84 protein-coding genes, 1 tRNA gene, 2 pseudogenes and 2 riboswitches are annotated in these 91,478 nt (G+C 40.6%); of the genes and pseudogenes, 52 read left to right on the top strand and 35 right to left on the bottom strand.

The window, feature by feature from the left end; all coding sequences use genetic code 11:
- The first annotated feature begins 146 nt into the window (after positions 1-146).
- Together AAHB12_RS17260 and AAHB12_RS17265 are read left to right on the top strand one after the other, a co-directional pair.
- Complete coding sequence (locus tag AAHB12_RS17260; RefSeq protein ID WP_342046217.1) at positions 147-1,196, top strand: NAD(P)/FAD-dependent oxidoreductase; 1,050 nt, start codon at positions 147-149, stop codon at positions 1,194-1,196.
- Positions 1,197-1,209: 13 nt separating this feature from the next.
- Positions 1,210-1,404, top strand: a pseudogene (locus tag AAHB12_RS17265) (NCS2 family permease); the annotation flags it as partial.
- Between the two features lie 168 nt (positions 1,405-1,572).
- Here the strand turns inward: AAHB12_RS17265 and AAHB12_RS17270 are convergent.
- The 5 genes from AAHB12_RS17270 to AAHB12_RS17290 form a co-directional block, all read right to left on the bottom strand.
- The gene (locus AAHB12_RS17270) at positions 1,573-1,989 is read right to left on the bottom strand and encodes a YsnF/AvaK domain-containing protein (RefSeq protein ID WP_342046218.1); all 417 of its coding nucleotides are present in this window, start codon (positions 1,987-1,989) and stop codon (positions 1,573-1,575) included.
- 180 nt (positions 1,990-2,169) lie between these two features.
- Positions 2,170-2,616 (bottom strand): YsnF/AvaK domain-containing protein, encoded by a 447-nt coding sequence (locus AAHB12_RS17275; RefSeq protein ID WP_342046219.1) that lies wholly within the window; start codon positions 2,614-2,616, stop codon positions 2,170-2,172.
- Positions 2,617-2,918: 302 nt separating this feature from the next.
- Positions 2,919-3,665 (bottom strand): amino acid ABC transporter ATP-binding protein, encoded by a 747-nt coding sequence (locus AAHB12_RS17280; protein WP_129728667.1) that lies wholly within the window; start codon positions 3,663-3,665, stop codon positions 2,919-2,921.
- Between the two features lie 13 nt (positions 3,666-3,678).
- Complete coding sequence (locus tag AAHB12_RS17285; protein ID WP_379947663.1) at positions 3,679-4,365, bottom strand: amino acid ABC transporter permease; 687 nt, start codon at positions 4,363-4,365, stop codon at positions 3,679-3,681.
- A 12-nt stretch (positions 4,366-4,377) separates the two neighbouring features.
- Positions 4,378-5,172, bottom strand: a complete 795-nt coding sequence (locus tag AAHB12_RS17290) for an amino acid ABC transporter substrate-binding protein (RefSeq protein WP_129728668.1) — start codon at positions 5,170-5,172, stop codon at positions 4,378-4,380.
- A 448-nt stretch (positions 5,173-5,620) separates the two neighbouring features.
- Between AAHB12_RS17290 and AAHB12_RS17295 the strand changes: the two genes are divergently transcribed.
- The 3 genes from AAHB12_RS17295 (at position 5,621) to AAHB12_RS17305 (ending at position 8,387) form a co-directional block, all read left to right on the top strand.
- Positions 5,621-5,917 carry a Dabb family protein gene (locus tag AAHB12_RS17295; protein WP_129728669.1) on the top strand — a complete coding sequence of 99 codons (297 nt, stop codon included), beginning with the start codon at positions 5,621-5,623 and terminating at the stop codon, positions 5,915-5,917.
- Between the two features lie 298 nt (positions 5,918-6,215).
- Positions 6,216-7,469: an oligosaccharide flippase family protein gene (locus AAHB12_RS17300; protein ID WP_129728670.1), complete on the top strand. Its 1,254-nt coding sequence runs from the start codon at positions 6,216-6,218 to the stop codon at positions 7,467-7,469.
- A gap of 30 nt (positions 7,470-7,499) precedes the next feature.
- Positions 7,500-8,387, top strand: coding sequence for a glycosyltransferase family 2 protein (locus AAHB12_RS17305; protein WP_129728671.1), 888 nt, complete (start codon positions 7,500-7,502; stop codon positions 8,385-8,387).
- 231 nt (positions 8,388-8,618) lie between these two features.
- Here AAHB12_RS17305 and AAHB12_RS17310 read toward each other — a convergent pair whose 3' ends face one another.
- Complete coding sequence (locus AAHB12_RS17310; protein ID WP_342046220.1) at positions 8,619-9,335, bottom strand: M15 family metallopeptidase; 717 nt, start codon at positions 9,333-9,335, stop codon at positions 8,619-8,621.
- Between the two features lie 1,201 nt (positions 9,336-10,536).
- Here AAHB12_RS17310 and AAHB12_RS17315 point away from each other — a divergent pair.
- From AAHB12_RS17315 to rfbD, 8 genes are all read left to right on the top strand, one after another.
- Positions 10,537-11,319 carry a glycosyltransferase family 2 protein gene (locus AAHB12_RS17315; RefSeq protein WP_342046221.1) on the top strand — a complete coding sequence of 261 codons (783 nt, stop codon included), beginning with the start codon at positions 10,537-10,539 and terminating at the stop codon, positions 11,317-11,319.
- A gap of 54 nt (positions 11,320-11,373) precedes the next feature.
- Positions 11,374-12,717 (top strand): O-antigen ligase family protein, encoded by a 1,344-nt coding sequence (locus AAHB12_RS17320; RefSeq protein ID WP_129728674.1) that lies wholly within the window; start codon positions 11,374-11,376, stop codon positions 12,715-12,717.
- A gap of 29 nt (positions 12,718-12,746) precedes the next feature.
- Positions 12,747-13,580 (top strand): glycosyltransferase, encoded by an 834-nt coding sequence (locus AAHB12_RS17325; protein ID WP_129728675.1) that lies wholly within the window; start codon positions 12,747-12,749, stop codon positions 13,578-13,580.
- A gap of 15 nt (positions 13,581-13,595) precedes the next feature.
- Positions 13,596-14,309: a glycosyltransferase family 2 protein gene (locus tag AAHB12_RS17330; RefSeq protein ID WP_342046222.1), complete on the top strand. Its 714-nt coding sequence runs from the start codon at positions 13,596-13,598 to the stop codon at positions 14,307-14,309.
- Positions 14,310-14,533: 224 nt separating this feature from the next.
- Positions 14,534-15,406, top strand: a complete 873-nt coding sequence (gene rfbA, locus AAHB12_RS17335; RefSeq protein WP_342046223.1) for a glucose-1-phosphate thymidylyltransferase RfbA — start codon at positions 14,534-14,536, stop codon at positions 15,404-15,406.
- Positions 15,407-15,415: 9 nt separating this feature from the next.
- Positions 15,416-15,973 (top strand): dTDP-4-dehydrorhamnose 3,5-epimerase, encoded by a 558-nt coding sequence (rfbC, locus tag AAHB12_RS17340; protein ID WP_342046224.1) that lies wholly within the window; start codon positions 15,416-15,418, stop codon positions 15,971-15,973.
- 10 nt (positions 15,974-15,983) lie between these two features.
- Entirely contained in the window at positions 15,984-17,006 is a 1,023-nt protein-coding gene (rfbB, locus tag AAHB12_RS17345; protein WP_342046225.1) for a dTDP-glucose 4,6-dehydratase, read from the top strand.
- Entirely contained in the window at positions 17,006-17,848 is an 843-nt protein-coding gene (gene rfbD / locus AAHB12_RS17350; protein WP_129728679.1) for a dTDP-4-dehydrorhamnose reductase, read from the top strand. Before rfbB ends, rfbD begins: the two co-directional genes overlap by 1 nt.
- A 180-nt stretch (positions 17,849-18,028) precedes the next feature.
- On the opposite strand, the gene AAHB12_RS17355 is transcribed toward rfbD, so the two are convergent.
- A complete protein-coding gene (locus tag AAHB12_RS17355) occupies positions 18,029-18,946 on the bottom strand; it encodes a glycosyltransferase family 2 protein (protein WP_342046226.1) in 918 nt (305 codons plus the stop codon).
- Between the two features lie 423 nt (positions 18,947-19,369).
- The gene (locus tag AAHB12_RS17360; protein ID WP_342046227.1) at positions 19,370-20,167 is read right to left on the bottom strand and encodes a formate/nitrite transporter family protein; all 798 of its coding nucleotides are present in this window, start codon (positions 20,165-20,167) and stop codon (positions 19,370-19,372) included.
- A 570-nt stretch (positions 20,168-20,737) separates the two neighbouring features.
- Between AAHB12_RS17360 and AAHB12_RS17365 the strand changes: the two genes are divergently transcribed.
- The 10 genes from AAHB12_RS17365 (at position 20,738) to AAHB12_RS17410 (ending at position 32,820) form a co-directional block, all read left to right on the top strand.
- Entirely contained in the window at positions 20,738-20,956 is a 219-nt protein-coding gene (locus AAHB12_RS17365; RefSeq protein ID WP_342046228.1) for a hypothetical protein, read from the top strand.
- Positions 20,957-21,485: 529 nt separating this feature from the next.
- Positions 21,486-22,580: a fatty acid desaturase family protein gene (locus AAHB12_RS17370; RefSeq protein ID WP_129728682.1), complete on the top strand. Its 1,095-nt coding sequence runs from the start codon at positions 21,486-21,488 to the stop codon at positions 22,578-22,580.
- 705 nt (positions 22,581-23,285) lie between these two features.
- Complete coding sequence (locus AAHB12_RS17375) at positions 23,286-24,710, top strand: ATP-binding protein (RefSeq protein WP_446715577.1); 1,425 nt, start codon at positions 23,286-23,288, stop codon at positions 24,708-24,710.
- A gap of 1,351 nt (positions 24,711-26,061) precedes the next feature.
- A complete protein-coding gene (thiM, locus tag AAHB12_RS17380; RefSeq protein WP_129728683.1) occupies positions 26,062-26,874 on the top strand; it encodes a hydroxyethylthiazole kinase in 813 nt (270 codons plus the stop codon).
- A gap of 9 nt (positions 26,875-26,883) precedes the next feature.
- Complete coding sequence (gene thiD, locus AAHB12_RS17385; RefSeq protein WP_129728684.1) at positions 26,884-27,696, top strand: bifunctional hydroxymethylpyrimidine kinase/phosphomethylpyrimidine kinase; 813 nt, start codon at positions 26,884-26,886, stop codon at positions 27,694-27,696.
- A 13-nt stretch (positions 27,697-27,709) separates the two neighbouring features.
- On the top strand, positions 27,710-28,369 hold the full coding sequence (thiE, locus tag AAHB12_RS17390) for a thiamine phosphate synthase (protein ID WP_129728685.1): 660 nt from the start codon (positions 27,710-27,712) through the stop codon (positions 28,367-28,369).
- Positions 28,370-28,645: 276 nt separating this feature from the next.
- Positions 28,646-30,238: a spore germination protein gene (locus AAHB12_RS17395; RefSeq protein WP_342046229.1), complete on the top strand. Its 1,593-nt coding sequence runs from the start codon at positions 28,646-28,648 to the stop codon at positions 30,236-30,238.
- A gap of 18 nt (positions 30,239-30,256) precedes the next feature.
- On the top strand, positions 30,257-31,456 hold the full coding sequence (locus AAHB12_RS17400; RefSeq protein ID WP_342046230.1) for a Ger(x)C family spore germination protein: 1,200 nt from the start codon (positions 30,257-30,259) through the stop codon (positions 31,454-31,456).
- Positions 31,457-31,463: 7 nt separating this feature from the next.
- Complete coding sequence (locus tag AAHB12_RS17405; RefSeq protein WP_129728687.1) at positions 31,464-31,706, top strand: hypothetical protein; 243 nt, start codon at positions 31,464-31,466, stop codon at positions 31,704-31,706.
- Between the two features lie 4 nt (positions 31,707-31,710).
- A complete protein-coding gene (locus AAHB12_RS17410; protein WP_342046231.1) occupies positions 31,711-32,820 on the top strand; it encodes a GerAB/ArcD/ProY family transporter in 1,110 nt (369 codons plus the stop codon).
- 110 nt (positions 32,821-32,930) lie between these two features.
- On the opposite strand, the gene AAHB12_RS17415 is transcribed toward AAHB12_RS17410, so the two are convergent.
- Both AAHB12_RS17415 and AAHB12_RS17420 read right to left on the bottom strand, forming a co-directional pair.
- Positions 32,931-35,120, bottom strand: coding sequence for a DNA topoisomerase III (locus tag AAHB12_RS17415; RefSeq protein WP_129728689.1), 2,190 nt, complete (start codon positions 35,118-35,120; stop codon positions 32,931-32,933).
- 228 nt (positions 35,121-35,348) lie between these two features.
- On the bottom strand, positions 35,349-35,996 hold the full coding sequence (locus AAHB12_RS17420; RefSeq protein WP_129728690.1) for a trimeric intracellular cation channel family protein: 648 nt from the start codon (positions 35,994-35,996) through the stop codon (positions 35,349-35,351).
- A gap of 696 nt (positions 35,997-36,692) precedes the next feature.
- On the opposite strand from AAHB12_RS17420, the gene AAHB12_RS17425 reads away from it, so the two are divergent.
- From AAHB12_RS17425 to AAHB12_RS17435, 3 genes are all read left to right on the top strand, one after another.
- Positions 36,693-37,892, top strand: coding sequence for an MFS transporter (locus AAHB12_RS17425; protein ID WP_342046232.1), 1,200 nt, complete (start codon positions 36,693-36,695; stop codon positions 37,890-37,892).
- 300 nt (positions 37,893-38,192) lie between these two features.
- Positions 38,193-38,909: a LytR/AlgR family response regulator transcription factor gene (locus AAHB12_RS17430; protein ID WP_342046233.1), complete on the top strand. Its 717-nt coding sequence runs from the start codon at positions 38,193-38,195 to the stop codon at positions 38,907-38,909.
- Positions 38,910-39,307: 398 nt separating this feature from the next.
- Complete coding sequence (locus AAHB12_RS17435; protein ID WP_129728693.1) at positions 39,308-40,186, top strand: LysR family transcriptional regulator; 879 nt, start codon at positions 39,308-39,310, stop codon at positions 40,184-40,186.
- A 299-nt stretch (positions 40,187-40,485) separates the two neighbouring features.
- On the opposite strand, the gene AAHB12_RS17440 is transcribed toward AAHB12_RS17435, so the two are convergent.
- Together AAHB12_RS17440 and AAHB12_RS17445 are read right to left on the bottom strand one after the other, a co-directional pair.
- Positions 40,486-41,610: a GerAB/ArcD/ProY family transporter gene (locus tag AAHB12_RS17440; RefSeq protein ID WP_342046234.1), complete on the bottom strand. Its 1,125-nt coding sequence runs from the start codon at positions 41,608-41,610 to the stop codon at positions 40,486-40,488.
- A gap of 357 nt (positions 41,611-41,967) precedes the next feature.
- Positions 41,968-43,197 (bottom strand): aminopeptidase, encoded by a 1,230-nt coding sequence (locus AAHB12_RS17445; protein WP_342046235.1) that lies wholly within the window; start codon positions 43,195-43,197, stop codon positions 41,968-41,970.
- A 181-nt stretch (positions 43,198-43,378) separates the two neighbouring features.
- On the opposite strand from AAHB12_RS17445, the gene AAHB12_RS17450 reads away from it, so the two are divergent.
- Both AAHB12_RS17450 and AAHB12_RS17455 read left to right on the top strand, forming a co-directional pair.
- On the top strand, positions 43,379-43,828 hold the full coding sequence (locus AAHB12_RS17450) for a MarR family winged helix-turn-helix transcriptional regulator (protein ID WP_165350803.1): 450 nt from the start codon (positions 43,379-43,381) through the stop codon (positions 43,826-43,828).
- A 6-nt stretch (positions 43,829-43,834) separates the two neighbouring features.
- On the top strand, positions 43,835-47,008 hold the full coding sequence (locus AAHB12_RS17455) for an MMPL family transporter (protein ID WP_342046236.1): 3,174 nt from the start codon (positions 43,835-43,837) through the stop codon (positions 47,006-47,008).
- A gap of 199 nt (positions 47,009-47,207) precedes the next feature.
- On the opposite strand, the gene AAHB12_RS17460 is transcribed toward AAHB12_RS17455, so the two are convergent.
- Positions 47,208-47,630 carry a MarR family winged helix-turn-helix transcriptional regulator gene (locus AAHB12_RS17460; protein WP_129728698.1) on the bottom strand — a complete coding sequence of 141 codons (423 nt, stop codon included), beginning with the start codon at positions 47,628-47,630 and terminating at the stop codon, positions 47,208-47,210.
- 192 nt (positions 47,631-47,822) lie between these two features.
- Here AAHB12_RS17460 and AAHB12_RS17465 point away from each other — a divergent pair, with 192 nt between their 5' ends.
- Both AAHB12_RS17465 and AAHB12_RS17470 read left to right on the top strand, forming a co-directional pair.
- Positions 47,823-48,278 carry a CBS domain-containing protein gene (locus tag AAHB12_RS17465; RefSeq protein WP_129728699.1) on the top strand — a complete coding sequence of 152 codons (456 nt, stop codon included), beginning with the start codon at positions 47,823-47,825 and terminating at the stop codon, positions 48,276-48,278.
- Positions 48,279-48,327: 49 nt separating this feature from the next.
- Positions 48,328-49,563 carry an MFS transporter gene (locus tag AAHB12_RS17470; RefSeq protein WP_342046237.1) on the top strand — a complete coding sequence of 412 codons (1,236 nt, stop codon included), beginning with the start codon at positions 48,328-48,330 and terminating at the stop codon, positions 49,561-49,563.
- 175 nt (positions 49,564-49,738) lie between these two features.
- Here the strand turns inward: AAHB12_RS17470 and AAHB12_RS17475 are convergent, their stop codons facing one another.
- From AAHB12_RS17475 to nagA, 9 genes are all read right to left on the bottom strand, one after another.
- Entirely contained in the window at positions 49,739-50,545 is an 807-nt protein-coding gene (locus AAHB12_RS17475) for an arylamine N-acetyltransferase (protein WP_129728701.1), read from the bottom strand.
- 12 nt (positions 50,546-50,557) lie between these two features.
- Positions 50,558-51,013 carry a DUF2269 family protein gene (locus AAHB12_RS17480; RefSeq protein ID WP_165350804.1) on the bottom strand — a complete coding sequence of 152 codons (456 nt, stop codon included), beginning with the start codon at positions 51,011-51,013 and terminating at the stop codon, positions 50,558-50,560.
- A gap of 82 nt (positions 51,014-51,095) precedes the next feature.
- Positions 51,096-52,256: a LuxR C-terminal-related transcriptional regulator gene (locus AAHB12_RS17485; RefSeq protein ID WP_342046238.1), complete on the bottom strand. Its 1,161-nt coding sequence runs from the start codon at positions 52,254-52,256 to the stop codon at positions 51,096-51,098.
- The gene (locus tag AAHB12_RS17490; RefSeq protein ID WP_342046239.1) at positions 52,246-52,731 is read right to left on the bottom strand and encodes a hypothetical protein; all 486 of its coding nucleotides are present in this window, start codon (positions 52,729-52,731) and stop codon (positions 52,246-52,248) included. The genes AAHB12_RS17485 and AAHB12_RS17490 overlap by 11 nt, the downstream gene beginning before the upstream one ends.
- Before the next feature lie 212 nt (positions 52,732-52,943).
- A tRNA-Sec gene (locus AAHB12_RS17495) sits at positions 52,944-53,039 on the bottom strand.
- Positions 53,040-53,306: 267 nt separating this feature from the next.
- Positions 53,307-54,041 (bottom strand): SIS domain-containing protein, encoded by a 735-nt coding sequence (locus AAHB12_RS17500; RefSeq protein WP_342046240.1) that lies wholly within the window; start codon positions 54,039-54,041, stop codon positions 53,307-53,309.
- A gap of 10 nt (positions 54,042-54,051) precedes the next feature.
- The gene (locus AAHB12_RS17505) at positions 54,052-54,777 is read right to left on the bottom strand and encodes a GntR family transcriptional regulator (RefSeq protein WP_129728708.1); all 726 of its coding nucleotides are present in this window, start codon (positions 54,775-54,777) and stop codon (positions 54,052-54,054) included.
- 17 nt (positions 54,778-54,794) lie between these two features.
- Positions 54,795-55,532 (bottom strand): glucosamine-6-phosphate deaminase, encoded by a 738-nt coding sequence (gene nagB, locus AAHB12_RS17510; RefSeq protein ID WP_129728709.1) that lies wholly within the window; start codon positions 55,530-55,532, stop codon positions 54,795-54,797.
- A complete protein-coding gene (gene nagA / locus AAHB12_RS17515) occupies positions 55,532-56,722 on the bottom strand; it encodes an N-acetylglucosamine-6-phosphate deacetylase (protein ID WP_342046241.1) in 1,191 nt (396 codons plus the stop codon). The genes nagB and nagA overlap by 1 nt, the downstream gene beginning before the upstream one ends.
- Positions 56,723-56,987: 265 nt before the next feature.
- Here nagA and nagE point away from each other — a divergent pair, with 265 nt between their 5' ends.
- Together nagE and AAHB12_RS17525 are read left to right on the top strand one after the other, a co-directional pair.
- Positions 56,988-58,925 (top strand): N-acetylglucosamine-specific PTS transporter subunit IIBC, encoded by a 1,938-nt coding sequence (nagE, locus tag AAHB12_RS17520; RefSeq protein WP_342046242.1) that lies wholly within the window; start codon positions 56,988-56,990, stop codon positions 58,923-58,925.
- 127 nt (positions 58,926-59,052) lie between these two features.
- Positions 59,053-60,033 carry a sugar ABC transporter substrate-binding protein gene (locus AAHB12_RS17525; RefSeq protein ID WP_342046243.1) on the top strand — a complete coding sequence of 327 codons (981 nt, stop codon included), beginning with the start codon at positions 59,053-59,055 and terminating at the stop codon, positions 60,031-60,033.
- Positions 60,034-60,600: 567 nt separating this feature from the next.
- Here the strand turns inward: AAHB12_RS17525 and AAHB12_RS17530 are convergent.
- Positions 60,601-61,542, bottom strand: coding sequence for an SH3 domain-containing protein (locus AAHB12_RS17530; RefSeq protein ID WP_342046244.1), 942 nt, complete (start codon positions 61,540-61,542; stop codon positions 60,601-60,603).
- Between the two features lie 736 nt (positions 61,543-62,278).
- Positions 62,279-62,384: riboswitch (SAM riboswitch) on the top strand.
- 113 nt (positions 62,385-62,497) lie between these two features.
- Here AAHB12_RS17530 and AAHB12_RS17535 point away from each other — a divergent pair.
- From AAHB12_RS17535 to AAHB12_RS17575, 9 genes are all read left to right on the top strand, one after another.
- A complete protein-coding gene (locus tag AAHB12_RS17535) occupies positions 62,498-62,698 on the top strand; it encodes a PLP-dependent transferase (protein WP_342046245.1) in 201 nt (66 codons plus the stop codon).
- Positions 62,679-63,584, top strand: a complete 906-nt coding sequence (gene metA / locus AAHB12_RS17540) for a homoserine O-acetyltransferase MetA (RefSeq protein ID WP_129727409.1) — start codon at positions 62,679-62,681, stop codon at positions 63,582-63,584. The genes AAHB12_RS17535 and metA overlap by 20 nt, the downstream gene beginning before the upstream one ends.
- A gap of 129 nt (positions 63,585-63,713) precedes the next feature.
- A complete protein-coding gene (locus AAHB12_RS17545) occupies positions 63,714-65,009 on the top strand; it encodes a homoserine dehydrogenase (RefSeq protein WP_129727410.1) in 1,296 nt (431 codons plus the stop codon).
- A gap of 176 nt (positions 65,010-65,185) precedes the next feature.
- Positions 65,186-66,112: a homoserine kinase gene (gene thrB / locus AAHB12_RS17550; protein ID WP_129727411.1), complete on the top strand. Its 927-nt coding sequence runs from the start codon at positions 65,186-65,188 to the stop codon at positions 66,110-66,112.
- A gap of 323 nt (positions 66,113-66,435) precedes the next feature.
- Complete coding sequence (locus tag AAHB12_RS17555; RefSeq protein ID WP_342046246.1) at positions 66,436-67,248, top strand: SGNH/GDSL hydrolase family protein; 813 nt, start codon at positions 66,436-66,438, stop codon at positions 67,246-67,248.
- Complete coding sequence (locus AAHB12_RS17560; protein ID WP_342046263.1) at positions 67,248-68,165, top strand: ABC transporter ATP-binding protein; 918 nt, start codon at positions 67,248-67,250, stop codon at positions 68,163-68,165. Before AAHB12_RS17555 ends, AAHB12_RS17560 begins: the two co-directional genes overlap by 1 nt.
- Positions 68,158-69,150, top strand: a complete 993-nt coding sequence (locus tag AAHB12_RS17565; protein ID WP_129727414.1) for an ABC transporter permease — start codon at positions 68,158-68,160, stop codon at positions 69,148-69,150. The genes AAHB12_RS17560 and AAHB12_RS17565 overlap by 8 nt, the downstream gene beginning before the upstream one ends.
- A gap of 582 nt (positions 69,151-69,732) precedes the next feature.
- Positions 69,733-70,413: a uracil-DNA glycosylase gene (locus tag AAHB12_RS17570; protein WP_342046247.1), complete on the top strand. Its 681-nt coding sequence runs from the start codon at positions 69,733-69,735 to the stop codon at positions 70,411-70,413.
- A gap of 290 nt (positions 70,414-70,703) precedes the next feature.
- Entirely contained in the window at positions 70,704-71,633 is a 930-nt protein-coding gene (locus AAHB12_RS17575) for a DMT family transporter (protein WP_342046248.1), read from the top strand.
- Between the two features lie 235 nt (positions 71,634-71,868).
- Here AAHB12_RS17575 and AAHB12_RS17580 read toward each other — a convergent pair whose 3' ends face one another.
- The 4 genes from AAHB12_RS17580 to AAHB12_RS17595 form a co-directional block, all read right to left on the bottom strand.
- Positions 71,869-72,690, bottom strand: coding sequence for a Cof-type HAD-IIB family hydrolase (locus AAHB12_RS17580; protein ID WP_342046249.1), 822 nt, complete (start codon positions 72,688-72,690; stop codon positions 71,869-71,871).
- Positions 72,691-72,823: 133 nt separating this feature from the next.
- Entirely contained in the window at positions 72,824-73,246 is a 423-nt protein-coding gene (locus AAHB12_RS17585) for a DoxX family protein (RefSeq protein WP_129727418.1), read from the bottom strand.
- Between the two features lie 61 nt (positions 73,247-73,307).
- Entirely contained in the window at positions 73,308-74,168 is an 861-nt protein-coding gene (locus AAHB12_RS17590; RefSeq protein WP_129727419.1) for a M56 family metallopeptidase, read from the bottom strand.
- Positions 74,165-74,581 (bottom strand): BlaI/MecI/CopY family transcriptional regulator, encoded by a 417-nt coding sequence (locus tag AAHB12_RS17595; protein ID WP_342046250.1) that lies wholly within the window; start codon positions 74,579-74,581, stop codon positions 74,165-74,167. Before AAHB12_RS17595 ends, AAHB12_RS17590 begins: the two co-directional genes overlap by 4 nt.
- A 74-nt stretch (positions 74,582-74,655) precedes the next feature.
- Between AAHB12_RS17595 and AAHB12_RS17600 the strand changes: the two are divergent.
- From AAHB12_RS17600 to AAHB12_RS17610, 3 genes and pseudogenes are all read left to right on the top strand, one after another.
- Positions 74,656-74,811: pseudogene (locus AAHB12_RS17600) on the top strand (potassium channel family protein); the annotation flags it as partial.
- A gap of 17 nt (positions 74,812-74,828) precedes the next feature.
- Positions 74,829-75,098, top strand: coding sequence for a YwdI family protein (locus AAHB12_RS17605; RefSeq protein ID WP_342046251.1), 270 nt, complete (start codon positions 74,829-74,831; stop codon positions 75,096-75,098).
- Between the two features lie 467 nt (positions 75,099-75,565).
- Positions 75,566-75,937, top strand: a complete 372-nt coding sequence (locus tag AAHB12_RS17610; protein ID WP_342046252.1) for a DUF423 domain-containing protein — start codon at positions 75,566-75,568, stop codon at positions 75,935-75,937.
- A 136-nt stretch (positions 75,938-76,073) separates the two neighbouring features.
- Here the strand turns inward: AAHB12_RS17610 and gerQ are convergent, their stop codons facing one another.
- The 3 genes from gerQ to hemQ form a co-directional block, all read right to left on the bottom strand.
- Positions 76,074-76,535, bottom strand: a complete 462-nt coding sequence (gerQ, locus tag AAHB12_RS17615) for a spore coat protein GerQ (RefSeq protein WP_342046253.1) — start codon at positions 76,533-76,535, stop codon at positions 76,074-76,076.
- Positions 76,536-76,557: 22 nt separating this feature from the next.
- Entirely contained in the window at positions 76,558-76,986 is a 429-nt protein-coding gene (locus tag AAHB12_RS17620; RefSeq protein ID WP_342046254.1) for a cell wall hydrolase, read from the bottom strand.
- A gap of 194 nt (positions 76,987-77,180) precedes the next feature.
- A complete protein-coding gene (gene hemQ, locus AAHB12_RS17625) occupies positions 77,181-77,924 on the bottom strand; it encodes a hydrogen peroxide-dependent heme synthase (RefSeq protein WP_342046255.1) in 744 nt (247 codons plus the stop codon).
- Positions 77,925-78,136: 212 nt separating this feature from the next.
- On the opposite strand from hemQ, the gene pta reads away from it, so the two are divergent.
- A complete protein-coding gene (gene pta, locus AAHB12_RS17630) occupies positions 78,137-79,108 on the top strand; it encodes a phosphate acetyltransferase (RefSeq protein ID WP_129727426.1) in 972 nt (323 codons plus the stop codon).
- Between the two features lie 123 nt (positions 79,109-79,231).
- Here the strand turns inward: pta and AAHB12_RS17635 are convergent, their stop codons facing one another.
- Together AAHB12_RS17635 and AAHB12_RS17640 are read right to left on the bottom strand one after the other, a co-directional pair.
- On the bottom strand, positions 79,232-80,068 hold the full coding sequence (locus tag AAHB12_RS17635) for a lipoate--protein ligase family protein (RefSeq protein ID WP_129727427.1): 837 nt from the start codon (positions 80,066-80,068) through the stop codon (positions 79,232-79,234).
- Between the two features lie 157 nt (positions 80,069-80,225).
- The gene (locus AAHB12_RS17640) at positions 80,226-80,936 is read right to left on the bottom strand and encodes an RsfA family transcriptional regulator (protein ID WP_129727428.1); all 711 of its coding nucleotides are present in this window, start codon (positions 80,934-80,936) and stop codon (positions 80,226-80,228) included.
- Positions 80,937-81,235: 299 nt separating this feature from the next.
- A riboswitch (cyclic di-GMP riboswitch) is annotated at positions 81,236-81,324 on the top strand.
- Between the two features lie 244 nt (positions 81,325-81,568).
- Between AAHB12_RS17640 and AAHB12_RS17645 the strand changes: the two genes are divergently transcribed.
- Both AAHB12_RS17645 and AAHB12_RS17650 read left to right on the top strand, forming a co-directional pair.
- Entirely contained in the window at positions 81,569-81,793 is a 225-nt protein-coding gene (locus AAHB12_RS17645) for a DUF1450 domain-containing protein (RefSeq protein WP_129727429.1), read from the top strand.
- Positions 81,794-82,061: 268 nt separating this feature from the next.
- Positions 82,062-83,369 (top strand): HD domain-containing protein, encoded by a 1,308-nt coding sequence (locus AAHB12_RS17650; RefSeq protein WP_129727430.1) that lies wholly within the window; start codon positions 82,062-82,064, stop codon positions 83,367-83,369.
- Positions 83,370-83,557: 188 nt separating this feature from the next.
- Here the strand turns inward: AAHB12_RS17650 and AAHB12_RS17655 are convergent, their stop codons facing one another.
- Entirely contained in the window at positions 83,558-83,743 is a 186-nt protein-coding gene (locus AAHB12_RS17655) for a 2-hydroxymuconate tautomerase (protein ID WP_129727431.1), read from the bottom strand.
- A gap of 129 nt (positions 83,744-83,872) precedes the next feature.
- On the opposite strand from AAHB12_RS17655, the gene AAHB12_RS17660 reads away from it, so the two are divergent.
- The 3 genes from AAHB12_RS17660 (at position 83,873) to AAHB12_RS17670 (ending at position 86,111) form a co-directional block, all read left to right on the top strand.
- Positions 83,873-84,553, top strand: a complete 681-nt coding sequence (locus AAHB12_RS17660; protein WP_129727432.1) for a site-2 protease family protein — start codon at positions 83,873-83,875, stop codon at positions 84,551-84,553.
- Positions 84,554-84,592: 39 nt separating this feature from the next.
- Positions 84,593-85,108, top strand: a complete 516-nt coding sequence (locus AAHB12_RS17665) for a YwhD family protein (protein ID WP_342046256.1) — start codon at positions 84,593-84,595, stop codon at positions 85,106-85,108.
- Positions 85,109-85,262: 154 nt separating this feature from the next.
- Positions 85,263-86,111, top strand: coding sequence for a pentapeptide repeat-containing protein (locus AAHB12_RS17670; RefSeq protein WP_342046257.1), 849 nt, complete (start codon positions 85,263-85,265; stop codon positions 86,109-86,111).
- A 75-nt stretch (positions 86,112-86,186) separates the two neighbouring features.
- Here the strand turns inward: AAHB12_RS17670 and AAHB12_RS17675 are convergent, their stop codons facing one another.
- Complete coding sequence (locus tag AAHB12_RS17675) at positions 86,187-88,247, bottom strand: transglycosylase domain-containing protein (protein ID WP_342046258.1); 2,061 nt, start codon at positions 88,245-88,247, stop codon at positions 86,187-86,189.
- A gap of 220 nt (positions 88,248-88,467) precedes the next feature.
- Positions 88,468-89,208, bottom strand: coding sequence for a glycerophosphodiester phosphodiesterase (locus tag AAHB12_RS17680; RefSeq protein ID WP_342046259.1), 741 nt, complete (start codon positions 89,206-89,208; stop codon positions 88,468-88,470).
- Between the two features lie 450 nt (positions 89,209-89,658).
- Here AAHB12_RS17680 and speE point away from each other — a divergent pair, with 450 nt between their 5' ends.
- Both speE and speB read left to right on the top strand, forming a co-directional pair.
- Positions 89,659-90,486 (top strand): polyamine aminopropyltransferase, encoded by an 828-nt coding sequence (gene speE / locus AAHB12_RS17685; RefSeq protein ID WP_342046260.1) that lies wholly within the window; start codon positions 89,659-89,661, stop codon positions 90,484-90,486.
- Positions 90,487-90,519: 33 nt separating this feature from the next.
- Positions 90,520-91,398: an agmatinase gene (speB, locus tag AAHB12_RS17690; RefSeq protein ID WP_342046261.1), complete on the top strand. Its 879-nt coding sequence runs from the start codon at positions 90,520-90,522 to the stop codon at positions 91,396-91,398.
- The last annotated feature ends 80 nt before the right edge of the window (positions 91,399-91,478 follow it).

The raw sequence follows: 91,478 nt of genomic DNA on the forward strand, positions 1-91,478 counted from the left end.
TATAAGTGCAACTACGCCTCTGTCTTCGCCCAAGAGCAGGGCTCGCCAATCAGCGAGTTTTCTTTATTTGTGAAAATGAAGGAAAAGATGTATAGTTAATTGATAATGATAATCAATTTTATTTAGTTGATGAGGAGTGAACGGTGATGAATCAGGAAGAGTTATTTGATGTAACTATAATTGGCGGAGGACCAGCTGGATTGTACGCTGCCTTCTACAGTGGACTAAGGGAAATGAAAACGAAGCTTATTGAATACCAGCCAAAGTTAGGCGGGAAAATACATGTATATCCAGAAAAGATGATTTGGGATGTTGGCGGACAAACACCAATTACAGGAGCAAAATTAATTGAGCAGTTGGTAGAGCAAGGGTTAACTTTTAATCCTAATGTGGTGTTAAATGAAAAAGTAGAGTCAATCCAACGTAATGAAGAAGGTATTTTTGTACTGCGTACTGGCTCTGGACAAAAACATTTTTCTAAAACAGTGATTGTTGCTGTTGGGAGCGGAATATTAAAACCACAAAAGCTAGAGATAGAAGGCGCGGAGAGATTTGAGGTGTCTAATTTAAATTACACAGTGAAGTCTTTAAAACATTTTAAAGATAAAACTGTAATCATTTCAGGTGGAGGGAACTCTGCAATAGACTGGGCAAACGAATTAGAGCCTGTTGCAAAAAAGGTGTATATAACGTATAGAAAAGATGCTTTAGCAGGTCATGAAGCACAAGTAACGCAGCTTATGAATAGTTCTGTGACGTGTTTCCTTCATACATCGATCACGAAACTAATTGCTTCTGTTAATCACGAGGTCATTGAATGTGTTGAGCTGACAAACCATAAGACAGGAGAGACTTCGTATTTGCCAATTGAAGAAGTAATTATTAACCATGGATATGAACGTGATACGACCTTGCTAGAAAATAGTGAATTACATATTGCAATGGTAGACGGTTATTATATTGAAGGTGATACTAATAGTGCATCTTCAGTGCCGGGCCTATATGCTGCTGGAGATATTCTGAAGCACGAAGGGAAGTTACATTTGATAGCTGGTGCTTTTCAAGATGCAGCGAATGCTGTAAATAAAGCAAAACAATTTATCCAACCAGATGCTAATAAAAATGGAATGGTTTCTTCACATAACGAAGTCTTTAAAAAGCGTAATCGAGAAATAGTGAAACGGATGATGAAATAATCTAAATCTGTTAGACGAGACATTTCCTGCCTTTGCAGTTATTCTAACAATGCCTTTGACTTCGAGTATTGCGACAGGGATTGCGATTGGATTTATCACGTATCCAATAATCAAGCTTGTCAGTGGCAAAGGCAAAGAAGTGCGTCCTATTATTTATGTCTTCGGAGCTATTTTTATAATACAAATGGTCTTCTTTCCGGGACATTAATTGCAGGGGGAACATGTCCTACGCATAGGTAGGTTCACAATAGGTGTAAAGCCTTTATAGAACAATCTCTTAAGTTTTTGCTTAGAGATTGTTTTTTTTTTTTTGCACTTTAAGAAAGTATAAATTTTCAGCAGTCAAAAGGTTTCTGTACTTGCGATTACACCCATATTATACATCTGCCTGTCTCTCTATAACGATCGGGCTTCCAGTAGTATTCACATCTAATATTTCCTTTTTTAAGGTCTCATCAATCTGAACAATTTCCTCAACCGTATTTTTGTAAATTGAAATATCTTCTAGAGCCGTCGGATGCTTAGTGATTTCAATTCGTTCTTCACTAATAGGAATTCGAATAGTCTCTGTATGTTCAGCTTGTTGGTCTAAAGATTTTGCATCAAGAATCTTTTTTTCAATTACTAGTTCTTCACGTACTACAGGAACCTCAATCCTTTTTATTTCTGTAACAACCTCTCTACGTACAGTTATTTCCCCTGTTTGTATCCAGGTCTTAGAGATATCTAATTGTTCCTCATGAAGCTGAAGCTTTTGAACCTGATTATCCGCATCTATGCTTTGTTTTGACATATTTATCCCTCCATAGCCTCCTTGGTGTTTCCTATATCAAATTTGTATAGAAGGAGAGTATACTTCTGTAATGATTAGTTTGTCTGAAGTATTGTAACGATACAATCGTTTTCAAAAAGACACCCTGGGTTTTGGGTGTCTTTTCATTCCTTATAGCTAATACTTATAAAAGGAATTAGTTCAATCCTTGATAATGTGAGGGTGGCCATCCGTTTCTATATAGGCTTCTTCCCTTTTTAATGTTTCTTGTACTTGTCTGGTTTCCTCTACATTGCGCTTATAAGCTGATATTTCTTCTGTTACGACAGTGTGCTTTCCTACTTGAATGTGCTCTTCACTTACAGGTATACGAATAACTTCTTCGGAACTAATCGGTGAGTCACTTGGTTCATTATCAACAGGTCTTCTTTCAATAACAACCTCTTCATGGGCTACAGAAACCTCAACTGTTTTTGGCTCTTCTACGATGCCTTTACTGAGGATTACTTCTCCGGCCTGGATACGATTTTTAGAAATATCAAGCTCTTCCTGATGAAGAAGAAGCTTTCCATCGTTAACGGTATGATCTATTTTATCTATTTCGACTTCATGATCACGCTCTTCTGATAGCCCAGTTAAGTCACTCATAATTTCCCTCCTGTTATTGATGTGATGGTCCTTTCAATAATATATAGTGCTCTGTTAGAAGGTACGTTATTCTCTTTGCCTTGCCCAGTTAAGGATGGGAATTAACAGCAGTACAACATGTGTATAAGTTAAACTAAAACGATTAAAAGTTAATATGCCATACTGCACAAGGCAACAAGAGATGAGCTAAGGAGCTGCTTTTACACTGTGGGAAAGTATAAGTTTCCAGACGAAAGACAATTTGCCGAGTTTTCTTTACAAGATAAGAAAGTATAACTTTTCGGGGCCTTGTCCGCTTTTCTTTATCGCATATTCACTTTATTTAAAAATTGTAGGGTTCTTGTGTTTGTTGTGTTTGTAAAGAATTCCTCAGGAGTTCCTTGTTCAATGATCATTCCTTGATCCATGAAAATGATCTGGTCTGCAACCTCGCGGGCAAATCCCATTTCATGTGTAACAACGACCATCGTCATCCCATCCATTGCTAAATCCTTCATCACCCTCAATACTTCTCCGACAAGCTCAGGGTCAAGAGCTGAGGTAGGCTCATCAAACAGCAGAATCTTAGGGTCCATCGCCATAGCGCGTGCAATGCCGACGCGTTGTTGTTGACCGCCTGAAAGCTGATGAGGATACATATTAGCCTTATCTTTTAAACCAACCTTATCTAACAGAGTTAGGGCCTTTTGACGGGCCTCTTCTTTTGAACGTCTAAGCACAATAACTTGTCCTTCCATTACATTTTCTAATGCTGTTAAATGTGGAAAGAGGTTATAGCCTTGAAACACCATTCCAGTTTGTTGCCGGAAAGATGTAATGGTTGTATGCTTGAGCTTTGCTGTTTTGGAAAATTCGATTGATTGCTTATCGAGTGTGATTTTTCCTTGCTCGGGTAACTCTAATAAATTTAGGCAGCGAAGTAATGTTGTTTTTCCAGAGCCAGATGGACCGATAATAACAGCGGTTGTTCCTTTTTCAATAGTGAGATCAATTCCTTTTAATACTTCTAGTCCGTGAAAATGTTTGTGCATTCCTTGAATTGTAATCATACGTGCCCCCTCCTTATTTCGCCACACTACGCTCAAATCGATTTTCAAGCAGCGTTTGTAGATAGGAAAGCACCGTGCTAAAAAGTAAATAAATGAATGCGACTTCAATGTATAGCCATAATGGTTCATATGTAGCTGCGGCAATTTGCTGCCCTTTCTGGAACAATTCTGTAACTGTAATGGTGGCAGCTAGAGATGTATCCTTCACCAGACTGATAAAGGAGTTTCCTAATGGCGGAATTGAGACCCGTATCGCCTGTGGAAGAATAATACGCCGCATTGCCTGCCTTTTTGTCATGCCAATGGAATAGGCAGCTTCCCATTGCCCCTTTGGAATGGATAGAATGGCTGCACGAATAATCTCTGAACTATATGCCCCTTTATTTAAGGTAAACCCTATTACCGCCGCTGAAAATGGATCGAGTGTAATACCAATGCTGGGCAAACCATAAAACAGAATAAAAATCTGTACCAATAAAGGAGTGCCACGGAAAATCCAAACATAAAACTTTGCGATGGCGACAAGCAGCTTAAAGCTTGATAAACGGGCAATCGCAATAAAAAAGGCCAATATAATCCCCAAAACAAAGGTGATTAACGTTAACGGAATTGTAAAATACAAGCCTGCCTTTAAAATAGGGAAAAAGGAATCGCTAAGGATTCCTATAATTCGTTCTGTACGTTCAGTATCTAACATCATTTACTCAAGTCCTTACTTCGATACATCTGTACCGAACCATTTTTCAGAAATCTTTAAGTATGTGCCATCTTTTTTCATATCGGCAAGAGCCTTGTTTACTTTATTCACAAGCTCACCGCTGTCCTTACGGAACAAGAAGGCATTGCTTGTTACATTAGACTCTTCATACACTTTTTTAATAGGTAAATCAGGGCGCTGCTTTTTCAAATCCAGGTAGGAAAGGCTGTCATTAATTGTTGCATCAATACGGCCAGAAGTAATTAAATCGACAGCTTGGTTAAACCCCTCTACTACTGTATTTGTAGCACCATGCTCTTCCGCAATTTTGCGATAGTTACTATCTAATGATTGTCCCACCTTTTTCCCTTTTAAATCATCGAGGGTCTTAATATCATTATTATTTTCCCCAACGATCAATACAGCTTTGGATACAATGTAGGGGTCTGACATATCATATTTTTCTAAGCGCTCTGGACGGACCGCTACTTCATTGGCAACCATATCATAGCGCTTTGCATCAAGGCCGGCAATCATTCCATCCCATTTTGTTTCAACAAACTTCGGTTTAATATTTAAACGCTTGAATACTTCCTGTGCGACTTCAATATCAAATCCTGTTAAGTTTCCAGATGCGTCATGGAATGTAAACGGTGAATACGTGCCTTCTGTGCCAATCGTAATTTCACCTTTGTCTTTAATTTGTTCGTATAGCGTTTTATTGTTCGCTGTGTCTTCCTTTTTTGTACCACAAGCGGTTAGGAAGAGGGTCAAACATACAATGAGAAAAAAAGCTGATGTTTTTTTCATGCTGTAATCTCCTTTACGTATATAGATTGTATTTGAAAATAACCTTTCTCAGAATAGTTTATCGATATAACAAAGTCAATTAGAAGGTCCTGACTTTCCATACAGGATAATTCCTTAGTTTATAAACCTTAGGAGGATTATTTCAACTTCAAAAAGGAAGAAAAAGGACCTCTTTTATATAATTTTCCCACCTTTGATTATAATTATTTAAATGAGAGAAAGAAGAAATGGCTTTTTCCGTTTTAAGGAGTGTATATATTTCTAGCTGAGAGATGATTTAATGCAGTTACACCTCTGTTTTTGCTCAAGAGCTTTTCAATTAGCGGGTTTCTTTGTTGGAGATATGGATACAGTAGGGAAATATTATAGCCTTTCACAAAAGTTGTGATTCGGTTCCATTCAAGTTAGAATACATAAGGAAAGATTGAGATGGAAAAGAGGATAGCAAATGATAGATCATATTATTTTTATTAAATTCGCAGAGACAACAACGAAGGATCAATTGCAGGAAGTTGTAAACCGTTTTAAGGCATTAAGACCTCACCTTACAGGAATTGTTGATATTCAAGCAGGGATTAATTTTGCAGAGAAAAGTAAGGCGGATTATCAAGTGGTACTTTCAGTTCGATTTGAAGATCAAGCAGCACTTGAAGCATATGTTTCCAATTCAGAGCACCAAGCTGTTGCTGCTTATATCCGGGAGGTAGGCCGGGTAGATAGCATTGTTGTGGATATTGAGGTTTAGATTTTTATTCCGTTGAGACCTAACAACCTATTTTGTTAGGTCTTTAACTATTTCTCGACTTAGTGAGAGATCAAGGGGAATTGAAAATATAGTAAAGAATTATTAAGGGTATTGCAGAACATACAAAGGAAACAATTACGCAGCATATAACAGCTGCTGACAAGTTTTGATATACATTAGGATAAAACTTATAATAAAATGATTGAGTGGATTTTGAGGGAATATCAGATTTATAAGAAGCAGCAATTTGCAGCTGCGGTGTAGGAACATTTAGAAGAGGAGTATATGTGCTGCCATTATGTCTACAAAAAAAAGATTAATTACTAATTTTTTGTCATTAGCCAGTGTACAAGGATTGAATTTTATTCTTCCCTTGCTTACTTTGCCTTATCTTACTACCGTGTTAGGACCGAGCAAGTTTGGTTTGATTAGCTGGGCACAGGCCTTTATTCAATATTTCATTCAGTTTACTGATTATGGTTTCAACCTTGTTGCAACAAAGGATGTATCATTAGCGAGAGAGGATAAGCGAAGACTTTCGGTTATTTTTTCAACAGTTATGCTTGTACGGACGGTATTACTATTAATTAGCTTCCTTGTTCTACTTATTATTGTGTATACAATACCTAAATTTCAAGGTGACAGCCTTGTTTACGTGCTAACCTTTGGGATGGTAATTGGAAATGTGCTGTTCCCAGTATGGTTTTTCCAGGGGATTGAGCATATGAAGATCATTTCCATTTTAAATGTTATATCTAAGCTTGTTTTTACAGTTGGTATCTTTGTGTTTGTGAAGGGGCCGTCGCAGTTTCTATATGTGCCATTGTTGAACTCACTTGGTTATATTGCCATTGGCATTGTGTCCTTATACTTGATTCTGTTTCGTTATAAGGTACAGCTGGTAAAACCATCTAAGGATGACATTATGTATCAGCTCAAGGAAGGCTGGCATATTTTTGTCTCTAATATTGTGACGAGCTTATATACAACTAGTAATGTATTTATTTTAGGATTTTTCGCGAGCAACACGATCGTTGGGTATTATGCGAGTGCGGAGAAAATCGTAAAGGCAATTTCTAGTGTCATTGCACCGCTTATTCAAACTGTGTATCCGTTTCTAAGCCGTGCGCTGCAGGATTCAAGAGAAAGAACGATGTGGATACTGAATCGGATTTTTATTCTTGTTACGGTAACTATGGGGATTCTTTCTCTTTTAGTAGGATTAAGTACAGAGACTCTTGTGCATTTTTTGAGTCCTAAGTATGAGCCAACAATCCCCTTGCTGAAAATTTTATCGGTTTTTCCATTGATTCTAGGCTGGGCAAATGTATTTGGAATTTTAACGATGATTAACCTAGATTACAAAAAGGAATTATCACGTATTTATATTGCGGGAAGTATCTTGAGCATTATTCTAATGGTTCTCCTTATCCCAACCTTTAAGGAATATGGAACAGCCTGGAATGCGGTGCTTACAGAAGGATTTGTTACCCTGTTGATGATGATTTTCCTTTGGCGTAAAGGGATTCATATTTGGAAGTGGAGAAGATAAATTCATGTTGTATAGAGAGGGTTTTCGACGATGCTTGGAGATACAGTAGCTTCTATTATGGTTACATATAACCCAGATTCAGATGTAGTAGAAAATGCTAAATCTATTGTGCAATCATGTGCAAAATTGATTATTATCGACAATGGCTCCAACCCGGACTCTAAGGTCTATTTACAGGAGCTTGAGAAGGAACAGAAGACGACGATTATTTGGAATAAAGAGAACGTGGGGCTGGGGCGTGCCTTAAATCAGGGAATTCAGTTTATCCTGAATGCAGAAGAACTGCGTCATGTGAAATGGATTGCGACATTTGATCAGGATAGTACAGTGCAAGCAGATTATTTTGAAAAAATGCTGCAGTCCTATGAAAGCTTTTCTGAGAAGGAAGCGGTGGCGATTCTAGCACCAAGCTGGATCGAGCAAAAGCTAGAGACTGATGGTGCGCTGCATGGGAAGCAAAACCTCGAGCTGCAGGAGCAACGTACTGTTATTACCTCAGGAAGCCTAATGAAGAAGGAGGCATTTCAGAAAATCGGGTTCTTTGAAGAGGATTATTTTATCGATTTTCTAGATCATGAGCTTTGTTTACGAGCTAGAAGCCATGGATATAAAATTTTTATTGTGCCGCAGGTAACGATGCTGCATAATCTAGGGAATACACAAGAGCACGCATTGCTAGGTTCAAGAGTAAAGGCAACCAACCATAACTATATCCGCCGGTATTATATTACCAGGAATAGACTGTATACGTACAAAAAATATTTTCGTACAGAGCAGGAATGGATAAAAGAAGACTTTATCGCAACTGCTAAGGAGTTTATTATCATTTTGTTATTTGAGCAGAATCGATTGAAGAAGCTTGGGAGTATGACAAGAGGTGTTTGGGATGCGCTAAGAGGGAAAAAAGGTGCGCTTTAGGATGAAGGCGGCCCTTAATCTATCCTGATCAGATGCTGAAATAGAATCGATAAAATAAAGAATATTCTCCATAGCTAGCAGGTTCAGAAAATGAGACAAAAGGGAAAAATGACCATCACAATTCAGCACATATCTGAATTAGGATGGTCATTACTTTTTGATCTCCAAAAAGAGCAGCGTTTTCTTTATATTTTAACAAGGTATAAATTTTCATTTAGAGGTGAGTTTCCTTTACTTCCAATTTGCAGCTTCCTCTGGTGTTAGAAGCTTATTGTAGTGACCATTACTATCTAAATATGCTTTGCACTCTGCATAATTCTTCAGTCCTGTATCGAATGGGCCGATCAGGAAAACGAGAGATCCATCAGTAGCACGTTTTACATCAAAATTATGTCCGGCTTTAAATAAATAATCATGGATTTCACCAAGTGCAGCTCCCGCGAAACCGCCTGTATAGATATACCGAATCACATTTGTTGCGGTATAAACTATCGTATCATCCCCATTCCACGGTTTAATTTTTTCTCCATCTACTACGTTGTATAACTCAAAATGCGGGTAATCTTTGAATGAGGCCCAATCTCCGCCCCATTTAAAACCACGTGCTTTCATAGCTGCGACAACCTTTTTAAAGTTGCTATTCACATCCCAAATCACGTCAGAGCCATCTGATGTATAAAGGCAAAGGTCCACAGCCACACCAAAGTTATGATTAGACTGTCCACCTCTTGCGTTTGTTACAATGGATCCGCTTGTTGTTCTCCCTTGTGCATACAAAGAGTTTTGTTCCGCAATGGAACGGTATCCTTGTGCGACACAAACATAAATTCCTTGTGCATGCATTTCTGCAATCACCTGTCGTGTTTTTACAGCTGTTTCGCGATTCATTCCCTCTGCATTTAACCTACGATTAGCTCTATCTAGCAGCCATTGTAAGGATAATGCCATTGTGCAATCTCTCCCTTTTCTCCATGATATGTCCATAAACAAGTAACTGTAGCAACTATCTACACATTATTCTGAACATCCCCACGTTGCTACTCACAGCCCATATATCAAAAGGACGTTAGAGCTAAGCCAACCAGTATGAAAAGCACAACGCATGCTGTTCCCCTCCTTTTTTATTACACTGTAAGGAGGCATAAATTTTCAGCTAGGAGTGAATTCGACGTAGCTGAAAATTTTAGGAATACAGTGTAAGTGCAACTACGCCTCTGTCTTCGCCCAAAGGCAGGGCTCGCCAATCGGCAAGTTTTCTTTATTCTTTTCCTTGGATATATATCGATTATTAGTGAATTTGGGTCAATCTGTTGTGCATGGTGAACAAAATGCGGGTAAACATAGCAAGAAAAAAGAAAGAGCTGTCCATAAATCAGTTACACTGACTTGTAGACAGCCCTTTTCTTTCGTGCTTTAAGAAAATATAAAGTTCCGCTAAGAGTGAACTAGATATAGCAGGAAATTTTAGGAATAAAGTATAAGTACAGCTACGCCGCTGTCTTCGCCTAAGAGCAGGGCTCGACAATTGGCGGTTTTTCTTTACCTGCACTTGCCAATATGAGAACTTCTATGAAAACGCTACAATCATACTCATTCCCTCTCATGCGCAGCCCAACAGCAAATCCCTCGTTGGTAATTCGGTACTTATTCTGTATATTCGATTTTTTTGATAATATAGATCTGGGCGCAGGATAATTTTATAGTATCAAACCTGTATAGGGTATGGAGTACAGAAGATTAATGTACAAATTATAAGTGAACAATGCTATAATGATAATTTGTTGATGTGTAAATAGTTATGCCGGTATCCTATAAGAATCTAGATATTATGATAAATATAGAAAAGCCTATGGATTCACAGAATATGAGGGGAGGCGGCCTATTTTACTGATAGTCATGAAAAGGCATCGATTTTAGCTGAATTACCAAACTTCAATCAGATGGAGAGTTTTCTATGTACTCAGAATTGAATTTCTATACTATAGAGTGTATGAGAAGCTGCGGCCACCTTCATACTTTATATATTATCTTGTGTTAGACCTCACAGAATGTACATTTAAAGCTAGAAAAAGCAATAAGGGTTTATGGTGTACCGGATTACTTTTAGTTCTTCTGATGATCGAGTTTTGGGATAAAGGAGATTGAAAAGATGAGTGCAATGGTTGCTGTTAGCATTGTAACATATAATAGTAAGCATATTTTTAAGGTTCTTGATAATATTAAGCAGCAATTTGGAGAAGATAACCGCTTTCGTTTTGTTATTTTTGACAATAATTCAGAGGAAGAATATAAACAACGTTTGAAAACATATGAGGATTTTGTAGATATTACCTTCTATCATGAAAATAATGGCTTTGGCTTTGGTCACAACTATAATCTGCTGAGGGCCAATGAGAAGTACTTCCTTGTTTTTAATCCGGATATTATCTTGAGCAGGCAGGACTTGTTAGATATGCTTCAGATTATGGAAAATGACAATTCTGTATCTTTGCTGGTGCCGAAAGTGCTGAACGCAGATAAAACAACTCAGCACTTAGTGAGGGATCGTGTATCTGTATTTGATTATGCCCTGCGCTTTATTCCGTTCAAATTTGTTAAGAAGCTATTTTGGAGGAGACTTCATTCCTACGAATGCCGCAATTTGCCGGATGACAGAAATGTTGATATTCGGATTGGTTCAGGATGCTTCATGCTTGTTAGAGGGAAGGATTTTCAAGCTGTTTCAGGCTTCGATGACCGTTATTTTATGTACTTCGAAGATTATGACCTCTGTTTAAAGCTAAAGAAACAAAACAAGAGGATTGTATATACTCCATTTTCTGCGGTGATTCATTATTATGAGAGAGGGGCTCATAAAAATTCGAGGTTATTCAAAATCTTTATGCAATCCATGTATAAGTTCTTTAATAAATGGGGCTGGAGATTGTTTTAAGAAAGGAACAGAACATAATATTTTGTCATATTGCTTGTGGGAGTGAGGATTGCGGTGAATAGGTTTGAAAAATGGCTGTTAACAGTTTTTTTTATTGAGTTATTTATTGGCGGCGGCGGGAGACTCATTGACTTTGGAGTTCTATCCATTCGGCAAGTATTGTTTCTGCTCATATTATGTACATTTGTTTTTAGAATTTTAAAGAACAAACAATTTTTAGATAGAAATGTGAATACATTTTTTGACTTTAATATCACTTCAGTAGCTATCTATATGCTTGTGACCTGGTTTGGGGTCAGCGCTTTAATTGGTCTGATACACGGGCATGCTTTATCCACTATTGCAATGGACTTTTTTCGTGTATCTTTCTTTTTATTATATTTTCCTCTTGCTTATTACATATCAGAGGAACGCTATAGGAAGAGTAAAATTATCAGCATTTTAAAATATTCTTCCCTATTTGTTGCTGTCTTTACGATTTTAATTTCGTTGGCTGGAAAAACGATATTTAACAATAATTTCGATGTATTTTATAATTTTATTAACTCTATTATGAACGATGATTTATTTTTCAGACCAAGCCACAGTGTTTTCTATAAGGGACATTTCTTTGTTTTAATGGGCTTATTGGTTTCGTTAAATGCTGTTTTAAGTAAACAGGGTTCAAAGGTTGATGTAGTAAACATTATCGTTTGTTTGATTTCGATTATCTGGTCAGAGACAAGGGGCTTTTTATTAGCGATTATGTTTGGCATACTATTCATTGTCATGATGGATGTGAAAACATTTACTGATCAGATAAAAGGCTTATGGAAAAAAGCTGTGCATCTGTTAAACTCAAAGTTTATTCTCAAGAAAATTGTGGTTTCCTTATTGATTGTGATAGCTGTTCCGTTTATGTACAAGTACATGACAATTGAGCGCTTTGGTACAGAAACTGTTTCTCAGCAAAAGCCAAAAGCTCCTGCTGAAAAGCCGGAGGAGCCGCAAGTTAATGATGTAAGCGTAAATTCACGTCTAGAGTTTATTTCTGCATCTAAGGATCTTGTTTTTAAAAATGTCCCAGCATTTGTAGTCGGTAGCGGCTATGGGACAGAAATTGCCGGAAGAGATTCAGGAATTGAGATGAGCTTTTTAGATATTCTCGTTGAACAAGGGGTAATCGGCTTAGCGCTTTGGCTGTATGTATGCTTTATCATTTTCTATAATTACCACCTCGTTTATAAGGCGCAAGGATCAGTCGAAACAACCGATATATCTTTATTAGCCTGTATAGCAGCGCTAGTGCTGTTAACGAATATTAATCCTTTCATCAACAACCCGTTAGGAATTGGATTTATATTAACTGTATTAGTGCTTTCAAAAAATAAAAGAGATGCTTTGAAAAGAGCCGTCTAATGGATGGCATAAGTTAAGAAGGTAATGATATGAAAACTACAGTTGTAATGGTTGTATATAAACAAAAATTAGAACAATCACGAACATTTCAAACGATACGCCGTACTTTTTTTACAGGGGGACGGCTAAGGGATGAGGTTCATGTGATTATTTATGATAATAGTCCAGAGCCGCAAAGTGTCCCAAGGGAATATGCGGATGCATTCACATACAAGCATGACCCGAGAAACTTAGGCATTGCAGTCGCATATAACTATGCCTGGCAGGCTGCAAAGCAGCATAATAGTGAATGGCTCATCCTGCTCGACCATGATACAGAGCTTACACAGGCTTATGCCGATGCGGTACTTTCTCTAGAAAAGGTTGATAGGGACCAAACCGCGGCTGTTGTCCCGAAGGTTATTTGTAACGAGGTTATGATTTCTCCTGTATTTAGCGATACTTTACAGCCTTTAAAGGCTGTAAGACCCGAAACAGGGATTCAGCAGCGACCGATTATGGCAATCAATTCTGGAGCAGCAGTAAATATGCAATTCTTAAATCAACTTGGTGGTTTTAATGAGGAATTTCCGCTGGATTTTCTGGATCATTGGCTCTTCTATGAAGTGTATGAGCGAGGATACAAAAGCTTTGTACTAGATGTTACATTAGAGCATGAGCTCTCCGTTATGAATTATGATACGGTTTCTCTGCAGCGATATAAAAGTATATTAGGCTCAGAAATACATTTTTATAAAAATTACAAAAAAGGCTTGTTGAAACGATATAAAAGACAGCTGCTGCTGCGAACTGTAAAGCAGCTTGTCTTTGTAAGGAATAAGAGCATTGCGTTTCATACATTACGTCAATTATTGACAGTATAGAAAGGATTTTCGTGTATGATATCCGTGTGTATAGCAACATATAACGGTTCTAATTTCATTACTCGTCAATTGGATTCTGTCTTGGCACAGCTTGGGGAGAATGACCAAGTGGTTGTAGTAGATGATTGTTCAAAGGACCGTACCGTTCAGGTGATACAGGAGACGTATGGAGACCGAGTAGAGGTGTACGTAAACGAACAAAACCTAGGTGTGATGAAAAGCTTTGAGAAGGCGATTTCTAAGGCAACTGGAGATATCTTGTTTTTATGTGACCAGGATGATATTTGGTTAGAGAATAAAGTTGAGACTGTATTATCAGTATTTGCGCAAACAGATGCGACGCTTGTGGCGCATGATGCGTATGTAACAGATGGGGAAGGAAATATTTTAAGCACGTCTTGGAATAAATACAACAACAATCAAGAGCAAGGAATTCTTGGTAACATTATCAAGAATGGTTTCACTGGTTGTTGTATGGCCTTTAAAAAAGAGCTTGTTTCGAATATCGTGCCGTTTCCTGAAAAGATTGAAATGCATGACCAATGGATTGCCTTAGTATCTATGATGGAAAATAAGAAAATTGTCTACGTGAAAGAGCCTTTAATGAAGTATGTAAGGCATGGCGGAAACGTAACGGGCACTAGAAAACGACCTTTAGGGGAAAAGCTAAAGGGAAGAGTGGGAACGGTTCAAGAGATTCTTCGTTATAAAATGGCATCTAAACGTTAAAATTTGATTACTAAATGGTCACAATACGAAATATATGCTGTCGGTTTTTGGCTATTTTTATTATGATGTGAGTAGTGGTATAAAAATGTAGTTGGTTATTGTCAAAGGTCCATTTTCATAATTGGAGGATGCGATAATAGGAAGGACAAGTTTTTTATTATCGATTGATGGCTAACCCTAGATGGTGACAAAACGAACTGAATAGTAAGGAGAGGAAGTTTGGCATGAAGGGAATTATTTTAGCTGGTGGAAGCGGTACACGTTTGTACCCATTAACAAAAGTTGTGTCTAAACAGCTTTTGCCTGTATACGACAAACCAATGATTTATTATCCGCTTTCTGTATTAATGTTGGCAGGAATCAAGGATATTTTAGTGATCTCTACACCACAGGACATTGGACGCTTTGAACAGATCCTGGGAGATGGTTCTGATTTGGGCATCCATCTTTCTTATGCGGTTCAACCAGATCCAGGCGGGTTGGCTCAAGCTTTCCTCATCGGTGAAGAATTTATCGGAGATGACAATGTTGCGCTTGTGCTTGGGGATAATATTTTCTATGGTCATGGATTAACGGATCTGCTATGCAAGGCAGCTGCTCGTCAAGAAGGTGCGACAGTGTTTGGCTATTATGTAAATGACCCAGAACGCTTTGGGGTTGTTGAGTTCGATAAAGAAGGAAAGGCTGTTTCCATCGAAGAAAAGCCAGAGGTACCGAAATCCAATTATGCAGTAACAGGTCTTTATTTTTATGATAACCGTGTTATCGACATTGCGAAAAGCATCAAGCCTTCTCCGCGTGGTGAGCTTGAGATTACCGATGTGAATCAGGAGTATTTGGAGATGGGTGCTTTGAATGTAGAGCTTCTTGGCCGCGGCTATGCATGGCTTGATACAGGTACGCATGAATCTTTATTAGAAGCATCTCAATTTATTGAAACGATTGAAAAACGTCAAACATTAAAGATTGCTTGTCTTGAGGAAATTGCTTTTAGAATGGGTTATATTTCAAAGGAAAAGCTATTAGAGCTAGCTGAGCCACTCAAGAAAAACCAATATGGGCAATACTTATTAAAAATCGCAAGCCAATCGAAGTAGGTGAAAATAATGAACATTATAAAAACAAAGATTGAAGATGTAGTAATTTTAGAACCAAAGGTATTTGGTGATCACCGCGGTTATTTTATGGAAAGCTACAATAAGGATGTCTTCGAGACACTCGGATTAAAGCATGATTTCATTCAAGATAACCAATCATTATCCGCACCGGTCGGAACATTGCGCGGATTGCACTTTCAATTAAATCCAAAAGCACAAACAAAGGTAGTCCGTTGTATTACTGGTGCTATTTATGACGTAGCAGTTGATATTCGCAAAGGCTCTCCAACATATGGTCAATGGGTTGGCGTGATTTTGAGCGAGCATAATAAGCGTCAGCTGGTTGTACCGAAGGGCTTTGCTCATGGCTTCTGTACTTTGGTTCCAGATACAACTGTTGCTTATAAAGTAGACGAGTATTACTCGCCAGAGCATGATGGGGGAATCCTGTGGAACGACCCGGCACTTGGCATTGATTGGCCAACAACAAATCCAATTCTTTCAGAAAAAGATACAAAGCATCCAGTGCTAGCAGAAGCTACTCTGAATTTTGTGTACGAGAAATAGGAGGAACAACATGAAACTATTAGTAACAGGTGGCGCAGGCTTTATCGGCAGTAACTTTGTGCGCTATATGGTAAACAAATACCCTGAATATCATATCGTAAACCTAGACTTACTCACATATGCAGGAAACCTTGAAAATCTAAAGGACATTGAAACTGCATCTAACTATACATTCGTAAAAGGCGATATCGCTGATCGTGACTTCGTAAATAATTTATTTACTGAGCAAAAATTTGATTATGTATTGAATTTCGCAGCTGAATCTCACGTGGATCGCAGCATTACAAACCCTGATATTTTCGTGCAAACGAATATTCAAGGAACACAAGCATTGCTAGATGCTGCAAAAAACTTTGGTGTGAAGAAATACTTGCAGGTTTCTACTGATGAGGTATACGGTACGCTTGGAGAAACAGGTTACTTCACAGAGGAAACACCGCTAGCAGCGAATAGCCCGTACAGCGCAAGTAAGGCTGGTGCGGATCTTTTAGTGCGCGCATATCATGAAACATTCGGCTTGCCGGTAAATATTACGCGTTGCTCTAACAATTATGGACCATTCCACTTCCCAGAGAAGCTCATTCCATTGATGATTATCAACGCATTGCATGATAAACCGCTTCCTATCTATGGAGATGGATTAAACGTACGTGACTGGCTGCACGTAGAGGATCATTGCCAAGCAATTGACCTTGTGCTTCATAATGGACGCAACGGTGAAGTATACAACGTTGGCGGAAATAACGAACGTACAAACATTGAAATTGTTAAAACAATTCTAGAACAGTTAGATAAGCCTGAGTCTTTAATTAAATATGTAACTGACCGTCCAGGCCATGACCGCCGTTATGCAATCGATGCGACAAAGCTTCGCACAGAGCTAGGCTGGCAGCCAAAATATACATTTGATACAGGAATTGAGCAAACAATCAAATGGTATTTAGAGAACAAGGACTGGTGGGAAAACATCATTTCTGGTGAGTACCAATCCTACTTCGAAACACAATATGGCAATAGATTAGGGGCAGAGTAATGAAGATTGTCGTAACAGGAGCAAAAGGACAGCTTGGACAAGATGTTCTGAAGCAGCTGGAAGAAGGGGCCTTTGAGGTCTATCCGCTTGATCGTGCAGCTCTAGAGCTTACAGACGAGCAAGCAGTTGCAGCTCACATGGAGAAGATACAGCCGGATGTGATTCTTCACTGCGCCGCTTATACAAATGTAGACGGTGCCGAAACAGATCGCGAAACAGCATATCAAGTAAATGGCCTAGCAGCAAAGTATTTAGCTCAGGCCGCTAATAAGCTTGGCGCCAAAATGCTGTATGTCAGCACCGATTATGTATTTAACGGCACAGGAAACAAACCGTATGAAGTAGACGAGCCAACTGCACCGCTTGGCGCATACGGTGAAACAAAGCTGGCTGGTGAAGCATTTGTCCAGGAATATGCTGAGAAGTTTTTCATTGTACGTACAGCTTGGGTGTTTGGAGTATACGGCAATAACTTTGTGAAAACGATGATGCGTCTTGGAAAAGAGCGCGGAGAAGTTGGCGTTGTTCATGACCAAGTAGGCTCCCCGACATATACAGTAGATTTAGCTCGCTTTATGATTGAGCTTATGCAATCTGACAAGTACGGTATTTACCATGCTACAAATGAAGGTGTATGCTCTTGGTATGAGTTTGCCGTAGAAATTTTCAAGCAAGCAGGCATGGATGTGAAGGTGAAGCCATTAACGACAGAGGAATTCCCTCGTCCTGCTGCGCGTCCAAAATATTCTGTGTTAAGCAAAAAGAAAATTGCTGAACAAGGCTTTAAGCCGTTAAGAGATTGGAAGGAAGCGCTGGCTGCTTACTTAGAAGAGGCGAAATAATCCAGATAAAAAAGAACCGTCATGCTGTGTGACGGTTCTTTTATTTTACACTTTAAGAAAGTATACATTTCCAGCCAGGAGCCAATTTGACGTGGCCGGAAACTTTAGGAATGTAGTTTAAGTGCAACTCGCCTCTGTCTTTGCCCAAGAGCAGGGCCCACCTTTCTTGCTAACATCAACTCAATAGCTATCTAATGCGTACAGCAGCTTAAAAATCAATGTATCCCGCTCATTTTGCCGATACAAAGGTGTGCTGACGGCATATGAAATTCTGCCTAGCAGGGATTGTCGCTTATAAAGAAAATCGTGAATCAGCTTCTTTTGATGATCCTGAAGCTCTCCTTCGAACAATCGGTAAAATTCTGCTGTTTGTGTTGTGTAAGGCTTTTGATGCCCCTTCTTCTTAAAGGTTTTATAACGTACTAAAGCACTCTTTAGTTTGCTATCAGCCATCCCAAGCGTGTTTGAGGAATGCTGCCTATATAACAAATGAGATTGCTCATCATAGATCACTTTACCAAAAGCAGTTCCTAACAAGTAAAACCATGCATCGTGCATCGTTACCATTTCAATTCTTGGCGTGTGGGCTTGAAACAACTCGCGCATTGTTCGGTTAAACACAATGGTACAGCCCGTAGCAATATTTTGGATTAAAGCATTTTCTAATCCTGCTCCTTGCGGCGGAATTTGTGAATGCTTTAACAGCTGCAGTTGTTCGTCTACGATATCTAAACGAGAGAAATAGAGCAGCGGTGTGCGCGTATCTTCCTTCCCTAACAAGCTTACGGCTCTTGATATCTTAGTTGGCTTCCAGAAGTCGTCTTGGTCGCAAAAGGCGTAATAGGAGGCATCAGGAGAGGCGTGTAGTATAAGTTCGAAGAAACTAGAGATAACCCCTTTATTCTCCCCTTTTATCAAAGTGATGTTATTATGCTTCTTACTGTAAGCTTCAACAATTGACACGGTCTCATCTTTTGAACCATCATCGCGAATTAAAATACTTATATTTGTGTAATCTTGCCCAAGCAAGCTATCTAGCTGTTGACGTATATACTTTTCTCCATTATACGTCGACAGTAATATCTGTACCTTCTCCATGTTAACTACTCCTATCATCTCTATATTCTTAAGGCGGTTCTACGATTTTATTTCACTGTAGGAAAGGATAAATTTCCAGCTAGAAGTCATTCGGTATATTTAGGAATTTTAGGGATCTATTGTAAGTACAACTACGCCTCTGTCTTCGTCTAAGAGCGGGGCTCGCCAATCGGCAAGGTTATGCTATTATGCTATAGAAGTATTCTGTAAAAGGATGCTAGTTTATTCTCGAGGGTTCTGTATGTATAACAATAAGCTTGCGATTGTGAATTTGGATTCATTATTCTGTAAGCTCCCAACTCCATCATTATACTGAAGAAGTGAATGATTAGGCAATGTGTTCTAGCGCATATCTATTTTAAGCTAATAGCAATAGCCCCCGCCTAGAATTTAGACGGGGGCATGCCGCATCATATAATCTTATCAGTGACCTTCTCTCTCCTGTTCTCCCATATAAGGCTTATTTACGTAATAATACATCCAACCCATGAATATACTGCCGCCTATTAAGTTACCGATTGTAACAGGTATAAGGTTGTGTATGACTCCAGCAAAGGAGATTGTGCCAGGATGATGTAATACAAGCGCAATCGCAAAGGTACACATATTAGCAATACTGTGTTCATATCCAGAAATGAAAAAGCAGAATACAAATAGAATCATGACAAACAGCTTTGCCCCATCCTCTTTTAAGGACATTGGAATAAAAAAGGCAAGGCAGACAAGCCAATTACACAAGATAGCCCGGAAAAATAATTCAAATGTTGAGACATGCATCTTTTTCTCTACAACAGCCAATAAGAAGCTATTTACGGAGGAATCATTAAAAAGTCCGGTTGTATAAATCAAAAGTGCAAAGGCGGCAGCTCCCAAAATATTTCCTAGGTAACTCATGCCCCATAGCTTCCATACGTCCAACCACTGTATTTTTTTGCGAAGCGCCGTGAATGTATAGTAGAATGTATCTCCTGTGAATAAATCTCCTCCGCCGTAAGAGATTAGGATAATGGCTGCTCCAAATGTTAATGCTGCCATTGGATAAGCAACTGGTGAATGCTCCATATAAAAGAAATTTCCTGTTTTAAAGGCTACAATAACTCCAAATCCAATAAACATACTAGCTAACATAGACCTTAATATATACCGTAAACGACTTTGCCGGAAGATCTTCAGCTTTTTTAAGGCTAAATTCTCTACTGCAATTAATGATTTCATTTCCATGTGACGTACCCCCTATTCTTTTGACCGCTAGTGATAGTAATGAAATCTGTGAAATTCTCTTACATTATGACATTAAATTGGGCTAGAATGAAAAGTAACTTGTTTCATTTATGTGAACTTTTTCACAAAGATTAAATGTATGGTTGTAGAGTATATAAATAAAGGGACTTCAACTAAAGATGAATCTAATGTAGGCTTGATAAAGGCAGAAATCTTCAATAAGGGCTATACATGTATTTCCATAATATAGGGAAAGATGGTACAAGGGAATGAGAATCGCGCGTGCATCTTTTTAAATATAGAGGAGCATACAATCGTGGACAAAATGTTTGGTGCTGTGTACTGTCTTTGCGAGCCGTTTAAGATTAATCAGAGAGGGGCTATTTTGCTTCCGATTGTGTTGCTGGGGGTTATGTATGCAAACTCTTTCTAGCGGTGTACGCAGCATTTAGATGATTATAGTGTCTATACCTTTCCAACTTAATATTCTGCTTCCCTTCGTTCTATTTCTGATAACTTTTCTGAGGAGAAACAGAACAGTTTTCGAAGATTAACTGGTTGGAATGGAGTATGAAAATCAAGACACTGTTATTTAGCATGGGAATGATAGGTTTAATTTATTTTATATCAAAACATTTGCATAAATATGGAAATAAAACAGAGCTCCTGCTATTTGTTTTATTAATGGTTTATACAACCTATGAAGGAATTGCTGAACTGCAGGGATTGCCGCACATTTCAATTATTTATCCTGTAGAACGGCTACTTGCCCTATTGGGAGATGGCTAGAGCAAAGGCTTAGTTAAGTAGACGGAAGTTTGTGCTACTTTAAGAAAGTATAAGTTTCTAGCTGGAGGGCAATTTGACGTAGTTGAAAATTTTAGGAATAAAGTATAAGGGCAACTACGCCTCTGTCTTCGCCCAAGGCAGGGCTCGCCAGTCGGCGAGTTTTCTTTAAAATCTAACACACATATGAGAAGTAAGAATTATATTGTCCTCCCCTGCCCTTTTCATAGCATCTCCAAATTTGGCTGCCATAAATAGATTGACAATTTAGCGAAAGACGTTTAATATCATGTCTTAGTAGCTGGTTTTAATTTTATCTATTTCAGTGTCCAGAAAATGCATTACCTGTATTTTAATGGGGGAAATTGGACATAAAACGTAATAGATATCCAAACAATAGAATTAGAAGACGAGTAAAAACTTATGTAATGGCTATTACTGGAAGAGCACATAAGGTTTATTAGTAATAGAGATCAGTAAGCAGATATAATGCTTTTTCTGGAATAAGTCATAAAAGTAAAGGGGTGTATTGATGAGTGAATTGCGTACGTTCGGATGGTATGCGGCCCGTGTAGCTCCACATCTTCCGAAAGAGGCATTTCAGCCTGTTCCTTCCCGGCTTTGGGGTGGACTAGCATATCTTATTGTAGCGGTTTCTGGGATTGCGGCGATTGGAGTATTTGATTTACCTGTGATTGTGAATATTGCAATTAGTATTGTGTTAGGTTTGTGTTATGGCGGGATAGGCCTTTTTGCCCATGAGGTTTTGCATGGTACAGTAATACGAAACAGAAAATGGCGTGATATTATAGGTGCTATTGGCTTTTGGCCATTATGCGTTGGACCAAAGCTTTGGAGAAAGTGGCACAATATGGAGCACCACATTCATACACAGCATGAGCATGATGATCCAGATGCTTGGGCGACTCTTGAAAAGCTGCAAAAGAAACCGTTGCTGCGGAAGATTTATAAGCTGCCAATGTGGCTTCGTACTGTTATTAGCTTCACCTTGCTATCCGTAATGTTTACTTTTCATTCATCAAGAATGTTCAAAACATATATCAATGAATTTAAGCCAAAGGATCGTCCGGCTGTTTGGATGCAGCTTATTTTACCATGGGCAACATGGATTGCATTGTTAGTATGGCTTGGGCCTTCTAAGTGGTTCTTTTTTTACCTTATACCGCTTTTCATTGCAAACGCAATCGTAATGGGTTATATCTCAACGAATCATCGTTTAAACCCGATTACAACAGTAAATGATCCGCTTGCAAATACGCTCAGCGTAACTGTTCCGAAGTGGGTCGATGTATTGCATTTTCAATTCTCGTATCATGCAGAGCATCACCTATTTCCAGGAATGAATCCAAAATATTTCCCGATGGTAAAAGATAAAGTGAAAGAAATGTGGCCAGATCGTTATTTTGAGATGCCACTCACAACAGCACTAGCTGCTTTATGGCAAACACCAAGAATCTATCATAATCATACAGAGCTCATTGATCCTGAGACAGGAACTGTGTATGGTACGTTGGGGAATGGCTTAGATCCTAACAATATTGAAGCTAAAAAGCCAGAGGATAGAGAGGCTACTGTACCGATCTATTCAAAGGTGAAAAATCATTAAATAGTAATAAAAAATGACCGTTATAGAAAATCTTGTATAAAGATTTTCCATAACGGTCTATTTGTATTTTCTTGTACTTGAAAAAAGGGATACATTTTCAGCTTCAGATAATCTGACGCAAATGGAAATTTTCGAAAGTAAAACAGGATCAAAAGTTATCCACAAGTATAAATCGTAAAAATAATAAGTTATCCACAGGTTGATGAATTGCTGAAGGAATCTAGATGCTATACAGCTATTATTGTATATCTTTTGGAAATGAGGGAAATGGAAAAGTTTTTTATATCCATATAATTGACCTGAGGGATAACAGTATCACGTCTTGGGAAATATTAAGTTTTATTTACACTTTAAGAAAGTATAAATTTCTAGCAGGAAGCCCATTCGACGTAGCGAGAAATTTTAGGAATAAAGTATAAGTGCAACTACGCCTCTGCCTTCGCCCAAAAGCAGGGCTCGTCAATCGGTGAGTTTTCTTTATCTATAAGCATGGATTGAGGAACAGCTCTGTAGACTTCTTACAAATCGTAATCAATCTTATTTTTGCTATGGAGGGCTTACTTTTTATTGCTTTATGATACATACCCCAGCACTTTAATGAGAACAACAAGAGATATAAGAAGAAAGATGGTAAAATAAAAATACAAATGAACAGATGGCATAGAACGATAGATGTAATGAGTTTGTAATAAAGGGAGAGTAAAAGTGAACAACCATACAAACATGAATCATCCAATTGATCATTCAGCAGCATCTCAGGATACTGTAATTTTGGAGCACTACGGATTAAATGAATTAAACTTTGAATCCGTTAAAGGCTACCGGGAAAAATTTGCTATGACAAAACCAAATCATCCGTGGAATGGACTTGAGACGAAAGAATTTTTATACAAAATTGGTGCATGGGGAAAGCTGCGTAATACAAGTAAAGAAGGTCTTACAGTCGCAGGTTTGCTTATGTTTAGTGAAGAAAGAATTATAACAGAAGTTTTTCCGCAATACTTTCTGGAATATAGGGAAAGCTTGCAGGACACTTTAAGCAGCTGCTGGTCTGAACGATTCACCTCCCAGGATGGAACTTGGTCTGGAAATTTATACGATTTTTACTTTAAGGTGATGGAGCACTTTTCAAAGGGCCTGCCTGTAAGTTATATGAAGGAAAAAATATGTCTTGCTCTTCACGAAGCCCTAATTAATATGATTGTACATGCCGATTATTATGTTGAGGGCGGACTTGTTATTGAAAGGAATGCACATGCTATTCGATTTTCTAATCCGGGACTTTTCCGTATACCTGTTGAACAAGCCTTTGAGGGCGGAATCAGCAATCTACGTAATCCGAATGTATTTAAGATGTTTATTCTAATCGATCTTTGTCAAAGAGCCGGATTTGGTTTAAAAAGTATGTATTCACTATGGACAGAGCAGCAATGGTCACGGCCTCATATAGATCAGGAGGCACAATTGGAGCGGACGACCCTAACACTTAGCATGTCTGAAAGTATTGCTGAAGGTAAATTGGAATGGATGGATGAAATCGCTTCAACATATGATGGATTTGAAATTGATAGAAGCTCCGTAAATAAGGAGTACAGCTCCATGAATAGTGAGGTAGACTCCGTAAATAAGGAGTATAACTCCATGAATAATGATTCTAACTCCGTAAATAAGGAACAAAACTCCATAAGTATAGAGGATAACTCCGTAAATAACGATGTTAACTCCATGAATAATGATTCTAACTCCGTAAATAAGGAGTACAGCTCCATGAATAATGAAGAGGATGATCCTATATTAGAGGAGCTGCCAACCTTTTTAGAACAGACAGAAAATATAGATGGGCAACAGGAAAGTGTTATAGCAGAGGATATTGAGAAGGAGCTTTGGGGGATTTCGGAAATAGCAAGAAGGAAGAAGCGTTTAAGTCCAAGTAAAATGGAAGAGATTATTTTGCAGCTTCTTATGAAAAAGCCCCTTATGCTAAAGGAATTATCCCGGTTGCTGGAGCGGACGTCAGATGGGCTTCGAAATAATTATTTGGCTAAGCTGCTGCAGAAGGAAAAGATAAAACTAAAATATCCGGATCAACCAAATCATCCGAAGCAGGCGTATTTATTTCGAGACAGATGAAGCTATCTTTATTTTAATATAATATATACAGAGAAAACTCGATGATTGGTGAGCCGTTAGACGAGGACAGAGGCGTAGTACATTTTTACACTTTGTTCCTAAAATTTTTCGCCACATCGAGTTTGCTTTTTGCGGGAATTTTATACTTTCTGGTGTAAAGAAAAACGAAAGGTCAAAAGGCCCTTTGTTCTGTATACGAGTTTAGAGCAGGATTAGGTGAAATTTTCCGTTGTTATATTGATTTATCTTACTAATTTATTTTTTTGTTTCTTCTCTCAGTTTGTGCATGAAAAATATCCTTATTATAACTTTCACTCAGCAAGCAACAATCTATCAGATTTTACTGAAAGAGTACCCCTACTTCAATTTCGTAGCGTAGGTGGAGGTAACTCAATTGCGTAACCTTAACTCCTGATATTTCCCGGGTGAAGAACCGCATACAATTTCCCTCTGTAAAAGCATGCGTGAATGCCCCCTCTTTGCCCCTCACAGGCTTGAAGAAGGGGAATTTTTTCGGAAATCCGTTACATATTTTCTGAGCTCTAATTCCTAGATCCATTTTCTAAGAAATGCTATCATCTTGTGTTCCCAGTGATGGTGAGAAGATTCTATACGCGGTTGTGCTGGGAACAGAAAAGGACTGAGTACGGAGGGTTTTCCCATACTCAGTTTTTCTTACACTTTAAGAAAGTATAAATTTCTAGCTAGAAGACAATTCAACGTAGCGAGAAATTTCAGGAATAAAGTATAAGGGCAACTACGCCTCTGTCTTCGCCCAAGGGCGGGGCTCGCCAATCGGCAAGTTTTCTTTATTCACTTTTTTAGGGTTCTGATGGCAAGGTGGAATTATGTTTTTGAAGTTGCGAATATTTTATTTTCATCTGATAATTTACAGGGAAATATTTAATGAAACAGGATGTAACAACATGTAACAGCATGGTTGTGTGAGGTTGACTGTACCAAAGGTAGAGTTTATAGGGCTATGCTGGATTGTTATCTAGAAAATTGATTTTTGAGTATTTAATTGAAGCGATTTTACATATGATAATTCACTTGAAATTCTCACAGCAAAGGAGTAAGATGCCTATATAATTATAATAGCCCGGGAGCCTGCGGAAGCAGGCTGAGAGTACGGCTGAACTGCCGTAGACCGTTTGAACCTGTTGGGTCATGCCAGCGCAGGGAGAGCCGCAAAAAGAAGTCTATGATTGAGGAAAATCCTTAATCGATGCAGAGACACTTTGCCCGCGCAAGGTGTCTTTTTTGTTGTTACATTAATAAAGTATAGCTTTTTGGAGTGTTACTTAACTCCAGCATTGTTTCTTATTTAATTAAAAGGGGCTGAAACTTAATGGATATGCACAAAATTGGAGAGACATTACAAAAGGTAAGAGAGGTAAATCCACTTGTGCACAACATTACAAATGTTGTTGTGACTAACTTTACAGCAAATGGATTACTTGCGCTTGGTGCATCACCAGTCATGGCTTATGCGAAGGAAGAAGTTGCTGATATGGCAAAAATTGCAGGGGCGCTCGTACTTAATATTGGCACTTTAAATGAGACTGAAATTGAAGCGATGATTATTGCTGGAAAATCGGCAAATGAAAGTGGTGTTCCTGTTATTTTAGACCCAGTGGGAGCTGGAGCAACAGCGTACCGTACACAAACAGCTCGTAAAATTGTGAGCGAGGTACAAATTGCTGCTTTACGGGGAAATGCGGCAGAGGTCGCAAACGTTGTTGGAGAGAACTGGACAATCAAAGGAGTAGACGCAGGAGCAGGAGCAGGAGATGTTATTGCTTTGGCGCAAAAGGCAGCTGAACAGCTTCGTACGACTGTTGTGATTACAGGAAAAGAAGATGTTGTTACAGATGGAGCAAAAACCTATATCGTCCGCAATGGGCATCCGATTCTGACAAAGGTAACGGGAACGGGCTGCCTATTAACGTCTGTCATTGGCGCATTTGCAGCTGTAGAGAAGGATATTGCGGAAGCAGCAGTAGCAGCGCTTGTCAGCTATGAGGTAGCAGCGGAGATCGCGGCGAAAAAGACAGTAGAAGAGGGTCCAGGGAGCTTCCAAATTGAATTGCTAAATCAATTATCTAAAGTAAGCGCAGCTGATGCAGCACAATACGGTTCGGTTGAAAAAATCGCGGAGTAGGTGATGAAAATGAAAACATATAAAGCACTCACAATTGCGGGCTCTGACAGCGGCGGCGGGGCTGGGATTCAAGCTGATTTAAAAACCTTTCAAGAGTTAAAGGTATTTGGGATGTCTGCTTTGACAGCTGTTACGGCACAAAATACACTTGGTGTGCAAGGTGTATATCCGCTAGCTGTGGACGCTGTTGGACAGCAAATTGAATCCATTGGTACAGATTTAGGAACAGATGCAGTGAAAACGGGAATGCTCTTTAGCAGTGAAATTATCCAAGCGGTAGCCGAGAAAATTCGAGCATTCGGCTGGAAGAATGTTGTCGTCGATCCTGTTATGATTGCCAAGGGCGGTGCACCGCTTCTTCAGCAGGAAGCGATTGCTGCACTAAAGGAATATTTACTGCCGCTTGCGACAGTAGTAACACCAAATATTCCAGAGGCGGAAGCATTAACAGGTCTGTCCATTCAAACGTTGGAGGACCGTAAGGAAGCCGCAAAATGTTTGCTTGAAACGGGTGTGCAATATGTAGTGATTAAAGGCGGTCATGATGATGTCGAGGATGAAGCCATCGATCTACTGTATGACGGCCAAGATTTCTTTTATTTTACAAGCAAGAAAATTGAAACAAAGAACACGCATGGAACGGGTTGCACATTTGCTGCGGCGATTGCCGCTGAGCTGGCAAAAGGCAACAGCATAAACACTGCGGTTCAAACAGCGAAGGATTTCATCCAAGCGGCGATTGAAAACCAGCTCGGAATCGGTAATGGTCACGGCCCAACGAATCACTGGGCATATCAACAGAAGCAGCATGTCCAACGATAAGGGGTGAAGGTGAATGTCGAGAATTCAAAGTGATGTAATGCGTGAAATGTTAAAGGTCTATTTTATTGCCGGGAGTGTAAACTGCAAGAAAGATTTGGTTTCTATTGTTGAAGAGGCAATTGATGGCGGGGTTACCTTGTTTCAGTATCGCGAAAAAGGCAATGGTGCTTTGACAGGAGATGCGAAGTATGAGATGGCAAAGCGCGTTCAGGAGCTGTGTAAAAGAAAAAATATCCCATTTATCGTAAATGACGATGTTGATCTAGCTTTAGAGCTTGATGCAGACGGTGTTCATATTGGACAAGATGATGAAGCTGCTGCGAGCGTTCGCGAGAAAATCGGGGATAAAATTCTTGGTATTTCCGTTCATACACTTGAGCAAGCACAAAAGGCTGCTGCTCAAGGTGCAGATTACTTTGGCGTTGGCCCTATCTTCTCTACACAATCAAAGGAAGATGCAAGAGATGCACAAGGAACAGCCTTAATCGAGCTATTTAAGAATCATAAAATAGAAACTCCGATTGTTGCTATCGGTGGTATTACAGCTGAGAATACTCCGCCTATTATCAAGGCTGGTGCAGATGGCGTTTCTGTTATTAGTGCAATTAGCCAGGCTGATTCCGTGTATGAAGCAGCAAAAAAGCTCAAGGAAGCAGTGTTTCAGACTGTTTAACATAAAATCTATGTATTAATTCCTATACTGAAAAAAGGCAGGCTCATAATATCATGAGACCTGCTTTTTTCATGCTTTGGGAAATAAATCTCCAGCCAGAAGCGAATTCGACGTAGGAGGAAATTTTTAGGGATACAGTATAAGGGCAGCTACGCCTCTGTCTTCGCCCAAGGGCAGGGCTCACCAGTCGGCGAGTTTTCTTTATTAAAAATTAGCTTTCTTTTCATAGAAGCTTCCTTTATTGCAAATAATGAAAGAAATGGAAGGGGGGATAGTATGAAGCTGTTCAAGGGCTTTGGTCACCAAACAGAAGAAAATAAGCCTACTGAGGGAGAAAGAACAAATCATACGCCTATTCCCTTAGATGAAAACCTTGTGAGCAATATGAAGAAAATACGCGCTGCTTTTGCTAAAAGCAGCGATATTGTGATTCGAGAAGTTGTGGTAGGAAATAAGTATAAGAGACGGCTTGTTTTAATTTACACAGATGGTCTAGTGAATACACAAGTCATCGATGAGTCTATTTTAGAGCCATTAACAGTTCATATGGAAGAAAAGTTTGATGATATACAGACGCAAAGTGCGGAAAAGGTATTTCAATTTCTATATACATCTGTTGTTGCAAGTGGCGGTATAAAAAGTGTTAAGGATTTTTCAGAGCTATTTGTCGAGGTTTTATCAGGAAATACAGTTATTTTGACAGAGGATTATCATAAGGCGTTATCTATTTCCACACCAGGCTGGAAAGACCGAGGTGTAGGCGAGACTGAAGTACAAAATGTTATTCGCGGTTCAAGAGAGGCATTTTCTGAGACAATTCGAACGAATACGGCGCTTGTAAGGAGAAGAATTAAGGATGAAAACCTTTGTTGTGAGCAGCAGATACTCGGGAGAAAAACAAAAACAACGATAGTTATCATGTACATACAGGGAGTTGTAGAAGAAGGCGTGATTCAAGAGGTAAAGGAGCGGCTGGGCCGTATTGATATAGATGGCATTTTAGAGAGCGGATATATTGAGGAAATGATTCAAGATGAATCTCTAACCCCATTTCCAACCGTTTATAATACAGAGCGCCCAGATGTTGTAGCAGCTAATCTTTTAGAGGGAAGGGTGGCCATTCTTGTAGACGGTACACCGTTCGTTTTATTAGTACCGGCTATATTTGGACAGTTCTTTCAAGCACCAGAGGATTATTATCAGCGTCCGGACATTGCAACATTAATTCGTATAATTCGGTATGCCAGCTTTTTCATTGCACTGTTAGGTCCATCTCTTTATATCGCCGTTACTACCTTTCATCAAGAGATGCTGCCCACACAGCTGTTGATTAGTTTAGCAGCGCAGCGGGAAGGGGTGCCGTTTCCAGCCTTTGTTGAAGCCTGTGTTATGGAGGTTACATTTGAGATTTTGCGCGAAGCGGGAATTCGGATGCCTAGACCGATGGGACAAGCAACATCTATTGTTGGGGCATTGGTAATCGGACAATCTGCGGTAGAAGCCGGATTTATTTCTGCCGCGATGGTTATTGTAGTATCAGTTACCGCTATTTCCAACTTTGTCTTTCCAGCCTATGATATGGCTATTTCGGTTCGGATGCTTCGTTTTGTTATGATGATGTTTGCAGCCTCTTTTGGATTATTTGGCATTACGATGGCGTTGCTGGCACTTGTTCTTCATTTATGCTCCCTTCGCTCCTTTGGTGTACCATACATGTCAGCCTTTGCGCCTTTTGATAGGGCGGGCCAGAAGGATATGATCATGCGAGCTCCGCTCTGGTCGATGCGTAAGAGGCCGAGTATGTTGACAAAACGAAATAAAACAAGAAATACGACTCCGAAACCAGAAAAGCCGGGTCCAACAGATTAAAGCAGGAGGGGGATAGCCATGAAAAAGGTGTTAACGATGAGCCTGCTATTCATTATGATGATACCTTTAACAGGTTGCTGGAACAGGATGGAACTTAATGAGCTGGCCATCGCTGTTGGATTAGCCATTGATAAAGTAAAAGAAAATGAGTATATGGTTAGCGTGCAGGTCGTTGATCCATCAGAGGTTGCTCCAAAGCAGGGAAGTACCGGCCGTTCACCTGTCACGCGCTATCGTGCAAAAGCAGATACAATATTTGAGGCCTTGCGCAAAATTACAACTGTCTCTCCGAGGCAAATTTACTTAGCTCATTTGAGGATTTTAGTAATCGGAGAATCTGTTGCGAAGGAAGGGATTGCAAAATCATTGGAGATGCTGTCGCGTGATCATGAGGTTCGTTCAGATTTTTATATTGTACTGTCAAGAAATGTAAAAGCAGAGCAAATTTTGAAATTTCTAAGTCCAATCGAGAAGATTCCTTCACAAAAGATGTCCAAGTCGCTTGAGGTATCACAAAGTATTTGGGCGCCCACCCGTACGGTGCAAATGGATCAGCTTATCGCAGACATGACAAGCGATGGGAAGTCGGGTGTTTTAACAGGCGTTAAGTATACAGGCAATAAGAAGGTTGGGCAGTCTATGGCAAATGTAGAAAAGTCATGGCCAGAAGCGCAGTTGCAATACACAGGTATAGCAGTGTTAAAAAAGGATAAATTAGTCGGATGGTTAAATGAAGAGGAAAGCAAAGGATTGAATTATGTGTTAGGGGATGTCAAAAATACAGTTGGCAGTATTAAGTGTCCAAAGGGTGGATCCGCGGTTATTGAGATTTTTCATGCAAAGCCAAATGTAAAGGTTACCTTTCAGAATGGCAAGCCAGCTATCCATATTCATAACTTCATTGAGGAAAATGTTGGTGAGGTAAGATGTGATATAGATTTATCTACAACGGAAGGCATTAAAGCATTGGAGAAATCCAGCGAGCAAACAAATGAAACGATTATTAAGGATTCTGTTAAGCGTGCGAAACAGCTGCGGGCTGATATTTTTGGCTTTGGAGAAGCTATTCATCGTGCATCCCCAAAGGCATGGAAAAGCTTGAAGAAGGATTGGTATGAAAAAGGGCTTGTTGAGTTGCCTGTTACAGTGCATACGACAGTAAAAATTCGCAGAACAGGAACAACTGGAAATTCCTTTGTAACGGAGCTAAAGGAGTAGACGCATTATGGTGCCAAGCATTTCAATTTTTCTGTTGGCTGTTTTCATCGCAATGTATGAGCTGCCTTCACTTTTGCAGCAGGAGTCGCGAAAAGACCTGGCAGTGTTTGTTATTTTTTTGGCTGCAGGTATGACTCTCAGTATTCTCCAAGTTCTGCGCATCCCTATTCCAAACCCGATAGTTGTGGTTACATTTATATTTGAACCGTTAGCCCATGTCATAGATAGAGTGCTAGGGATAAGGAGGTGATAAGATGGAAAAAGGAAGGATATCGCCAATGCAGCTTGGCATTCTTGTTTTTATGTTTATTATTAGTAGTGCAACGCTTCTTATCCCGCCTCTGGTAACCTTTTATACGAAGCAGGATGCTTGGGTTGTATCAATTATTACTATGCTTGTGGCGCTTCCAGTTGTCTGGCTGTATATTTCGTTAGGAATGCGGTATCCTAATTTAACACTTATTGAATATACGGAGAGAATTTTAGGGAAATGGTTTGGAAAGGCAGTTTCAAGCTTGTTTATATTTTATTTCTTAATGATTACCGCGGCGCTTTTGCGTCAGTTAGGGGATATGCTTGTTACGTTAGTATTAACTGATACACCCATTCAATGGGTTGAGCTTCTATTTTTTTCGCTTGTAGTGGCGGCTATCCGACTTGGCATTGAGGTATCCTCGAGAGCGGCGGGGATCTTTTTCCCTTGGGTGCTCGCTTTTCTGTTTTTGTTGTTCGTGGCATTATTGCCGCGTATTGAATGGAAAAACTTACAGCCCATCTTCGAGAGCCCACTGAATATGATGGCAAAGGGTGTCTTCATTCACATGGGAATTCCATTTTTTGACCTTGTCATATTTCTGATGATTTTTCCTTATGTTTCAGATTTACGTAAGGCAAAGAAAGTTTATTTTGTAGCAATGATAGCAGGAAGTATAATTATTATAGTGGTTACACTAATGTCCACCCTTGTTCTTGGGGCAAATCTTACAGGGCGGTCCATTTATTCTGTATTTGAGCTCGCACGATCAGTGAATGTCGGAAACTTTATCCAAAGGATTGAGGTATTAGTAGGTGGCCTTTGGTTTATTACAATGTTTTTTAAGATAACGGTTTGCTTCTATGCTTCTGTGCTCGCAATTGCACAGCTTTTTAAATTGAAGCATTATAAGCCTTTAACTTTTCCGCTTGGCATGCTTGTTATTTCTTTATCAATAGTTATGTTTTCAAATACAGTAGATTTCAGGGAGATTGCAAGGGGGCTATGGACGACCAGTATTATGCCATATGGTCTATTTTTTCCAATTATCCTGCTAGTTGTTGATAGCATCAAACAAAAGAGAGCCATAAAAAAGGGAAATCCTGAATAATTTGGCTACTTACCCAGCCTTCTTATTTTACAAGAACGTGCATATAGGACCTATTGTAATTGGATAAAAAAGAGGCTATCACAGTAGATAGCCACTCCCATTTTAGTAATTTAATCAAATTTCATCCCTTTTAATAAGTCTGCAAAGGGATTATTAATTGGTTCAGCTTCTTTTTCTTGCTGTTTTAAATACTTTTGTACCGAACGCTTATCCACTTTACCGCCAGATTCTTTTTTACGTCGTTCTTCAAAAGCAGATAGCTTCTCGCGATACCCACATTTACATGCGAAAATTTGACCTTTACCTTCACCACGAAGTTCCATTTTCTTTTTGCATTGAGGGCAGCGTGCATTGGTTAAACGTGCGACATTCTTTTTATGACCGCATTCACGATCTTGGCAGACAAGCATTTTGCCTTTCTTGCCGTTTACTTCAAGCATTGGTTTTCCGCAGTCAGGGCATGATTTTGTGGAAATATTATCGTGCTTGTATTTTTTATCACTTGCTTTAATTTCAGCAACGATTTCCTTTGTATATTCCTTCATTTCATTTATGAACACATCTTTTTTTAGCTTCCCTTTAGCAATCAGCTCAAGTTTTTGTTCCCACTCAGCTGTTGTCGCCGGCGATTTTAATTTTCCTGGTACTAAATCTAGTAGCTGGCGCCCTTTGGAAGTAATATAGATGTCTTTTCCGCCACGTTTTTCGATTAGGAATGAGTTGAATAGCTTATCAATAATATCAGCACGAGTTGCAACTGTACCAAGTCCACCAGTTGATTTTAATGTATCTACAAGCTTCTTATCATTTGTTTCCATGTACTTTGCAGGATTTTCCATGGCTGACAGCAAAGAGGCCTCTGTAAAGCGTGCAGGGGGCTTGGTTTGACCTGATGTTTGAACAATTAGCTTTGTTATTAATACATCATCTTTTTCAAGACGAGGTAATATCTGCTCCTTTACATCATCAGTTGACTCTTCATCATCGAAACGATTTTCATACACTTCTTTCCAGCCGGCGTTATTTACCAATTTCCCTTTAGCAATGAATTTTTCATTACCGATTTTTGTTTGTATTGTTAATTGCTCGTACTCAAAAGCAGGGAATAATACAGCTAAGAAACGTTTTACAACAAGGTCATATATTTTACGCTCTTTATCTGTAAATGCTGAGAGGTTCACATAACCTTCAGTTGGAATAATGGCATGGTGATCACTGACTTTTCTATCATCTACAAAGGCACTTGTTGCTTTAATTGGCTTTTTTAATACCTTTTGGGCAAGTGAACGATATTCACCTACACCACATGCCTTTAAACGCTCTGGAAGCGTACTAACAATGTCTGAAGATAAATAACGTGAGTCTGTACGAGGGTATGTTAATACCTTATGCTGCTCATACAGTTTTTGCATGATATTGAGTGTTTCCTTAGCTGAATAACCAAAGATTTTATTGGCATCACGCTGTAGTTCTGTTAAATCATATAGAGCAGGCGAGAATGCTTTCTTTGCTTTACGATCAATCGCAACCACAGTGGCATCCTTACGTCCAAGTGATTTAACGATTGCATCCATTTTTTCTTTATCAAAGCTACGACTATTACCATTCGCATCCTGCCATGTTAATTTAAGTCCATCTGTTTGGGCTTCAATACCATAATACGTTTGCGGTTTGAAATTCTTAATTTCATCTTCACGTGCTGCAACCATTGCAACTGTTGGTGTTTGCACACGCCCGCAGTTTAATTGCGCATTAAATTTTGTTGTTAAGGCACGAGTTGCATTTAAACCGATATACCAGTCTGCCTCTGAACGTGCTACTGCTGAAGCGTACAAGCTTTCATAAGCTTTACCAGGCTTCAAGCTATTGAACCCATCTTTAATAGCTTTATCTGTTACAGATGAAATCCACAGACGTTTGATAGGCTTATGAACCTTTGCCTTATCAATTATCCAACGTGCAACTAATTCTCCTTCCCTCCCTGCATCAGTGGCCACGATTATTTCATTCACATCAGTGCGGCTTAACTGTGCTTTTACAGCATTAAACTGTTTTCCTGTTTGTTTTATGACAACTAATTTCATGCGTTCCGGGAGCATAGGAAGGTCTTCTAGATTCCATGTTCTATATTTCATATCATATACGTCGGGATCTGCTAAAGTCACTAAATGTCCTAACGCCCAGGTAACGATATATTTGTCGCCTTCCAAAAATCCATTTCCCTTCTTCGTACACTTCAATACATTTGCTATATCGCGTGCAACGGAAGGTTTTTCAGCAATTACTAAACTTTTTGCCATGTTTCCGAACTCCTTTACTAACTATGTACTGTTTAATATACCATAGTTTTAGGGTGAAAAATGTATGGACACCTTTATCATTCTCCGACAGAAGACCCCACCTCAAAGTTTGATCAAAGGTCCTGTAGTGATAGGAAGGCTTTAAATACAGCGTTAGCTTAGGCGCTGGCGAAGCTAACGCTGAAAGGCAAGAGGCTTCCAAAGGCTAAAGCAAAAGAAAGGAATGCACTAGTTCTGCATCCCTTTCCCCTTATCTTTACTTATTTCCATATCAGTTTTAAATACAGGAAAATTCATATTATACTTAACAGCTATTACCCTGATAATAAAGGTAACAAATAGGCAAATATATAAAGAGATAATATGCGGAACGAGGTCGTACGTAATAAATAAACTCATTGCACCTATAATAGAGGCAATTGCATAAATTTCCTTTCGAAATACGTATGGAATATCTTTAGCTAATAAATCACGTAAAATTCCTCCGCCAATACCGGTAATAACTCCCATGGATACAACGAGGAAAGGTGCATTCATGTGATGGGTGAGAGCGGCATTTGCACCGACTGCTGTAAAAACGCCTAGCCCAACTGCATCTGAGATCATAATTATATTTTGTAGCTTAGTGACTTTTTTGTAAAACAACCATGTAAGCAGTGACGTACATAAACTGACGAAGAAATAAATAGGTTGAATAAGAGCAACAGGAGGCAGATTCCCAATCATAATATCCCGCAAGACGCCGCCGCCAAGCGCTGTTGCAACGCCAAGGCAAATCACCCCGAATAAATCGAGCTGTTTTTTCATGCCGACTAAAGAACCTGATATTGCAGCGGCAATAATACCGATAAAGATAAATACATTAATAACAGTCATTCTTTCCAGGTTCCTTTCTTTTCTAATTCCTTGTTTTTTACACTTTAAGTAACGTATAAATTTCTAGCAGGAAGACAATTCGATGGAGCGAGAAATGTTAGGAATAAAGTATAAGTGCAACTACGCCTCTGTCTTCGCTCAGGGGCAGGGCTCGCCAATCGGCGAGTTTTCTTTACACTTTAAGAAATTATAAATTTCTAGCAGGAAGACGATTCGACGTAGCAAGAAATTTCAGGAATAAAGTATAAGTGCAACTACACCTCTGTCTTCGCCCAGGGGCAGGGCTCGCCAATCGGCGAGTTTTCTTTACAAGGAGAAAATATACAACAAGTTTGGGAAAAGTACAACAATTGTTTTGCCATATGCAAAAAAGAATGGAGTTAGAAGGAGAGGAAGCGTTTTGAAGGTGAAGGCTTTCTTTAAGGAGTTCCTTCTTTTATATGTGATTTGCTATATGAGAAAAATGCACATAAGAAGCAGAAGGAGTCACATACTAAATAGGAAAAGGGATGCAATCTGTTTTTGCTCTTATGAGAGCTAGACAGGCCTAAATTGTAAAAAACTTCTTATATGTATATTTGTCCAAGGAGACGATTATTCGCTGTCTTCCTTATAAAACTGCAATAAAAAAGTATACTTATACACTGCAATACGTGTAAAATGCTAAGAGTGAATATTGGCAACAGGAGGTTTCTCATGAGTAAAGTAACCGTAGTTTCCGATCGGAGGCTTCTCGGCGTCGCCGGTCTTGGCTGGTTGTTTGATGCAATGGATGTAGGACTTCTCTCTTTTGTCATTGCAGCGCTGCAAAAGGAATGGGGTTTAGATGCAAAGCAAATGGCATGGATCGGAAGTATTAATTCCATTGGCATGGCTGTTGGAGCTCTTATATTTGGTTTATTATCAGATCGGATTGGTCGAAAGCAAGTTTTTGTTATTACACTGCTATTATTTTCACTTGGAAGTGGGCTGTCGGCACTCGCCACTACGCTTACTGTATTTATGATTATTCGATTTTTGATTGGTATGGGATTAGGGGGAGAGCTTCCCGTTGCATCTACACTTGTCTCGGAAAGTGTACCTGCAAAGGATCGGGGAAGGGTTGTTGTTTTATTAGAGAGCTTTTGGGCTGGAGGTTGGCTGATTGCCGCACTCATTTCCTATTTTGTAATCCCGAGGTATGGATGGCAGACCGCTATGATAATAAGCGCAATTCCAGCCTTCTATGCACTGTATTTGCGGTGGAGTTTACCTGATTCGCCTCGTTTTCAGCCGCAGCAAGCAAAGCAGCCAGTTTGGGAGAAAATAGGGACCGTTTGGTCGGCGCCGTACGCTCGTTCAACGATTATGCTTTGGGTGCTTTGGTTCTGTGTTGTATTCTCGTATTACGGCATGTTCCTGTGGCTTCCAAGCGTTATGGTGCTGAAAGGTTTTACCTTAATTAAAAGCTTTCAATATGTACTTATTATGACGCTGGCACAGCTCCCGGGCTATTTTACAGCTGCGTGGCTCATTGAAAGAGCGGGACGGAAATTTGTTCTTGTTACATACTTACTTGGCACAGCACTAAGTGCTTATGCCTTTGGAGAAGCTGATTCACTTTCGATGCTGATTGCCTCGGGAATTTTTCTTTCCTTCTTCAATCTTGGCGCATGGGGAGCCCTTTATGCTTATACGCCAGAGCAGTATCCAACAGCAGTTCGCGGAACTGGTGCGGGTATGGCTGCCTCCTTCGGGCGTATCGGCGGTATCCTGGGACCATTGCTTGTAGGATATCTTGTAGCGCAGAAAACTGCAATTTCAACGGTTTTTATTATTTTTTGCGTGGCAATTATTATCGGTGTAATTGCTGTAGTATTGCTGGGGAAAGAAACCCGCCAGCAGGAGCTTGTATAGAGGAAGCGGATGCCGCTTCCTTTTTCCGTATCAGGTTGTCAATCGGCGAGTTTTCTTTATACTTTAAGAACGTATAAATTTCTAGCAGGAAGCCAATTCGGCGTAGTGAGAAATTTTAGGAACAAAGTATAAGTGCAACTACGCTTCTGTCTTCGCCCAAGAGCAGGGCTCGCCAATCAGCGAGTTTTCTTTATGGAAAATAGAAACAGTTTGTAGTTTAAGAGGATTTATGTCGTTTTAAGTCGAATGTATAGTATATGTATAGTCGACAACATAGAAAGAGTTAGGTGGTAAACAGGAATGAAGATTTTGATTGTAACCGAACAGGCGGAGAGCAGAAACCTAATCTTACAAGCGGTCGAGCGGGAAGTAAATAAAAAGGAGATCTTAGAAGCGGCTACTGCATTTGAGGCAATTAAGCTTATGAAGAGACACGATCCTGAGTTTCTATTTCTTGATGTGCAGCTTTCAGACGGAAGCGGTTTTGAGGTGGCCGAGTTAATCAAGCAGCTTGATTTAGCAGCACAGGTCATCTTGATGGGAGAGGATGTACAATATGCAGTAGATGCATTTCGCATGCGTGCGTTCTATTACTTGCTCAAGCCGTTTCAGAATGATGAACTTTCTTATCTTGCTTCTCTCATAGAGAAGGAGAGAAGGAAGAAAGGCGGGGGTGTCCTCCAAAAGCTTCCCATTGAAAACCACGAAGGAATTTCTTATATCTTTCCTAATGAAATTATATATGTTAGTAAGAATAAGGAAAATAAAACAGTCTCCATCTATACAAAAGAGGCCCAGTTTACATCAGCCTATACCCTGCAGGAACTAGAGGATAAGCTTACCTCGCATCATTTTTTACGAGTGCATAAAAGCTACCTTGTGAATCTGTTATATATAAAAGGATTGAGGCCATATTATAACGGAACATACAATTTATACTTAGCAGGCTGCATGGATTGTCCGATTCCGGTAAGCCGCAATTATGTAAAGCGTCTAAGGCATAAGATAGAGATATAAATACGTTCAGGAGACTCTTGCTTGTTAAGAGGTATCGAATTAACAAAGCCCTTATTATGTTTAGAATAAGGGTTTTTCGAATTACACTTTAAGAAAGTATAAATTTCTAGCTGGAGGGCAATTCGGCGTAGGGAGAAATTTTAGGAATACAGTATAAGTGCAACTACGCCTCTGTCTTCGCCGGGGGGCAGGGCTCGCCAGTCGGCGAGTTTTCTTTAATAGATGAGTTATATAAACATAATAAAAAATAGTTATAATTTCGATGAATTAGTATCATGGATTCATGCTTAGCCGTATTATTATCTTTGAAGGGTGAATAATATCGGTAATTTTGTTATAAGGAAAACAAATAGTTATAATAATGATGATAAGCAAGGTTTTATAAGCGGGGGTATGGAATGGAGCAGCAATTAGATGTATTTGTAAAGGTTGTGGAGCTGAAAAATTTCTCTCTTGCGGCAAAGGAGCTGCATATGACGCAGCCGGCGGTAAGTCAGCATATTCAAATGCTAGAAAGGGATATGGGAGCAAAGCTGTTAGAGCGCAATAATAAATTTATTCGTCTTACACATACCGGCGATATTGTATATTATCATGCCAAGGAGATTTTAGGGCTGTATTCGAGAATGAAGGACTTAGTAGAAGATGCGATGCATGAGGCGAGAGGCAAGCTGCTCATTGGTGCGAGCTATACCTTTGGGGAGTATATCTTGCCCCATGTTATTGCTAGGCTGAGGGATGCGTATCCATCTATTCAGCCATCCATTACGATTGCTAATACACAGGAGATTGTTCATCTTGTGAAAAGCTATCAGCTTGATGTTGGCATCATTGAAGGGGATTTGCATGAGCCGAAGCTTCACACTGAGCCATTTGCGAAGGATGAAATGCTTTTATTCATTTCTCCAAAGCATCCGCTTTCCCAGAAAAGGAATGTGTCCATGAGGGATTTACAGGATGAAACATGGATTGTTCGTGAAATTGGATCTGGCACGCGGGAGGCTGCAGAGAAGCTGTTTGACGCCTCTCAAATTAGACCGGAGCATATGATGGAGTTTGGAAGCAATCAAGTGATTAAGGAGTCAGTAGAAGCAGGGCTTGGGATTACGCTTCTGTCAAAATCAGCAGTGCGGAAGGAACAAAAGCTAGGTACGCTTATCGCTCTGCAGATTGATGGGCTTCCACTTGTGAGGAACTTTTCTATTATTACGAAGCCGACGAAATTTCAGCCTCGTTCAGTGGATGTATTTTTGCAGCTTCTGCGCGCGGAACAATAGAAAGGACAAGGGAGAGACGTGCTTGTCCTTTTTCGTACTGTAAGAAAGTATAAATTCCCGGCTGGAGGTTCATTCGACGTAGTAGGGAATTGTAGGAATACAGTAAAGGGCAACTACGCCTCTGTCTTCGCCGGGGGGCAGAGCTCGCCAATCGGCGAGTTTTCTTTACACTTTAAGAAAGCATAAATTTCTAGATAGAAAATCATTCGACGTAGTAAGAAATTTTAGGAATAAAGTATAAGTGCAACTACGCCTTTGTCTTCGCCGGGGGGCAGGGCTCGCCAATCGGCGAGTTTTCTTTATGTAATCCTTCCTGGAGAAGGCTTTTTTCCTAATTTCTTGCCCCATGTAATAACGAGGAGCAGGACAGGGATTCCTATTTGAAAGGGAATATGTAAATAATAGGGAACCTGCTTTAGGCCTATTTCAATGTGGCTCGTAAAGCTGCTGTCCATATTGACCGAATAAACTGTAACGACTGCCACGAAACTCGCTACTAGGATTAGAATATGTTTCTTTTTCTGAATTAAAAATAAGTCTTTCATACCGTTTATCCCTGCATAGAAAAAAATACTTATTTTAAAAAAACCACCGAGTATTAAGGCTGATAAAGCTACGGCATCTACCCGCTGAATAAAATCCCCGACATTAATTTTCCCTACTGTGGTCAGAAGAGGAAATTGCTCTGTACTTGCTTGAGCAACTCCAAGTACGGCAATGTTCGTAATAATGGTGGTTATCAAAATAAAACCGCTTATAAGAATAGCCTTCACCCCTGTTTTCTTAGTATGGGCTTGCTCATTGACATAGGGAAGAATCATCGAAAAAACAATAATTTCTCCAAAGGGGAAAGTTACCGTCAGAGGAAAAGTAGCCTTCATCACCGGCTTCCACCCTCCTTCTAATACAGGAAGCAAATTTTTTATATGAAAAATGTGCGAAAATAAAATAGCAATCCCTGTTATCAAAGCTAAAAAAATCATAAACGGGAGAATGATTTCCCCTGTTCTTCCGACAACCTCTAGACCGTAATAGACAGCTCCGCCAATCACAAGCATTAACATACTATTTATAACAAGCATAGGTGTAGCTTCCAAGGTAGATGTTAGTAGAAGATCTCCGAAGTCTCTCAGTACCCGAGCAGATAGGTAGAAAAAATAAAAAATGTACAGAAGGGCCAGGAGTGAGCCAAGATATTTTCCCAATATACTTCGTACATATTGTGTCAAAGGCAGCCCCTCATATTGATGATATAAGTAATCATAAACGAGGAACAGGCATACTCCCGCTCCTGTGCCAAGAAGAACGGCCAGCCAGGCATCTTGTTTTGCCTGCATCCCAAGATTTATAACGATGGAACTCCCCAACTCAAACAAGAGCATAAGGATAAAGAGCTGCCTTTTACTAATCTTACCTCTTTCCATATATACACTCCTCGAATATGTTGCTGAATTGAATGAGGATGAAAAAAACTAAAAAATAGGGGAGAAGTTCTGACCTTATAATAAAACCATGAGGCTCATTGATTGCGGGATACATCAGTTTTAAACATAAAAAATAATCCCCTTTGGCGCTTGTCTATAGCTACTTGCTAGTATAACCTACCAATTGGGGATATATGTCTTAGATTACTTTACTTGTATACGAGGTGCACTCACGTAGTTCCAATTGAAGAAAATATAAATCTTCAGCTAGAGGCGAATTCGGCGAGAACCTTTTAGGAACACAGTACGACGATGCTTTTGTCTTTGCTTAACAGTTGGCCAATCAGCGAGTTTTCTCTACAATGCCCAGTTTCCATTACGTAATACAGGCTCACGCTTCCCGGCCTGTGTGATGCCATCAATGCTTAATTCTGCAGAGCCTATCATAAAATCTACGTGTGTAATGCTCGTATTGGCGCCATTTTTCTCAAGCTCCTCTTTTGCCATCGTTTTTCCCCCTTCTAGGTTAAAGGCATAAGCGCTTCCGATTGCAAAATGGCACGATGCATTTTCATCAAATAATGTATTGTAAAAGATAATATTCGTATCGGAAATCGGTGACTTGTGCGGCACGAGCGCAACCTCTCCTAAATAGTGAGAGCCTTCGTCAGTATCAATAAGTTGCTTTAATATTTCCTCACCCGTTTCAGCTTTAATCTCAACAATTCGGCCGTTTTTAAAGGTTAAGGTAAAGTTATTGATTACATTACCGCCATAATTTAATGGCTTTGTGCTTGTTACATATCCGTTCACACCGGTTTTTAGGGGCACTGTAAATACTTCTTCAGTCGGGATGTTTGCAATAAACGGTATGCCATTTTCATTTTCGCTGCCGCCGCCGACCCATAGATGCTTCTCTGCAAGCTCCACTGTCAAATTAGTGCCTGGTGCTGTATAGTGTAAAGCTGTATAGTGCTTTTGATTGAGATAATCAACCTTGCCTTGCAAATGAGCGCGATGCTCACGCCACGCTTGTACCGGATTGTCTAGGTTCACGCGCGTTGCATAAAAAATCGCATCCCATAGCTTAGCTATCTGTTCTTCTTCCTCTGCCTCAGGGAATACCTTCGCTGCCCATTCCTTTGTTGGAACAGCAAGAACAGTCCAACTCACTTTGTCAGATTGGATATAACGGCGGAATGTTTCCAATGCCTGGCCTGTTGCTTTTGTCGTATTAGCGATTCGCTCTGAAGACACCCCTTTTAGCAAATCCGGATTTACTGCATGAATGGATAAAAAGGCTGCGCCCTGCTCTGCCAATTCTTCATTTGCCCGTGCTTTCCATGCTGGAAACTCAAGAAACGCCTCATCGGGAGCTAAATCGTATTTTGTGCGTGTAAGTACCTCGTCTGTCCAATCTACATACACATGCTTTGCGCCAGCTTCATATGCCTTTTTCGCAGCAAGGCGAACGAAGTCCAGAGCTGCAATCGGCGCATTGATTTGTAAAGTTTGTCCCTTTTGAATATTTACGCCTACTCTTACTGCTAAGTCAGCATACTTTTCCAAATATGTTTCGAATGACATAGGCACTCTCCTTTATGTAAAAAAATGGGTTACCCTTATTGTACTAAAAAAGATATGAAATAAGAAATGATTTGCAGGGAAGGCTTTTCTTATTGAAACGTTTTTATTTTTATTTTATACTTAGGAAAAGTAGTTCAACTGTTGAACTATTTCATAATTGAACAAAAAGGAGAGGAGAACAGTGAACCCGAACAAAATCGACAGTCTGATTCGCCGTTATGAAGACATCTTCGTGTTTGCAAATCGTAAAATTCATGCGTTGTTTGCGGAGCAGTTGAGCGATGATATTACAGCTGAGCAATTTTTTACACTTCGTCTTATTAAGGAGCGTGGTCCTTGTACGTCAAGTTTGCTATCGGAATGGAATTGTGTGAACCGCAGTGCTACCACGGCAATGGTGGACCGCTTGGTTGCGAAGGGCTACGTCACACGCCAGCCGGATTCCCAGGATCGTCGCGTTATCCTGCTTCAGGCAACGGAAGATGCAGAGCAGGTGCTGCAGGCAGGGCAAGAAAATTTGCGTCAGTTTGTTAGAACGTATCTAGATGAATTAGAAGAAGAAGAATTGGAAAGTTTTATCTCGGTTTATGAAAGGATTTGGAATATTATTCAAGAGAAAGAAGGGAAGTAACAGGCGATGCGAATATTACTCAAGCTTCGATGGTTTTTCCTCTTCTTCTGGATTGTCCTTTTGGCTGTGCTGCTTGGCTTTCAGCCTAGTATGGAGCAGCTCGTTCGTGATAAAGGCGGTATTACAGTCCCGAAAGGCTATTCCTCAGTAAATGCAAAAGAAATTTTGCAGAGACATAATTCAGAAGAGAAAAATAGTATCTCCGCTGTTCTTGTGTTCCATGACAAGCAAGGGATTAGTGAACAAGATAAGGCAGAGATTAACAAGGTACTTAATACTTTAAAGGATGAAAAGGAAAAGCTCGGGATTACCGAGATAACCACATATTTAGATAGTGAAGAAGTGAAAAAGCAGGTTGTCTCCGAGGATAATAAAACAATCTTAACACCCATTTCGATAGAGCCAAAGAAACGAACTGCCGGAGAAGTACGTGAGGAATTACAGAAGGCAATTGGAAAAACGAAGGTAGAGCATTACTTAACCGGCGAGAGCTTTATTGGGGAAGATGTTGTCGTTAGTTCGCAAAATGGATTACATAAAACAGAGAAAATTACTGTTGTATTCATTCTGCTTGTATTGGTTCTCGTATTTCGTTCTGCTATTGCACCACTCATTCCTCTTATTACGGTGGGGATTTCGTATGCAGCAAGCGCTGCAATTGTAGCATATTTAGTAAAGTGGTTTAACTTTCCGCTTTCAAACTTTACGCAAATCTTTATGGTGGCCGTATTGTTTGGAATTGGAACAGATTACTGCATCTTGCTGCTGAGCCGCTTTAAAGAAGAATTGCCGCGGCATGAGACAGTAATGGAGGCAATTATTCGCACCTATCAAACAGCAGGAAGAACGGTATTTTTCAGTGCCCTTGCTGTTTTGATTGGGTTTGCATCGATCGGCCTTTCACAGTTTTCCTTATACCGCTCCGCAACAGGTGTGGCGATTGGGATTGCTGTTTTGCTTGTAGCGTTTGTAACGATTGTGCCGTTCTTTATGGCGGTGCTCGGGCCGCGCCTATTTTGGCCAACCAAGTCTGTTGGCGGTCACGGCGAAAGCAAAATGTGGGGAGCGCTTGGACAATTTTCATTAAGCAAGCCGTTTCGTGCCCTTTTGTTTGTAGCGATTATTGTTGTACCGCTTCTTGTAAGCTATAATGGCAAGCTATCATTTAACTCATTAAGTGAAATCGGTGAAAGCTACGAATCTGTAAAGGGCTTTAATACGATTGCGGACAGCTTCGGACCGGGTGAAGTCATGCCGGTACAGGTTGTCATTGAAAGCGAGAAAAACTTAGATTCTGCAGAGGGCTTAGCGGCGATTGAAAAGGTAAGCCGTGAACTGACGGGCATTTCTGCAGTGGACAAGGTGCGAAGCGCAACGCGGCCGCTTGGCGAGCCGGTGAAGGAATTTACGGTTGCGGATCAAGCCAAAACATTACAGGATGGCCTTGGTGAGGGCGCCAACGGCATTAACCAGATTGGTGACGGTTTAGATCAAGCGAAGGTATCCCTTGCCTCCTCTGAACCGCAGCTTGATGCAGCAGTAACAGGTATCAGCAATCTGGCTGACGGTACGAAGGAGCTGCGGGATGGCTTCACTCAAATACAGGATGCGCTATCTCAGCTTGAATCGGGAATGCGCGACGGCTCTATCGGTGCTGGAAAGCTAAGAGAGGGCTTGGCTCAAATTCAGGCACAAATCCAACAATCAAGCGGTAGTACCGCACAAATGATTGAGGAGTATAACAAGCTAGCAAGCGGCCTGCAGAATTTGAGCAACGGCTATACAGGCATAGAAGGCGGATTAGAGCAGCTTTCCGTTGGGCTTAATGCAGTACTGAAAGAAGATGCCGGCTTTGCTGCACTTGAGAGGAACCCGGATTATGCTTCCTTTGTTACTGATCCAAATTATGAAATGATTAAAAAGGCTGTAATGGGCACAACGCAAGGTACTGAAAGCTTGATTATCAATTTGAAGCAACTAAATCAAGGAATTAGCGCTGCAGCTGCAGGTGTAAGTGCTGGGAGCCAGCAAATGGAGCAGGCTGCAGAGGGTCAAAAGGCCTTGCTTGCTGGTTTGGCAGAGCTTGAGAAGGGCGCGGCTGCTTTAGAAACAGGGATTGGTCAGGCAGCTGATGGGCAAGGCCAGGTTGTCAGCAAGCTTCCAGAATTCTCAAACGGTCTATCCCAAATCGAGAACGGCCAGCGCCAAGCGCAGAAAGGCTTTGCGGCAATGGCCTCCCAGCTAGAGTCTCTAACGGATGGACTTGGTCAAAGTGTGGAGGGCTTACAGGAAGTATCCAAAGGACTCGGCTCCGCACAGGATTACCTAGGAAAGCTGACAAATAATACTGATCCGGAAATGAGCGGTTTTTATGTACCAAGTGAGGCGCTTGAAAGCAGCGACTTCCAGCAAGTATTTGACCGTTACTTATCAACTGATAAAAAGGTTGCAAAGTTTGAAGTAGTTTTAAAACACAATCCATATTCTGACCAAGCATTGAGAGCGTCGCGTGAGGTGAAAACAACTGTAGAACGGGCAATTGCCAGAACTGAGTTAAAAGGTGCAAATTACGGGGTATCCGGTATGTCAGCATCTTCCTCCGATATGCTTGCTGCTTCTGACAAAGATTACTCGCAAACAGTCATTTACATGATTATCGGTGTTTCGATTATTTTAATTATTCTGCTTCGTTCTATCGTTATGCCTCTTTACTTAGTTGTATCGCTCCTGCTTTGCTTCTATAGCTCATTGGCGATCAATGAAGTAATTTTCGTAGACATTCTCGGCTACGATGGCATCAACTGGACAATGCCGTTCTTTGGCTTTGTGCTTCTGATGGCACTTGGCGTTGATTACAGCATTTTCTTGATGGATCGCTTTAATGAGTACAAAGAGATGCCAGTAGGAGAAGCAATTTTAACAGCAATGCGAAACATGGGAACAGTAATTTTCTCCGCTGTTATTATCTTGGGAGGAACATTTGCAGCAATGTATCCGGCAGGTGTCTTGTCCCTCGCTCAAATTGCGACCATTGTCTTGGCTGGACTTGTATTGTATGCATTCGTTTTCCTGCCATTCTTTGTCCCGGTAATGGTGAAAGTTTTCGGACGGGCAAATTGGTTTCCATTTGATAGAAATCAAGAGATGCGTAAAAATAACAACCAAGATATTTCGGGATAATTATTTCCCGAGAAAAGAGCAGTCTGTATATGGCAGACTGCTCTTTTCTTACATTCATTTGATCTGCCTCTACGAACTGTCAGCCGCCAGCAATTGATTTAAGTAGATGCTCATATTGATACCCTTTTACCGTAGGTAGTTATCTATAGCTTGGGCATTCTCTTAATTGTCATACAGAAGGATTGTTTTATTAGAAACTTTATATGAACGTACGATTGAACTTTTTTAAAAGCTGCCCGAATACCTCTCGCTCTTCATCAGACCAGTCTTTCAGAAGTTCTTCAAATCTTACAAGTCGTGCCTGCTTGTATTCATTTAATTCCTTCTTGCCTAAGTCTGTTATTTGCAGGGAATAGGCCCTGCCGTCCAATGGATCCGGCACTCTATACACATATCCTTTTTGCTCTAGAGCAGCAGCCTGCCTGCTTACGGTGGAAATATCTAAATGGAATTCATCCGCCAAAGCCTTTACTCCAGCGGATCCATGAGAGGCTATTTGATGTAATAAAAGATAGGCGGACCGATCGAGATTGCCGATTTTTTTAGAGGTTGTAATCGATGTGGCACGGCGAAGGAGAATCGCCATTTCAAGCTCAATGGTTTCCAATGCATGTTCATCCATGATTTCACTACCTCGCTATTATCCGTATTTTCTATGCCTTATGATAGCACAATTATCTTTGTTTTTGTAAGTTGTGCCCCTTAATGAAGGGCCCATTGACACTTTAGTTTATAGTTGTATAATACAATTATATACTTTCATTATACAACTTGTTTCTGAGCGGGTGGGCAATATAGGCTAGGGGGAATAGTGATGAAGGCTCATGAAATTATGATTAGTCCTGTTTATAAAGTAAAGGAGGATGACACTGTACGGTCTGTTATTGAAAGATTTATTGAGCATCGTATTAGCGGTCTTCCTGTAGTCAATGACAGAAACGAAATCGTTGCTTATGTAAGCGATGGGGATATTATGCGATATATCGGCAAGCACGAGGATAGGATTCTTGACTTCTTTTATCATGTTGTCACAATCAAGGGCGATGATGTGGAGTTTGAAGAGCGAGCAAAGGAATTGCTGAATTTGAATGTGCTGCAAATTGCGAAAAGAAAGGTAATTACAGTTTCATGGGATGCAGAAATTGAGGATATTGCCTCTATCCTAGGAAAAAAACAAATTAAAAAATTGCCGGTTGAGCGTAACGGTGTCTTGGTTGGGATCATTAGCCGCGGCGATGTAATCAGGCAATCATTCAAATCCATAATGTAGCAAAAAATGAATGCCTTACGATAAATTTAAACTAAGGAGATGAGAGTAGATGTCGTCTACCACTCAAAATATAGTATCAGGTGCATCAAAAATAAAAACTGAAGAAGCGAGTCTTTTAAAGCAGCCTAAGGCTGTATGGGCTGTTTTTTTCGCGTGTATTATTGCCTTCATGGGACTGGGGCTTGTTGACCCGATCTTACCAGCTATTGCTGAAAACTTGCATGCCTCGCATAGTGAGGTGACCTTATTGTTTACGAGCTATAATGCGGTTATGGCGGTAGCAATGCTGATTACTGGTGCAGTTTCGTCGAGACTTGGAATCAAGTGGACACTGCTTGCCGGTATCGTCATTATTGCTTTATTTTCAGCACTCGGAGGAGTTTCAAACGGTATCTGGGCACTTGTAGGCTTGCGAGGCGGCTGGGGATTAGGGAATGCACTGTTTGTTGCAACGTCTTTAGCTGCTATTGTGTCGCTTTCAAACAGCGGAACTGCGAAGGCTATTATTTTGTATGAAGCAGCGATTGGGCTCGGGATTTCAGTAGGACCGCTTCTTGGCGGCTGGCTGGGTGCTATGTCATGGAGAGGTCCATTTCTTGGGGTTGCTACACTAATGGTAGTTGCTTTCATTGGCCTTATTGTATTGATGCCAAGATCTAATACTAAAAACACGGTAAAATCAAAAATATCTCTATTGGACCCGTTCCGTGCTTTGAAGCATCGTTCACTCTTAGTCTTCGGTATTGCAGCCGCCCTATACAACTTTGGATTTTTCACCTTGCTGGCTTACGCTCCTTTTGTAATGGGGTTAGATGAACATGGACTTGGTTATGTATTTTTGGGCTGGGGAATACTGCTGGCTGTTACTTCGGTCTTCATGGCTCCCAAACTTCAGCAATGGTTTGGAACCATTAAATCGATGTGTGCGATGTTGACCTTGTTTGCGCTGTTGCTAGTTGCTATGGGTATTTGGACATCTACGCAATGGGTCGTTATCACCGCGGTTATTTTAGCTGGGGCATTATTGGGAAATAATAATACACTCATTACAACGGCTGTGATGAATGCAGCTCCTGTTGAACGGGCGACTGCATCGGCTGCATATAGCTTTTTACGCTTCATTGGAGGAGCTATAGCTCCCTTTCTTGCAGGTAAATTAGCAGAATGGTACAATTCGCAGGTTCCATTTATTGTAGGTGCAGTGTTTGTTATGATTTCAGTAGTATTTATCGGTATGAATGCTAAGCATGTGAAGCATGTTGATCATGTGAAATCAGGGCATTAATTTTTATCATTGAGAATGGAAAAAGGTGTAGGTTAGTAATGTTGCCTTACACCTTTTTCTACTTTTTACACTTTAAGAAAGCATAAATTTCTAGCTGGAAGGCAATTCGACGTAGAGTATAAGGGCAACTACGCTTCTGGCTTCGCCTAACAGCTCGCCAATCAGCGAGTTTTCTTTAAATAAACAACTGTACGCTTCGTTTTTCTAAGAAGTTTAAAGCGAATTCTAAATCCTGCTTTTGAAGATTGAAGGTTATTTCCATCATCTCGAGCCAGCTATTTTTATCCTCATAGTCCTTGACTTGGATGCTTGTGTTGGATTTTATAATTAATTTAGAATTCATTACTGCATAGCTGACACGGTCCTTAAATATTGTTGCTACAATCCTTCTCATAAAAGGATTTTCATCTTCATCCCGGTGTGAATGGATGATATCCTCACGAAAACTCTCAAGTTCTACAGGAAACCATTCAATTATTTTCGTAACGAAGCTTTGCCCTCCTGTCCTTCTATCAATCAAGTATTCCCGATTATTTTTCCGTTTAATAATGATTTCTTCACCACAGCCGACTAAGTAAGGTTCCTTTTCAATGAGAAGGGGTTCAAATAATGGCGCCATATAACCGACATCGGTATAATATACTTTATCCTCGACGGTAACCATCAAGGCGAGATGATTATTTCCACCTCTGGCACGGACGTACTCTGCCTCAAATCCCAGGGATTGGAGTAAATTACCAAAATGAATATTGAGAATATAACAATTGCCTCCCCATCCTCTTTTAAGTAAGGTTTCAAGATATTCTTCTTTAGTTGGAATTAAATCATGCCTATTCTTCGAAGTGTAATAATGGTATTTACTGATGACTTCGAATGGAACCCGCTGCAAATGTGCTTCGATTAGACGTAGTAAATAAACATAATTAGGTTCTCTTTTCTCTAAACCCAAGTAATTTAAATATTGCTCTGTCCAACAATTCATTATTTCCCCACCTTATACTGGTTTTATTACCATAAGTGCAATAATGACTAATACAATCACACAGGAAGTAATATGATAATTTCGCACCTTAGCTAACAATGCCAACGAATGCTCATTTGTTTTAGTTTCACCTTGTTTACATAACTCTGATAATAAGATGGAAAGCCTTTTAGCTGCTGGTGTTAAATAACCAATAATAACTATTTCGGCTAGAATGAATAGAACCAATGCTCCACCAATCCACAACGTAAAAAATGTCCCATAGTTACCAAGCCAAACTAACAGCAGCCCGGAAATTAGGGTTAAGCCTCCAAACATTTTTGGAAGAACTTCTAAACGAGCTACCAAATCCACCATCCTTTTTACTTCCGTTAGAGACTTTTCCTTTTTTAGAATCAGAGGAAAAGAATATGCAGGGCCCAGCCCAACGACTGCTGATATTACATGCAACAATACAAGCCATTTCATCAAAAAACACCACCTATTCATAAGTCTTAAACTTATAATAGGTGGTGTAAAACATTTAAAATATCGGTTGAAATACGTAATTTTACTTGGAAGAGTCTGAAAGACCATTCTCGATAACATAGCTTGCTAATGCAGCACGGGAATTAATCTCTAATTTTTGATAAATGCGTTCTAAATGTGTCGTGATTGTCCGTTTACTTAAAAATAGAGCTTTTGCAATTTCGTCATTGAATAGGCCCCTTGCTATTAGGAGAGATACCTGTAATTCACGGGGACTCAAATGTGTTTTTACCTCGCCTTTTCGTTTTGAAACTTCTAAATGAATCCGTTCTAATTCTTGTTCAGTGGCTCGTATTCGTTCGATTTGGTCTTGAAGCCTGGGGAGTCTCTCAATAAGTTTGGATAGAAATTTTGAGACAACCAATAATATTTCCTCATTAAAATGACTAAATCCTTGGGAATCATTACTTTGACTACAAATTACAGCAATAACCTTTTCATCTTCTCCTATAATTGGCATAGCTATATAGTTATGGTTTACATTCCTGTAATCCTGATGTGAAAAGCTCTTTTTATCATCCTCTTGATGAAGGAAGGTAGTAATTGCATATTGATATTGTGAGCGAATATTAAAAATGCGTACTGGCTTTTCCTGTTGAACAGACCATTGGGCTACACGCTTAAGCAGTTGTGCGGCGGATTCCTCATCCAATCCTCTAAGTGCTGCGAGCTGTAAATTGTTTGAGGGCTCCTCGACTATCCACACAGCAGATACATCCCAGCCTAATTTCAGCTCTAACTGCTCTAAAAGGAGAGTATATAAATCCGCAGGTGATAACAGATGGCTATTCTCTTCTTCGCAAACACGGGCGGACCTGACACGGAATAGCTCGGCACTATTTACTTTAATCGGTATCGCCGTTTCGAGCATTATCGAGAGGACTTCATATTGCTTCTTCATTTCAACGAAAATTTCCCCATCCGTCCTCGATCCTACATACTCTACCTCTATCTCCCAGGTAGAAAAAGTCGCAGTATCCATTGTTCGAATAAATGCTAAAGGATTTTCCTTTAAATTTTTCACGCTCTTATTCAGCATGTGGTTAGCTATGGCGACATGAGAGCTGTCAACATACCATACCCGCGAAATATTTGTAATGTTTGGTACACCGGCTTTGCTGCTGGTAATTAAAGTGGAAGGCACCACCCCCATTAGCGCAGGTTTCATCTCTTCAGGAACCATCCCCAACTCCCCCCCTTTGGTACCTGCTTCCTGCATATGGACCAGGAGTTTGGATAAATATCTCCTTCACCTTGTAGGTAAATACATCACAAAGAGCTGGTGAAAGTGGAAATTTCGAATACATTTTTGGAAAAAGCTTAAGACTGCCATTACGATAACGGGTTAAATACTCGAGATCATCTTCGATTGAAGCTGTTCTCGTACCAATAATAGTCCCTTTTAGTTGATAGGATTCATTGGAAAAACCATCTGTAAATAAACAAGTTGTCATACCATTTCCATTTTTTATGTAGGAGAGGACTTTCTCTGTCTGCGATTTGAGTATATAAATACTAAGATGGTCTGTCCCCTTAATCCATTTCACACCAAATCCGCGTACAGAATAAGACTGGCCTTCAAAATTGGAGACAGCAAGGTGGATATATATTGGTTCTGTTTTTGTTAAAAAATGGATAACTGTTTCATCTAAAATCATAAAGTCCTCCAGAATTATATTTTTCTAGCAAACTTAATTACAAACAACTTATTTATAGTTGGTTTATTAGTAGTGGGAATTTTAACACTTATCTCACAATTACTGTCTAAGGATGAAAAAAACATGGTTCAATAAACGTGGTTGTATGTGGGTTATCCTGTTTTTTGGAAGTATCTTCTGTATAAGAAGGAGGCCTTATCTATCAAAATTAGCGGGACTGCGTGGGAATCGAACCCACGGGAGACGAGACACGCGCCTCCCAATCGGTTTTGAAGGCCACGAAGGGCACCAGAACCTCAGTCAGCCCTGTGGCAAGGTGGCGGCATATTGGCATTTGCAGCGAGCACTGTAACGGCTTTTCCTAAGAGTTCCGCATGGTTTCACTTATGAATTACACGGGTTTTATTATGCATGAGTATATATTTTTTTTCAAATGGTTAAACCAAGCAGTTGCCAGCCTATCCTATTATTTCCTGCATGAATAAGGATATTCATGCCTAGTGTATTCCCAATCATAATAGAAGATTTCCAGTGATTTCAATCTCCGATTTTATAATAGAAAGGAAAACACCTACTCACGCAAGAAATGGAATGCGTCCTTTGTACATTTCGATTAACCGTTTGTTGTGTTCATCTGCCCCTTCAGTATTTCCGCTAAAAAAGATAGGAGGCTCGAAGCCCTGATCTGCCATAATTTGAATAGCCTTAACAAAGATGCTGTTCAATATAGTAGCTCCTATGATAGTAGAGCCAGATCCGAACTTCATAGGCAGCGCCGCATGTGTTATAAGTGCATCGCCCTTAGGAGCGTGATTATCAATTACTAAATCGGCAACATCATATAAATGCTGCCCGCTTTTATGTCTAGAAGGACGGCTTTGCGAATATTCAAGCGATGTGAGCGCAATTACAAAGGCGCCTTTTTGCTTAGCGATTTTTGCAGCATCAATTGGAACCGGATTGATTCCAGAAGTGGAAATTACAATGAATATGTCATCTTTGCGGATATCTTGGTTTTCCATGAATGATTGTGCGAAGTCATTTTGCCGTTCGAGCTGTGATGAGCGGGCAGCTCCTTTATGAAGCATTAATTCCTCAACAAGGATAGGATGAATAGGTGCTAAACCGCCCGCTCTGTAAAATACTTCTTCTGTTAGAAGGTGGGAGTGCCCGCAGCCAAATAAATGCACAATACCGTTTGCTTGAATGCATTGCGCGATTTCTTCGGCTGCTTTCACGAGCTTTGTATGCTCTTGCTTCCTGGCGCGTTCAATGGCTGTTATGATTTCATCAAAATAAAGCTGTAGCATATGAATAACCTCATTGTCGTTTAATATGAATGGTAAATGTGTAACGATCCGCTCGATAAGAGGATTTTACAAATTCAAGCGGTGTCCCGTCCTCTAAATACGTATTGCGTTGCAGCAACAGAATAGGCGATCCTTTACGAATATTTAAATGTTCACCTTCGGTTTCAGATGCAATGGCAGCTTCTACAGATTGAGCTGCATGTCCAATTTTCAGATGTAATTGTTCTTCGATATATTGATATAAGGAATGGTTCACCTTTTCCTCTGTTAATCCCTTAATGAGATTTGCTGAAGCATACACAATTTCTAGCGCCATTGGCACTTGATCGGCAAGACGAATCCGTTTGATTTCATAAACAGGTGCATATTCTTTTATTTGCAGCTGATTGGCGATTTTCTCTGGTGCTGGAACGATTTCGAAACTCAGCAGTTTACTGCTTGGTACTAGCCCTCTTGCTTTCATATCCTCTGTAAAACTTGTTAAACTGCCAAGCTCTTGTTCCACCTTTTTTTCAGCGACAAACGTACCTCTTCCCTTTTGGCGATATAAATAGCCATCATCTACTAAATTGTTCATTGCTTGGCGAACGGTCATACGGCTGATATTAATGAGCTCCGCATATTCCCGCTCAGATGGAAGCATGTCGCCAGGCTGTAACTCACCGCTTTCAATTTGCTTTTTGATTTGTTCTTCCAGTTGATAATAGATTGGAAGAGGCGAGCTTTTATCAATCATAGCTTATTTCTCTCCTTTTAGGGGCTTACCAGCACACCTGATAAAGCCTTCTGGTCTGCTATAATTGTAACATGACTATGTCTTTTTAACACAGAGGCAGGAAAGTCTTCACTTATTTCTCCATGAAGTAGTTTTTGCATGGCATCCGCTTTTTCTTCCCCCGATATTAAGAGCAAAATTTCCTTACTGTTCATAATGGAGGAGATTCCCATTGTAATGGCATGTGTTGGCACATCGTCTAGTGTGTTAAAATAGCGAGCATTCGCTTTTCGCGTCGATTCTTCTAATGTAACGATATGGGTAGCTGATTGAAAAGATGTTCCTGGCTCGTTAAATCCAATATGCCCATTTTGCCCGATTCCTAATACTTGAAGATCAATACCGCCTAACGCTTTAATAAGCCGATCATACTGCTCACACTCATGATTGTAATCAGCTGCAAGTCCGTTTGGAAGGTAGGTCTGGAATTTTGGGATATCAATATGATTAAATAAAGCCTCTGCCATATAATAGTGATAACTATTTGGATCTTGTTCTTTCAAACCGATGTATTCATCTAGATTAAATGTTGTGACATGTTGATAAGAGGTACCATTTTTTTGATGATCTTCAATTATCGCTTCATATAAGCCTTTTGGTGTACCTCCCGTTGCCAGTCCAAGATTTATCCGATTTTCTTGTTTCACTTTATGAATGATAATCTCAGCAGCCTTTTGGCTCATTTCCTTATAATCCTTCACTTGAACAATTTTCATTATTTTTCCTCCTTTTGATAAGCAAGCTTTCCGCGGCAAAATGTCATGACAACTTCTAAATGCTCATCTACTATCACAAAGTCTGCATCTTTTCCGACAGCAATGCTTCCTTTTCGGTCAAAAATATTCAATTGTTTTGCAGGGTTAACAGCTGTCATTTCGATAATATTTTCTAGTCCACAATGTGTATAAGAAATCACATTTTTGACTGCATCCTTCATCTTTAAAATACTGCCTGCGAGTGTTCCATCTGCGAGTGTTGCCTTTGTATCATCCACATGTACTGCTTGTCCGCCTAAATCATATGTTCCATTCTTTAAGCATTTTGCACGGAGTGAATCTGTAATTAAAATCATTCGTTTACTCGTTTTTTGTTGATAGGCGAGCTGGATCATTTCAGGTCTGGCATGAATACCGTCAGCAATGATTTCAGTAAACAGCTCATGGCGTAATAATGCGGCACCAAGGACCCCTGGTTCACGATGATGTAATCCGCGCATGCCGTTAAAGAGATGGGTAACATGCGAAGCACCTGCATGAATTGCTTCATCAACCTCCTGATAGGTTGCATCAGAATGGCCAATTGAGGCTGTGACGCCCGTTTGTTTTAAATAGGAAGTTAATGCTAGACCATTCTTTTCTTCAGGAGCTAATGTAACAAGCTTAATATGCCCTTTTGCTAGCTCCTGCCATCTTTTAAATAAGTCGAGGTCAGGTTCTATAATGTAATCAGGTGGCTGGGCCCCTGCGCGTTTTGGAGAAATAAACGGACCCTCCAGATGAATGCCTACTATTTCTGCCTTTCCTGCTGCCTGCTTTTCCTCAATAAATTGCGCTGCATTTGTTAATGCTTGTTCGATAGCATTCCTCGTTTGTGTCATTGTGGTAGCGAGAAAGCTGGTTGTTCCTTCCTGAGGAAGGGCAGCTGCCATCGTTGCTAGCGCTTCTTCGGTTGCATCCATAGTATCTGCACCAGCGGCACCATGAATATGAACATCAATCATGCCTGGGAGTAAACTGAATCCTGGAGAAAGGATTATTTTCCGAATGGTATCTTCCTCTATTAGCTCGTTTATAGGTCCAACTTCAACAATTCTTTCATTGCTTACCTTGACATAGCCGTTTTCATACGTGTGGTTTTCTGCATAAACGGTTATATTACTAATAATAAATTCTTCACTATTAGACATCGTTTAAGCTCCTTTAATTTTTGTAAATGCTTGACTACAGTGTACACAAATAAAATATAGTTGTCTATACCAATTTAGTTGTTTTTTTAAGCGGATTCAGATAAAAACCCGTAATTTTTAAAGGGATTAACGTAATAATTAAAGGAAGAGAGTTATTTTCAGGGATATTTTTCTTTTAATTTGGTATAGACAACTATATTTATAGATGCTAGTATGTATTCGTGGAAAGCGTTTTCCAATATTATCGTCAAAGGAGCCAAAATCTATGTTGAACTTCTTACAAAAGATTGGAAAAGCATTGATGCTACCGATTGCTGTGTTACCAGCGGCAGCATTATTGCTTCGTTTAGGACAAAAAGATCTATTAAACATTCCATTTATGGCATCAGCAGGGGATGCCGTATTTGCAAATCTAGCGTTATTATTTGCACTTGGAATTGCTGTTGGGTTGGCGAAGGATGGGAATGGCGCAGCGGCACTTGCGGGAGCAGTTGGGTACTTTGTACTCACAAAAGGAACGGCTGCTATTAATGAAAACATTAATATGGCGGTTCTCGGGGGGATTATCTCCGGGGCGGTTGCCGGTGTCTTATATAATCGTTTTCATGATATGAAGCTTCCTGAATGGCTTGGATTTTTTGCTGGGAAACGTTTTGTTCCGATCATCACGTCACTTGTCATGTTGATATTAGCTGGAGTGTTTGGTCTTATTTGGCCGCCTATCCAATCGGGCATTAATGCGCTTGGCGACTGGATTACGGGGGCAGGGGCATTAGGAGCAGGGATTTTCGGATTATTAAATCGACTACTGATTCCAATTGGCTTACATCACGTACTAAATAGCTTAGTTTGGTTTGTATTTGGTGAATATCATGGGGCAACAGGAGATTTAAATCGCTTTTTTGCAGGGGATCCGACTGCGGGGACCTTTATGACAGGCTTTTTCCCAGTCATGATGTTTGGATTACCTGCTGCCGCCTTTGCGATGATTGCCGCAGCGAAAAAAGAAAGAAGAAAAGCAGTTGCCGGTATGTTAATTGGGCTTGCTTTTACCTCCTTTTTGACAGGGATTACAGAACCGATTGAATTCTTATTTATGTTTACCGCACCAGTGCTTTATGGAATTCATGCTGTTTTAACAGGCATCTCTATGGGGCTTATGGTAGCTTTGGGTATTCATCATGGCTTTGGGTTTTCAGCTGGTGCACTTGATTACGTTCTAAATTTCGGAATCGCTCAAAAACCATTATTAATCTTACTCATTGGTGTGATCTATGCAGTACTCTACTTTGGAATTTTCTATTTCTTAATTAAAAAGCTTGATATTAAAACACCTGGACGTGAAGAGGAAGTTGAGGAAGATGAAGCTGGACATGAGGCGGTAATTCAGACTGGCGATAAACATACAGACATGGGGGCCTATTTTATTGAAGATCTTGGCGGAAGGGAAAATATCACATCTATAGACAATTGTGCAACACGTTTGCGTTTAACTATAGCTGATATGACAAAAGTAAATGAAGCAGCGTTGAAAAAGCATGGCGCTCGCGGTGTTATGAAGCTGAATAAAGAAAGCCTGCAGGTTATTGTAGGAACGAACGTTCAATTTGTTGCAGAGGCAATGAAGCAGTTTGCAAAAGGTGGGGCCGTAAGGGAAGAGACTATGATTGCTAGAGAAAAGAACACTGCTGCTGTTCCTAGTAAGGAAGATATCACTAACCTAGGAGAAAATGACTTTATCCTTCCTTTTTCAGGGAATGTTATGCCATTAAGCAATGTGCCTGACGAAGTATTCTCATCGAAAATGATGGGAGATGGCTTTGCAATTGAACCGACTAATGATATTTTAATTTCGCCAATCGATGGTGAGGTTGTAAATGTCTTTCCAACTAAACATGCTATTGGTTTAAAAACAAAGGACGGATATGAAATTCTCATTCATGTTGGGTTAGATACAGTGAAATTGGGCGGTGCAGGCTTTACGGTGTTTGTCGAGGCTGGTCAAAAAATCAAAAAAGGCAAACAGCTTATAAAAATTGACCGTGCCTATTTACAACAAAACGCCCCTTCTATTGTGACGCCAATTGTGTTTACAAATTTAACAGATGACAAAAAACTCAACTTGCAGAAATTAGGGGAACAACAACAAGGAGCAACAGGCATTATTACTATTTCTAATAGAGAAGCAGTAGCTAATTCTTGATGTTTTGAAATAACGACTATGTGACCACTGACCGCACAGGCGGCAGTGGTCATTTATTAGCAAACAAAAACAATGGGTTGTTTTTGTTTGGGAGATTTATGGCACCACACTATAGGGAGGAAAAACTGTGAAAAAGAGCTGGATAGTCTCTCTGGCTTGTGCTATCCTTTTCCCTGCTTTCATCGGCTATATGGGAAAATCTTTTGAAAAAGATGATAGGCCTAAAGTTGTTGTCATTTTGAAATCTTTAAACACGGATTATTGGAAATCTATGAAGGCAGGGGCGGATAAGGCATTTGCTGACTTTGATGTAGATGGAAAAGTGATAGCACCTGCTTCCGAATATCGAGTCACAGAACAGATTACTATGTTGAAAAATGTTCTGGAACAACAGCCGGATGCACTTATTGTTGCTCCGAGTCAGCCATCAGCTGCTATTCCTGTATTGGCGGAATATCACAAAAAACACATTCCTGTATTGCTTGCAGACACGGACGCTGAATGGAAAGACCAAACGACTTTTATTGGGACAGATAATTCTACATTAGGCAAGAAGGCAGGAGAGTTATTAGGCTCGCTTCTGTATCCTAGAGATCAAATAGCTATTATCGAAGGAACATCAGTCAGTACGGTTACGAGTGAACGCGTAACAGGGGCAAAGGAAGCGTTAGACGCTGCCGGAATTGAAATTGTCACGGAACAGCCTGGATATGATGAATTCGGGAATGTGAAGTCAGTAATGGAATCTATTTTGCAAGCTCATCCTGATATTAAAGGTGTATTTGCTACTGATGACACCATAACTCTAGCTGCGTTAAAAGTAATCGAAAAAAGGGGTTTAAAGATTCCTGTTGTGGGGACGGATGGCATTAGAGACATGATAAAATCCATTCAGACAAGAAGGATAAATGCCAGCGTAGCGCAAAACCCTTATGATATGGGATATATAGGGGTGGAGCAGGCACTAAGAGCAATCAACGGTGAAACTGTCGTAACAAGGATTGATAGTGGAGTTGATATCATAACCACCGATAATGCAAAAGAGAAATTGGAGTTTCTAAAAACAATATTGAAGCCAAGATATGGACTACTACAAATTATCCAATGAGATGTACTAAAAATACGTACAAGCAATGCTTTACTGCAAACGACTTGCAATTTTGCGCAAGTTCTATGGGACATGAAGTACTTTAATTGAAAAATAAAAAGATAGTATGATATTCATACGTAAAAGGCTCCGGTATTTCTGGAGCTTTTTTCCCACTTTAAGAAAGGATAAATTTCTAATCGGGAGACCATTCGACATAGTAAGAAGTTTTATTGATATAGTATTAGATGTGGCTATGCCTCTATCCTCGCCAATCAGCGAGTTTTTTTAGGTTTGTGGCTGTTTTCTGTGAAAGCCTCGTTTCTGAAGAATGATCCTTTAACGAGTCCCGTCGAAAAATTAGTGTTTTTGTTATAATGTGTAACGGGTTTCATATCGCTTTATTTATGAATATGAAAGGTTTGCTAGGCAAGGCTTCTGCCTGATTTTCTGCGTAAGTTACAGTACGTGTATTTCTTGCATATGTCCCTTTGACTAACAGATAGACTCGTCTCTAAGAGTATACATTTATAAAAACAAGCGCAAAACAGCATCCTGATGGAAGATGCTGTTTGGATAAAATATATTCTACAGAATTCGTACATAATCTGCCGAAACCCAGCCGGAAGCACCGTTTGCTGATATGTGATACCAACCATTTCTTGTTTCTGAGATACTGATAGTAGTTCCAGACTGCAGCGTTGTAATGCGCGAGTTGGTAGTACCCGGCGCAGTACGCACATTTAATGCAGTGGTCGTTTTTCCGCTCTTTCCGTTAGGTGTGGTGTTTGTGTTTGACACGGTTATATATTGAGAAGAAACCCAACCAGAAACACTGTTAGCTGTAACGCGGTACCATCCATTCCTTGTCTCATAAATAGTAACGGTTGTGTTTTGTAGTAATGTTGTAATACGTGTGGCTGTAATGCTTGGCGCATTACGAATGTTTACTGATGCCGTTGTACGACCTGTACCCGAGCCATTAGATATAGGTGTTGAGACAACTGGGGCAGATGAACTGAGCGTAACACCATATGAGGAAGCAATTGCTTCGTAGGAAGTTTGGGCACGTTTAATCAAGACGGTCGCGCCTGTATTTAGACGGTCATATAGCCAATGAATGTCAGCATTGTGCATACGAATACACCCGCCGGTAATCCATTTTCCAACAGAACTTTCATTATTATTGCCATGAATGGCGTATGTATCACCAGCTGTTCCATTTATGTTTAAACCCATCCAGCGATCTCCGAGCGGGTTATCTGGAGCGCCTCCTTTAATTCCCCTTGTATAGTATGGACGATTGGTAATTTTGTTTACAATGGTGAACTTTCCTGACGGGGTAGGGGTGCTGCTTTTGCCAGTTCCGACTGAAAATTCACGAACTAGACTTCCATTCTCATAAAGGGCAAGCTTGTTTGTTGCGGTATTAACAATTACTACTTGAGAAGATGTCGAGGCAGCTTGAGTCGGTTCTTGGGGGAGGAAAATAGCGAGCAGTAAGATAAGGCTAAACCATAAACGTTTCATAAGGAACCCTCCTAAACGTATGTATGGATAGATTACCGAGGCTTAGGATTATGTAGATTAATTGCAGAGACATGATTTTTTCTTCTTATGAGAAGAGTATATTCAATAGTCATTTAAAGACTTCCTTCTTTTTATTTGGATTATTTTGGTAAATGATAGAAAATTTGATCATTGATTAAAAATTCTATCTATTATAATATTTTCTTAAGTAAATAAAAGAAAACGGTAAACCTTTATAGAGGCAGGTATGTAGGAACGAGACGAATTTCAAACATTATTTCTTTATGTATAGAATTATTGATATTTTAGTTCGCAATCAAAGGTCCAGAGAATAATGGGGATAAAAAAGATTGAGAACCTTGAGCAAACGATGCCCTTGTTTGCTTTCTTTTTCACTGTAAGAAAGTATAGGTTTCCAGCTAGAAGCAAATTCGGTGTATTAGGAAACTTTAGGAACAAGGTGTAACCATACCCCTATCTTCGCCTAACGGATCGCTAATCAGCAAGTTTCTTTATATTAAGTAGAAGATGCCTAATATGTCGAATTCCAATCTCTCTATTGAGTTCATGACGGGATGATATAATAAAGAAGGTTAAGATGTGAGCAGTGATAGCTAATAGTTAGGACAGCGGTCATATTGACGATATGCAGTCTTTGATCACATCGTATAAGCCTTAAAAAACATGTTGACAGTACCAATTAATTTCGATACAATCAGCACTAATGAATGCATACGACTTATCAAGAACAGGCAGAGGGAACAGGCCCTATGAAGCCTTGGCAACAGCCGTCGAACGGAATTGTGCCAAATCCTGCAGGTATATTTCCTGAGAGATAAGAGAGGTATGAGCCGGATGATTTTGGACATAACTGCTTCTTTTACCTGCGGGGAAAAGGAGCAGTTTTTTTTTATACTTTTAAGAAAGTGTATATCGAGGAAAGAAGGGTGCGGGAATGGGAGAAGCATGGAAGCAAGAAACGATTCACCCGGCGAGCATAGCGCACTGCCAAACGGTTGAGGAGCAGCAGCTTCTTGCTGGAGTCAAACCGGACTTCATTCATTTGTCCATCGGTATTCAAGAGGTGGAAGAGTTAATTGCAGATTTATATCAAGCATTATCCGGAGGAAAAGAATATGCCTATCATCGTGAATAAAGACTTACCAGCTGGTAAAGTCCTGCAGAAGGAAAATATTTTTGTTATGACGAAGGAACGTGCGGAGCATCAGGATATCCGTGCGCTCAAGATTGCTATTTTGAATCTAATGCCGACAAAGCAGGAAACAGAAGCGCAGCTGTTACGCCTTCTTGGCAATACACCGCTGCAGGTTGACGTTCATCTGCTTCATATGGAATCACATACGTCAAAAAATGTGTCACAGGAGCATCTGACGAGCTTTTATAGAACGTTCAGCGAGGTAGAAGGAGAGAAATTTGACGGCTTCGTCATCACCGGAGCTCCGGTAGAGACGATGGAGTTTGAAGACGTGAATTATTGGGAAGAGCTAAAACGTATTATGGATTATACACAAACTCACGTAACATCCACTCTTCACATTTGTTGGGGTGCACAAGCTGGGATTTACTATCACTATGGCATTCCAAAATACCCGCTTGAAGAGAAAACCTTTGGTATTTTTGAGCATGAGGTACAGGTGCAGAATGTGCAGCTAATGCGCGGATTTGATGAATACTTTTGGGCTCCTCATTCGCGGCATACAGAAGTACGGAAAGAGGATATTATAAAAGTACCAGAGCTGAAGATTTTGGCAGAATCTGACGAAGCAGGTGTGCATATTGCCGCTGATGCTAAAGGGAAGAATATTTTTGTGTTCGGTCATAGTGAATATGGACGTGATACGTTAAAGAATGAATATGATCGTGATATAAGCAGAGGCTTAGAAATTGAGATTCCAAAAAATTATTATCGGGATAATGATCCAACTCAGAGCCCGATAGTGAAGTGGAGAAGTCATGGGAATTTGTTATTTTCCAATTGGCTCAATTATTATGTATACCAGGAAACACCATTCATTTTATGAAAGTGGTAACGTTTTCTTAGGGATAAAATTATAAAACGTATTCAGAATGTTGACAATATATTGTTTTTTACGACATGAAATTATATAATTGCACATAAATATCATTTTGTAAAAAAGGGGTGGACTATAGTGGAAGAAATTCGGGTTGGTTTACTAGGACTCGGCACAGTTGGCAGTGGGGTGGTCAAGATCATTAATGCTCATCAAGATCGCCTCATTCATCAAATCGGTTGTCCTGTCAAAGTTACGAAAATTTTAGTGAAGAACTTAGAAAAAGAAAGAGATGTCCAAATTACCCCTGATATGCTCACTAAGGATGCAACGGAAATCATCGACAATGAGAATATTGATATAGTTATTGAGGTAATGGGCGGACTTGAAGAAGCAAGAGCGCATATTTTACGCGCATTGCAAAATGGCAAGCATGTTGTGACAGCCAACAAAGACTTAATGGCTGTATATGGCACTGAGCTGCTTTCTGTAGCAAAGGAAAATCAATGTGATTTATTTTATGAGGCAAGTGTAGCTGGCGGTATCCCGATTCTTCGCACCATTGTGGACGGACTTTCCTCTGATCGAATTACGAAAATGATGGGAATTGTGAACGGAACAACAAACTTCATTTTGACAAAGATGTCAAATGAAGGAAGAGCATATGAGGATGTGTTAAAGGAAGCGCAGGAGCTTGGATTTGCAGAAGCGGATCCAACTTCAGATGTAGAAGGCTTGGATGCAGCGCGTAAGATGACAATTCTTGCAACGCTTGGCTTTTCCACAAATGTGGAGCTAAAGGATGTTAGCGTAAAAGGAATTTCATCGATCACAGAGGAAGACTTAGCGTATAGCCAAGGGCTTGGCTATACAATGAAGCTAATTGGACTTGCGAAGCGCGATGGCGAAAAGCTTGAGGTGAGTGTAGAGCCAACGCTTCTTCCAAACACGCACCCGCTTGCGGCTGTACAAAATGAATTCAATGCTGTGTATGTGTACGGAGCAGCAGTTGGAGAGACAATGTTCTATGGTCCTGGGGCAGGCAGTCTTCCAACAGCAACATCAATCGTTTCTGACTTAGTAGCGGTGATGAGAAATATGAGATTGGGTGTGAACGGCAATAGCACCGTAACGCCGCAATATCCGAAAGTACTCAAGAATGAGGACGAAATTACAGCGAAATATTTCCTTCGCATCCATGTGAAAGACGAAGTAGGTGTATTTGCGCAGGTTACATCATTATTCTCTGAATATGGGGCGAGCTTTGAAAAGATTATTCAAACACCCCTTGAGGAAAAAGGAACTGCGGAAATCGTTCTTGTTACGCACCATACTTCTCTTACAAGCTACAAGTCCATCTTACAGCGTCTAGAAGGCTTAAACGTTGTACAAGGTGTGAAAGCAAGCTACCGCATTGAGGGAGAAGGAAAGTAGTAGAAAGAGTAATGCTAACGCAATAATAAGGTATAAAGATGCGAACTCAGAAAAGGTCAGCTATGCTATAGCTATTCCCACAAGAGATACCGCATAAATACAAAGAAATTTGAACCAAGCGTATTGCCGAACGATGAAGGAATCTTGTTCGCGCATGCCGAAGGAGTTGTTTTCTAATGACAGCAAACGGTCCCATGTTTACCGTTCAAGTACCGGCAAGTACAGCCAATCTTGGTCCAGGCTTTGATTCGATCGGCCTTGCGGTAAGTAAATATTTAATAGTTGATGTGTATGAAGATACTGGCTGGCGTTGTGTGGCAAAGTCACCAGCATTAGAGGGAACACCTACTGATGAAAGTAATCTGTTGTTTCAGACTGCTTTAGAGGTTGCATACGAATATAAAAAAACATTACCATATTGCCGCTTAGAGGTAGAAAGTGATATTCCGCTGACACGCGGTCTTGGCAGCAGTGCTTCTGCGATTATTGCAGGAATTGAGATTGCGAATATACTTTGCGACTTGCAATTGTCCATGCAGGAAAAGCTAGACATTGCAAGCGTGATGGAAGGGCATATCGATAATGTTGGAGCTTCATTATATGGCGGGCTTGTCATCGGCACATATGATGGGCAATCTGCAGCTCTTGTACAGCAGTCCATTACAGATATGGAGCTTGTAGCGATTATTCCTTCTTATGAACTGAAAACATCTGATGCACGTAACGTACTTCCTGGTCAGCTTTCCTATGCGGAAGCGATTCAGGGCAGCGGGGTTAGTAATCTCCTTGTAGCTGCACTTCTGAAGGAAGACTGGAAGCTTGCGGGGGAGGCAATGAAGCGCGATTTATTTCATGAGCCGTACCGTACACCGCTTGTAGCTGAGCTGCAGGTGCTCAAAACGCTTCCGAGCCATTCGGATATATATGGATATGCACTAAGCGGTGCAGGTCCGACTGTACTTTGCTTCGTTCGCAAGGGTGCGGGAGAGCTTATCAGCAAGGAGCTGAAGGAACACTTCCCAAGCTGTGCTGTAGAAGGGCTTCAAATTGTAAACGAAGGCGTACAGGTTGTTTTTAATACAGTAACACACCTTAAAGGCTAATGCTTTTAAGGTGTTTTTTTTTGCGCTGTAAGAAAGTATAAATTTCTAGCTAGAAGTCAATTGGACGTAGCAGGAAATTTTAGGAATACAGTATTATAAGTAGGGCTACGACCCTGTCTTCGCTCAAGAGAGGGGCTCGCCAATCGGCGAGTTTTCTTTATCTAAAAATAAACGGATGTACTGAGATAGGAAGAAGCTTATTAGGAAGGCTCTTGCATCCTCATTAGCATATTGCTGCATCGTTTTGTTTCTTTTTTGCTGTTTGCTATAATATCAGTAATTGGTAATGTTTTCATTATATAGAAAAATGGAGTCGATGAGGCATGAGACCTATCATGATTAAGGTGCTGCTTGCGGTTATGGCTGTATCTCTCGGTTTGTTTCTGTACGGATTCATAGTTGGTGCAAATGACGTACTGAACCCGAAGGCTTCTAGTATGCCAAAGGCTGGTGAAGAAGTAACGAAGGTAAAGAAAAATGATAAAAATCTGCAGCTGGTTAGTTTGGGGGATTCTCTAACACGTGGTGTTGGCGATAAAGAAGCAATCGGTTATATCGGCCGTGTGCGTAACCATTTAGAGAGCGAGTATCAACAAAAGACCTCACTTGCAAATCTTGCAGTAAGTGGTGCTAAAATGCCGGATTTGCTAAAGCAATTAGCTGATAAAGGTGTACAGTATTCTATAAAGCAAGCGGATGTAATTGTTTTTACAATAGGCGGAAATGATTTATTCCCGGGCTGGGAAGCGCTTGGGAATCTTAATTTAACGAAATATAGACCGGACGAAGCAACCTTCCAAGCAAACGCGAAGAATATTATCGAGCTGATTCGTAAAGTAAATCCAAATTGCCCCATTTTTTGGATTGGTTTATATAACCCATTTGAAGATGTACCGGAATTGAGCGGCTCCTCAGCTGTTGTCGTGAACTGGAATGCTTCTTTGGAGCGAACAGCGCTTGAGTTTTCAAATGTACATATTATTCCAGTATTTGACCTGTTTCACAGCCGAGGGAAGGAATTATTGTATTCTGACCATTTCCACCCGAATGAAAAGGGCTATGCTTTAGTAGCTAATCGCTTGCTGCAAGATCTTGTGAGCCAGTTAGGTATTGATAAAAAGGAAGTGACAGATTGATGACAACGGTGCTTTCTGTAAAAGGCCTTAAAAAGGTAATTGGGAAGAAGACATTGGTAGAGAATATTTCTTTTGAGGTACAGCAAGGAGAGGTATTCGGGTTTTTAGGGCCGAATGGGGCTGGGAAAACAACGACAATTCGTATGCTTGTCGGGCTCATTAAGCCAACGGAGGGCAAGATTGCAATTGCGGGATATGATATACGCAAGGAGTTCCGAAATGCGATGCGGCAGGTTGGAAGTATTGTCGAAAATCCGGAGCTGTATACATATTTAACAGGCTGGGAGAACTTAAAGCAGTTTGCCCGTATGCTTGGAGATGTAACAGATGAGAGGATTCATGAGATTGTTCGGATGGTGCATTTGGACAAGCGTATTCACGATAGAGTTAAAACATATTCACTTGGAATGAAGCAGCGTCTTGGCATCGCACAGGCATTGCTTGGCAAACCTAAGCTGCTAATTTTAGATGAGCCGACAAATGGCTTAGATCCGGCCGGCATTCGAGAATTGCGTGAATTTGTTCATCATCTCGTACAAGAAGAGCAGATGAGTGTGTTTATTTCTAGCCATTTGCTGAGCGAGGTGCAAATGATGTGCGATAGAGTTGCGATCATTAACCATGGAAAAATGATTACAGTAGCTACTATTGAAGATTTGGTGAAAAAAGCGGCTGATAGAGTAGAGTGGATTGTAACACCAGTTGAAAAAGCAGAAGGCATTTTAAGAGGTTTAGCAGAAGTAAGGGAGCTTACAGCGCAGCAGAATGTCATTACATGCCGTATGCCAATTGAACGAATTAGCATGTACAATAAGCAGCTCATTGAAAATGGTATAGATGTCCATAGTGTGCGTGAGGTTGCATTTACCTTGGAGGATCTGTTTATGGAGCTGACGGGAGCTGAAGGAATTGCGTGAGTTTTTGCAGCTAGTTTATAACGAGTCAGAGAAGATTTATCGAAAAAAAAGGGTCTTTGTGATCATCCTGATTTTACTTGTATTAATCCCTATCTTTGTATATGCGCAGTATAGGGAGGTGCAAACAACAATGAAGCGCCTCGGTACAAGTGATTGGCGAGTGTCACTGCAGCAGCAAATTGTTGATACGCAAAATCGTTTGAACAATTCACGCTTGCCAGAAGAGTGGAGAGAATGGCTCAAGGTGCGTATTGAACAGCAGCAATATTATTTGGATCATGATATTAATCCAAATGCGCCGGGAGCTCCAACCTTTACAAGAGCCTTTATCGAACAGGGCATTACCCTATTTGTGCCGTTGCTTGTCATGATTGTTGCAATTGATATTGTTTCAGGAGAGCGGAGTGACGGGACGATTAAAATGCTTTTGACCAGACCGGTTCGAAGGTGGAAGGTGCTTTTGAGCAAATATGTCACGATGCTGCTATTTGTTTCGCTGATTTTGCTGCTTGTCGGTATCATCGCTTATCTTCTATCGGGGATTGTATTTGGCTACTCGGGATGGATGCTTCCTGTCTTAACCGGGTTTGTAATCGAAAACGAAAGCTTGAATACAAACTTCGTTCACCTTGTTCCGCAGTGGATGTACGTTATGATGGCATATGGATTAGCTTGGTTTGTGGCGGTTGTGATTGGAACGATTTCCTTTATGATTTCGGTGCTTATCCGCAATACACCAGCTGGTATGGGAGTGATGCTTGCTGGCTTAATCGCTGGGAATATTTTAAGCAACTTTGCAACGTCCTGGGAGGGAGCGAAGTATATTTTTAGTGTTAACTTATCGCTTACCGATTACTTGTCTGGACAGCTTCCAGCATTAAAGGGATTATCTATGAGTTTTTCTTTACTGAATTTAACGGCTTGGGCAGCCGTCTCACTGTTTGTGTCATTTTTTGTATTTACGAAGCAGGATATGACAAGTTAGGCAAGGAATTAAGGAACTTGTCCGTGTCTTACAGGTAAGCTTGTTCATATAATGTATTGTTCGGATCATACGAGAAGGCCTATTCATAACGAGGAGAAAGCGATGCAACCTCTTGTGTTTTTTCAGAGCTATCATCATGAATAGGACTTATGCTAGAGCGTCTTCTTTGCCGCCGTTCGGTATAATCAGAGGATGCATTTTCATCTAAGCGATGCGTAGCATCCGAATGCAGCGTCTGCCCTTATTTATGGAAGCCGAACCAATCTGGGCGAATTTAGATAAAAAGGTCGATCTCTTGGAGTCGGCCTTTTCTTTACGTTTTCAGAAAGCCTAAATTTCTATTCAAGAGACCATGCGACATAGCGGGAAATTTTAGGAATAGAGTATAAGGGCAACTACACATCTCTGTTTTTGTCCAAAGGCAGGGCTCGCCAATCGGCGAGTTTTCTTTTACATATAAGATACTGCATATGTAGAAGCACTAGTTTCTATCATCAATTCTTTTGATTAACAACTAAAACGTGTACTATGAAAAGTATGGGCAAAATAACTAAAAAGAGACTAAGAAAGGAAGTGGTTAGGGTGGCGACAATCCTAAAAAATGACTGGGAACCACTTTTACAAGAAGAGTTTGAAAAGCCATATTATAAAAGCCTTCGTGAGTTTTTAAAGGAGGAGTACCGTACACGTATTGTCTATCCAAAGCCCGATGAGATTTTTAATGCATTACATTACACAGATTATGATGACGTAAAGGTTGTTATCCTTGGCCAGGATCCGTATCATGGTCCAAATCAAGCACAAGGCTTAAGCTTCTCTGTGAATCCAGGTGTTCGTATTCCACCGTCACTAAAGAATATGTTCAAGGAGCTACATGATGATCTTGGCTGCCATATTCCAAATCACGGCTCCCTAGTGAAATGGGCAGAGCAGGGCGTTCTTTTGTTAAATACAGTATTAACAGTGCGGCAAGGCGAACCGAACTCTCATAAGGGAAAGGGCTGGGAAACGTTCACAGACCGTGTCATCCAGCTGTTAAATGAGAGGGAAAAGCCAGTTGTGTTTGTATTATGGGGTAAGCATGCACAGGCAAAAGCTCCTCTCATTACAAATAGCCAGCATTATATCATTGAGGCTCCGCATCCAAGTCCATTTTCAGCAAATCGAGGCTTTTTTGGAAGCAAGCCATATTCAAAGGTAAATGCATTTTTGCAAAGTGTCCATGAGACAGAGATTGATTGGGAAATACCGGATATTTCATAATATTTAGAGGGACGAGATCTACTCAGGTTTATAAAGCGCAAGGAAATCCTTTCATGATGAAGGGATCTTTGGGCTTTTTTTCTCTGTTTTACGCTGGAGGAATATATAAATTTCCAGTTGAAACTTCGCCCAGGAGCAGGGCTCGTCAATCGGTGAGTTTTCTTTATACGGGGAAATCCAGGGATACATAGTAATTCACAAAGCAGGAAAGTTATTATAAAATAGAGGAATGGAAAAGGGAAGCGGGAAGCCGTTCTTCCCTTTTTTCCATCTTAGTAGTGAAGAGGAGAATGACGGTGTCAAAATCAAAAATATATAGTCTGCTATTATTTGTCATGTTGCTTTGGGGAATGAACGTAATTGCTACAAAAATATTGGTTACGAGTTTTATGCCGGTTACGATGACAGCTTTTCGGATTTTTACAGCCGGATGTATAGTATTTCTCATTCTTGGCTTTTTAAAAGCGGTACGTCTGCCAAAGGGAAAAGAATGGTTTTATATTTTCATAGGAAGCTTATTTAATGTTGTAGGACATCATTATTTTTTATCTGTCGGTTTAACGAAAACATCTGCAACGAATACTGGTTTGATTTTGGGAATGGCGCCGCTCTTGACAGCCATCCTTGCAATGTTGTTTTTAAAGGATAAAGCGACTGTTTTGAAGGTAGTAGGGGTGTTGCTTGGTTTCTTCGGAGTGTCATTTGTTATTTTAGGGAATGGTGAGAGCCTTCACCATATTTCTTCCGGCGACATAGATATCTTTTTATCCATCCTGTCACAATCGGTCAGCTTTATTACTATTAAAAAGGCTTCTAAGACAATCGATCCACGTCTTATGACGGGCTATATGCTAATCTTTGGTTCAGCGCTTTTATTTGTCATCAGCCTCATTATAGAACCAAGCGGGCTTTCTAGCATGACAAGAGGATCTATCGCTGCTTGGAGTCTCTTCTTGCTATCAGCTCTTCTTGCGACGGCTTTTGGCCACATGATCTACAATTATAGTGTCGGAAAAATTGGGGCAGCGGAAGCGTCAATTTTCATTAATTTCAACCCGTTTTTTGCGTTAATTGGCTCACTTCTCTTCCTCGGGGAAACCATTGTATGGAAGCAGCTGCTTGGGTTTATATTTATCATCCTAGGCGTTACCCTTGGTTCAGGTGCGTACGAGGAATTAATGAGACGTTTTGCACGCAAGAGACATGTATATATGAAATAATAATAAAGAAAACTCGCCGACTGGCGAGCCGTTAGGCGAAGACAGAGGCGTAGTTGCCCTTATACTGTATTCCGAAAATTTCCGACTACGTCGAATGGTCTTCCCGCCAGAAATTTATGCTTTCTTAAAGTGCAAAAAGCTCCCTCCTATATTTCTAGGAAGGGAGCTTTTTTGGATTTATCTACCTGCTCTTGTCTTCAGAATGTTTTCCTCAAAAGCAAGGGCAGTCTGAGTATTAAACACGTACAGTCAGGACGAATTCCTCAACAACTTTTGCTACGCCATCATTCATATTTGTATCTGTTACATGGTCCGCTATAGCCTTAATATCATCAGGTGCATTCCCCATAGCAACGCCAAGACCCGCAAATTCAATCATGGCTTGGTCATTGTAGCTGTCCCCCATTGCGATGACTTCCTCACGCTTAATACCGAGCTTTTGAATCAGATAGTTGAGGCTTGTACCCTTTGTTACTCCAGCCTCTGTAAATTCAAGGAAAAATGGCTTAGAACGCATAACGGATAATTTTCCAGCGAATTCAGCCTGCAGCTGCTTTTCTATTCCAATTAGACGCTCTGGAGCCTCCACCATTAATACTTTTACAACAGGCTCATCAATTGCAGTTGTGAAGCTATCAACCTCCACGATTGGCAGTCCGGTAATTTCTGCTTCTATCTCAGTATATTGATTATTTGCCTCAGTTACAATTGTGTCACCAACATATGTGTGAATCCAAACATCAATATCCTCACGGCGGCTCACTTCATATAAGTGATGGGTTGTTTCTGGTGATAGGGTACTGCTGAATAGCTCCTCATCTGTTTGGCAGTCTATAATCTTGGCGCCGTTAAAGGAAAGAATATAGCTTCCATACTTCTCTAGGTGAAGTTCCTTTGCAATATCAAGCATCGCGTATGTGGGACGTCCAGAAGCAAGTACAACCTTCACACCAAACTCCTGTGCATCCATAAGCGCTTTTTTTGTACGCTCAGAAATAGTATGGTCGTCGCGCAGCAGTGTATCATCTAAATCCAGTACAATCATTTTGTAAGACATCTTATTCAGCCCTTTCCATCGTTCGTGTTATCTACTATCCTAACAACAATAGTCGTAGGCTGCAAGGTTAGAAGTTTTCCATATAAAAAGGAGGGCTGCTAAGACCCTCCTGAACGATTTATTGATTTTCCTCTTATGCTCTAGCTGCTGCCCGCGCCTTTGTAAAAGGAAGCCTAGAATCTAATGATAGGAAGGAGCTTCCATTTAAAGCGAGATGAAGAGCCATCACCATTAAAGCAACTTCTAGCTCGTAGCCAGCTCCTTGTCCATTTCCTAAGAATCCAGCTGCTAATTTCACTTTCAGAGTGGCAACCACCATAATGGCAATAAGCAGAGCAGAAATGATTCTTGTTCCCAGACCTAAGATTAAGGCGATTCCGCCCACTAATTCAATTGTACCGATAGCATATGCCATGAAGCCAGGTATGCCCATGCTCTGGAACCATCCGGCAAGACCGCCTAAACCACTTTGAAACTTTGTTAGACCATGTACAAAGAAGGTGATTCCCAATACTACCCTTAAAATAAATGCTCCAATTTCTTGATAATTTTTCATTACTTATCTCTCCTTTCATTTTTGCACTACACTATGTAGTGTTGGAAGGTAAAAAAAAAAATTAAGTAATGGTTACTAGAACCATACTCATAAAAAGAAATAACGCATGTATAGAAATTACAATAGATGTTGTTTTAAGCCTTACCGGTATCGTTTTTTGAGGATCCACCAGCTGCTGTAATCTGTAATTTACGGATTCATCCGAGAAGTGAATTAAGACAGGACCTATGCCTGGGTGAAACCCATTTTTAATGAGCTTTAACAAGGCACTTCCTAGACCTAGCTCAGAACCTGTTCTTTGGATTGCATATCCGTCGGCTAGCACTTCACTCATAATTTTATAGTTTTGGTAAGCCCATTTGGTTACCGGAATAAACCAAAGGGATTGCGAGATTAATTGCAGGATGAAAACCTTTAGCGGATCACGGTTTCTTTGATGAAAGGTTTCATGCTCTATTACTGCCTCAAGCTCATGGTCCTCCAGCATCTCGATTAAACCGCTTGAGAGAACGATATACGGTTTCATGCATCCAATTGTAAACGCTAGTGACTGATTGTGATGAATGACCATAATATCTTGATTTTGCCGGTTGTATTCCTCATTCATGATATTGGTTAATTCTATGCTCTTTAGATGGACTAGCTTCTGTTTAAACTTTTTAGCTACAATATACTGCTCTGTAACCTTAATAAGTGTTACAAGCACGGTATAGGCAATAAATGCATTTAATAGAAGAAGCACAAGAAAGTAGTAAAATGAACTTTCCTTGAACAAGCTAATGCAAAACTTAAAAAAGTTTACACGAATATTTACTCCAAATAGGAGATGTGCTAAGTACATCCCTATCTGGCTCCATACAAAAACCGCAATAAGGAGACTTAATCCCAGAATAAAGGCCGACTTCTTTTTACACCACATCATAGCTTATCCTGTTTTAACTGCTGAATTTTATGTTCTAATTCATCCAGCAGGTTTTTGTCTACATCTTTCAATGCATCAAGCATATGGGTGATTACAACACCGCCAAACTCATCAAGCAAGTTCTCTGTTATCTTCTTAGATTGCTCTTCGATAAAGCGATCCTTTGATTGAACCGGCCGAAATAGTGAAAGTCTTCCCTGTAATCTCTTTTTTAGAATTCCTTTCTCTACCAGTCGATTCATAACAGTCATAACAGTGTTGAAATTGACGGGCTTGTCCTGCTCAAGGCGTTGTTGAACATCCTTAATGCTGAGCTCATCCGCATTCCAGAGAAGCTCCATAATTTTGGCTTCTAACGGTCCAAAAAAACGGGATAGCCCCACTTCATCGTACTTGAAATTTTTGATATTCATGTTTTCACCTTCCACTACGTATTGTAGTGCATTGGTTGTCCAATTTCAAGTATAAGATTTGGAATATATAAGCAATTAAGGATAGTTTTGATGTCACTATTTTAGCTGTGCTCTGAAATAATATTGTTATTCATAACTCAACAAGGGAGGAAAAGCTTCTTGAACATGATATGATAATAGTGTTTGGACCGATAGAAAAGCTACAACTAATGGAAAAGGCATATCAATAGAAATAATGAGGTGAACAATGATGCAAGTGTCTGTAGAGGCGGTATTAAACAAATTAACGAGTGAGGTTGCGGCTGCAAGGCAGCAGCATAACACAGCAAAGGTTCGGGAGCATTTAGCTGCCATCCGTGCCTTATGTGACCTAGTGCTGGAGGAGCAACAAGAGGCACAGATTGCGCCAGCAGCAATGTTGGAGCAAAGGCCTATTCATACAGCCCCTTCTTTTTCTCCTGCACCAGTGTCTTTAAAGGAAGAAGGCGCAAACGGAGGTTCCTTATTGGATTTCTAGCACGGTAAGAAAGTATAGATTTCTAGCTGGAAGCCAATTCGACGTAGTGAGAAATTTTAGGAACACAGTATAAGTGCAACGACGCCTCTGTCTTCGCCCAAAGGCAAGGCTCGCCAATCGGCGAGTTTTCTTTACACGGTAAGAAAGTATAAATTTCCAGCCGGAAGCTAATTCGACGTAGTGAGAAATTTTAGGAACACAGTATAAGTGCAACGACGCCTCTGTCTTCACCCAAGAGCAGGGCTCGCCAATCGGCGAGTTTTCTTTACACTGTAAGAACTTATAAATTTCCAGCTAGAAGTGAATTCGACGTAGTCGGAAATTTTAGGAATACAGTATAAGGGCAACTACGCCTCTGTCTTCGCCCAAAGGCAGGGCTCGCCAATCGACGAGTTTTCTTTAGGAGACAAAACGGTTGGCTTTCGGTGTGAATTCTTCTAAGATTAGGTAAGAGGGCGGTGAAGGATATGAAGGTGTTTTTTGTTTTAGGCTGCATTAGTGCGTTTTTATCGGTTGCACTTGGCGCATTTGGCGCACATGGCTTAGAAGGTAGAGTTTCCGCCAAAATGCTAGAGGTATGGAAAACAGGTGTTACATATCAGATGTTCCATGCAGTTGGTTTGTTTGTGGTGGCATTTCTTTTAGCTAAGCTGCCAGGTAGTTCACTTACTACGGCGGCAGGGTGGATTATGGTTGCAGGAACGGTTTTATTTTCAGGAAGCTTGTACGTATTAAGCGTATCTGGCATTAAGGTGCTTGGGGCTATTACACCGCTTGGAGGCGTAGCCTTCTTAACGGCATGGGTGCTGCTTGCGATCGCGGCAGTAAAGGGATTATAGAGAAAAGCAGCGCAGCCTGATTTACTTACGAAGAGGTATTCACTGCTTAGCGTCCCTTAGGGTTTTATGTAAAAGAAGCTGGCAGCCCTTGGGCTGCCAGCTTTTGTGCGTAGTAGGAGGTATCCAACTGCGCTTTTTATCTCCGCGGTGGATACGTTGCAGCTTGCCCTTGCGGAAGATAATTGATTTCCCCTGGGAATTCTACATAGTCTAAATAAATCATGAGCAGGAGATAACGTTTTCCCGATTCAGGATCACTTATAATAACATGATCGCGCCCAGCTGCTTCAATAATCCCTGTATATGACTGCGTTCCGAGGGAGCTGTTTCGTTCATACGTCATAAATACAGTTGCTTGCTTACCCTTGTTCAAACGAAGAATATTTTCAATATATGATTGCTCTAAAGGCAGCTGTCCTGAAGCCATTGCGAACTGTGCCTGCGCGGCCTGTGCAGCCTGTGCAGCCTGCGCGCCCTGTACAGCCTGTGTACTTTGTTGAGCAGGCTGCTGTGCATAATAACCATTCTGCCCAGAAGCAGGTACTGGTGTTCCTGATGGTTGATAAAAGCCTGATCCATAATATGGATTTTGATTCATCCTAAACCCTCCCTATGATTAGCTAAATAGAGTAAACCTTCGGACAATCACTTCCGGATGGCTGGTAGAAGCAATGCTTTTTGAATCTTCCGGAATTCTGTTGATTAAACCATGTAGGGGGGCAATCCCCCTCTGGCCTAAAGAACCATAAGCCATAGGTGGCAGGCCAGAAGCGTTCCGCGTTAATCACACGGCGCGCCAACGCAATATCACTGTCTCTTGCCCGTTGATAAAAGTAGCCTTTTTGAGTTGCTTCAAAGCCGCCCGGAGTTTGAAATACCATTTGCTGGAGATCACGAATTTTTTTAAAGTCCAGGCAGTCGCTGAGCACCCGGTTTACGCCGACATTTCCAACCATCAACATGCCCTGCTTTCCTTCGCTTTCAGCTTCTGCTCTCATCAATCGCGCGAGAAGTTTTGCATGCTCTTCGGTATATGGAATAACTCCCATACCTTTCACCTCACTTCAAAGGCAGTTCGGGCCAGTAAACTATACTTTGTTGCTTTAAGGGAATGCTGCTATCAAAAAGAACCGCTATTCCATATGTATGGAGAGGGAAAAGGAGATATGACAACTAAGAAAATCAAGCTTATAGGAGTTAGGCAACAAAAAATGCTCCCTGCGAAAACAGGAAGCATCCATCATTATACGTGTAAAAATTCTGCAATCTTTTCCTTCGGGAGGATGTTGCCGACGAAGAAGGAGCCAAACTCACCATAGCGTGCGCTCACTTCATCAAAGCGCATCTCATAGATAAGCTTTTTGAACTGAAGTACGTCATCTGAGAATAATGTTACGCCCCATTCATAATCATCAAAGCCAACGGAGCCTGTAATAATTTGGCGTACCTTGCCCGCATATTGTCGACCAATTTTACCGTGGCTGTACATCATTTTTTTACGCTCCTCCATCGGAAGCATGTACCAGTTGTCGTCTCCTTGGCGGCGCTTATCCATTGGGTAGAAGCATATGTATTGCGCTTTTGGTAAAATTGGCTTCAGACGCGCTATAATCTGTGGGTTTTGATATGGATCCTCGTCAGAAGGCAGGTAATTGCTTAATTCCACGACAGACACATAGGAATATGTAGGAACTAAATATTCAGCAAGCATTGTTTTGTTAAATTCCGTCTCAATTTCGTTTAATTCTTCCATTGTTGGACGTAAAAGCATGAGCATAAAATCTGCTTTTTGCCCAACAATTGTATAAACAGCTTGGCTGCCTTCATTTGCTTCCTCTGTTTTGCTCCACTTTTCCACTAGATCCAAAAACTCAAAAATAGCTTTCTGACGCTCATCGCTTGATAACCGCTTCCATGCAGTCCAGTCCACAGAACGGAAATCGTGCAGGCAATACCAACCGTCTAATGTTTTTGCTGCTTCACTCATCTTAATCACCTCAATTTTTAAATTCATCTCGTACAATATTTACTATACCATAAAAGCATCAAGAAATAGGAATTCCTGCTAGCGAATGGGGGTCAGAACATTCTAAATATATAATCATTTATTTTTGGGCGTTTTTTTAAATTGAAAAAGTTTAAATTAGAGGAAAAAAGGCGTATCCTTAAATACAGTTAAGTACATAGGAGGTAACAACAGTGAGTGATTTATTTGCAACATTAAAAGAGAAGCTTCGCGGAAAGGGAACGACGATTGTTCTTCCAGAAGGAACAGATGAGCGTATCCTTGGCGCAGCAGCACGCTTAGCGAAGGACGAGCTAGTAAACCCAATTTTAGTGGGGAATACAGCTGAGATTAAGCAAAAGGCAGATGCTTTGAATGTAGCGCTATCTGGTGTTACGATTTATGACCCAGCATCTTATGATGAAATGGAAGAGATGGTAGCAGCTTTTGTGGAGCGTCGTAAAGGAAAGGTATCTGAAGAAGACGCACGCAAATTATTACAAGATGAAAATTACTTTGGTACAATGCTTGTTTATATGGGCAAAGCACAGGGACTTGTAAGCGGAGCAGTTCATTCTACGGCAGATACAGTTCGTCCTGCCCTGCAAATCATTAAAACAAAGCCAGGCGTTTCTAAAACTTCCGGCGTGTTTATCATGGTACGTGGAGAGGAAAAATATGTATTTGCTGATTGTGCAATTAATATTTCTCCATCCAGCCAGGATTTGGCGGAGATTGCAGTAGAAAGCGCAAAAACGGCAGCTTTGTTTGGTGTTGACCCGCGCGTTGCAATGCTTAGCTTCTCAACAAAGGGTTCAGCAAAATCTCCGGAAACAGAAAAGGTAGTAGAAGCGACGCAGCTTGCGAAGCAAATGGCACCGGAGTTAACATTGGATGGTGAGTTCCAATTCGATGCGGCTTTCGTACCAGCTGTTGCGAAGCAAAAAGCGCCTGGTTCTGTTATTGAAGGGAATGCGAATGTATTTGTATTTCCAAGCCTTGAAGCAGGAAATATCGGCTACAAAATTGCACAGCGCTTAGGGAACTTTGAGGCGATTGGACCTGTTTTACAAGGATTGAACATGCCTGTAAATGACTTATCCCGCGGCTGTAATGAAGAGGATGTATATAAGCTGTCTTTAATCACTGCAGGTCAAGCACTGTAAATAAAAAAAGCCCATATTGGGCTTTTTTTCATTTTAGGAACAAAGTATAAGTTCAACCGTGTCTCTGTCCGCCAGGTGACGAGTTTTCTGTATACGCTATCCTGCTGCGCTTCCGCTGGGTATTTATCCTAGAGCTTTGTTGTTTCTCTCTAAAACCCGATGGAGGTTTTGTTCATACATTGAGACCTCTTCAGGAAGCAGCTGTGATGGTGAGAGCGTCGGCGTAAAGTGTTGAAGTGTTTGCAGCAGACGCATCATTAAGTGATACACGGTGATGTCTGTCTTCAGCAGCTCCGATAAGGATGCCATTACATCCGGCACGATAACAGGATAGACAAACTTTGTCTGCTCTCCCTTTAGCGCAAGCTGATAAAAATCGCGAATGAGGGCAGCTCGATTTGAGCCACTGCCCGTGGCGCACAGATAAATTTGTACAGCAATCCCGCCGCGAATCCGGCGCTGTGAGATACCGGCAAATTTTTTACCGTCAATGCTTAAATCATAGCTGCCTGGACAATAGGAGCCAACAATCTCTCTTGCTTCAATGACAGCACCATAATCATGAAGCATTTCTTGAATGAGCCCCAGCATTGCATCATAGCCAAGGTTAATATCAATGCTCTTATCGGCTTCGCGCAGGATGAGGGAGATGTTTAACACTCCTTCGTCCAGCACAACCGCAAGACCGCCTGAATTGCGTACAATTACATTCCAGCCCTGCTCCTGTAAAAAGTTTATGCCCTCCTGTAAAAACGGGAGCCTTGTATCTTGGATGCCAAGTACAATTGTATTGTGATGAACCCAAGAGCGCACCGTTGCAGGGGAAAGCCCACTGCCGACTGTTGTACATAATGTATCATCCATCGCGAAAGACTGCAGTGCTTGAAACTGCGGTCCTAGACTTGATTGGTCAATGATGCGCCATTGGGGCTGAGATAAAATAGAACGATAATCACGCATGTCTGTAGCCCCTTTATGATGAGGTTATAAAGCTTAATGGACTGCTGCCGATTTTATTGAACGGGGGTCTCCCGCAGGTAAAATGGTCTATGTCCGCTTTCCTTAAGTCATTATAACAAAAAAGAAGATAGCAATATAGCTATCTCCTCTGCGGCTATCATTCTGCAATTTTTTCAAGGTTCCCGTTTCGGTCCATTCGGAAGCTTGTTGTTGGTCGCTCCTCTTCATCCATAAGAGCGAGCTTACGGGCGCGATTCATAATTTTCATCATTGTTTCGTAATCCTCTTGAATCGTCGTTGATTCTTGCTCTAGCTTGGCAACTTTGCCTGCTAGTTCTTCATTTTTATGCATGTATTCAGTAATTTCTTTTCTTAATCGTTCATTTTCGCGCTCCAATGCAGTGACCTTTACATCTGAGCTTCCTAAAGATTGCAGAAAATGAATTACATCTGCCATTGTAAGAGAAGAAGTCTCCCTTGGACTAAAAACAGCAGTATCCGTCATGGTGAAGGAAGGTTCTTCTAGTAGAACTGTATTTTCTATGACTTCATCAGCTTCCATATCAACAGTACGCACGGCAGGAGCTGGTGCTGGTGGTGTATACAGCAGCTTTTTCTTTGCCTGATCCCCGCCGATTGCACGCATCTTCTCTTTGCGATGCCTTTTTGCTACCTGTAGATCTTTTTCATAGTTATAGCGTACAACGGCATTCCAACGAAATCCACAAGCCGCTGATGTGCGATTAAGTCTATCTCCTACTTCTTCAAAGGCGTTTAATTGCGTGCTTCCTTCCCGGACATGGCGCAGTACTGTTTCTGCCAAAAGCAAATCATCTTCTTCTGTCCAAGCATCTTGTCTTATCTTCATAGAATCATCTCCTTAATCCCTTTCTAAAGTGTTTTCTACCTTTAGGATGGACGGAAATGATACGTCTTATACAAACCTTTTAAAAAAATGGTAGATTATTTCCAGAGATAGAGGCTCTGAAGTTCCTAGTAAAACATACTATCTCTCTTTCAGATTAGCTTTTCAGGTCGATTGGAAGTGGAAAATATAGAGAGAAAATAAAAAGAGTATGTATTTTTCTTATAAAAAAATGTATAATATGTTCATACTTACTTACTTAGTATTCTCTATAAGAGAATACCCCACTACATTTTTATATGATATGTAAAAGGCAAACCTGGCTGAAAAGCAGGGACGCAAAGCTTAGAGCCTAAAGAGGAAATTCCTCTATGGTCGTCTGGTTGCCATCCTTTTTTAATAGTTCTGCCATTTAGAGCGTTTTGAAAATACATATGAATAGGAAAACAGGCAGATGCATTATTTCTGCCTGTTTTCCTATGTGGACAACAATTAATGATAGCTTTGCCTTATAAGATCGTGCACGGATAGCTTGCAACATTTCAAAAAGAACGGTAAAATATCTTTTAGCAAATCGTGCAACGGTGCATACTAATATATGCGAAAAGTTTGAGCTCGAGAAAGGATTGTGCAAGATGGCAAATGAATTTCGGGTGTGCGATGATTGTCAGGCCACAAATTTAAAAACATTGCTTCCGCGTTTAAAGAAAGTAGACCCGGATGCAGATGTGCAGGTTGGCTGTCAGTCATACTGTGGGCCAGGGCGCAAAAAGTCATTTGCGTTCGTGAATAACCGCCCTGTTTCGGCACCAAATGAAACTGAATTAATTAAAAAAATTGAGGATAAACTAGGAAAATAAGGAAAGCACTTCTCGGTAGAGGAAGTGCTTTTTTCACTATTAGGAGAGCGTAAAGTTAAGTTCTAGCAGGAAGCTAACTTTTAGGAATACAGTATAAGTAGGGCTACGCCTCTGTCTTTGCCTAAGGGCAGGGCTCGCCAATCGGCGAGTTTTCTTTAATTGGAATTTGTATGTAATTGAATATAAATGCATAGGCGGGTCTTTCTCATCTCATTATCCTTTCGGTATAATACAGGTATGATAGTAGCAAAGAAAGGGGGTATCTTAAATGGTATATCCCAATGGCAAAATGAATGAAAAAAAGGTGTTTAAGGATCCTGTACATAAATATGTTCATGTGGATGATCAGGTCATTTGGGATTTGATCGGTACAGCAGAGTTCCAAAGATTACGCCGCGTCAAACAGCTTGGTACAACATTTTTTACGTTTCATGGAGCGGAGCATAGCCGATTTAATCACTCGCTCGGCGTATATGAAATCATTCGTCGGATGATTGATAATGTGTTTGATGGCAGACCCGCATGGAATACTGAGGATCGCTTACTTTGCTTATGTGCCGCGCTTTTACATGATGTTGGGCACGGGCCATTTTCACATTCCTTTGAAAAGGTATTTCATCTTGACCATGAGCATTTCACGCAGCGCATTATCCTTGGTGATACAGAAATTAATCAAGTGCTGCGGGAGGTTGACCGTGAATTCCCGAAAAAGGTAGCCGAGGTTATTGCGAAAACCTCTGATAATAAGCTAGCAATTAGTATGATTTCCAGTCAAATTGATGCAGACCGAATGGATTATTTACTGCGAGATGCCTATTTTACTGGGGTCACCTACGGAAACTTCGATATGGAGCGTATTTTACGTGTGATGCGCCCGCACGGAGATCAGGTTGTAATTAAGTATAGCGGTATGCATGCGGTGGAGCATTATATTATGAGCCGTTATCAAATGTACTGGCAAGTGTATTTCCATCCGGTCACACGCAGTGCGGAGGTTATTTTAACAAAGATCTTGCATCGCGCGAAGGCACTTCATAAGCAATATTACTCATTCAGGCATCAGCCTGTTCATTTCTACTCGCTATTTGAGGATGAGGTTACGATTGAAGATTACTTAAAGCTTGATGAAAATATTATGTACTATTATTTTCAAGTATGGCAGGAGGAAGAAGATGCGATTTTAAGTGATCTCTGCCGGCGCTTTGTGAACCGAAACTTATTTAAATATGTAGATTTCACAGAAAAATATCACGGATTAAATAACTGGATGGAGCTAAGCAGCTTATGCAAGAAGGCTGGCATCGACCCGGATTATTATCTCGTTGTAGATTCTACCTCTGACCTGCCGTATGACTTTTATCGGGCAGGTGAAGAAGAGGAACGTTTGCCGATTATGCTGCTGATGCCAAATGGCGAGCTTCGTGAATTATCACGTGAATCGAGTATCGTTGAAGCTATTACAGGCAAAAAACGCATGGATCAAAAGCTTTTTTATCCGTATGACACCTTATACGAGGATGGACGGAAAGGAAAAGTGAAGGAAAAAATCATTAGTATTTTAGAAGGAAAAGGGTAATAAAGACAGCGGACAAGGTCTGTTTCAAAAAGGGAAAAGACCCAAGCAGGGTCTTTTCCTTTTTACATTTAAGGCTGTATAAGTTTCCAGCTAGAAACGAATTCAACATAGCCGGAAATTTTAGGAGCGTAAGTACAACTATGCCTCTGGCTTCGCCTAAGGGCAGGGCTCGCCAATCGGCGAGTTTTCTATTCGTCGCTTAAACGCTTCCCAGCGATTGCATAGTTATTTTTAGTCATTTCGTCAATGAATATAACAACCTTTTCAGCTGGTGCGCCTGTTGTTTCAACGACTGCAGCTGTTACCTTTTCAGCAAGAGCTTTTTTTTGTTCCTCTGTACGGCCTTCCAGCATTTTAATTGTAACATATGGCATGATTTTCACTCCTTTTTATGTAAAATACACTCCTATTATAGCGAATTTTGTTAGGAAGAAATCAGAAAACAAACATTTTCTTTATATTTTTGGTATGCTTACGGTAAAGCTTGAAAAAGGAGATGAATGATGGACCATTTATTTGTTTACCCATTGCAGCAAATCCCGCTGGTCGTGTTAGCAATAGCAGCAGCCCTTTCCCTTCATGAATTTGCTCACGCTTATGTTGCGTATAAATTCGGAGACCCCACTGCAAAGCAACAAGGACGTTTAACGTTATCACCACTAGCCCATCTTGATATAGTCGGGACGATTGCTATTTTCCTGCTTGGCTTTGGCTGGGCGCGACCGGTTCCTGTAAATCCATATTTCTTTAAGCGACCGCGTCTGGCAGGTATACTAGTTTCCGTAGCTGGACCGCTTAGCAACTTGTTTTTAGGAATTGTTGGTTACATTCTCTGGTATGCTCTTATCAGCACGGGTGCGCTGCACATGCTGCCGGATGCAATCGGAAAAACACTGTATGAATTCTTTCAAATTTTCATCGGCTTAAATCTTGTTTTATTTGTTTTTAACTTACTGCCATTGCCGCCGCTCGACGGCTATCGCATCTTGGAGGATCTTATGCCGATGAATGTGCGGGCAAAGATGACACAGTTTGAAAATTACGGAGCGATTATTTTTCTGGTGTTAGTTATCACACCGCTTGATCAATATACAATTGGACCAATTTTTTCGGTTGTCATACCGTATGTATCAGGAGCGATTGAGAGCATCATTGCGCCGCTCTTTGGTTTGTATGTTTCATAATGATACAATATAAGGAAAAGAGAAGCAGGAGGAAACAGAATGGAAGAGCAACAAAAGAAAAAGCCAATTGGCTTTAATATTGTAAAAAATGATTCAACAAGCGGTCACGGCGGCTTTGGTGTCGGTGCATTAAGCTTGGAGAATATGTCCCCTGTTATTGTGGATGTAACAGAAGGGACTGCATATGTAGACGTGGGGGCGATGCATGCCCGCAGCGCAGTTGAAAAAGGCATTAAATTCTTAACCAACAAGGAAGAGGTGCCAAATGGAAAGCCATATTGGCTCGTTTGGGTAACTATTGAAAGAACAGCAGAGGGAGCGTATTATGCGGGTGCGACAGCTTGCGAAATGACAGTGGATCGTGAGGCGCGCCGCGGCTATAAGCTGCTTCCAGAGCATGTAAATAAAATGGATAAATCCTTGAAGCGTCATATTATTGTGGATCATATGGATGAGGCGTCCAAAAAGATTCTTGGCAGTTTCCTAAAGTCACATGATGAAGATATCTGGAAAAACTCCAGTGCGAAGCTCAAGCAGGAGTTATTGACCGAATAAGCAAGTTTTGCTATTGGGGGAAATGCGAATCCGTGTTATTAAGGTGAAAAAGCCTGTTTAGAGGAAAACTAGAATAAAAAAAGGTCTCTGCATACTGGGCAGGGACCTTTTGTGTTCCACTGTAAGAAGATATATTAAAAGAGGGGGGATTATTTTGTCTAATAAGTTAGAAATAGATAACAACATCCAAAATAGTTTACGTTCAGATTGCTCAAATTGTTTTGGGTTGTGTTGTGTAGCTTTACCCTATGCAAAATCTGCTGATTTCGCGATTGATAAGGATGGAGGAACGCCTTGTTCGAACCTGCAATCAAATTACTTATGCAGCATTCATCAAGACCTTATAACAAAAGGCTTCCGGGGCTGTGTTGCATATGAGTGTTTTGGAGCCGGACAAAAGGTTTCTCAAATCATTTATGAGGGGAACGATTGGAAGAATAATAAAGATTTAGCTAAGGAAATGTTTGCTGTATTTCCGATTATGCAACAGCTTCAGGAAATGCTTTGGTATTTGCAGGAAGCGCTTGTAAATCAGGCTGCTAGACCGATTTACAATGAGCTGCTAGCTGCTTTTGAAGAAACAGAAAGCCTTACAAAACAAGGCACGGAAGCTATTCTAAACATTAATGTACCGGAGCATAGGATGAAGATAAACGATTTACTTTTACATACAAGTGAACTAGTACGCTCTAAAATTTCTAATAAAAAGCTTGGAAAAAAATTTAAGCGCGGCAGTGATTTGATTGGTGCTAATCTTAGAGACGCTGACCTTAAAGGAGCTAATTTAAGAGGAGCCTTACTGATAGCTGCTGATCTGAGAGATGCTGACCTCAGATTAACTGATTTGATTGGTGCGGATTTTAGAGATGCTAATGTAAGCGGTGCGGATCTTACGGGGAGTATTTTTCTTACGCAGGCGCAGGTGAATGCTGCGAAGGGCAATATGCAGACAAAGCTGCCAGCTTCTCTAAGAATGCCGGAGCATTGGAAACAGAAAGCTTAAGTTCATCTTAGGTTTTCTTTTTTCTTTCTAAGAGAAAAACGATTTTGCCAATTGACAAAATCGTTTTCTTTGGGTTTACCAAGGGAAATATTTCTTCCACCAACCGTTCTTTTGTTCATCCTTTGCCTTTAGCTGAATTTTATTAAATTCATCCTCTCCGTCCAAATGATCCATGCAGTATTCTGTTGGCTCTGTTCCCTTTGTGAAATACATTTTTACCTTAAGCGGGCAGCCCTTTGTAGCGATTTTTCCATTTTTCGGGTTAATGTCAAGGGCAACAACACCAGCGGGCTGTTTAAATTTCTCCTTTTTCTCCTTTTCTAACCCTTTCTCCATTACATCTGCCCAAATATTCTTTGCGTAGCGCTGCTCAGCTGCACTTGTAATGTCACGTTCCTTGTCGTAGCCGACCCAGACACCGGTGACAAGCTGCGGTGTAAAGCCGATCATCCAGCTGTCTGTTTTTGTAGAGCCGGATTTTCCTGCGTATGGTCTTGTAAGCTTTGGAATAATCGTTTGTCCAGTTACGGTTGCATAGCCGCTTAGCTTTTTATTGAACATGCCTGTCATCATTTCTTCTGTGACGAACGCGTTATTTTTATCGAGTACTTGTTCATTTTCTAAGTGTGCATCGTATAAAACCGCTCCATCACGATCGATAATGCGTCTTACAAAAAGAGGTGATACCTTTTTGCCGCCGTTGGCAAACATGCTGTAGGCATTCGTCATTTCAATCGGCTTCACAGGAGAGGATCCGAGAGCAAGGGCAGGGACAGGGTCCAGCTTGCTTGTAATCCCGAACTTTTTGGCTGTTTTAACAAGCGTGTTTTCTCCGAGAAATAGATGCGTTTTTACCGCATATATGTTATCCGAAACAGCCAGCGCCTGCATCATAGTGACAAAGTCATCCGCGTAATAGTTATTGTAGTTTGTTGGGGCGTAGGTAGATACCCCATCTGCTAGCTTAAATTTCGTATATTCACTTTTAAGGCGGGTGACTGGTGTAAAGCCTTGTTCTAGTGCCGCGTAATATAGGAATGGCTTAAAGGTAGAGCCTGGTTGTCGATAGGCTTGCGTTGCACGATTAAACTGGCTTTTTTTATAATCGCGGCCTCCAATTAAGGCCTTTACCTCACCTGTTTTCGGGTCCATCGCAACTAGTGCTGTTTCGATGTCGGTGCTGTCTGGAATGACTGATTGCACCGTTTGCTCTGCAATTGCTTGCAGCTTCGGGTCAAGGGTCGTGTAAATACGGAGCCCGCCCTGCTCGATGATTTGTTCATCAATTTTTAGGTCATTCAGGAGCGCAGCCTGTACAGCATCTTGGAAATAGGGAGCCTGCGCAGCAACTTCGTTTTGGTTAAGCGGAACAAGCGCAAGCTTTGATTGTTTGGCTTCTGCTTCCTCCGCCTTTGTAATATAGCCCTGCTCACGCATTTGTCCGAGAATGAGAGCTTGACGCTGCTTCGCGCGCTGTTCATTCAGATAAGGAGAATAATAGCTAGGCCCCTTTGGAATCCCTGCAAGCATACTTGCTTCCGCAAGCGTTAAATCAGCAGCATGTTTATTAAAATATAGACGAGAGGCCGCTTCAATGCCATATGCGCCGTGTCCGTAATAGATCGTATTTAGATATCCTTCCAAAATTGTATTTTTGCTGTAATTCGCCTCAAGTCGAATGGTATAAAGAGCCTCCATCGCTTTTCGCTTCCACGTTTTATCATGGCTCAAGTAAAGGTTACGAGCGTATTGCTGCGTAATGGTACTTGCTCCCTGAACCTTCGCCATCGCTTTAATGTCAGCTACGATTGCACCAGCAATACGTCTAACATCAAAGCCGTAATGGTCATAAAAACGTTGGTCCTCAATTGCGATTGTAGCCTCTCTTACAAATGGGGAAATTTGGTCAAGTGCGACCCAATGTCTATTTTCTGCTGTTTTGCTTTGTCCAATGACGGAATCATCATTTGCGTAAAAAACAGTTGTTTGCGGAACAGATACAGGAGGAGGACCTGCAATCTTTGCGATAATAACACACAGCGAAATGAGAGTCGCAAGACCTATAGAGAAAATCAAACTTATAAAAGCAATTGCCCGTATATACTTTGCCGTTTTCTTGTTTGCAATTAATTCCATTTCTGTTACCCCCCGGCTCATATGCTCTTATTAGTATTGAAAAATTTCCATATTTTTAAACGAAAAGAAATGAGAAAGAAGGGGAAAAGGAGACCGCCGAGGAGTTGCCTTCCAGCTAGAAATTTATACTTTCCTACAGTGAAGTACAAAAAGAAGCTAATCATCTATTGCGGATGATTAGCTTCTTTTTGTACTTCAAATGAACTTTTTCAGCTGCCTTCTACAGAAGTTCTCTTTCTTTTATCAGTTCAAAGGCACGTGATGGCCAATCGGTGATAATGACATCTACACCTAAGGCAATCATATTTTCTAAATCTTTATATTCATTAATGGTATATGGGCGCAGTGTAAAGCCTGCCTGCTGTGCGCACTGAACAAATTCTTTTGTCAGCAGCATAAAATTTGGATGAAGCCCGCTTGCCTGCCGCCTTCTTGCCTCTATTAGCGCATCAGGTAATGGCTCATGATAGAGAAGTGCTCTATGAATTTCCGGCGCAAGGGAAGAGAGCAGCTCAATAGATTCATGATTAAAGGAGGAGAATATAACCCGATCTTCTAGGCCATACTCACGAACGAGCTGCACTGTCTTTTGCTCAAGCTCAGGATAGCGGATAATATCATTTTTTAGTTCAATATTCAGTAATAGTGCAGTTCCCGCAGCCCAAGCCAGTACTTCACGAAGAGAAGGGATTCGCTCCCCAGCGAAGCGATGATCAAAAAAACTGCCCGCATCAAGCGCCTTCAGCTGCTGTAGTGTATAGTTGAATGCCAGACCTGTTCCATTTGTTGTGCGATTGAGTGTTTCATCATGAATGACAATGATTTCGCCATCATTAGAAAGATGAATATCCAGCTCAATCCCGTGGGCACCTACGCGCTCTGCTTCTAAAAAAGCAGCCATTGTATTTTCTGGATGTGTTCCTTTTACGCCGCGGTGAGCAAAAATGAGAGGATGCTTCATAGGAAAATCTCCTTCCATTTATTTGTAACATATTCATTATGAGGTTGAATAAATAAAAGAACAATAAATTTTGAAAAAATTAACAAAAATATTATTTCCCTTCAACTGAATGTTAAGAGAAGTTTGCTTAGGTATAGGAGTGTGGAAGAAAAGCAAGCTTATTAGCGAAGGCATTTGCAAATGATGCCAGGACAGATTAGAGAGATGAAGAGACAATTGTGCTCCTTCATAGTAATAGGGGTTTTCTTCATATTTATTTTAAAAGTCGGAAAAGGTAATAGAAATGATACATAGCTGCTGTGAAAAATATAATGTGAAGATGTTGTAGAAGCCCATGTGTTTTTTGTATTTTCATCTATACATTTTAGAGTTTTTGTTTTATTTTTGTTAAGTGATATTTAGGGTGGCTGCAACTGTAAATCAAATAAAGAAGAAGGGCGTGATACTGAGATGGAATTATGGTTTACGGAGAAGCAAACAGAGAATTTTGGAATTACAGCGAAAATGAAGCGCACTTTACATACAGAGCAAACAGAATTTCAAAAGCTTGACATGGTAGAAACAGAAGAGTTTGGAAACATGCTAATTCTTGACGGGATGGTCATGACAACACAAAAGGATGAGTTTGTATACCACGAAATGGTGGCTCATGTTCCTTTGTTTACGCATCCAAGCCCTGAAAACGTGCTTGTGGTAGGTGGCGGAGATGGCGGTGTGATTCGTGAAGTTTTAAAGCACCCAAGCGTGAAACAAGCGACACTTGTTGAAATTGATGGCAAAGTAATTGAGTATTCTAAGAAGTATTTGCCAGAGATCGCAGGCGAGTTGGATAATCCACGTGTAGAAGTAAAGGTGGACGACGGTTTCCTTCATATTGCGCAAAGCGAAAATGAATATGACGTCATTATGGTTGACTCTACAGAACCGGTAGGACCGGCGGTAAATTTATTTACAAAGGGCTTTTATGCGGGAATTTCTAAGGCCTTGAAGGAAGATGGGATTTTCGTTGCGCAAACGGACAACCCTTGGTTTACACCGGAATTGATTACAAATGTGTTTAAGGACGTAAGTGAGATTTTCCCAATCACACGTTTATACACCGCAAACATTCCAACGTACCCAAGCGGCCTTTGGACATTCACAATTGGATCTAAGCAGCATGATCCACTAGAGGTAAGTGAAGCGCGCTTTCACGATATTGAAACAAAATATTATACAAAGGAGCTTCATAAAGCAGCATTTGCTTTGCCGAAGTTCGTTGGTGATTTAATTAAATAGGCAGTGTGTTTACATAGATAGGAGGAGAAAGATATGCGTTTTGACGAAGCATATTCTGGTAATGTTTTTATTAAAAGTCATCAAAATTATGATGAGGCTGAGGCAGTCATCTACGGCATGCCGATGGACTGGACAGTAAGTTTCCGTCCGGGCTCCCGTTTTGGCCCAGCTCGCATCCGTGAGTTGTCAATTGGACTAGAAGAATACAGTCCATATATGGATCGTGAGCTTGAGGAAGTAAAATATTTTGATGCGGGGGATATTCCGCTTCCATTTGGAAATCCAGAAAAAAGCGTCAATATGATTGAAGAATACATCGACAGCTTGTTAGCTGACGGCAAGTTTCCGCTTGGTCTTGGCGGTGAGCATTTGGTATCTTGGCCAGTTATGAAGGCGATGTACAAAAAGTACCCAGATCTTGCGATTATTCATTTTGACGCGCATACAGACCTTCGTGATAATTATGAAGGTGAGCCATATTCGCATGCAACACCGATTAAGAAGGTTTGCAACTTAATTGGTCCGAAAAATGTGTATTCATTCGGGATCCGCTCTGGTTTAAAGGAAGAGTTCCAGTGGGCGAAGGAAGTTGGGATGAACCTGTTCAAGTTTGATGTTCTTGAGCCTCTGAAGAAGGTTTTGCCTGAATTGGCGGGAAGACCAGTGTACTTAACAATTGACATTGATGTATTAGATCCTGCTCATGCACCTGGAACAGGTACACTCGAAGCAGGCGGCATTTCATCCAAGGAATTGCTTGCATCTTTAGTAGAGATTGCAAATTCTGAGGTGAATGTAGTAGGTGCTGATATTGTAGAGGTTGCGCCAGTGTATGACCATAGTGAACAAACACCGATTGTAGCAGGCAAAATCGTTCGCGAAATTTTGCTAGGCTTGGTACAACAGCGTTAATCAAATAACGAGTTTGAAGCAGTCAGCTTTCGGATAGGAGAGCTGGCTGTTTTTTATACTTTAAGAAGTATAAATTTCTA

The organism is Bacillus sp. OTU530, from assembly GCF_038440375.1.

Bases quoted from the DNA above. Each gene is read 5' to 3' on its own strand.
- AAHB12_RS17260 (WP_342046217.1), top strand. From the start codon at position 147: ATGAATCAGGAAGAGTTATTTGATGTAACTATAATTGGCGGAGGACCA.
- AAHB12_RS17270 (WP_342046218.1), bottom strand. From the start codon at position 1,989: ATGTCAAAACAAAGCATAGATGCGGATAATCAGGTTCAAAAGCTTCAG.
- AAHB12_RS17275 (WP_342046219.1), bottom strand. From the start codon at position 2,616: ATGAGTGACTTAACTGGGCTATCAGAAGAGCGTGATCATGAAGTCGAA.
- AAHB12_RS17280 (WP_129728667.1), bottom strand. From the start codon at position 3,665: ATGATTACAATTCAAGGAATGCACAAACATTTTCACGGACTAGAAGTA.
- AAHB12_RS17285 (WP_379947663.1), bottom strand. From the start codon at position 4,365: ATGATGTTAGATACTGAACGTACAGAACGAATTATAGGAATCCTTAGC.
- AAHB12_RS17290 (WP_129728668.1), bottom strand. From the start codon at position 5,172: ATGAAAAAAACATCAGCTTTTTTTCTCATTGTATGTTTGACCCTCTTC.
- AAHB12_RS17295 (WP_129728669.1), top strand. From the start codon at position 5,621: ATGATAGATCATATTATTTTTATTAAATTCGCAGAGACAACAACGAAG.
- AAHB12_RS17300 (WP_129728670.1), top strand. From the start codon at position 6,216: ATGTCTACAAAAAAAAGATTAATTACTAATTTTTTGTCATTAGCCAGT.
- AAHB12_RS17305 (WP_129728671.1), top strand. From the start codon at position 7,500: ATGCTTGGAGATACAGTAGCTTCTATTATGGTTACATATAACCCAGAT.
- AAHB12_RS17310 (WP_342046220.1), bottom strand. From the start codon at position 9,335: ATGGCATTATCCTTACAATGGCTGCTAGATAGAGCTAATCGTAGGTTA.
- AAHB12_RS17315 (WP_342046221.1), top strand. From the start codon at position 10,537: ATGAGTGCAATGGTTGCTGTTAGCATTGTAACATATAATAGTAAGCAT.
- AAHB12_RS17325 (WP_129728675.1), top strand. From the start codon at position 12,747: ATGAAAACTACAGTTGTAATGGTTGTATATAAACAAAAATTAGAACAA.
- AAHB12_RS17330 (WP_342046222.1), top strand. From the start codon at position 13,596: ATGATATCCGTGTGTATAGCAACATATAACGGTTCTAATTTCATTACT.
- rfbA (WP_342046223.1), top strand. From the start codon at position 14,534: ATGAAGGGAATTATTTTAGCTGGTGGAAGCGGTACACGTTTGTACCCA.
- rfbC (WP_342046224.1), top strand. From the start codon at position 15,416: ATGAACATTATAAAAACAAAGATTGAAGATGTAGTAATTTTAGAACCA.
- rfbB (WP_342046225.1), top strand. From the start codon at position 15,984: ATGAAACTATTAGTAACAGGTGGCGCAGGCTTTATCGGCAGTAACTTT.
- rfbD (WP_129728679.1), top strand. From the start codon at position 17,006: ATGAAGATTGTCGTAACAGGAGCAAAAGGACAGCTTGGACAAGATGTT.
- AAHB12_RS17355 (WP_342046226.1), bottom strand. From the start codon at position 18,946: ATGGAGAAGGTACAGATATTACTGTCGACGTATAATGGAGAAAAGTAT.
- AAHB12_RS17360 (WP_342046227.1), bottom strand. From the start codon at position 20,167: ATGGAAATGAAATCATTAATTGCAGTAGAGAATTTAGCCTTAAAAAAG.
- AAHB12_RS17365 (WP_342046228.1), top strand. From the start codon at position 20,738: ATGAAAATCAAGACACTGTTATTTAGCATGGGAATGATAGGTTTAATT.
- AAHB12_RS17370 (WP_129728682.1), top strand. From the start codon at position 21,486: ATGAGTGAATTGCGTACGTTCGGATGGTATGCGGCCCGTGTAGCTCCA.
- thiM (WP_129728683.1), top strand. From the start codon at position 26,062: ATGGATATGCACAAAATTGGAGAGACATTACAAAAGGTAAGAGAGGTA.
- thiD (WP_129728684.1), top strand. From the start codon at position 26,884: ATGAAAACATATAAAGCACTCACAATTGCGGGCTCTGACAGCGGCGGC.
- thiE (WP_129728685.1), top strand. From the start codon at position 27,710: ATGTCGAGAATTCAAAGTGATGTAATGCGTGAAATGTTAAAGGTCTAT.
- AAHB12_RS17395 (WP_342046229.1), top strand. From the start codon at position 28,646: ATGAAGCTGTTCAAGGGCTTTGGTCACCAAACAGAAGAAAATAAGCCT.
- AAHB12_RS17400 (WP_342046230.1), top strand. From the start codon at position 30,257: ATGAAAAAGGTGTTAACGATGAGCCTGCTATTCATTATGATGATACCT.
- AAHB12_RS17405 (WP_129728687.1), top strand. From the start codon at position 31,464: ATGGTGCCAAGCATTTCAATTTTTCTGTTGGCTGTTTTCATCGCAATG.
- AAHB12_RS17410 (WP_342046231.1), top strand. From the start codon at position 31,711: ATGGAAAAAGGAAGGATATCGCCAATGCAGCTTGGCATTCTTGTTTTT.
- AAHB12_RS17415 (WP_129728689.1), bottom strand. From the start codon at position 35,120: ATGGCAAAAAGTTTAGTAATTGCTGAAAAACCTTCCGTTGCACGCGAT.
- AAHB12_RS17420 (WP_129728690.1), bottom strand. From the start codon at position 35,996: ATGACTGTTATTAATGTATTTATCTTTATCGGTATTATTGCCGCTGCA.
- AAHB12_RS17425 (WP_342046232.1), top strand. From the start codon at position 36,693: ATGAGTAAAGTAACCGTAGTTTCCGATCGGAGGCTTCTCGGCGTCGCC.
- AAHB12_RS17430 (WP_342046233.1), top strand. From the start codon at position 38,193: ATGAAGATTTTGATTGTAACCGAACAGGCGGAGAGCAGAAACCTAATC.
- AAHB12_RS17435 (WP_129728693.1), top strand. From the start codon at position 39,308: ATGGAGCAGCAATTAGATGTATTTGTAAAGGTTGTGGAGCTGAAAAAT.
- AAHB12_RS17440 (WP_342046234.1), bottom strand. From the start codon at position 41,610: ATGGAAAGAGGTAAGATTAGTAAAAGGCAGCTCTTTATCCTTATGCTC.
- AAHB12_RS17445 (WP_342046235.1), bottom strand. From the start codon at position 43,197: ATGTCATTCGAAACATATTTGGAAAAGTATGCTGACTTAGCAGTAAGA.
- AAHB12_RS17455 (WP_342046236.1), top strand. From the start codon at position 43,835: ATGCGAATATTACTCAAGCTTCGATGGTTTTTCCTCTTCTTCTGGATT.
- AAHB12_RS17460 (WP_129728698.1), bottom strand. From the start codon at position 47,630: ATGGATGAACATGCATTGGAAACCATTGAGCTTGAAATGGCGATTCTC.
- AAHB12_RS17465 (WP_129728699.1), top strand. From the start codon at position 47,823: ATGAAGGCTCATGAAATTATGATTAGTCCTGTTTATAAAGTAAAGGAG.
- AAHB12_RS17470 (WP_342046237.1), top strand. From the start codon at position 48,328: ATGTCGTCTACCACTCAAAATATAGTATCAGGTGCATCAAAAATAAAA.
- AAHB12_RS17475 (WP_129728701.1), bottom strand. From the start codon at position 50,545: ATGAATTGTTGGACAGAGCAATATTTAAATTACTTGGGTTTAGAGAAA.
- AAHB12_RS17480 (WP_165350804.1), bottom strand. From the start codon at position 51,013: ATGAAATGGCTTGTATTGTTGCATGTAATATCAGCAGTCGTTGGGCTG.
- AAHB12_RS17485 (WP_342046238.1), bottom strand. From the start codon at position 52,256: ATGGTTCCTGAAGAGATGAAACCTGCGCTAATGGGGGTGGTGCCTTCC.
- AAHB12_RS17490 (WP_342046239.1), bottom strand. From the start codon at position 52,731: ATGATTTTAGATGAAACAGTTATCCATTTTTTAACAAAAACAGAACCA.
- AAHB12_RS17500 (WP_342046240.1), bottom strand. From the start codon at position 54,041: ATGCTACAGCTTTATTTTGATGAAATCATAACAGCCATTGAACGCGCC.
- AAHB12_RS17505 (WP_129728708.1), bottom strand. From the start codon at position 54,777: ATGATTGATAAAAGCTCGCCTCTTCCAATCTATTATCAACTGGAAGAA.
- nagB (WP_129728709.1), bottom strand. From the start codon at position 55,532: ATGAAAATTGTTCAAGTGAAGGATTATAAGGAAATGAGCCAAAAGGCT.
- nagA (WP_342046241.1), bottom strand. From the start codon at position 56,722: ATGTCTAATAGTGAAGAATTTATTATTAGTAATATAACCGTTTATGCA.
- nagE (WP_342046242.1), top strand. From the start codon at position 56,988: ATGTTGAACTTCTTACAAAAGATTGGAAAAGCATTGATGCTACCGATT.
- AAHB12_RS17530 (WP_342046244.1), bottom strand. From the start codon at position 61,542: ATGAAACGTTTATGGTTTAGCCTTATCTTACTGCTCGCTATTTTCCTC.
- AAHB12_RS17535 (WP_342046245.1), top strand. From the start codon at position 62,498: ATGGGAGAAGCATGGAAGCAAGAAACGATTCACCCGGCGAGCATAGCG.
- metA (WP_129727409.1), top strand. From the start codon at position 62,679: ATGCCTATCATCGTGAATAAAGACTTACCAGCTGGTAAAGTCCTGCAG.
- thrB (WP_129727411.1), top strand. From the start codon at position 65,186: ATGACAGCAAACGGTCCCATGTTTACCGTTCAAGTACCGGCAAGTACA.
- AAHB12_RS17555 (WP_342046246.1), top strand. From the start codon at position 66,436: ATGAGACCTATCATGATTAAGGTGCTGCTTGCGGTTATGGCTGTATCT.
- AAHB12_RS17560 (WP_342046263.1), top strand. From the start codon at position 67,248: ATGACAACGGTGCTTTCTGTAAAAGGCCTTAAAAAGGTAATTGGGAAG.
- AAHB12_RS17575 (WP_342046248.1), top strand. From the start codon at position 70,704: ATGACGGTGTCAAAATCAAAAATATATAGTCTGCTATTATTTGTCATG.
- AAHB12_RS17580 (WP_342046249.1), bottom strand. From the start codon at position 72,690: ATGTCTTACAAAATGATTGTACTGGATTTAGATGATACACTGCTGCGC.
- AAHB12_RS17585 (WP_129727418.1), bottom strand. From the start codon at position 73,246: ATGAAAAATTATCAAGAAATTGGAGCATTTATTTTAAGGGTAGTATTG.
- AAHB12_RS17590 (WP_129727419.1), bottom strand. From the start codon at position 74,168: ATGATGTGGTGTAAAAAGAAGTCGGCCTTTATTCTGGGATTAAGTCTC.
- AAHB12_RS17595 (WP_342046250.1), bottom strand. From the start codon at position 74,581: ATGAATATCAAAAATTTCAAGTACGATGAAGTGGGGCTATCCCGTTTT.
- AAHB12_RS17605 (WP_342046251.1), top strand. From the start codon at position 74,829: ATGATGCAAGTGTCTGTAGAGGCGGTATTAAACAAATTAACGAGTGAG.
- AAHB12_RS17610 (WP_342046252.1), top strand. From the start codon at position 75,566: ATGAAGGTGTTTTTTGTTTTAGGCTGCATTAGTGCGTTTTTATCGGTT.
- gerQ (WP_342046253.1), bottom strand. From the start codon at position 76,535: ATGAATCAAAATCCATATTATGGATCAGGCTTTTATCAACCATCAGGA.
- AAHB12_RS17620 (WP_342046254.1), bottom strand. From the start codon at position 76,986: ATGGGAGTTATTCCATATACCGAAGAGCATGCAAAACTTCTCGCGCGA.
- hemQ (WP_342046255.1), bottom strand. From the start codon at position 77,924: ATGAGTGAAGCAGCAAAAACATTAGACGGTTGGTATTGCCTGCACGAT.
- AAHB12_RS17635 (WP_129727427.1), bottom strand. From the start codon at position 80,068: ATGCGTGATTATCGTTCTATTTTATCTCAGCCCCAATGGCGCATCATT.
- AAHB12_RS17640 (WP_129727428.1), bottom strand. From the start codon at position 80,936: ATGAAGATAAGACAAGATGCTTGGACAGAAGAAGATGATTTGCTTTTG.
- AAHB12_RS17645 (WP_129727429.1), top strand. From the start codon at position 81,569: ATGGCAAATGAATTTCGGGTGTGCGATGATTGTCAGGCCACAAATTTA.
- AAHB12_RS17650 (WP_129727430.1), top strand. From the start codon at position 82,062: ATGGTATATCCCAATGGCAAAATGAATGAAAAAAAGGTGTTTAAGGAT.
- AAHB12_RS17655 (WP_129727431.1), bottom strand. From the start codon at position 83,743: ATGCCATATGTTACAATTAAAATGCTGGAAGGCCGTACAGAGGAACAA.
- AAHB12_RS17660 (WP_129727432.1), top strand. From the start codon at position 83,873: ATGGACCATTTATTTGTTTACCCATTGCAGCAAATCCCGCTGGTCGTG.
- AAHB12_RS17665 (WP_342046256.1), top strand. From the start codon at position 84,593: ATGGAAGAGCAACAAAAGAAAAAGCCAATTGGCTTTAATATTGTAAAA.
- AAHB12_RS17675 (WP_342046258.1), bottom strand. From the start codon at position 88,247: ATGGAATTAATTGCAAACAAGAAAACGGCAAAGTATATACGGGCAATT.
- AAHB12_RS17680 (WP_342046259.1), bottom strand. From the start codon at position 89,208: ATGAAGCATCCTCTCATTTTTGCTCACCGCGGCGTAAAAGGAACACAT.
- speE (WP_342046260.1), top strand. From the start codon at position 89,659: ATGGAATTATGGTTTACGGAGAAGCAAACAGAGAATTTTGGAATTACA.
- speB (WP_342046261.1), top strand. From the start codon at position 90,520: ATGCGTTTTGACGAAGCATATTCTGGTAATGTTTTTATTAAAAGTCAT.